At 68.7% G+C, this 114,479-nt stretch carries 94 protein-coding genes and 1 riboswitch; of the genes, 38 read left to right on the top strand and 56 right to left on the bottom strand.

Translation table 11 applies throughout. The features are described 5' to 3' along the window. Positions 1-117: 117 nt before the first annotated feature. From leuB to AC3A5K_RS16210, 10 genes are all read right to left on the bottom strand, one after another. A complete protein-coding gene (leuB, locus tag AC3A5K_RS16255; RefSeq protein WP_487618597.1) occupies positions 118-1,206 on the bottom strand; it encodes a 3-isopropylmalate dehydrogenase in 1,089 nt (362 codons plus the stop codon). Continuing rightward, complete coding sequence (leuD, locus tag AC3A5K_RS16250) at positions 1,196-1,816, bottom strand: 3-isopropylmalate dehydratase small subunit (RefSeq protein ID WP_487618596.1); 621 nt, start codon at positions 1,814-1,816, stop codon at positions 1,196-1,198. The genes leuB and leuD overlap by 11 nt, the downstream gene beginning before the upstream one ends. Beyond that, a complete protein-coding gene (gene leuC, locus AC3A5K_RS16245; RefSeq protein WP_487618595.1) occupies positions 1,816-3,246 on the bottom strand; it encodes a 3-isopropylmalate dehydratase large subunit in 1,431 nt (476 codons plus the stop codon). The genes leuD and leuC overlap by 1 nt, the downstream gene beginning before the upstream one ends. A 108-nt stretch (positions 3,247-3,354) precedes the next feature. Then, a complete protein-coding gene (locus AC3A5K_RS16240; RefSeq protein WP_487618594.1) occupies positions 3,355-4,899 on the bottom strand; it encodes a 2-isopropylmalate synthase in 1,545 nt (514 codons plus the stop codon). Then, complete coding sequence (locus tag AC3A5K_RS16235) at positions 4,896-6,062, bottom strand: threonine dehydratase (RefSeq protein WP_487618593.1); 1,167 nt, start codon at positions 6,060-6,062, stop codon at positions 4,896-4,898. The genes AC3A5K_RS16240 and AC3A5K_RS16235 overlap by 4 nt, the downstream gene beginning before the upstream one ends. Before the next feature lie 7 nt (positions 6,063-6,069). Beyond that, complete coding sequence (locus tag AC3A5K_RS16230; protein ID WP_487618592.1) at positions 6,070-6,972, bottom strand: aminotransferase class IV; 903 nt, start codon at positions 6,970-6,972, stop codon at positions 6,070-6,072. An 82-nt stretch (positions 6,973-7,054) separates the two neighbouring features. Then, complete coding sequence (locus AC3A5K_RS16225; RefSeq protein ID WP_487618591.1) at positions 7,055-7,291, bottom strand: ACT domain-containing protein; 237 nt, start codon at positions 7,289-7,291, stop codon at positions 7,055-7,057. Beyond that, complete coding sequence (gene ilvG / locus AC3A5K_RS16220; protein WP_487618590.1) at positions 7,275-9,047, bottom strand: acetolactate synthase 2 catalytic subunit; 1,773 nt, start codon at positions 9,045-9,047, stop codon at positions 7,275-7,277. Before ilvG ends, AC3A5K_RS16225 begins: the two co-directional genes overlap by 17 nt. Further along, a complete protein-coding gene (gene ilvC / locus AC3A5K_RS16215) occupies positions 9,047-10,048 on the bottom strand; it encodes a ketol-acid reductoisomerase (RefSeq protein WP_487618589.1) in 1,002 nt (333 codons plus the stop codon). The genes ilvG and ilvC overlap by 1 nt, the downstream gene beginning before the upstream one ends. Before the next feature lie 332 nt (positions 10,049-10,380). After that, the gene (locus AC3A5K_RS16210) at positions 10,381-11,469 is read right to left on the bottom strand and encodes a DNA topoisomerase IB (RefSeq protein WP_487618588.1); all 1,089 of its coding nucleotides are present in this window, start codon (positions 11,467-11,469) and stop codon (positions 10,381-10,383) included. Between the two features lie 119 nt (positions 11,470-11,588). On the opposite strand from AC3A5K_RS16210, the gene AC3A5K_RS16205 reads away from it, so the two are divergent. Then, entirely contained in the window at positions 11,589-11,951 is a 363-nt protein-coding gene (locus tag AC3A5K_RS16205) for a BON domain-containing protein (protein WP_487618587.1), read from the top strand. Between the two features lie 245 nt (positions 11,952-12,196). On the opposite strand, the gene thrC is transcribed toward AC3A5K_RS16205, so the two are convergent. The 4 genes from thrC to AC3A5K_RS16185 form a co-directional block, all read right to left on the bottom strand. Beyond that, positions 12,197-13,486, bottom strand: coding sequence for a threonine synthase (thrC, locus tag AC3A5K_RS16200; protein ID WP_487618586.1), 1,290 nt, complete (start codon positions 13,484-13,486; stop codon positions 12,197-12,199). Beyond that, positions 13,483-14,454: a homoserine kinase gene (locus AC3A5K_RS16195; protein ID WP_487618585.1), complete on the bottom strand. Its 972-nt coding sequence runs from the start codon at positions 14,452-14,454 to the stop codon at positions 13,483-13,485. Before AC3A5K_RS16195 ends, thrC begins: the two co-directional genes overlap by 4 nt. Beyond that, positions 14,451-16,973: a bifunctional aspartate kinase/homoserine dehydrogenase I gene (gene thrA, locus AC3A5K_RS16190; protein ID WP_487618584.1), complete on the bottom strand. Its 2,523-nt coding sequence runs from the start codon at positions 16,971-16,973 to the stop codon at positions 14,451-14,453. Before thrA ends, AC3A5K_RS16195 begins: the two co-directional genes overlap by 4 nt. A 90-nt stretch (positions 16,974-17,063) precedes the next feature. Then, a complete protein-coding gene (locus tag AC3A5K_RS16185; RefSeq protein ID WP_487618583.1) occupies positions 17,064-17,321 on the bottom strand; it encodes a hypothetical protein in 258 nt (85 codons plus the stop codon). Positions 17,322-17,371: 50 nt separating this feature from the next. On the opposite strand from AC3A5K_RS16185, the gene AC3A5K_RS16180 reads away from it, so the two are divergent. From AC3A5K_RS16180 to AC3A5K_RS16155, 6 genes are all read left to right on the top strand, one after another. Then, positions 17,372-19,177, top strand: coding sequence for a methyl-accepting chemotaxis protein (locus AC3A5K_RS16180; protein WP_487618582.1), 1,806 nt, complete (start codon positions 17,372-17,374; stop codon positions 19,175-19,177). A gap of 52 nt (positions 19,178-19,229) precedes the next feature. Continuing rightward, a riboswitch (TPP riboswitch) is annotated at positions 19,230-19,324 on the top strand. Between the two features lie 118 nt (positions 19,325-19,442). Beyond that, on the top strand, positions 19,443-21,320 hold the full coding sequence (gene thiC, locus AC3A5K_RS16175; RefSeq protein WP_487618581.1) for a phosphomethylpyrimidine synthase ThiC: 1,878 nt from the start codon (positions 19,443-19,445) through the stop codon (positions 21,318-21,320). Positions 21,321-21,445: 125 nt separating this feature from the next. Continuing rightward, entirely contained in the window at positions 21,446-22,039 is a 594-nt protein-coding gene (locus AC3A5K_RS16170; RefSeq protein WP_487618580.1) for a DUF4136 domain-containing protein, read from the top strand. 400 nt (positions 22,040-22,439) lie between these two features. Then, positions 22,440-24,704, top strand: coding sequence for a winged helix-turn-helix domain-containing protein (locus AC3A5K_RS16165; protein ID WP_487618579.1), 2,265 nt, complete (start codon positions 22,440-22,442; stop codon positions 24,702-24,704). A gap of 110 nt (positions 24,705-24,814) precedes the next feature. Then, entirely contained in the window at positions 24,815-25,672 is an 858-nt protein-coding gene (locus AC3A5K_RS16160; protein ID WP_487618578.1) for a helix-turn-helix domain-containing protein, read from the top strand. 193 nt (positions 25,673-25,865) lie between these two features. Beyond that, the gene (locus tag AC3A5K_RS16155) at positions 25,866-28,763 is read left to right on the top strand and encodes a TonB-dependent receptor plug domain-containing protein (RefSeq protein WP_487618639.1); all 2,898 of its coding nucleotides are present in this window, start codon (positions 25,866-25,868) and stop codon (positions 28,761-28,763) included. 342 nt (positions 28,764-29,105) lie between these two features. Here the strand turns inward: AC3A5K_RS16155 and AC3A5K_RS16150 are convergent, their stop codons facing one another. Continuing rightward, entirely contained in the window at positions 29,106-30,215 is a 1,110-nt protein-coding gene (locus AC3A5K_RS16150) for an HDOD domain-containing protein (RefSeq protein ID WP_487618577.1), read from the bottom strand. A gap of 128 nt (positions 30,216-30,343) precedes the next feature. Further along, positions 30,344-30,874: an inorganic diphosphatase gene (ppa, locus tag AC3A5K_RS16145; protein WP_487618638.1), complete on the bottom strand. Its 531-nt coding sequence runs from the start codon at positions 30,872-30,874 to the stop codon at positions 30,344-30,346. Positions 30,875-31,069: 195 nt separating this feature from the next. On the opposite strand from ppa, the gene AC3A5K_RS16140 reads away from it, so the two are divergent. Both AC3A5K_RS16140 and AC3A5K_RS16135 read left to right on the top strand, forming a co-directional pair. Continuing rightward, positions 31,070-32,629 carry a M91 family zinc metallopeptidase gene (locus AC3A5K_RS16140; protein ID WP_487618576.1) on the top strand — a complete coding sequence of 520 codons (1,560 nt, stop codon included), beginning with the start codon at positions 31,070-31,072 and terminating at the stop codon, positions 32,627-32,629. A gap of 260 nt (positions 32,630-32,889) precedes the next feature. Further along, a complete protein-coding gene (locus AC3A5K_RS16135; protein ID WP_487618575.1) occupies positions 32,890-33,426 on the top strand; it encodes a hypothetical protein in 537 nt (178 codons plus the stop codon). Between the two features lie 647 nt (positions 33,427-34,073). Here AC3A5K_RS16135 and AC3A5K_RS16130 read toward each other — a convergent pair. Further along, positions 34,074-36,125 carry a sodium-translocating pyrophosphatase gene (locus tag AC3A5K_RS16130; RefSeq protein WP_487618574.1) on the bottom strand — a complete coding sequence of 684 codons (2,052 nt, stop codon included), beginning with the start codon at positions 36,123-36,125 and terminating at the stop codon, positions 34,074-34,076. Between the two features lie 317 nt (positions 36,126-36,442). Here AC3A5K_RS16130 and AC3A5K_RS16125 point away from each other — a divergent pair, with 317 nt between their 5' ends. The 3 genes from AC3A5K_RS16125 to AC3A5K_RS16115 all read left to right on the top strand — a co-directional run bounded on the left by AC3A5K_RS16125 (position 36,443) and on the right by AC3A5K_RS16115 (position 38,637). Then, positions 36,443-37,651 carry a DesA family fatty acid desaturase gene (locus AC3A5K_RS16125; RefSeq protein WP_487618573.1) on the top strand — a complete coding sequence of 403 codons (1,209 nt, stop codon included), beginning with the start codon at positions 36,443-36,445 and terminating at the stop codon, positions 37,649-37,651. Between the two features lie 20 nt (positions 37,652-37,671). Further along, a complete protein-coding gene (locus AC3A5K_RS16120; RefSeq protein ID WP_487618572.1) occupies positions 37,672-38,031 on the top strand; it encodes an EF-hand domain-containing protein in 360 nt (119 codons plus the stop codon). Positions 38,032-38,097: 66 nt separating this feature from the next. Further along, positions 38,098-38,637: a hypothetical protein gene (locus AC3A5K_RS16115; RefSeq protein WP_487618571.1), complete on the top strand. Its 540-nt coding sequence runs from the start codon at positions 38,098-38,100 to the stop codon at positions 38,635-38,637. Between the two features lie 344 nt (positions 38,638-38,981). Here the strand turns inward: AC3A5K_RS16115 and AC3A5K_RS16110 are convergent, their stop codons facing one another. Together AC3A5K_RS16110 and AC3A5K_RS16105 are read right to left on the bottom strand one after the other, a co-directional pair. Further along, positions 38,982-40,643 (bottom strand): MFS transporter, encoded by a 1,662-nt coding sequence (locus AC3A5K_RS16110; RefSeq protein ID WP_487618570.1) that lies wholly within the window; start codon positions 40,641-40,643, stop codon positions 38,982-38,984. Between the two features lie 173 nt (positions 40,644-40,816). Continuing rightward, a complete protein-coding gene (locus tag AC3A5K_RS16105; protein ID WP_487618569.1) occupies positions 40,817-42,214 on the bottom strand; it encodes a DcaP family trimeric outer membrane transporter in 1,398 nt (465 codons plus the stop codon). Positions 42,215-42,427: 213 nt separating this feature from the next. On the opposite strand from AC3A5K_RS16105, the gene acs reads away from it, so the two are divergent. Next, positions 42,428-44,386: an acetate--CoA ligase gene (gene acs / locus AC3A5K_RS16100; RefSeq protein WP_487618568.1), complete on the top strand. Its 1,959-nt coding sequence runs from the start codon at positions 42,428-42,430 to the stop codon at positions 44,384-44,386. 193 nt (positions 44,387-44,579) lie between these two features. Next, positions 44,580-45,245 (top strand): response regulator transcription factor, encoded by a 666-nt coding sequence (locus AC3A5K_RS16095; RefSeq protein WP_487618567.1) that lies wholly within the window; start codon positions 44,580-44,582, stop codon positions 45,243-45,245. A gap of 240 nt (positions 45,246-45,485) precedes the next feature. On the opposite strand, the gene AC3A5K_RS16090 is transcribed toward AC3A5K_RS16095, so the two are convergent. Together AC3A5K_RS16090 and AC3A5K_RS16085 are read right to left on the bottom strand one after the other, a co-directional pair. Continuing rightward, positions 45,486-46,802, bottom strand: coding sequence for an amidohydrolase family protein (locus AC3A5K_RS16090; protein WP_487618566.1), 1,317 nt, complete (start codon positions 46,800-46,802; stop codon positions 45,486-45,488). Continuing rightward, the gene (locus AC3A5K_RS16085; protein ID WP_487618565.1) at positions 46,799-48,187 is read right to left on the bottom strand and encodes an amidohydrolase; all 1,389 of its coding nucleotides are present in this window, start codon (positions 48,185-48,187) and stop codon (positions 46,799-46,801) included. Before AC3A5K_RS16085 ends, AC3A5K_RS16090 begins: the two co-directional genes overlap by 4 nt. A gap of 177 nt (positions 48,188-48,364) precedes the next feature. Here AC3A5K_RS16085 and AC3A5K_RS16080 point away from each other — a divergent pair, with 177 nt between their 5' ends. Further along, entirely contained in the window at positions 48,365-49,141 is a 777-nt protein-coding gene (locus tag AC3A5K_RS16080) for an AMP nucleosidase (protein ID WP_487618564.1), read from the top strand. Beyond that, entirely contained in the window at positions 49,138-50,493 is a 1,356-nt protein-coding gene (locus tag AC3A5K_RS16075; protein WP_487618563.1) for an alpha/beta hydrolase, read from the top strand. The genes AC3A5K_RS16080 and AC3A5K_RS16075 overlap by 4 nt, the downstream gene beginning before the upstream one ends. Before the next feature lie 235 nt (positions 50,494-50,728). Here AC3A5K_RS16075 and AC3A5K_RS16070 read toward each other — a convergent pair whose 3' ends face one another. Next, the gene (locus AC3A5K_RS16070; RefSeq protein WP_487618562.1) at positions 50,729-51,133 is read right to left on the bottom strand and encodes a hypothetical protein; all 405 of its coding nucleotides are present in this window, start codon (positions 51,131-51,133) and stop codon (positions 50,729-50,731) included. A gap of 81 nt (positions 51,134-51,214) precedes the next feature. On the opposite strand from AC3A5K_RS16070, the gene AC3A5K_RS16065 reads away from it, so the two are divergent. Next, positions 51,215-51,754, top strand: coding sequence for a DUF924 family protein (locus AC3A5K_RS16065; RefSeq protein WP_487618561.1), 540 nt, complete (start codon positions 51,215-51,217; stop codon positions 51,752-51,754). A gap of 162 nt (positions 51,755-51,916) precedes the next feature. Here the strand turns inward: AC3A5K_RS16065 and cls are convergent, their stop codons facing one another. From cls to rpmB, 3 genes are all read right to left on the bottom strand, one after another. After that, positions 51,917-53,335 (bottom strand): cardiolipin synthase, encoded by a 1,419-nt coding sequence (gene cls / locus AC3A5K_RS16060; protein ID WP_487618560.1) that lies wholly within the window; start codon positions 53,333-53,335, stop codon positions 51,917-51,919. A 1,241-nt stretch (positions 53,336-54,576) separates the two neighbouring features. Beyond that, on the bottom strand, positions 54,577-54,741 hold the full coding sequence (gene rpmG, locus AC3A5K_RS16055; protein ID WP_096296520.1) for a 50S ribosomal protein L33: 165 nt from the start codon (positions 54,739-54,741) through the stop codon (positions 54,577-54,579). Between the two features lie 11 nt (positions 54,742-54,752). Next, on the bottom strand, positions 54,753-54,989 hold the full coding sequence (gene rpmB / locus AC3A5K_RS16050) for a 50S ribosomal protein L28 (RefSeq protein ID WP_096209782.1): 237 nt from the start codon (positions 54,987-54,989) through the stop codon (positions 54,753-54,755). Positions 54,990-55,370: 381 nt separating this feature from the next. Between rpmB and AC3A5K_RS16045 the strand changes: the two genes are divergently transcribed. Then, positions 55,371-56,501, top strand: coding sequence for an MFS transporter (locus AC3A5K_RS16045; protein ID WP_487618559.1), 1,131 nt, complete (start codon positions 55,371-55,373; stop codon positions 56,499-56,501). 130 nt (positions 56,502-56,631) lie between these two features. Here the strand turns inward: AC3A5K_RS16045 and AC3A5K_RS16040 are convergent, their stop codons facing one another. From AC3A5K_RS16040 to AC3A5K_RS16025, 4 genes are read right to left on the bottom strand one after another with little or no spacing between them, the layout of a single operon-like run. Next, positions 56,632-57,333 carry a DUF2894 domain-containing protein gene (locus AC3A5K_RS16040; protein WP_487618558.1) on the bottom strand — a complete coding sequence of 234 codons (702 nt, stop codon included), beginning with the start codon at positions 57,331-57,333 and terminating at the stop codon, positions 56,632-56,634. Continuing rightward, positions 57,323-57,967 (bottom strand): OmpA family protein, encoded by a 645-nt coding sequence (locus AC3A5K_RS16035; RefSeq protein WP_487618557.1) that lies wholly within the window; start codon positions 57,965-57,967, stop codon positions 57,323-57,325. Before AC3A5K_RS16035 ends, AC3A5K_RS16040 begins: the two co-directional genes overlap by 11 nt. Beyond that, positions 57,964-60,315, bottom strand: coding sequence for a DUF802 domain-containing protein (locus AC3A5K_RS16030; protein WP_487618556.1), 2,352 nt, complete (start codon positions 60,313-60,315; stop codon positions 57,964-57,966). The genes AC3A5K_RS16035 and AC3A5K_RS16030 overlap by 4 nt, the downstream gene beginning before the upstream one ends. A 10-nt stretch (positions 60,316-60,325) precedes the next feature. Continuing rightward, positions 60,326-61,051 (bottom strand): DUF3348 domain-containing protein, encoded by a 726-nt coding sequence (locus tag AC3A5K_RS16025; RefSeq protein WP_487618555.1) that lies wholly within the window; start codon positions 61,049-61,051, stop codon positions 60,326-60,328. 301 nt (positions 61,052-61,352) lie between these two features. On the opposite strand from AC3A5K_RS16025, the gene AC3A5K_RS16020 reads away from it, so the two are divergent. Then, positions 61,353-61,709, top strand: a complete 357-nt coding sequence (locus tag AC3A5K_RS16020; protein WP_487618554.1) for a hypothetical protein — start codon at positions 61,353-61,355, stop codon at positions 61,707-61,709. 191 nt (positions 61,710-61,900) lie between these two features. On the opposite strand, the gene AC3A5K_RS16015 is transcribed toward AC3A5K_RS16020, so the two are convergent. Then, positions 61,901-62,221, bottom strand: a complete 321-nt coding sequence (locus AC3A5K_RS16015) for a hypothetical protein (RefSeq protein WP_487618553.1) — start codon at positions 62,219-62,221, stop codon at positions 61,901-61,903. Positions 62,222-62,686: 465 nt separating this feature from the next. Here AC3A5K_RS16015 and AC3A5K_RS16010 point away from each other — a divergent pair, with 465 nt between their 5' ends. After that, complete coding sequence (locus AC3A5K_RS16010) at positions 62,687-63,274, top strand: DUF6990 domain-containing protein (RefSeq protein ID WP_487618552.1); 588 nt, start codon at positions 62,687-62,689, stop codon at positions 63,272-63,274. A gap of 30 nt (positions 63,275-63,304) precedes the next feature. On the opposite strand, the gene AC3A5K_RS16005 is transcribed toward AC3A5K_RS16010, so the two are convergent. Continuing rightward, complete coding sequence (locus AC3A5K_RS16005; protein ID WP_487618551.1) at positions 63,305-64,969, bottom strand: MutS-related protein; 1,665 nt, start codon at positions 64,967-64,969, stop codon at positions 63,305-63,307. 222 nt (positions 64,970-65,191) lie between these two features. Between AC3A5K_RS16005 and AC3A5K_RS16000 the strand changes: the two genes are divergently transcribed. The 3 genes from AC3A5K_RS16000 to AC3A5K_RS15990 all read left to right on the top strand — a co-directional run bounded on the left by AC3A5K_RS16000 (position 65,192) and on the right by AC3A5K_RS15990 (position 67,994). Further along, positions 65,192-65,704, top strand: coding sequence for a nuclear transport factor 2 family protein (locus AC3A5K_RS16000; RefSeq protein ID WP_487618550.1), 513 nt, complete (start codon positions 65,192-65,194; stop codon positions 65,702-65,704). A 223-nt stretch (positions 65,705-65,927) separates the two neighbouring features. Continuing rightward, positions 65,928-67,688, top strand: coding sequence for a DUF2207 domain-containing protein (locus tag AC3A5K_RS15995; protein ID WP_487618549.1), 1,761 nt, complete (start codon positions 65,928-65,930; stop codon positions 67,686-67,688). 42 nt (positions 67,689-67,730) lie between these two features. Then, positions 67,731-67,994: a hypothetical protein gene (locus tag AC3A5K_RS15990; RefSeq protein ID WP_487618548.1), complete on the top strand. Its 264-nt coding sequence runs from the start codon at positions 67,731-67,733 to the stop codon at positions 67,992-67,994. A gap of 55 nt (positions 67,995-68,049) precedes the next feature. Here the strand turns inward: AC3A5K_RS15990 and AC3A5K_RS15985 are convergent, their stop codons facing one another. The 8 genes from AC3A5K_RS15985 to AC3A5K_RS15950 all read right to left on the bottom strand — a co-directional run bounded on the left by AC3A5K_RS15985 (position 68,050) and on the right by AC3A5K_RS15950 (position 77,341). Then, positions 68,050-71,223, bottom strand: coding sequence for an efflux RND transporter permease subunit (locus tag AC3A5K_RS15985; protein WP_487618547.1), 3,174 nt, complete (start codon positions 71,221-71,223; stop codon positions 68,050-68,052). 290 nt (positions 71,224-71,513) lie between these two features. Next, the gene (locus AC3A5K_RS15980; RefSeq protein WP_487618546.1) at positions 71,514-72,497 is read right to left on the bottom strand and encodes an efflux RND transporter periplasmic adaptor subunit; all 984 of its coding nucleotides are present in this window, start codon (positions 72,495-72,497) and stop codon (positions 71,514-71,516) included. After that, positions 72,494-73,789, bottom strand: coding sequence for a TolC family protein (locus AC3A5K_RS15975; protein WP_487618545.1), 1,296 nt, complete (start codon positions 73,787-73,789; stop codon positions 72,494-72,496). Before AC3A5K_RS15975 ends, AC3A5K_RS15980 begins: the two co-directional genes overlap by 4 nt. Positions 73,790-73,842: 53 nt before the next feature. Next, on the bottom strand, positions 73,843-74,202 hold the full coding sequence (locus AC3A5K_RS15970) for a DUF2946 family protein (RefSeq protein WP_487618544.1): 360 nt from the start codon (positions 74,200-74,202) through the stop codon (positions 73,843-73,845). 52 nt (positions 74,203-74,254) lie between these two features. Next, a complete protein-coding gene (locus tag AC3A5K_RS15965; RefSeq protein ID WP_487618543.1) occupies positions 74,255-75,187 on the bottom strand; it encodes a ParB/RepB/Spo0J family partition protein in 933 nt (310 codons plus the stop codon). Then, positions 75,184-76,002 (bottom strand): ParA family protein, encoded by an 819-nt coding sequence (locus AC3A5K_RS15960; protein ID WP_487618542.1) that lies wholly within the window; start codon positions 76,000-76,002, stop codon positions 75,184-75,186. Before AC3A5K_RS15960 ends, AC3A5K_RS15965 begins: the two co-directional genes overlap by 4 nt. A 57-nt stretch (positions 76,003-76,059) precedes the next feature. Further along, positions 76,060-76,713, bottom strand: a complete 654-nt coding sequence (gene rsmG, locus AC3A5K_RS15955; protein ID WP_487618541.1) for a 16S rRNA (guanine(527)-N(7))-methyltransferase RsmG — start codon at positions 76,711-76,713, stop codon at positions 76,060-76,062. A gap of 31 nt (positions 76,714-76,744) precedes the next feature. Then, the gene (locus AC3A5K_RS15950; RefSeq protein WP_487618540.1) at positions 76,745-77,341 is read right to left on the bottom strand and encodes a 4'-phosphopantetheinyl transferase family protein; all 597 of its coding nucleotides are present in this window, start codon (positions 77,339-77,341) and stop codon (positions 76,745-76,747) included. Positions 77,342-77,506: 165 nt separating this feature from the next. On the opposite strand from AC3A5K_RS15950, the gene AC3A5K_RS15945 reads away from it, so the two are divergent. Both AC3A5K_RS15945 and AC3A5K_RS15940 read left to right on the top strand, forming a co-directional pair. Further along, a complete protein-coding gene (locus tag AC3A5K_RS15945; RefSeq protein ID WP_487618637.1) occupies positions 77,507-78,853 on the top strand; it encodes an AMP-binding protein in 1,347 nt (448 codons plus the stop codon). 81 nt (positions 78,854-78,934) lie between these two features. After that, positions 78,935-79,198 (top strand): GlsB/YeaQ/YmgE family stress response membrane protein, encoded by a 264-nt coding sequence (locus AC3A5K_RS15940; protein ID WP_487618539.1) that lies wholly within the window; start codon positions 78,935-78,937, stop codon positions 79,196-79,198. Between the two features lie 353 nt (positions 79,199-79,551). Here the strand turns inward: AC3A5K_RS15940 and xth are convergent, their stop codons facing one another. The 3 genes from xth to AC3A5K_RS15925 are packed head-to-tail and all read right to left on the bottom strand — an operon-like array spanning position 79,552 to position 82,309. Continuing rightward, positions 79,552-80,328 carry an exodeoxyribonuclease III gene (gene xth, locus AC3A5K_RS15935; RefSeq protein ID WP_487618538.1) on the bottom strand — a complete coding sequence of 259 codons (777 nt, stop codon included), beginning with the start codon at positions 80,326-80,328 and terminating at the stop codon, positions 79,552-79,554. Next, on the bottom strand, positions 80,325-81,620 hold the full coding sequence (locus AC3A5K_RS15930; RefSeq protein WP_487618537.1) for a sensor histidine kinase: 1,296 nt from the start codon (positions 81,618-81,620) through the stop codon (positions 80,325-80,327). The genes xth and AC3A5K_RS15930 overlap by 4 nt, the downstream gene beginning before the upstream one ends. Next, positions 81,617-82,309: a response regulator transcription factor gene (locus tag AC3A5K_RS15925; protein WP_487618536.1), complete on the bottom strand. Its 693-nt coding sequence runs from the start codon at positions 82,307-82,309 to the stop codon at positions 81,617-81,619. The genes AC3A5K_RS15930 and AC3A5K_RS15925 overlap by 4 nt, the downstream gene beginning before the upstream one ends. Before the next feature lie 131 nt (positions 82,310-82,440). Here AC3A5K_RS15925 and AC3A5K_RS15920 point away from each other — a divergent pair, with 131 nt between their 5' ends. Beyond that, positions 82,441-84,453 carry an LTA synthase family protein gene (locus AC3A5K_RS15920; protein WP_487618535.1) on the top strand — a complete coding sequence of 671 codons (2,013 nt, stop codon included), beginning with the start codon at positions 82,441-82,443 and terminating at the stop codon, positions 84,451-84,453. Here the strand turns inward: AC3A5K_RS15920 and AC3A5K_RS15915 are convergent. Continuing rightward, on the bottom strand, positions 84,389-85,795 hold the full coding sequence (locus AC3A5K_RS15915) for a coniferyl aldehyde dehydrogenase (RefSeq protein WP_487618534.1): 1,407 nt from the start codon (positions 85,793-85,795) through the stop codon (positions 84,389-84,391). The genes AC3A5K_RS15920 and AC3A5K_RS15915 overlap by 65 nt on opposite strands. Positions 85,796-85,932: 137 nt before the next feature. On the opposite strand from AC3A5K_RS15915, the gene AC3A5K_RS15910 reads away from it, so the two are divergent. The 7 genes from AC3A5K_RS15910 to AC3A5K_RS15880 all read left to right on the top strand — a co-directional run bounded on the left by AC3A5K_RS15910 (position 85,933) and on the right by AC3A5K_RS15880 (position 93,388). After that, positions 85,933-86,475 carry a gamma carbonic anhydrase family protein gene (locus AC3A5K_RS15910; RefSeq protein ID WP_487618533.1) on the top strand — a complete coding sequence of 181 codons (543 nt, stop codon included), beginning with the start codon at positions 85,933-85,935 and terminating at the stop codon, positions 86,473-86,475. Positions 86,476-86,540: 65 nt separating this feature from the next. After that, positions 86,541-87,242 carry an RDD family protein gene (locus AC3A5K_RS15905; protein ID WP_487618636.1) on the top strand — a complete coding sequence of 234 codons (702 nt, stop codon included), beginning with the start codon at positions 86,541-86,543 and terminating at the stop codon, positions 87,240-87,242. Next, positions 87,239-88,240 carry a stage II sporulation protein M gene (locus AC3A5K_RS15900; protein ID WP_487618532.1) on the top strand — a complete coding sequence of 334 codons (1,002 nt, stop codon included), beginning with the start codon at positions 87,239-87,241 and terminating at the stop codon, positions 88,238-88,240. Before AC3A5K_RS15905 ends, AC3A5K_RS15900 begins: the two co-directional genes overlap by 4 nt. Continuing rightward, positions 88,230-89,813 carry a DUF4129 domain-containing protein gene (locus tag AC3A5K_RS15895; protein ID WP_487618531.1) on the top strand — a complete coding sequence of 528 codons (1,584 nt, stop codon included), beginning with the start codon at positions 88,230-88,232 and terminating at the stop codon, positions 89,811-89,813. Before AC3A5K_RS15900 ends, AC3A5K_RS15895 begins: the two co-directional genes overlap by 11 nt. Then, the gene (locus AC3A5K_RS15890) at positions 89,813-91,069 is read left to right on the top strand and encodes a DUF4350 domain-containing protein (RefSeq protein WP_487618530.1); all 1,257 of its coding nucleotides are present in this window, start codon (positions 89,813-89,815) and stop codon (positions 91,067-91,069) included. The genes AC3A5K_RS15895 and AC3A5K_RS15890 overlap by 1 nt, the downstream gene beginning before the upstream one ends. Beyond that, positions 91,066-92,058, top strand: coding sequence for an AAA family ATPase (locus tag AC3A5K_RS15885; protein ID WP_487618529.1), 993 nt, complete (start codon positions 91,066-91,068; stop codon positions 92,056-92,058). The genes AC3A5K_RS15890 and AC3A5K_RS15885 overlap by 4 nt, the downstream gene beginning before the upstream one ends. Positions 92,059-92,089: 31 nt before the next feature. After that, positions 92,090-93,388, top strand: coding sequence for a DUF58 domain-containing protein (locus AC3A5K_RS15880; RefSeq protein ID WP_487618528.1), 1,299 nt, complete (start codon positions 92,090-92,092; stop codon positions 93,386-93,388). 15 nt (positions 93,389-93,403) lie between these two features. Here AC3A5K_RS15880 and AC3A5K_RS15875 read toward each other — a convergent pair whose 3' ends face one another. Genes AC3A5K_RS15875 through AC3A5K_RS15840 form a run of 8 tightly spaced genes read right to left on the bottom strand, consistent with a single transcriptional unit; the run spans position 93,404 to position 102,783 of the window. Continuing rightward, on the bottom strand, positions 93,404-94,714 hold the full coding sequence (locus AC3A5K_RS15875) for a lipopolysaccharide biosynthesis protein (RefSeq protein ID WP_487618527.1): 1,311 nt from the start codon (positions 94,712-94,714) through the stop codon (positions 93,404-93,406). Beyond that, positions 94,711-95,898, bottom strand: coding sequence for a glycosyltransferase family 2 protein (locus AC3A5K_RS15870; protein ID WP_487618526.1), 1,188 nt, complete (start codon positions 95,896-95,898; stop codon positions 94,711-94,713). The genes AC3A5K_RS15875 and AC3A5K_RS15870 overlap by 4 nt, the downstream gene beginning before the upstream one ends. Further along, on the bottom strand, positions 95,898-96,800 hold the full coding sequence (locus AC3A5K_RS15865) for a glycosyltransferase family 2 protein (RefSeq protein WP_487618525.1): 903 nt from the start codon (positions 96,798-96,800) through the stop codon (positions 95,898-95,900). The genes AC3A5K_RS15870 and AC3A5K_RS15865 overlap by 1 nt, the downstream gene beginning before the upstream one ends. After that, positions 96,797-98,227 carry a haloacid dehalogenase-like hydrolase gene (locus AC3A5K_RS15860; protein WP_487618524.1) on the bottom strand — a complete coding sequence of 477 codons (1,431 nt, stop codon included), beginning with the start codon at positions 98,225-98,227 and terminating at the stop codon, positions 96,797-96,799. Before AC3A5K_RS15860 ends, AC3A5K_RS15865 begins: the two co-directional genes overlap by 4 nt. Further along, on the bottom strand, positions 98,224-99,705 hold the full coding sequence (locus AC3A5K_RS15855; RefSeq protein ID WP_487618523.1) for an O-antigen ligase family protein: 1,482 nt from the start codon (positions 99,703-99,705) through the stop codon (positions 98,224-98,226). The genes AC3A5K_RS15860 and AC3A5K_RS15855 overlap by 4 nt, the downstream gene beginning before the upstream one ends. Before the next feature lie 5 nt (positions 99,706-99,710). Next, positions 99,711-100,442: a CpsD/CapB family tyrosine-protein kinase gene (locus AC3A5K_RS15850; RefSeq protein WP_487618522.1), complete on the bottom strand. Its 732-nt coding sequence runs from the start codon at positions 100,440-100,442 to the stop codon at positions 99,711-99,713. A 2-nt stretch (positions 100,443-100,444) separates the two neighbouring features. Further along, positions 100,445-101,893, bottom strand: a complete 1,449-nt coding sequence (locus AC3A5K_RS15845) for a Wzz/FepE/Etk N-terminal domain-containing protein (RefSeq protein ID WP_487618521.1) — start codon at positions 101,891-101,893, stop codon at positions 100,445-100,447. After that, complete coding sequence (locus tag AC3A5K_RS15840) at positions 101,893-102,783, bottom strand: SLBB domain-containing protein (RefSeq protein ID WP_487618520.1); 891 nt, start codon at positions 102,781-102,783, stop codon at positions 101,893-101,895. The genes AC3A5K_RS15845 and AC3A5K_RS15840 overlap by 1 nt, the downstream gene beginning before the upstream one ends. Before the next feature lie 198 nt (positions 102,784-102,981). On the opposite strand from AC3A5K_RS15840, the gene AC3A5K_RS15835 reads away from it, so the two are divergent. Then, positions 102,982-104,229 carry a glycoside hydrolase family 5 protein gene (locus AC3A5K_RS15835; protein WP_487618519.1) on the top strand — a complete coding sequence of 416 codons (1,248 nt, stop codon included), beginning with the start codon at positions 102,982-102,984 and terminating at the stop codon, positions 104,227-104,229. Positions 104,230-104,327: 98 nt separating this feature from the next. Here the strand turns inward: AC3A5K_RS15835 and AC3A5K_RS15830 are convergent, their stop codons facing one another. Further along, complete coding sequence (locus AC3A5K_RS15830) at positions 104,328-105,317, bottom strand: WecB/TagA/CpsF family glycosyltransferase (protein WP_487618518.1); 990 nt, start codon at positions 105,315-105,317, stop codon at positions 104,328-104,330. Positions 105,318-105,510: 193 nt separating this feature from the next. Between AC3A5K_RS15830 and AC3A5K_RS15825 the strand changes: the two genes are divergently transcribed. Then, positions 105,511-107,217 (top strand): FAD-dependent oxidoreductase, encoded by a 1,707-nt coding sequence (locus AC3A5K_RS15825; RefSeq protein WP_487618517.1) that lies wholly within the window; start codon positions 105,511-105,513, stop codon positions 107,215-107,217. A gap of 279 nt (positions 107,218-107,496) precedes the next feature. On the opposite strand, the gene AC3A5K_RS15820 is transcribed toward AC3A5K_RS15825, so the two are convergent. Further along, the gene (locus AC3A5K_RS15820; RefSeq protein WP_487618516.1) at positions 107,497-108,717 is read right to left on the bottom strand and encodes a hypothetical protein; all 1,221 of its coding nucleotides are present in this window, start codon (positions 108,715-108,717) and stop codon (positions 107,497-107,499) included. 97 nt (positions 108,718-108,814) lie between these two features. Continuing rightward, a complete protein-coding gene (locus AC3A5K_RS15815; RefSeq protein ID WP_487618515.1) occupies positions 108,815-110,206 on the bottom strand; it encodes an undecaprenyl-phosphate glucose phosphotransferase in 1,392 nt (463 codons plus the stop codon). Positions 110,207-110,617: 411 nt separating this feature from the next. Between AC3A5K_RS15815 and AC3A5K_RS15810 the strand changes: the two genes are divergently transcribed. Together AC3A5K_RS15810 and AC3A5K_RS15805 are read left to right on the top strand one after the other, a co-directional pair. Further along, positions 110,618-111,583: a Crp/Fnr family transcriptional regulator gene (locus tag AC3A5K_RS15810; protein ID WP_487618514.1), complete on the top strand. Its 966-nt coding sequence runs from the start codon at positions 110,618-110,620 to the stop codon at positions 111,581-111,583. Positions 111,584-111,766: 183 nt separating this feature from the next. Next, positions 111,767-112,132: a lysozyme inhibitor LprI family protein gene (locus AC3A5K_RS15805; RefSeq protein ID WP_487618513.1), complete on the top strand. Its 366-nt coding sequence runs from the start codon at positions 111,767-111,769 to the stop codon at positions 112,130-112,132. 312 nt (positions 112,133-112,444) lie between these two features. On the opposite strand, the gene AC3A5K_RS15800 is transcribed toward AC3A5K_RS15805, so the two are convergent. After that, positions 112,445-112,687, bottom strand: a complete 243-nt coding sequence (locus AC3A5K_RS15800; protein ID WP_487618512.1) for a DUF3297 family protein — start codon at positions 112,685-112,687, stop codon at positions 112,445-112,447. A 73-nt stretch (positions 112,688-112,760) separates the two neighbouring features. Further along, positions 112,761-113,045 carry a DUF4031 domain-containing protein gene (locus AC3A5K_RS15795; protein ID WP_487618511.1) on the bottom strand — a complete coding sequence of 95 codons (285 nt, stop codon included), beginning with the start codon at positions 113,043-113,045 and terminating at the stop codon, positions 112,761-112,763. Positions 113,046-113,409: 364 nt separating this feature from the next. On the opposite strand from AC3A5K_RS15795, the gene AC3A5K_RS15790 reads away from it, so the two are divergent. Then, entirely contained in the window at positions 113,410-114,474 is a 1,065-nt protein-coding gene (locus AC3A5K_RS15790; RefSeq protein ID WP_487618510.1) for a hypothetical protein, read from the top strand. The last annotated feature ends 5 nt before the right edge of the window (positions 114,475-114,479 follow it).

Below are 114,479 nucleotides of genomic sequence, written 5' to 3'. Positions count from 1 at the left end.
CGGGGCGGTGTGGAAACGACGATGTGGAGAACGGTTTCGACCTTTCTCCACCCGCCGATCCGCAGGTGGGTTTCGTCGATCTGATCCCGACGCAGCCCCATGCGGCGGCCTGCGTGATCAGTCACGCAGGTCGGCCACCTGACAGGTGCTTTCGATGCGCTCGAGCACCGCGGCGGTGACTGCGCGCGTCGAGCGGGCTTCGCCACCGGCGGCGAGATCGGCACTGAACACGCCGTCCTCCAGCGCGGCATCCACGGCCTGCTCGATGCACGCCGCTTCCATCGACAGTCCCAGCGAGTAGCGCAGCAGCAGCGCGGCGCTGAGGATCGTGCCGTAGGGATTGGCGATGCCCTGGCCGGCGATGTCCGGCGCCGAACCGTGGATGGGCTCGTACATGCCGACGCTGCCTTCGCCCAGCGACGCCGACGGCAGCAGGCCCAGCGAGCCGGCCAGCATCGAGGCCTCGTCGGTCAGGATGTCGCCGAACATGTTCTCGGTCACGATCACGTCGTAGGCGCGCGGTTTCGACAGCAGGTGCATCGCCATCGAGTCGACCAGCTGATGTTCCAGCGTGATGTCGGGGAACTCGTCGCGTGCGACACGCGTGGCGACATCGCGCCACAGCCGCGAGGTTTCCAGCACGTTGGCCTTGTCCACCGACGTGACGTGGCCGCGGCGCCCGCGTGCCAGCAGGCAGGCACGGCGCACGACGCGTTCGATCTCCGCCACGGTGTAGGTGCACAGGTCGCTGGCGGACTCGGCGGTGCGGGTGCGCTCGCCGAAGTAGATGCCGCCGGTGAGTTCGCGCACCACCAGCAGATCCACGCCGGCCAGCAGATGCGGCTTGATCGGCGAGGCGCCCATCGCGGCGGAATGCGGCTTGGTGGGGCGCAGGTTCGCGTACAGGCCCAGCGCCTTGCGGATCGCCAGCAGGCCCTGCTCGGGGCGCACGCGCGCGTTGGGATCGGACCACTTCGGGCCGCCCACGGCGCCCAGCAGCACCGCATCGGCGTCACGCGCGGCAGTCAGCGTCTCGTCGGGTAATGGCTTGCCGGTGGCGTCGATCGCGGCGCCGCCGATCAGGTGTTCGTGCAGCGAGAAGCGGTGGCCGTAACGGCGCGCCACGGCCTGCAGCACCTCGACGGCCGCGGCGGTCACTTCCGGGCCGATGCCGTCGCCGGGCAGGATCACGATGTCAGCGTGCATGGGTGTGTGCCTCGTAGGTGGTGATGTCGGCGCGGCGCGCCAGCAGGTAGCCCATTTCGTCGACGCCTTCGAGCAGGCAGGTGCGGGCGAATGCGTCGAGCGGGAAGGGATGCACGGTGCCGTCGGGCGTGCGCAGTTCGCGCGCGGTGATGTCGATCTCCAGCACGTCGTCCGGACGCGCCATCAGCGCCTGGACGTCGGCTTCGGGCAGTACGATCGGCAGCAACCCGTTCTTCAATGCGTTGTTGCGGAAGATGTCGGCGATCTCGCTGCTGACGATCGCGCGCAGGCCGAGGTCGCGCAGCGCCCACGGCGCATGCTCGCGCGACGAACCGCAGCCGAAGTTGCGACCGGCGATCAGCACCGACCGGTCCGCGTTCTCGGCGCGGTTGAACGCGAACGCCGGATTCGGCGCGCCGTCATCCAGCCAGCGCCAGTCGTTGAACGCGTGGCGGCCCAGGCCCTTGCACTCTGTCGTCGACAGAAAGCGCGCGGGGATGATCTGGTCGGTATCGATGTTGGTTTCGCGCAGCACGACGCTGCGCGAGCGCACCGGGAACTCGAGGACTTCATTGACCGCGGACGTAGCGGCGGAATCGGACGCGGCCATCAGGCGACCTCACGCTGGGACGGGGTGGAGAACAGGTCGCGTGGATCGCCGACGCGACCATGGACGGCCGCCCAGGCCGCGGTCATCGGCGAGGCCAGCAAGGTGCGCGAGCCGGGGCCCTGGCGGCCTTCGAAATTGCGGTTGCTGGTGCTCACGGCCAGCTGGCCCGGCGCGACCAGATCGCCGTTCATCGCGATGCACATCGAACAGCCCGATTCGCGCCATTCGGCGCCGGCTGCGCGGACCACGTCGTGGATGCCTTCGGCCTCGGCGGCGCGCTTGACGATCTCCGAACCGGGCACGACCAGCATGCGCACGCTCGGCGCGACGTGGCGGCCGCGCAGCACCTGCGCCACCTCGCGCATGTCGCTGAGCCGGCCGTTGGTGCACGAACCCACGAACACCACGTCCACCGGCGTGCCGGCCAGCGTGTCGCCCGCGTGCAGGCGCATGTAGTCCAAGCCCTTCTGCGCGGCGACGTCGGCCGCGGCCGGAATCGGCACGTCGACACCGATCGCGGTGCCCGGATGGGTGCCCCAAGTCAGCGTGGGACGGATGTCGGCGGCATCGATGACGACTTCGGCATCGAAGCGCGCGCCCGCATCGCTGCGCAGCGACGACCAGCGTGCGACCGCGGCGTCGAAGTCGGCACCCTTCGGCCCGCGCGGTGTCTGCGCGATCCAGTCGAACGTCACCTGGTCCGGGGCGACCATGCCCGCGCGCGCGCCGGCCTCGATCGACATGTTGCACAGGGTCATGCGCTGCTCCATGTCCATCGCGCGGATGGTCGAGCCGCGGTACTCCAGCACATGGCCGGTGCCGCCGTTGACGCCGATCACGCCGATGATGTGCAGGATCACGTCCTTGGCGCCGACGCCCGGCGCCAGTGCACCGTCGACGGTGATCGACATCGTCTTCGCTTTACGCTGCAGCAGGCACTGCGTGGCCAGCACGTTGCCGACTTCGCTGGTGCCGATGCCGAAGGCCAGCGCGCCGAAGGCGCCGTGCGTCGAGGTGTGGCTGTCGCCGCAGACGATGGTCATGCCGGGCAGGGTGAAGCCCTGCTCGGGCGCGATCACGTGCACGATGCCGCGGTTGTCGGATGCCATGTCGAACAGTTCGATGCCGAACTCGGCGCAGTTGGCGGCCAGTGTCTCGACCTGCGTGCGCGCGGCCTCGGTGTAGTAGGGCAGGCGACCATCGGCATCGGCCGGAAGGGTTGGCGTGGAGTGGTCCATCGTGCCCTTGGTGCGGTCCGGGCGATGCGGCGTCAGGCCCCGGCTGCGCAGTTCCGTGAAGGCCTGCGGCGAGGTGACCTCGTGGATCAGGTGCAGGTCGATGTACAGCACCGCAGGCGCGGCATCGCTCTCGGGCAGCACGACATGTGCGTCCCACAGTTTGTCGAACAGGGTGCGTGGCTTGCTGGACATCATTGCTGGCTCTTGTCTTTGTGTGGGAGCGCGCTTGCGCGCGATGAAGCGGGACCGGGAAGCGTCATCGCGCGCAAGCGCGCGCCTACGTAATGAGGAATGGGGCGATCAGGCGTGGGCGGCCTGCTGCGGCGTGGTCACGGCAGCGCGGCCACGCAGGATGCGGTTGGCGACGTCCAGCCAGGCGAGCGCGCTGGCCTCGATGATGTCGCGACTGGTGCCGGAACCGGTGTAATCGGCAACGCCGTGGCGTACGCCGAGGTTGGCCTCGCCGCGGGCGTCGCGGCCGATGCCGACGCTGTGCACCTGGTAGCTCTCCAGCGACAGTTCGACGCCGGTGGCGGCGGCCAGCGCGGCGAACAGGGCATCGACCGGGCCATCGCCCAGTGCGCTCTCGACGATAGTGCGGCCCTCGGGATCCGACAGCTCGACCTGCGCACTGGCGCGCTGGCCGCGGTCGCTGACGGTCATCGACGCCAGCCGGAAGCCCTGGCTCTGCACGCCGCCGTTCATCAGCCGCTCCAGGTCGTCGTCATCGACCACGCGCTGTTCTTCGCACAGTGTCTTGAACGCCTCGAAGACCTGGTCCATCTGGCCGTCCTCGAGTGTGTAGCCCAGCGCCCGCAGGCGATGGCCCACGGCGGCGCGGCCGCTGTGACGGCCCAGCACCATCTTCGAATCGGGCCAGCCGACATCGGCCGGATTCATGATTTCGTAGGTGCCGCGGTGGCGCAGCATGCCGTGCTGGTGGATGCCGGATTCGTGCGCGAACGCGTTGTCGCCAACGATCGCCTTGTTGCGCTGCACGGGCATGCCGATCAGCCGGGTCAGCAGCTGCGAGGTCGGGACCAGGCGGCGCGTGTCGATCCGCGTGTCCAGGTTGTAGTAAGCGTTGCGGACCTTCAGCGCCATCGCCAGTTCCTCGACCGCGCAGTTGCCGGCGCGCTCGCCGATGCCGTTGATCGTGCACTCGACCTGGCGCGCGCCGCCTTCGATCGCGGCCAGCGAATTGGCGACGGCCAGGCCCAGGTCGTTGTGGCAGTGCGCGCTGAAGACGACGTCGCGTGCGCCGGGAATGCCGGCGATCAGGCGCTGGAACAGGCCGCGGATCTCGTCGGGCGTGGTGTAGCCCAGCGTGTCGGGCACGTTGATGGTGGTCGCGCCATGAGCGATCGCGACCGCGATCGATTCGGCCAGGAAATCCTCTTCGGTGCGGGTGCCGTCCTCGGCCGAGAACTCGACGTCGTCGATCAGCCGCCGCGCATGGGCGACGTTGCGGGCGATCGAGTCCAGCACCTCGTCCTTGCCCATGCGCAGCTTGTGCTCGCGGTGCAGCGGGCTGGTCGACAGGAAGACGTGCAGCCGCGGGTTGGCGGCGCCTTCGAGCGCACGCGCCGACGCTTCGATGTCGGCCGGCAGGCAGCGCGACAGCACGGCCAGCGTGGGCCGGCGGACTTCGCGTGCGATCAGGCGCGCCGACTCGCGGTCGGATTCGGAGCTCGCCGGGAATCCGGTTTCGATGATGTCGACGCCCAGCGCATCGAGCGCGCGCGCCATCACCACCTTCTGCTGCGGCGACATGCTGCAGCCGGGCGACTGTTCGCCGTCGCGCAGCGTGGTGTCGAAAATTCGGATGATGTCGGGTGAAGTCATGCGGGAACGTCCTCGGGAATACGGTGCGGCGTGCGTTCGGTCGTGCTGGCGTGCGGGGGCGAGGGACGAAGTCGGGGTTCGCCGCCTGCCGCAGCGGACGAGGCGCGTGGGCTCAGATCGTTGCGCCGGCGCGGCACCGCGACCGGCACGACCGCTGCCAGCACGCGCGCGGCATCGGTGTCGCGCACGCGCCGGCGCGGCTTGCGCGGTGGACGCGGCCGCACATCGGACAGCAGCCGCGCCAGCACGCCGGCATCGACGTTGCCGCCGGACACCACCGCGACCTTGCGCTTGCCGGCAACGCGCCGGCCGGCCGCCAGCGCCAGTGCGCCGGCGCCTTCGGCGATGACGTGTTCTTCCAGCGCCAGGCGCACCAGCGTCTCGCGCAGTTCCGCCTCGCGCACGATGACGATGTCGTCGAGCAGATCGGCCAGCAGGCCGCGGGTGATGTGGCCGGCGTCCTTGACCCGTACGCCGTCGGCCAGGGTGGCCACCGGATCGAAGGGGGCGTGGTCGCCGCGCAACACGCGGGCCATCGCATCCACGCCTTCGACCTGCGCGCCGACGATGCGCACGCCCTGCGATTTCAGGGCCAGCGCCACACCCGAGGCCAGGCCGCCGCCGCCGATCGGCACGATGACCACATCCGGCGTCAGCACCGAGGCGATTTCCAGACCGACCGTGCCCTGGCCGGCGATCACGTCGACATCGTCGAACGCGGACAGCAGGCGGAAGCCGTTCTGCGCGGCCAGTTCGGCGGCGAACGCCTTGGCTTCGTCGTAGGTCTCGCCGTGCAGGCGCACGGTCGCGCCCCAGTGGGCGACGCCGGCGACCTTGGTCTCGGGCGCGGTCCTGGGCATCACCGTGATTGCCGGTACGCCCAGCCGGTACGCGGCCCAGGCCATGCCCTGCGCGTGGTTGCCGGCCGAGGCGGTGATGACCATGCGGTCGTCACCACGTTCGCGGGCAGCCAGCAGCGCGTTCAACGCGCCGCGCACCTTGTAGGACCCCGTGCGCTGCAGGTTCTCCAGCTTCAGCCAGCAGCCGAAGCGCTCGGCGTAGTGCATGGGCGTGACGTCGAGATAGCGGCGCAGCCGCGCCTGCGCCGCCAGCACATCGCTGGCGGTGACACGGGGAGCGCGGCGTACGTCGGAATCCGTCATGTCGGGCTCAGACGGCCGTCAGCCAGCCGCGACCGGTCTCGGCTTCGCCGTGCACTACGCGCGCGTACAGCGCAGCCAGCTCGCGGGTCACCGGGTTGTCGCCGTAGCTGCGGTCCTCGATGGCGTGCACCGGTGCGACTTCGGCGGCGGTGCCGCAGGCGAACACTTCGTCGGCGTCGCGCAGTTCGTCGACGGTGACCGCACGCGCGTCGGCGCCGGTCAACGCGATCAGCGTGTCGCGGGTGATGCCCGGCAGCGCGTCACGATGCGTCACCGACGTCACTCGCCCGTCCTTGACCAAAAACACGTTGGCGCCGGTGCATTCGACGACGAAACCGTCGGCATCGGTGAACAGCGCTTCGTCGAAGCCGCGCGCCTTGCTCTCGCGCTTGGCCAGGATGGAGTTGATGTAGGCGCCGCACAGCTTCAGCGGCGGCAGCGAATCCGCCGGATTGCGCCGCCACGTGCTGATGCCCAGCCGTGCGCGCTTGCCGGCCAGATGCACCTGGGTGGCGGTGGTGGCGACCATCAGATGTTCGGTGTGGCCCTCGACGTCGAGACCGAAGCTGCCCTCGCCGAACCACGCCAGCGGGCGGATGTAGGCATCGCGGTGGCGGTTCGCACGCAGCGTCGCCAGCACGGCGTCGGTGGCCTGCGCGGGATCGAACTGCATGCCCAGCAGCGCCGCGCCTTCGCGCATGCGCGCCATGTGTTCGGGCAGGCGGAACACCGAGGCGCCGTCGGCGGTCGCATAGGCGCGGATGCCTTCGAACACGCCGCTGCCGTAGTGCATCGCATGCGTGGTCAGGCCGGCCTGCAGCGCGTCGATGTCGCACAGCGCGCCGTCGAACCAGGCCTGGGGTTTGGGCGCCGACGCGGCGTCGGAGATGGGGGTGACGGTGGCGGTCATGGTGATTCCGTCTGATTGGGGCAGCCCCCGTCATTCCCGTCTGCGCGGGAATGACGGACAGGAAACGATGCGGGATCGACAGTCACCCGCACGGCGACACCTCCACCGACAGGCAGTCGTAGAGCTTGGCCAGCTGGCCTTGCAATGCGCTCGCCGCGCGGTCGCCCTCGACGGTCATGCGCAGGTTCCAGCGATCGCCGTCGCCCCGGGCATCGCCCTCGAACGACACGGTGCGGAAACCGCGCCGCTCGGTGGTGCCCAGCACGCGCACCAGCGCACCTTCCGCGTGGCGCAGGGTCATCTCACACTGGTAACGCATGGCTTGCCTCCTTCGAAGTGGCGGCGGCGGTGGATCCGGCAACGGGCGCGGCCGCGGCGCCGACATCGAGCGAAGCGACTTCGTCGGCGTCGAGCATCTGCGCGTTGTTGTGGTTGGGCGGCACCAGCGGCCAGACGTTGGCCGCGGTATCGATGGCGACGTGCAGCAGCGCCGGGCCATCGGCCGCCAGCAGTGCGGCCAGTGCGGATTCGACATCGGCGGCCTTGTCGACCGACAGCGCCTGGATACCGAATGCGCGCGCGACCTCGGCGAAGTCGGGGTTGTCGGACAGATCGATCTCGGAATAGCGGCGCTCGAAGAACAGTTCCTGCCACTGGCGCACCATGCCCAGCGCCTGGTTGTCGAGCAGGATGATCTTCACCGGCAGCCGGTAGCGACGCAGCGTCGCCAGCTCCTGCACGTTCATCAGGAAGGACCCGTCGCCGCTGACGCAGACCACGCGCCGCGACGGATCTTCCATCTGCGCGCCGATCGCCGCCGGCAGGCCGAAGCCCATCGCACCCAGCGCACCGCTGGTCAGATGCTTGCGCGGATGATCGAAGCGCCAATGCTGCGCGACCCACATCTGATGCTGGCCGACATCGCAGGCGACGGTCGCGTCGGGCGCCAGCTCGCTCATGCGCTTCAGCAGCGCCGGCGCGAACACCTTGTCGCCAGGGGCGTCGTAGCGCGCGGCGAACCGGGTGCGGTGCTGGTCGCACAGCGCACGCCAGTCGGCACGCGCAGCGGCGTGGCGGCCCTGCATCTGCGCCGCACACGGGGCGGCCAGTCGCGCCAGGCTGGTGGCGACATTGCCGCAGACCGCGACATCGGTCGCGCGCAGCTTGCCGATCTCGCAGTCGTCGCCGTCCAGATGGACGATCCGCGCGTGCGGCGCGAACTCGTTGAGCTTGCCGGTCGCGCGATCGTCGAAGCGCGCACCGACCACGATCAGCAGATCGGATTCCTGCACGGCCAGATTCGCTGCGCGCGTGCCGTGCATGCCCAGCATGCCCAGATTGGCCGGGTGCGCCGGGGGCAGCGCGCCGAGGCCGCGCAGGGTCAGCACGGTGGGGATGCCGGTCAGGTCCGCGAACTCGCGGAACGCGTCCAGTGCATCGCCCAGGATGATGCCGCCGCCGCCGTAGACGACGGGGCGTTCGGCCTGCGAGATCATCGCCGCGGCCTGGTGCAGCGCGTGGTCTTCGCAGCCCGGCATGGCATCGGCCTGCGACGGGACATGGGCGCCCAGATGCGCGGCATCGCCGATCTGCACGTCCTTCGGCAGATCGATCAGCACCGGGCCGGGACGACCCGAGCGCGCGATGCGGAAGGCTTCGGCGACGACGCGCGGCAGGTCGTCGACGCTGCGCAGCAGGAAGCTGTGCTTGACGATCGGCAGGGTCATGCCGAACACGTCCAGTTCCTGGAATGCATCGGTGCCCAGCAGCGGCGTCGCCACCTGGCCGGTGATGACGACCATCGGCACCGAGTCCAGCATCGCATCGGCGATGCCGGTGATCAGGTTCGAGGCGCCCGGGCCGGAGGTGGCCACGCAGACACCGACGCGCCCGCTGGCCCGTGCGAACCCGTTCGCGGCGAACGCCGCGCCCTGTTCGTGGCGGACCAGTACGTGCTTCAGCGACGCGCCGTGCAGCGCGTCATAGAAGGGCATGATCGCGCCGCCCGGATAGCCGAAGATCGTGTCGACGCCTTCGGCCTCCAGGGCCTGCACCAGCCAGCGGGCGCCGTTCATCAGGCGGCCTCTTTCCGCGGACCGGGCGCGGTGGCGGCATCGGCCTCGGCGTTGAGCCAGACCATCTTGGCGCGCAGCTCGCGACCCACCTGCTCGATCGGATGATCGAAATCGGCCTGCTTGAACTTCTTGTAGTTCGGCAGGCCCGCTTCGTATTCGGCGACCCAGTTCTTGGTGAAGGTGCCGTTCTGGATGTCGGTCAGCACGTCCTTCATGCGCGCCTTGACGCTGGCATCGATGACCCGCGGTCCGCTGACGTAATCTCCGTACTGCGCGGTCTCGGACACGAACTCCAGCATCCGGGTGATGCCGCCTTCGTAAAACAGATCGACGATCAGCTTCAGCTCGTGCAGCACTTCGTAGTACGCGATCTCGGGCTGGTAACCGGCTTCGACCAGCGTCTCGAAACCGGCCTGCACCAGCGACGACGCGCCGCCGCATAGCACGGCCTGCTCGCCGAACAGATCGGTTTCGGTTTCTTCCTTGAACGTGGTCTTGATGATGTTGGCGCGCGCGCCGCCCAGGCCCGCGGCGTAGGTCAGTGCCAGCTGCTCGGCGTTTCCGGTGGGGTCCTGGTGCACGGCGTAGATGCACGGCACGCCGCGGCCGATCTCGTACTCGCGGCGCACCAGCGCGCCCGGGCCCTTGGGCGCGACCAGGACGACATCCAGATCCGCGCGCGGCGCGATCATGTCGAAGTGCACGTTGAGGCCGTGGGCGAACAGCAGGCAGGCGCCCTGCTTCATGTGCGGCGCCAGCACGTCGGCATACAGCTGCTTCTGCACCATGTCGGGCGTCAGCACCGCGACCAGATCGGCATTGGCGACGGCTTCGGCAGGCGTCTTCGCGATGAAGCCGTCGGCCTTGGCCTTCTGTTCGGTGGGGCCGCCGGGACGCAGGCCGATGGTGACGTCGAAACCGGAATCACGCAGGTTCAGCGCATGCGCGCGGCCCTGGCTGCCGTAGCCGACGATGGCGATGGTGGGTCTGGACTGGGACATGGAAGGATCCGTGGTGGGAAACGTGCGGTGGGTGGATGAGCGGGGGATGGGCGAAAAAAAACCCCGCGCCTCTCGGCGCGGGGTTCAGGTTCTTTCGACCTTGGGTGTCTGCTTCTAACTGCTACGCAAACCCCATCCCCGCGCCTGTCCGGACGGTAATAAGGAGTACGAGAAGAAGGAGGCTGGTCGTGATGACGAACGGCCGCAGACCGGCGCCGTGATCGGCGACCTGGATCTTCTGCGGAGGGGTGCTGCGCTGCGTCATGGATCCGAGAAAACCATGGGCGTATACGGCGTGTCAACAGTTACTTCGTCAACCAAACGCCCTGGCATCAACGCCTCCGCGCCGCGCGGTGTTGGCGTCGCAGCAGTTTCAGGCACGCGCCTTCCCACTGCCGCGCGCCGCGCGCATTGCCTGCTGCGCGTTGCAGGGTGCCGTCGCGCCAGGCGACGTACAGCACCGGATCGATATAGGCCTTGCGCGCGACGGAGACGGTGTTGCCGAGCGCGTCGGCCACGTCGGCGACGACGATCTTCTCCTGCATCGCCAACGCACGTTCGCTGGGGTCGCGGCCCTGCTTGCCTTCGGGCAACGGCATCGCCGCAAACCGGCGGAAGGCCATCAAGGTGCCACCCCAGGTGCGGAAATCCTTGGCGGTAAAGGGGCCGCCCATTGCGTCGCGCAGGTAGTCGTTGACCATGCCCGAATCGATGCCATGCCGTTCGCCATCGTCGTCGAGATACTGGAACAGCGCCTGCCCCGGCAATTGCTGCACCTTGCGCACCAGACGCGTCAGCTTGGCATCGTCGAGGGTGATTTCCTGTTCCTGCCCGCTCTTGCCGCGGAACTTGAGGCGTGCACGTCCGGCACGTGCCAGTTCGAAATGCCGGTTGCGCAAGGTGGTGAGTCCGAACGAGCCGTTGCTGCGCGTGTAGCTGTCGTTGCCGACGCGGACGAAGGTCTGCGCCATCAGCGAGACCACGATCGCAAGGACCTTGTCGCGCTGCAGACCCGGCAGTGCGAGATCGCGTCGCAGCGTGCGGCGCAGCTTCGGCAACGCGGTCGCGAACGCGACGATGCGATCGAACTTGCCGTCGCCGCGCACCTCGCTCCAGTCGGCGTGATAGCGGTACTGCTTGCGTCCACGCGCGTCACGACCGGTCGCCTGCAGATGTCCGTTCGCACGTGCGCAGATCCACACATCGGTGTACGCCGGCGGGACCGCGAGCTTGCGTGCGCGCTCCAGCGTGTCCGCATCGCGGACGGGTTTTCCGTCCGGATCGCGATAGGCGAATCCCTTGCCCGCGCGGATGCGGCGCAGGCCGGGTTCGGTATCGCTGACCCAGCGCAGACCTGCGAGTCGGGCGATGCGCGCGGCATCGTCGGCGGGGGTGTCGGACCTGGCGGATGACTTGGGCATGGCAGGCAGATAGCAACGCACGGATCAGGCTTTCGTGAACGGCTGTAGCACGGCTTCACCTCGTTGGCACGTTCGGGTGCGGAGACTCGCTGCCACACAAACCATCGGAGTACTCGACGATGAATGCCACCCGTTTCAGCAAGACCCTGATGTCGTCCGCGATTGCCGGCGCGATGCTCTTCGCCGGCGCAGCGGTCGCCCAGGAGACCGCGGACCGTTCGGAGCAGACCACCGCTGCGCACACGGAGTCGCAGCAGCCGATGTCCGACACCTGGATCACCACTAAGGTGAAGGCCGGTCTGCTCGCCGAGAGCGACGTGTCGGGCCTCGACATTAGCGTCGAGACCGCCAACGGCACGGTGAGCCTGTCGGGCGACGTCGAGACCCAGGCACAGATCGATCGCGCCTCGGCAGTTGCCCGCGAAATCGAGGGCGTCCGCGCCGTCGACGCCAAGCAGCTCAAGGTCAATCCGGCCCGCTGATCGCGGTCCAGACGCCTCCCGTCCTTCCAGGGGCGGGAGGCGTTTTCGTGTGTGGAATCCGCAGTCGCGTGTTGTGGATCAGCTGGCGCTCGCCAGGCAGGGCATCGCTGCGGACGTTCCAATGCGCCGGGTTCGCAGGCCTGTGTTTTCAGCGTCGGCCTCGGCATTCGGGCGTGCTGACAGAGCCAAGATCTCGATGCGGCAGTTCGCGATACCGCTGGATTCGCTTTCGACCCTGTCGAAGTTCAGTCCGCCATCAGCGCCGCCCGCAGCGCCGGAAATGTGGCGTCCAGCGACGCGCTCTGCGCCGGCCGTGCGAGACCGTCCGCCAATGCGCGGGGCACGGTCACGGGTCTGCCGATCAGCGGCTCGACGATGGTCTCGAATTTCGCCGGATGCGCGGTAGCAACCACCGCCCAGTCGCGCGTATCGCCGGCGACGCGCAATGTTTCCAGCACATGCAGTGCCGTGGCGGTATGCGGGCAGGCGACGATGCCGTGCCGCGCAGGTGCGGCCTCGATGGTTGCGCGGATCGTCGCGTCGTCGACGGTCGTCGCCTGCAACGCGGCGCGCAGGGTGGCATCGTCGGCGAACCAGTGGCGCAGACGCTCGATGTTGCTGGGTGCGCCGACATCCATCGCATTCGCCAGCGTCGCGCGTGTCGGCTGCGGCGCGTAGTCCGCACCTGCCAGGAAACGCGGCAGCGTGTCGTTGGCATTGCACGCAAGCCGCAGACCACCGATCGGCGCGCCCATGCGCTGTGCGACCAGGGCCGCGCAGGCGTTGCCCAGGTTGCCCGTCGGGACGACGAAGTGCAGCGGACGTCCGGTCGCCGCGTGGTGCAGGGACGCGGCATGCGCGTAATAGGCGGCTTGCGGCAACAGCCGGCCCAGGCTGATGCTGTTGGCCGACCCCAGCGGACGCTCGGCGCGCAGCGCGGGATCGGACAGGGCCTGCTTCGCCAGTCGCTGGCAGTCGTCGAACGTGCCGTCGATGCGATAGGCCTGCACGTTGTCGCCCCAGCATTCGAGGCCATGCGCCTGGCGCGGCGACACCTTGCCGTCGGGATACAGGATCGCGACGCGGAAGCCCGGGCGGCGATGGAATGCGGCGGCTACCGCGGCGCCGGTATCGCCAGAGGTCGCGACGATGATCGTGGTCGCCGGTGCGTCGGGCGCGCGCAAGGCACCCAGCGCCGCAGCGAGAAAGCGCGCGGCGTAATCCTTGAAGGCGGCGGTAGGGCCGTGGAACAGCTCGAGCACATGGTCGCCAGGCCCGTGCAGTGGGCGGAGCGGCGCATCGAATGCGAAGGCGTCACTGCACAGGGCAGGCAACTGCGCGCGCAGGCGTGAGGTCGCCAGATAGGGGGCGAGCACGGCCTCGGCGGTGTCGGCGAGCGTCGCGCGCGGAGTCGTCAGATCGATCTGCGGGATCGATTCGGGCACATAGAGCCCGCCGTCCGGCGCCAGCCCGGCGACCAGGGCCGCATCGAACGTGGTCGGCGGGACACCGCCGCGCGTGCTGACGTAGTTCATGCGGCGACGCCTGCGCGCGCGTCGTTGAGCTGTGCAGGTTCGACGAGATCCGCGCGCGGCCCGGCGACCGGCGAGACGTAGGCGCGGGCATCGACACCGGCGTCTACGAAGGCCGCGCGCATGTCGGCGGCGGCCGCCTGTGCGGCCGACCGGGAATCGAACCACGCGAACACACTCGGGCCGCCGCCGGAGATGCTGGCGCCGATCGCATCGTGGTCGAAGGCCGCCGCCTGCACCGCACGGAACCCCGGGATCAGCGCCGCGCGTCGCGGTTCGACCAGCACGTCGCGCAGGCCGGCGCGCATCAGATCGAGGTCGCCGCGCTGCAGACCGGTCAGGAACAGGCCCAGATGCGTGCTGTGCACGACCACGGTGTGCAGGTCGAACGGTTCGGCGAGCACCGCGCGCGAACGCCGGGTCTCGAGCACCTGGTCGGGATGCACGACGGCCGCATACAGCCAGTCGGGCGTGTCCAGCCGGATCGCGCGCTCGCCGGTCGCCATCGCCACGCCGCCGAGCAGCATCGGTGCGACGTTATCGCCGTGGCGGCTGCCGCTGGCGATGGCCTCGCCATCGAGTGCGAACGGATACAGCGCCTCGCGCGTCAGCGGTGCGTCGAGCAGCGCATTGGCCGCGACCAGCGCCGCCACACACGACGCCGCCGAACCACCGAGACCGGAGCCGAGCGGAATGCCCTTGTGCAGTTCGATCTCGAAGCCGTGATCCAGCGCCAGCGCATCGCGCAGGGCGATCAGGGCGCGCCCGGCGGTGTTGGCCGGTGCTTCCAGCGGCAGGCGGTCGACGCCGGTCACGGCACCGTGGATCGCGGCGATGCGCACGGTGCCCGCGTCGATGCGCCGCACGGTCGCGATGTCACGCGGGCCGTCGATGACGTGTCCGAGCAGGTCGAAGCCCACGCCGATGTTGCCGACACTGGCCGGCGCGAAGGCGGTCGCGCTGTGGCTCATGCGGGCCTCCGCGGACCGGCGCCCAGCGACTGGGCGATGGTCAGCACGTCGCCGAACACGCCGGCCGCGGTGACCTGGGGGCCGGCGCCCGGACCCTGGACGACCAGCGGATTGTCGGCGTAGCGGGTGGTGGTGAACTGCACGAGGTTGTCCGTCAGGCGGGTATGCATGCACGCATGATCGGCCGGAAGCGCCTGCACGCCAACCGTGGCGCGCCCGTCGCGGTCCAGCTTGGCGATGTGGCGCAGGCCGCAACCCGACGCGCGCGCAGCGTCGAGCCGGGCCTGCATCGGTGCATCCAGCGTGTCGAGCCGGGCGAGGAAAGTGTCGACATCGACGTCGCGCAGGTCCGGCGGCACCAGGCTTTCGATGTCCACATCGGCCAGCGACAGCGGGCGACCGGATTCGCGCGCGAGGATCACCAGCTTGCGCGCGACGTCCAGGCCCGACAGGTCGTCGCGCGGATCGGGTTCGGTGTAGCCCAGCGCGCGGGCTTCGCGCACGAGTTCGGAAAACGGACGGCTGCCGTCGTAGCTGTTGAACAGCCAGGCCAGCGTGCCCGACAGCATGCCGTCGATGCCGTGCAGCGTGTCGCCGGTATCGATGAGGTTGCGCAGTGTCAGCACGACCGGCAGCCCCGCACCGACGGTTGCCTCGTAGAGAAATCTGCTGCTGCCCTGGCGGCGCGCATCGGCAATCGCCGCATAGCGCGACCAGTCGCCGCTGCCCGCGTGCTTGTTCGGCGTGACCACGTGGATGCCTGCCGCAAGCCAGTCCGCGTACTTCGCGGCGACCGCATCGCTGGCGCTGCAGTCCACGATCATCGCGTGCGGCAGATGTCCGGCGCGGACGTGCGCGACGAAGACGTCGAGATCGCAGATCTGCGCGTCGTGCGCCTGCAGGCGCGCGGCGGCGGTGGCCGGATCCATCGCGAGCTCGTCGAGCGCCATGTGCCGGCTCGACGCGATGCCGCGCAGCCGCAGATCGACGCCCGAGCGCGCGCGCAGGCCCGGCAGCACCTCGGCCAGCTGAGAGAGCAGCGCGTTGCCGACATGGCCGGGGCCGATGACGCCGACCGAGACCGTCTGCGGCGACAGCCAGAACGCGGCATGCGCGGCGCGCAGGGCGCGGGTGGCGTCGTCCTGCGCGATCGCGACCGAGATATTGCGTTCGCTCGCGCCCTGGGCGATCGCGCGGATGTTGACGTGCGCCTGGGCCAGCCCTTCGAACAGCCGCGCGGCGACGCCCTGGGTGCCGACCATGCCGTCGCCGACCGCTGCCAGCACGCACAGGTCGCGGGTCACCGCGACGCCCTGCGCCTGGCCATCGGCAATCGCGTCGGCGAAGGCCTCGACGATCGCAACGCGTCCGCGCTCGGCCTGGTCGGCGCGCACGACGCAGCAGATCGTGTGTTCCGACGAACCCTGCGAGATCATCGTCACCGACACGCCGGCGCCATGCAGCGCCGCGAACAGGCGTTCGGCCATGCCGGGCACGCCGACCATGCCGTTGCCGACGAGCTCGAGCACGGCGACATCGCGCACCAGAGTCAGGCCCTTGACCGGCGACGCCGCGGGCACGCCGTCGGGCGCGATCAGCGTGCCGGGCGCGGCGGGGTTGCGGCTGTTGCGGATGCGCACCGGCACGCCGCGCGCCTGTACCGGCGCCAGCGTCTGCGGATGCAGCACTTTCGCGCCGAAGTAGGCGAGTTCGCAGGCTTCGGCGTAGGACATCGTGTCCAGGCACACGGCGTCGGGCACCAGACGCGGGTCGGCCGACAGCACGCCGTCGACGTCGGTCCAGATAGTCAGTGCCTCGGCATCGAACAGGTTGGCGAAGATCGCCGCGGAGTAGTCGCTGCCGTTGCGGCCCAGCGTGGTGGCATGGCCCTGCGCATCGCTGGCGACGAAGCCGGTGATGACGACATCGCGCGGTGCGTGTGCCAGTCGCCATTGCGCCAGCCTCGCCCGGCTTGCGTCCCAGTCGACGACGGCGCCCATCTCGCCGGCCTGCACCACCAGCACATCGCGTGCGTCGAGGCGCAGCCAGCCGTCGCCCAGCGCCGCCTGCACCAGGCGCGACGACAGCAGCTCGCCGCAGCCGTGGACGCGGGCGGTCAGCAGGGTGGCGTCGCCGTCTGCGCGGCCGAGCGCCTGCAGATCGTCGGCCAGCTGCGAGAACTCCGCCTCAAGCGCCGCATGCAGCGCGCCGTTGCCACCGGCTTCGAAGGCGCCGGCGGTGTCGAGGTGACGCTGGCGCAGGGCGTCCCAGCCGGGCTTCCAGTCGTCGCCTGCCACTGCGGCGTCGGCGAGCGCGACCAGCGCATTGGTCGCGCCATGCATCGCCGACACGACCACCGGCCGCAGCCGCGCATCGGCTGCGATCAGGCCGCCCAGGGCGCCGATGCACGTGGCATCGGCGAGGCTGCTGCCCCCGAACTTGTGGACATGGCAGGTCAGCCCCGGTGCTTTCGACGGGGCGGCAACGTGTGCGACTTTGGACAGGGCGGCGGACGACATCTTGGAGCTCCGGTAGGGCTCCGCGTCTTCGCTCGGGAGGGATCGCGGATCCGCATCCCGGGGCGGGGATGCGGAGCGGGCGAGGTCAGATCAACTGGCGGCGCACGTCCACATCCCGGGGCCGGTGGTACCGGTGCCGGTGCGGGTGGTCGTGGTAATGGTCACCGTCACGACACGCGCGATCGCCGCGCGCGCCGACGCACCGGCATGACCGGTGGCGAGGCTGCAGAGCGAGTGCGTGGTGCGATGCATCATGTCCGCAGAACAGCATGGCGCTTTGCGCGGTGTCAACAGTTCGATCTGAAACCGACGCCCGGCGCGCGTGCCCGGTGCATCGACCCGGCTCAACTCGCCGGGTTCTCCGCCGCTAAGGAAACGGGGCGGAAGCGCAGCGGAAGATGATCATGTCGGAGTGCGGGAACATCGCAGGTGCTCGCGTGATCGACGGTTTGCCGGATGCGCCGGTGGGCCTGCTGCGTCTGGCCGGCGACGGCCGTATCGTCGCAGCGAACGCCGCCGCGCGCGATCTGCTGGGCCTGGACGCCAGACCGGATGCCGGTTGGCCGGCGCCCTGGGGTATTCCGCGCGATGCCCTGCAGGGTGCGGACGGCGTCTGGATCGCGCCCGGCGACGATCCCGCGCGCCGGCTGCGCTACCGACGCGACGGCGAAGGGTGGCTGGTGTCGCTGCCGCACGCCGAAACGGCCGCCTTGCTGCGCGACCACGCCCATCGGAGCGCAGGCGCGGCCGTGCTGTCGATGCCGGTCGCCGACACCGCGCCGACGGACGATGCGCGCCGTCTGCTGGCCCGGGTCGGCGCCGGCCTCGCCGCGTGCGATCTGGATCTGGATCTGGACGGCGGTGGCGCACTGGCCTCGGACTGCCGCCTGTCCGCGGGCTTCGGCAATCTGACCGAGGCCATCCGGCAAGCCGTGTCGTTGTCGGTGGAGATTGCCGGCGCCGTACCGAAGGTCGTCGAAGACAACGATCGGCTGGTGCAGCAGTCGCAGGCGCAGGTCGATGCCCTGGTCGACGTGATGGCCGCGAGCCGTCGCCTGCTGGAAGGTGTGCAGGCGGCCGCGACCGAGCTGACAGCCGTCCGCGCCGAAGCCGCGCACGCCGATGCCAGCGTGCGCGCCGGTCGCGAGGCGGCGACCGGTCTGGCGGAGGCGATCCTCGAGGTGGAGCGCCGGGTCACGCGGGCAACCGAAGTGATCGCGGTGATCGACGCCGTGTCGATGCAGACCAACCTGCTGTCGGTCAACGCAGGCATCCAGGCCGCGCACGCCGGTCCGGCGGGGCGCGGTTTCGCGGTCGTGGCCACCGAAATCCGCTTGCTCGCCGAGCGCGCGGCCAAGGCGTCGCGGGAAGTGCGCGGCATCGTCGAAGACACGGTCGCCGCGCTGGGCGACGGCACGGCCTCCGCGCAGCAGACCGGGCAGGTGCTGGCGGATGTCGGCGGCCTGCTGGCGCGCGCGGGCGGCGCGATGGCATCAGTCGCAAGCCGCATCGGCGCGCAGGACGCCGAGATTCTCGCGATCGACCAGGCGGTGGAACATGTTACTGGCCTGGGACGGAGCAACCTCGAGCGCGCCGCGCGCGTGGCCGAGCGCAGCGAAGCCCTGGGTCGCAGCGTCGCCGAACTGCAGGACTGCGTGGGCCTGTTCAAGCTGCCGGCCGATCCGATGCGCGTCGCACGGCATGCGCAGGTGCGGGATCTGGCGCGCATCACTGCGGCGGAGATCGGCCGCGCGCTGGACGCGGCGGTCGCGCGCGGCGACATCGGTATCGATGCCTTGTTCGACCGCACCTACACGCCTGTGCCGGGGATCGAGCCGCCGCGGTTCCGCACTGCGTTCGATGCCGTGTGCGACCGGCTGTTGCCCGCATTGCAGGAGCCCGTGCTCGACGCGCACCCGTGGGTCGCCTTCGCGATTTGCGCCAACCCCGATGGCTATGTGCCGACGCACAATCTGCGCTTCTCCAAACCGCTCACGGGCCGTCGCGAAATCGACCTCGTCGGCAACCGCACCAAGCGTATCTTTGGCGACCGCGTGGGCCGCAGCGTCGGCGCACACACCGATCCCTGGCGGCTGCAGGTCTACCGGCGCGATACCGGCGAGATCATGTTCGACCTGTCGGCGCCGGTGTTCGTGCAGGGCCGACACTGGGGCGGCTTTCGCCTGGGCTACGCGCTGGATTGACGCGTGCGTGGGCACCTGCGCTGGTGCGACCTCCGCTTTCGCGGTCTAATGCGGGCAGAAGCGGGGGTACCGGCGTCGCCGGTTGAGACAGTCCCTTCGAACCTGATCCGGTTGATACCGGCGTAGGGAAGCTTCGCAGGACCCACCGCAGAACCGTCTTTCGCATCTCCATGCGGCGGTTGCTGCGTCAGGCCCGCGCCGCCGCTTCGTCCGCGAGAAGGAGAGCCCGCCCTCGGGCTCCCGTCGCCACCACAGGACGAATGCCATGAATGCCGTGCCTTCCACGCTGCTGCAGCAGACCGACCAGCTCTCCGAATCGGTGACGCGCCCGATCCCGGGCTCGCGCAAGATCCACGTCAAGGGCTCGCGCCCGGACCTGCGCGTCGCGATGCGCGAGATCGTGCAGACGCGTACGCCGACACTGTTCGGCGGCGAGGAGAATCCGCCGATCACGGTCTACGATCCGTCGGGCCCATACACCGATCCGGACGTGACGATCGATCTCGCTGCGGGCCTCGCGCCGCTGCGCGCGCGCTGGATCGAAGAACGCGGCGACACCGAGGCGCTTTCGGCTTTGAGTTCGGCATTCGGCCGCGGCCGCGAACACGACCCGAAGCTCGCGCATGTGCGTTTTCCGTCGCGCACGCTGCCGCGCGTGGCGAAGGCCGGCGCCAACGTCACCCAGATGCATTACGCACGCCGCGGCATCGTGACGCCGGAGATGGAATACGTCGCGATCCGCGAGAACCAGCGCCTTGAGCTGGTGCGCGATGCGCTGCTGCGCCAGCAGCATCCGGGTGAGGCCTTCGGCGCGAACATCCAGCAGGTGATCACGCCGGAGTTCGTGCGCGACGAGATCGCCCGCGGCCGCGCGATCCTGCCCAACAACATCAACCATCCCGAAAGCGAGCCGATGATCATCGGCCGCAACTTCCTGACCAAGATCAACGCCAACATCGGCAACAGCGCGGTGTCGTCGGGCATCGCCGAGGAAGTGGAGAAGCTGGTGTGGTCGATCCGCTGGGGCGGCGACACGGTGATGGACCTGTCGACCGGCAAACACATCCACGAGACGCGCGAGTGGATCATCCGCAACTCGCCGGTGCCGATCGGCACGGTGCCGATCTACCAGGCGCTGGAGAAAGTGGACGGCCGCGCCGAGGAACTCACCTGGGAGATCTTCCGCGACACGCTGATCGAACAGGCGGAGCAGGGCGTCGACTACTTCACGATCCACGCCGGCGTGCTCTTGCGCTACGTGCCGCTGACCGCGAAGCGCGTCACCGGCATCGTGTCGCGTGGTGGTTCGATCATGGCCAAGTGGTGCCTCGCGCATCACCGCGAGAGCTTCCTCTACGAGCACTTCGAGGACATCTGCGAGATCATGAAGGCCTACGACGTGGCCTTCTCGCTCGGTGACGGCCTGCGCCCGGGCTGCATCGCCGATGCCAACGACGCCGCGCAGTTTGGCGAGCTGGAGACGCTGGGCGAACTCACGAAGATCGCGTGGAAGCACGACATCCAGACCATGATCGAAGGCCCCGGCCACGTGCCGATGCAGCTGATCAAGGAGAACATGGACAAGCAGCTGCGCGAGTGCGGCGAGGCGCCGTTCTACACGCTCGGCCCGCTGACCACCGATATCGCGCCGGGCTACGACCACATCACCAGCGCGATCGGCGCGGCGATGATCGGCTGGTTCGGCACCGCGATGCTCTGCTATGTGACGCCGAAGGAGCACCTGGGCCTGCCGAACCGCGAGGACGTGCGCGACGGGATCATGGCCTACAAGATCGCCGCGCACGCGTCCGATCTCGCCAAGGGCCATCCCGGCGCGCAGGTGCGCGACAACGCGCTGAGCAAGGCGCGCTTCGAGTTCCGCTGGCAGGACCAGTTCCATCTCGGCCTCGATCCCGAAAAGGCCGAAGCCTTCCACGACGAGACGCTGCCCAAGGACGCGCACAAAGCCGCGCATTTCTGCTCCATGTGCGGACCGCACTTCTGCTCGATGAAGATCACCCAGGACGTGCGCGAATACGCCGCGGAGCAAGGCGTCGCGGATGCCGACGCCATCCAGGCCGGCATGGCCGAAAAATCGGCCGAATTCCGCGCCCAGGGTGCCGAGGTCTATCGACCCGGCTAAGGTGAACGGGGCGGTGGCTGAATCGTTGCCCCCGCACTCGCATCCGGTAGACCGGTCCCGGCGTATGTTCAGGACCGGTATCGAGGCAGCGCCTCACGATCCGCCAGTCAACAGGGAGATCCGATATGAACACCTCCAAACGCGTCGCCGCCTGGCTCGTGACGCTGTGCAGCCTCGCGCTGCTCGCCGGTTGCGCCACCGGCCCCCGCATCACCACCGAGGCCGATCCGCGCGCCGACTTCTCGTCCTATCGCACGTGGTCGTTCTACACACCGCTGGCGATCGAAAGCGAAGGCTACGAAACCCAGACCAGCGCGCTCGCCAAGGCGGCGGTGCGCGCCGAGATGGAGCGTCGTGGTTACACCTACAGCGAGTCGAATCCCGATCTCTGGGTCAACATCAACGCCTACCTGGAGAGCCGGACCGACGTCACCAGCTATCCGACGGTGGATTACGGCTACTACTACAGCTATCGCCACCGGGCCTACTTCTCGGTGCCGTACTGGAACGAGCGCACGCAGGTCTACCGCTACACGGAGGGCACGATGAACGTCGATCTGGTCGATGCGCGGCAGAAGCGGCTCGTCTGGGAAGGCATCGCGGTTGGCCGGGTGGCCAATCTCCGCCCGGATCAGCGTGCGCAGCGCATCAATTCGACGATTTCGGAGATTTTTGCGAACTATCCGCATCAGGCGGGGATGCGCACCGGCGCCCTCTGAGGCGTAAGGGCGCTCTGAGGTGCGAGGGCGGAGCTGAAGCGTTTCTGAAGAGGCGGGCCATCCGGCCCGCCTCTTTTGTCTGCAGTGATCTCTTTTCGAGATGACCTCGCACCGAGTTACGGCCTCTGAACTGAGCGCGTGATCGGGTAGACGTGTTGGATGCTGGACTTTTGCCAACACCTGGAGTGATCACGGAGCGGACTGCAGAATGCGCGTCTTCGGGCTCATTTGCACTCTCGCGGCGCTGGCGGGCTGGCTATGGTCCTGAATGTGTCAGGAACTTTGCACAATCGGTCCGGGCTCTTGTGCTGAGTTCAGTTTGCGTTGGCTATCGTGTGCGCCGAGTCAGTTCGGCCCTCCGATGTCCTTGTCCAACCAATCCGCTGACGACCAGGCGCCCATGCGGCTTCTGGTAGGTGCCGGCACGGTGGATTTCGCCACGCGCGAGATCTACATGCCCGATGCACGAGACGCTGCGCGCGTAACGCCGAAGGCGATTGCGGTGCTGCGTCTGCTCGTCCAGGCGCAGGGGGGCGTGCTGACACGCACTGATCTCTTGGCGCGCGCCTGGCCCGATACGATGCCGGGCGACGATGTGCTGACGCAGGCCGTGACCCAGCTGCGCAAGGCGTTCGGCGCCGGCAGCGTGAGCGCCGCCGAAGGCCGTCGCTACATCGAGACGATCGCGAAGACCGGATACCGCCTTACGGTGCCTGTGGAAGCACTGGATCCGCCCGAAGCGCCCTTCATGCCCCGTGTCACTGATCCTGCGTTCCTGGCGATCCCGCTGGCGGACGGGGTGACCGGGTCGCCAGCGGCCCGCGCTGACACCAGGCCGAAGGCACGCTGGCTGCTCGGCATCGCCACGTTGGCGCTGCTGGTGGGCACCGCGACGGGCATGTTCCTGGTCTCCGAGCCCTCGCCGGCGTCTGGCGCCCGCGCGGAGGTCCTGGCCGGCCCCGGCCGCCCTTATCGCCTGATCACCAATTCCGCAGGTTTCGAGCTGTCCCCGACCTTGTCGCCGGACGCGTCGATGGTGGCCTATTCCGCGTCGCCTTCCGCCGAGGATGGCCGCGACAGTGCGGCGATCCTGGTGCAGACAACCACCAGCGCGGCGCCGCGCGTGCTGAGCCGGCCCGGCCCGGGTGAGCGTGATGACCTGCCTGCGTGGTCGCCGAACGGACGCGAGATCGCGTTCTCCCGGCGCAGCGACGACGGCAGCTGCCGGGTGTTGCTGGTTGCTGCGACCGGCGCCGGCGACGAACGTGAGGTGGCGCGCTGTGACGACAGCGAGCTGCTGAGTTTCGACTGGCTGCCCGATGGCAGCGGTCTCCTGTTCGGCACCATGACCGGCGCGGCAGACGGCGGCCGCATGCGTGTCCTCAGCCCCAGTGACGGACGCTGGCGCGAACTCGATTACCCGGCCGCCCCAGGCGATCTGGACTTCGGCCCGAAGGTCTCTCCTGACGGACGCTGGATCGCCTTCCTGCGCAACCCGCAGATGGGCGACGTGTGGCGGATCCCGGTGGAGGGTGGGGAAGCCGAACAGCTGACCCGTCTCGGCGCCGAGATGCGCGGACTGAGCTGGGCGCCCGACAGTCGGGGCGTGGTCTTCGGCATCCGCGTCGATCACGAGTCGCGCCTGTATCACCTGGATGCGGACACCGGCGAGTTCGCCGATCTGGGCATTGAGGATGCGCAGATGCCCGCGATCTCGGCGCAGACCGGCATGCTCGCCTTCGTGCACCGGCGTCCGCATTTCGGCCTGCATCGAGTCGATCCGGCCACCGGCGAAAGCGCAGCGCTGTTTGCTTCATCCGGACGCGATACCCAGCCTTCGGTCGCGCCCGACGGCGAGCAGATGGTCTTCAGTTCCGACCGCGCGGGACGCTTCGAACTCTGGTGGGGCGATCTGCGTCGCCCCGCATCGCTCCGGCCGATCGACGGCGTGCGACCGGATACGCGGCAGGTCGCGACCTGGTCACAGGACAGCCGACGCTTGCTCGTCTCTGTGCTGGACGCGCAGGGCGCGCCGTCGATCGTGGAAATCGAGCCGGCGACCGGGCATGCAGAACGCGTGGCGATTCCCGGCGAGCGCCCCATGCAGGCGGTCTACGGCCCCGACGGACGCGTGCTGGTCGTCGAAGAGGACGGCGAAGGGCGCACCGCGCTGATCGCCTATGCGCGTGACGACTGGCGTGTCCTCGGCCGCATCGACGGCGTCTCGCAGGTGCGCTTCGACGCGGCGCATGGACGCGTGCTGTACACGCGTTTCGATGGCAACGGATTGTGGGCGACCGATGCGGATCTGTCCGAAGCCGCGGTTGTCCAGCTCAGTGACCGGCTGCCGAGTCGATGGCGTTATCGCATGTGGTCGTTGTCGCCGGATGGTCGCGTGGCGTATCTCGACGGGGACGCCGGGTGCCGCTCGCGGCTGTCGCTTTTTACTGTCGGGCCGGTGGATCTCAAGCCTCATCCGGTGCATTGCCTGTCCACCGGACATCGAAGCGCGACCAACGGATTCAGCGCTGCGGGCACCCACTGGATGGTCTCCGTGGCTTCCGAGGATGGAACGGATATCGGATTCATGCCGTTGCCGTTCAAACAGAACGACCAGGAGAGCGTCGCCAAGTGGTTGTTGTCACTGAGAAAAAAGGTTTCGTAATTTCTTCGGGTCGTACCGGGCAACAATTTCGGCAAAGTCTTGGCGCGCTTTCGGGCAAGCCGGCGAGCAGGTCGGCATAACACCTGCCTCTGAAGGCAAATGGTGTGCGCATGCAAGCTCCCGTCTGGTCGGCCCGTGGCCATGTGTTGCAATTCGAATCGATCGACGATGCGTCTGCGCAATGCGTCGGGGCGGCGCGACTCGGCGCCATCCAGATGTCGGCACCGGTCTTCAATATCTGGGTGCAGGTGCGTGGCGATGGCTGGATCGAATCCCGCGAGGGTCGCTTCCGCATGCGCCGCGGCGACTGGATGGCGTTCGAGAAGGAATCGACTCCGCTGATCCAGGCCGGTCCGCGTGGCGTCTGCATCGGCGTCGCGCTGGATGCCCGTGCGCTCGACAGCCTGCAGGCGCTCAACGATGGCAGCCTGTACGCCGGTCGCGGTCGTCTGCCGTCCCAGGAACTCCGGATGCTGCTGCGCCTGTGGCGCGAGGCCTCGGTCGCAGACGATGACGGCGTCGCCATTCGGCCGCTGCTGCTCCAGCTGGCGGCGGTGCAGCGGGATCTCGCTGCGCGCGTGCGGCGCTGCCCGGGTCGCTCGCGTACGCGCAAGCGCCAAGTGTTCGGCCGCATGCAGCGCGCGCGCCTCTATCTGGAAGGCCATAGCGACCGTGTCGTGCGGATCAGTGAACTCGCCGACCTGACCAGCTTCTCGAGCTGGTACTTCTCCAAGGCGTTCCATGCGCTGTATGACGAAAGCCCGCAGGCACTGTCGGTGCGTTTGAGGCTGGAACGCGCAGGACTGCTGCTGCGGACCACGTCGATGATGATCGGTGAAGTCGCCGCTGCAACCGGTTTCGATAACTGCTGCAGCTTCGCGAGGGCGTTCAAGAGCCATCATGGAATGCCGGCAAGCCGATACCGCACTGCACATGCAGTCAAACCCGCTGCCGCCAGCGCGAGCTGAGCTGATCCAGCCCTGAAGTCTGTTGCGCCGCGATGACGGAGTTCCCGCATCGCGGCGTTTTCGTGTGTGGCGCCACATTCGGCACAGACACCAACCGCCACCCGCAAGGCATGAACAGAGGGTGCAGTCGTACCGTGCTGAAGGCGTTTTTAACGCGTCAGTAACGCAACACACACTCTGGAGAGAGAACTTGATGAATCTTCGCACTCCCGCATTGCGGAAGGGGCTCCTGCCCATCGCAGTGTTGACGGCCCTCGTGCCGGCGGCCGTGTCCGCCCAGGAACAGGCAACCGCCACTGGTGCCACCACGCTCGACCGCATCCAGGTCACCGGCTCGCGCATCCGCAAGGTCGACGTCGAGAACGCACAGCCGATCCAGACGATCTCGCGCACCGAGATCGAGAACCAGGGTTTCCAGTCCATCGGCGACATCCTGCAGAACATCGCTGCGACGGGCAGCCCGGCGCTCAGCCGTTCCAACCCGCTTTCGTCGGGCGAGAGCCCGGGCGGTACCTACGTCGACCTGCGCAACCTTGGTCCCGAGCGTACGCTTGTGCTGCTCAATGGCCGACGCCTGGGCGTCAACAATGATGGCCTGCAGGATCTCGCGACGATTCCGTCGTCGATGGTCGAACGCATTGAAGTGCTGAAGGACGGTGCCTCGTCGTTGTATGGTTCCGACGCGGTTGCCGGTGTGATCAACGTGATCACCCGCCGCAACTTCGACGGCGCGGAGGCCAATGCTTACTACGGTCAGTACGGCCAGGGCGACGGCGCAGTGCAGTCGTTTGACTTCACCATTGGTTCGCAGGGCGAGCGCAGCTCCATCGTGTTCGGCGCACAGTACGACAAGGAGGATCCGGTCTGGGCACGCGACCGTGCCTTCTCGCGTTTCTCTGACCCGGGTCAGGACGAGAGCTGGAACTACACCACCGTGGGTGCGATCGGCAACATCCGCAACCCGGACCGCAGCGAAGACGCGCCGGCATGGCTGGTGCTGCGTGACGGCGGTGATCCGAGCAACCTGGCTGACTACCGGCCGCAGGTCAATCCGGGCGGCGGCGTCATCGGCGACACCAGCAATGCCGCTGAGCAGATGATGCTCAAAACCGGCATGGAGCGTACGTCGATCTTCACGAGTGCGGATTTCGATCTCACGGACAATCTCCGCCTCGTGACCGACGCCAGCTTCAACCGCCGTGAGACCAGCGTGCAGGTTGCGGGTTATCCGCTGCAGAGCGGTGCGGTGGATGTGCAGACGCCGATGAGCGCCGACAGCTACTTCAATCCCACCGGTGACGTGCTCGACTTCCGTCGTCGTGGCACCGAAGTGCCACGCACGACTGATCGTCGTCTCGACACCTATCGTTTCGGCGCGTCCCTCGAAGGCTCGTTCGAGGCAGGTGATCGCTTCTTCGACTGGGATGCCGGCTACCTCTTCACCCGCGGCGATGCGACGATCCGCGGACAGGGCGACTTCAACAAGCTCGCCGTGCGTGAGGCGGTCGGTCCGTCGTTCCTCAACGCTGATGGGGTTGTACAGTGCGGCACGGCAGACAGCCCGATCGCGCTGGCTAACTGCACCCCGTGGAGCCCGGTGCTGAGCGAAGGCCCGAACTCGTTGGCCAATCCGGATATCCAGCGCCGTTTCTTCCTGATGGAAAACGCGACGTCGGAGACGACGACTCACAACTACTTCGCGAACTTCAGCGGCACCCTGGCCACCCTGCCGGCCGGCGACCTCAGCTTCGCGACCGGCTTGGAGAACCGCCGCGTGAGCGGTCGTTACTCGCCCGACGCGTTCGCACAGACCGGTAATTCGACCAATCTCGCGTCACAGGAGACCAGCGGCGGCTACAGCGTCAACGAGGCTTACCTTGAGCTCGACATCCCGCTGCTGGCGGATCTGCCGGGCGCGCAGGAATTGGCGATTAACGTTGCCAGCCGTTACTCGGATTACGACGTTTTCGGCGACACCACCAACAGCAAGGCGAGCTTCCGCTGGCGCCCGATCGAAGATCTGCTGGTCCGCGGTACTTGGGCCGAAGGTTTCCGCGCGCCGGCTGTGTCCGACCTGTACGGTGGCATTGGTCAGACCTTTGATCGCTACACGGACCCCTGCGACACCGTCAGCGGTTCCGCAGCGAGCAATGCCGCGGTCTATGAGCGCTGTGCAGCTGCGATCGCGGGCTATGCGGGCTTCACCTATGCGGACGATGAAGACGGCAACGTTGGTTACCAGCAGACCGGACAGGGCGGCCTGCTCGCCTATGGTGGCCAGACCGGTACGCCCTTCCTCAGCGGTTCCAACGCAGACCTGACGCCGGAGCGTTCGGTCAGCCGTTCGCTTGGTCTGGTGTACAGCCCGCAGTTCGTCAACGGACTCGGCGTGTCGCTCGACTGGTGGAAGACCCGCATTGACAACGTCGTGACCGCGTTCAGCGCGTCGGGAATCCTGACCGATTGCTATGTCTACGATATCGCGTCGCAGTGCGACTTCTTCACTCGTGACGAAGCAACCGGCACAGTGGACGATCTGACCCGTCTGGGTCGCAACGCGGGTTACTGGGAAGTCGAGGGTTACGACTTCGAGGTCAACTACGTGCTGCCTGCCACCAGCGTCGGCAACTTCGGGGTGAACTGGGCGACAACGTACTACAGCGACTTCGACATCAAGTCCGACAACACCGACAACACCACGCCGCGTCCGCAGGTCGGTTTTGGTGGCACGTTCCGCACGCGTTCGGTCGCAACCCTGAACTGGGATAACGGTGACTTCGGCGCCAGCTGGACGGCCCGTTACTTCTCCGGCGTCAAGGAGCAGTGCTACTACAGCAACACCTGCAACATGCTGGGCTACATCGATCGTGACGGCATCGCGCAGGCGCAGAACAAGACCGGCTCCAACACGTTCAACGACGTGCAGGTCCGCTGGAACGCGCCTTGGAACGCGACTGTTTCGGCAGGCGTGAACAACGTCTTTGATCGCGTCGGTCCGCTGATGTACACCCAGCCGAACAGCGGCTTCTCCTATCAGGGCAGTTTTGACATCGGTCGTTTCATGTACATGAAGTACCAGCAGCGCTTCTGATCGCTTCGGTGATCCAGTGATGCAGAAAGGCGGGCCTTCGGGCCCGCCTTTTTTTGTGCCGGGTCCTGCAGATGCATGAGGGTAGGCGGACAAATGGCACCGCGGGCCAGACGTTTCGCGCACGTTCCATCAATGCGCACGCGTGCGCGTCATCGCCGGATCCGCGTGTCGGAAACCTGCGTCTGGCGCGGCCGGCGTTTAGATCTCTGGAGGCCGCTTCATGCAGTCAGGTGCCCAGAAAAGCCCCGCGCATCATCCCGATCAAGCGGACACGACAACGCGCACCGGCCGCCGTGAAGCGGACAGTGCCGACTGCAAAAGGGTCGTTGGTCGAGCCCGCCGTCAGGCGGGCTGGGTGTCCTCGACGCCGCGCAGGCGATCGGCCTGTGCGCGCCAGCCGTCGAGCTTGTCGAGTACGCCGGTGCGCTGCAGATAATCCTCGCGCACGGGTTCGCCGGCGGCGAGTGCAGTGGCGACATGGACCGCGCCGGTGACCCAGAAGCTGCGGGTGCCGGCGCGCGCGGGATCGCGCTGGAACGCGACGGCCTCGATGATCGGCATCGGCAGGCCCCACAGGCCCAGCAGATAGGCACCGGCTTCGGTATGGCCCGGCGCATCGGCAGGCTGGGTGTCGGCCGGGGCACGCTCATCCCGGATGCCCGGCAGCAACAGGCCGATGTCGGCCAGCAGGGCGGCGGTGGCGCCGAGCTCGGCGCTGGATTCGGGCAGCATGCGGCGGGCGAGCTGCGAGGCGACCAGTGCGCGCTGCTGCATTGCGGGCCGGTCGAGATCACCACGCGCGGAATGCGCGAAGACTTCGCTGGCCAGCACCAGGTCGCGCATCGTCGCCATGCCGAGCCGGGTCACGGCCGAGCGCAGGTCGGTGATGGTGCGGCCGGCGGAGAAATACGCCGAGTTGCACAGCTGCAGGACCTTGGCCGCGATCGCGGGATCCCCTGAAATCAGCTGCGCGATGTCGTTGGCCGTGGTGTCGTCGTCGGCTTCCAGCGCGTGTGCCAGCGCCAGATAGGTCTGCGGCGGCGACGGCAGTTTTTCGATCTGACCGATGCGCTCGCGCAGGGCCGGATTGTCGAGCAGCTCGCGCAGTTCCTCGAGGCTGCCGATCGCTTCCAGCAGCTGCGCCTCGCCGACGGGCAGCGGCAGGAACCGGTGGGCCAGCGACAGCACGCGCGCGGGCGGCTGACCGCCGAACACGGCGATGCGCGAGGTTTCAGGGCGCAGCGTGCGGATCTGGCCGAGCAGCGTGGCGACCGGCATGTCCGGCAGCGTCGGCGCGACCACCACGACATCCTGCGGCGCGTCGGCGATCAAAGCCGTGGCGGTGGTGCCGTCGATGGCGCGCTGGACCTGCCAGCCGTCATCCATGTCGGCCACGAGGGCGATGAGATCGGACGGCAGGCTGTCTTCGCCGCCCACGAACAGAATACGCACGATGGAAATCCCCTGAGCGCCGCGGCACCCACCCGGTGGCGTCGGCTCGCAACGATAGTAGCAACCACGCCGCCCCGGTATCGGGCGGCGTGTCGCGAACTGTGACGGCGGCGACGCCGCCGTGGCGCTTACTCGGCCGCGTAGGCCGCAATCGCCTCATTGAGCAGCGCCTTGGCTTCCGCCGCGTTGCCCCAGCCGCTGATCTTCACCCACTTGCCCTTCTCGAGATCCTTGTAGTGCTCGAAGAAGTGGCCGATGCGCTCGAGCCAATGGGCCGAGACCTTGTCGAGATCGTCGACATGCGCGTAGCCGCCGAACACCTTGTCGACCGGCACCGCAAGGATCTTTTCGTCGCTGCCCGCCTCGTCGGTCATCTTCAGCACGCCGACCGGACGGCAGCGGATCACCGAACCCGGGATCAGCGGCAGCGGCAGCACCACCAGCACGTCGGCCGGGTCGCCGTCACCGCAGACGGTGTTGGGCACGTAGCCGTAGTTGCAGGGATAGCGCATCGGCGTGGACAGGATGCGGTCGACGAAGATCGCGCCGCTTTCCTTGTCGACCTCGTACTTGACCGGCTCGGCGTCCTTCGGGATCTCGATGATGACGTTGATTTCGTCCGGCGGGTTCTTGCCGGTGGGGACGGAGTCCAGGCCCATTGCGATGCACTTCCAGTGGTCGATAAGAACGCCCATTTTACGACCAACGGATGTTGCAGCGCAGAACCGGTGTCGGGCGATGGTTTCGGGTGCAACCGCGGACGCCCGGCCGGACCAAGGGTACGCCCCAGTATGGTCAGGCCATACGCCAGCGTACATATGAGGCCCGACTTTCGCTGACGCAGGCCCGTTCCGATGACCACGCTCGATTCGCTGTCCCCGAACGCCGCTGCCGCCCAGGGCTACTGGCAGAACCCGCTGGCCCCGAACGATACGCATACGCATGACGGTCCGGCGGCCGGCGGCGTCGACGATCATGCCGACATCGGGAGCCTGGACGACGGTCCGGACATCGCCAAGCGGGAAGCGCCCGAGCGCGCGCCCAACGGTGCGATCGGTATCGATGGGGGCAGCACCAACTCCACGGGGCGCACCACCGGCAGCACGCCCGACGGCAAGCCGGTCGTCAGCGACAAGTTGCACAGCGATGCGCAGGTCGACGTGACCCGCGAGCGCACCCAGGCGCAGGGCTACATCAGCCGCGACCAGGTGGTGTTCACCACCGGCACAGGCGACGACAAGGTCGGCGTGAGCCAGCGCGACGACGGCACGCTGGACGTGTCGGTCAACGGCGAAAGCTACGAAGTGCGCCTCGCCGAAGGGCAGGAACTGACCCTGCGCACCGGCGCCGGCAACGACACCATCCAGGTCGCGCCGAACGTCCAGGTTAACGTCGTCGTCGATGCCGGCGACGGCAACAACGACATCAATGTCGAAGGCGACGGCGACAACCGCATCAGCAGCGGCGACGGCGACGACACCATCCGCGCCACCGGCAGCGGCCGCAACGACATCCACACAACCGGCGGCACCAACGAGATCTTCGGCGGCAGCGGCGTCAACGTGATCTACGGCGGCGACGGCAGCGACACCATCCACGCCGGCACCGGTACCAACTACATCGAAGGCGGCCGCGGTAACGATGTGATCCACGGCGGCGGCACGTTCGACATCCTCTCCGCCGGCGGTGGCGATGATGTGGTCAATGTCGGCGATGGCCGTACGACGGTCTATGCCGGCGCAGGCAGCGACACGATCGAAGGCGCGAACGCGCAGACCACGATCTATTCGGAAGCCAGCGACATCGTCAACGCGGCGACGGGCGCGCGCCCGACCGTCGTCAACGTCGAGATCGATAACACCGTCGGCGATCGCGGCGTGCGCGTGCAGGGCTCCGATGCCTTCGTGCAGCGCATGCAGTCCGAACTGGATTTCCTGCGCGCCTCGCCGAACGGCCAGCAGATGATGGCGGAGTTCGACAAGGCCGCCGAGGCCAAGGGCAACACCGTGACGATCCAGGAACTCTCGAACGAGGACAACGGTTACGCCCAGACCTTCAGCAATGACGCCGACATCGTCAACGGCCGCCCGGGCGCTGGCGGTGACGTGACCATCAGCTACAACCCGTCCTTCCACATGGATGCGTTCCCGGCACCGTCGGTGGTGCTGTTCCACGAGATGTCGCATGCCTACAACGGCGTCAACGGTACCTTCCTGCAGGGCACGTATCGCGGCACGGGTCCTGACAATGGCCAGGTGCCCAACGCAGAACGCCAGGCCGTGGGACTGGAGACCAGTGCCACGCCGTATGACTTCGACGGCAGCGGCGCGATCACCCACAATCCGATCCATCTGACCGAGAACGGCATCCGGCGCGAGCTGGGAATGCCCGATCGTCCGAGCTATGCGCTCTGACCCTGGGCCATGACGTGAGGGCGGTGCATGCGTGCACCGCCCCTTTTGTTTGGCGGCGCCTGCATCGGGCGTTGTGACACGCTTCCGGGATCACCGTGCCGATGACTGACTATCCGCGCGCTGTCGTCAGCGCGCCACCCTCACATCTGCGGGACCATGCTGCGTTCCGCAGTGCCGTTGCAGCCGCGTGTCTCGACTGCTCGGTTCTGCCGGCACCGGCGGTGTCCAGCGAGTCCCCAAGTCCTGTCTCGAGGTCTGCAATGTCCCCCAGAGATTCCGCGCGCGCCCACATCGATGCCGAAGGTGTCGCACTGGAAGCAGTGTTCGCGCGCGAAGGCGAGGGTGTGCGTGTCGACTACCGGATCCGCAACACCGGCACGGTGCCGCTGGTCGTGTTCGACCGCGGCGATCGCCATGCGGTGCTGACGAAGCGCATGGTGTCCGGCGCTGTCGGTGTGCCGGCACTGCGCGAATATGCGGGCACGCGCGCGACCCTCTCGCATGTCGCAAGTGCCTTGCCGACGCCTGCACCGACCGTGCCGCCCACGCCGCTTGCGCGCCGTGTCGAGCCAGGCGCGAGCGTCGATGCCACCTTTCGCTTCTCCAATTGGCTCGCCTCGACGCCCGCGCAGGTGCAATGGTGCGTCGGCGTTGGCATCGCCGACGACGCGCGTCTGTTCTCGTCCGACGACAGCGGCGACGTGCAGGTCTGGCAGGCCGACTTCGGCTATGCCGACGACCAGCAGGTGTTGTGCACGCCGTGGTTCGATATGGCGAGTGGGACGTTCGAGCGTTAGAGGTGCGATACGCGCTGCCGCTGCTTGCGCGCGCATCGCGCACGCACCTCGCTGCCGGTCGCGGTCACTGATCCGGTCATCCATTCACCGCCGCGAAAACAGGCGTCCAAGGGCGTGCGCGCGGACATGATGAAAGTCCCTGGATTCCCGCCTTCGCGGGAATGACGATTCCGATGTCCGTGTCCGTGTCCGTGTCCGATGTCCGTTGCCCGATGTCAGGTGTCAGCGAAGCCACGACACCGCTCAGGTTCCCGAAGGAGCGGGGACGAAGAGAATGCTGCGCCCGTCACTCCTGCGAAGGCAGGAGTCCATGGACGTGCGGGCGGACACCATGAAAGTCCTTGGATTCCCGCCTTCGCGGGAATGACGATTCCGATGTCCGATGTCCGATGTTAGGTATCAGGTATCAGGTGTCAGCGAAGCCACGACAGCGATCAGGTTCCGGAAGGAGCGGGGACGAAGAGAACGCTGCCCCGTCACTCCCGCGAAGGCGGGAGTCCATGGACGTGCGGGCGGACACCATGAAAGTCCTTGGATTCCCGCCTTCGCAGGAATGACGATTCCAGTCCGAGTCTTGAGCTGACGGACGGCACCCATCAGATTCCGGACGAAGAAAAACGCGAGGGAACGAGCGGGTCCGGTGTCGACTAGAGCAGCGGCACCAGCAGCAGCGCCACGATATTGATGATCTTGATCAGCGGATTGATCGCCGGCCCCGCGGTGTCCTTGTAGGGATCGCCGACGGTATCGCCGGTCACCGCGGCCTTGTGGGCTTCGCTGCCCTTACCGCCGTGGTGGCCATCCTCGATGTACTTCTTCGCGTTGTCCCAGGCGCCGCCGCCGGTGGTCATCGAGATCGCGACGAACAGGCCGGTGACGATCGTGCCGATCAGCAGGCCGCCGAGCGCCCGGATGCCGGCGCCCGGTCCCATCAGCGCGTTCATGCCGAGCGCGACCACCACCGGCACCAGCACCGGCAGCAGCGAGGGCACGATCATTTCCTTGATCGCTGATTTCGTCAGCATGTCGACCGCGCGCGAGTAGTCGGGTTTCGCGGTGCCGGCCATGATGCCGGGGATCTCGCGGAACTGGCGACGGACTTCTTCGACCACCGCGCCTGCCGCACGACCCACCGCCTCCATCGCCATCGCGCCGAACAGATACGGAATCAGGCCGCCGATGAAGAGGCCGATGATCACCGCCGGATCCGCGAGGTCGAAGCGGAACTCGGTGCCCGGATACTTCGCTTCCAGGTTGTGGGTGAAATCGGCGAACAGCACCAGCGCCGCGAGCGCCGCCGAGCCGATCGCATAGCCCTTGGTCACCGCCTTGGTCGTGTTGCCCACTGCGTCCAGCGGATCGGTGACATCACGGACTTCCGGCGGCAGCTCCGCCATCTCTGCAATGCCGCCGGCGTTGTCGGTGATCGGCCCGTAGGCGTCGAGCGCGACGATCATGCCGGCCATCGACAGCATCGCCGTCGCCGCGATCGCGATGCCGTACAGGCCCGCGAACGAGAAACACGCCCAGATCGCGAAGCACACCGCGATCACCGGCATCGCCGTCGACTTCATCGACACGCCGAGGCCCGCGATGATGTTGGTGCCGTGCCCGGTCGTCGACGCCTGCGCGATGTGCTGCACCGGTGCGTACTGCGTGCCGGTGTAGTACTCGGTGATCCAGACGATCGCGCCGGTCAGCACCAGTCCGATCAGCGCGCACAGATAGAGGTTGGTCGCGCCGTGCGTGTTGTCGGCCATCAGCTGCGTGGTGATCGGCCAGAACAGCGCCGCGGCGATGACGCCCGAGACGATCACGCCCTTGTACAGCGCGCCCATGATCGAGCCGCCCGCCTGCACCTTGACGAAGAACGTGCCGACGATCGACGCCAGGATCGACGCGCCGCCGAGCACCAGCGGATACAGCACGCCGTTCGCACCGACGGTCGGCGCCATCAGGAAGCCGAGCAGCATCGTCGCGATCACCGTCACCGCGTAGGTTTCGAACAGATCGGCTGCCATGCCCGCGCAGTCGCCGACGTTGTCCCCGACGTTGTCGGCGATCACTGCAGGATTGCGCGGGTCGTCCTCGGGAATGCCGGCCTCGACCTTGCCGACGAGATCCGCGCCCACGTCAGCACCCTTGGTGAAGATGCCGCCGCCCAGACGCGCGAAGATCGAGATCAGTGAGCTGCCGAAGGCCAGGCCGACCAGCGCGTGCAACGCGGCTTCGCCGGCGATGCCGAAGTGCGGCAGCACCATCCAGTACCCGGCCACGCCGAGCAGGCCGAGACCGACGACCAGCATGCCGGTGATCGCACCACCGCGGAACGCGACGTCCATCGCCGGTCCGATGCCGCGGCGCGCGGCTTCGGCCGTCCGCACATTGGCCTTCACCGACACGTTCATGCCGATGTAGCCCGCCGCGCCCGACAGCACCGCGCCGAGCAGGAAACCGATGCCGGTCGCCCAGCCCAGGAACACGCCGATCAGCACGAACAGCACGACGCCGACGATGGAGATCGTCAGATACTGTCGATTGAGATACGCGCGGGCGCCTTCCTGGATCGCGCCTGCGATTTCCTGCATCCGTGCGTTGCCGGCAGGTTGCCGGTTGATCCAGCCGGCGGAGATCACGCCGTAGAGAATCGCGATGGCGGCACAGCCCAGTGCCAGCCACAAACCGTGTTGCTCGAGCATGGAAACCCCTCCCAGAGTCGGTATGCCAAGACTGAACAGCGGTGATGCGCGCCGACTATCGCACACGACCCGGCACGACGTGTGCTGCGCCGCGGGGCGGCTTGGATGAGCGGCTGGCTGCGTGTCGGTGCAGCGCTCGAACGGCTGATGAAGGGGACGGCAGGCCGGTTTGAGTGGTGTCGCACAGCAACTTCTTCACTGAATGCGCAGCCAGCGCAGCAGACTGAACCCCGGGCGCGCCGTACGGACTCGCAGGGATGGCAATGACCGCGGCACGACCGCATCATTGAGCCGTTCACTCCTCTACGACGTGGCCCATGCCTGCTTCGATCCTCGACTTCCTGTCCGGTGGCCTGCTCCAGTTCGGCTGGGGCGCGATGCTGCTGTATCTGCTGATCGCTACCCAGCTGACGATTCTCGCGGTCACGTTGTATCTGCATCGCAGCCAGGCGCATCGCGGTGTCGATTTCCATCCGGTGATCGCGCACTTCTTCCGGTTCTGGACGTGGCTGACCACGTCGATGATCACGCGCGAGTGGGTGGCGATCCATCGCAAGCACCACGCCAAGTGCGAGACCGAGGACGACCCTCACAGCCCGCGCTTCAAGGGCATCAAGACCGTGTTCTGGCAGGGTGTCGAGCTGTACCGCGAAGCGCGCGGCATGCGTGCCGACATCGAGCAGTACGGCAAGGGCGCCCCGAGCGACTGGATCGAGCGCAAGGTCTATACGCCGTGGGCGACGTTCGGCCCGACGCTGCTGCTGTTCGTCAGCTTCGCGCTGTTCGGCTTCAAGGGCGTCGCGGTGTGGGCGATCCAGATGGCGTGGATTCCGTTCTGGGCCGCGGGCGTCGTCAACGGCCTCGGGCACTGGTGGGGCTACCGCAACTTCGAGACCACCGACACCGCGACCAACCTCACGCCCTGGGGTGTGTGGATCGGCGGTGAGGAGCTGCACAACAACCACCACGCGTTTCCCAGCTCGGCGAAGTTCGCGCTGCGCAAGTGGGAATTCGACATCGGCTGGATGGTCATCAGGAGTCTCGAATCCGTCGGCCTGGCCAAGGTGCTGCGCGTCGCGCCGTCGCTCGACGTGCGCCCGAACATCCACGTGCCCGACACCGACACGATGCGCGCGCTGCTCACGCACCGCTTCCAGGCGATGACCGATTTCCAGCGCAACGTGCTGACCCCGGCGCTGCGCGAGGAAGCCCAGGCGGCCGGCGCCAAGCTGCGCTCGCTGCTGCCGCGCAAGCTGCGCAAGGGCCTGGTCGACGATGGCCGCTGGCTGCAGCCCGATGCACGTGCGCAGCTGCAGCAGTGGGTCGACCAGCGTCCGCGCATCCGCACGCTGGTCGAGCACCGCGCGCGTCTGGCGGCACTGCTCGAAGCGCGCTCGCAGAACGCGAGCGAAGCGCTGCAGGCGCTGCAGGCGTGGTGCCGCGAAGCGGAAGCCTCGGGCAACCGCGCGCTGCAGGCGTATTCGGCCCGCCTCAAGGGGTATTCGCTGCAGAGCGCGCGCGCCTGAGCGCGCCATCGCCGCAGCCGATGTCTGCCCGGATCGCGTTGCGCCTCGCGGCCTGCGTTGCAGGCGTCGTGATGGCGCTGATGGCGGGACTGGCATCGGCCCAGGTCACGCGGACCAGCGAGTATCTCGAGCGCATGGACACCGACGGCGACGGCCGCGTGTCCCTGGCCGAGTACCAGGCGTGGATGCATTACGCCTTCGACCAAATGGACCGCAACGGCGACGGCGTGCTGACGCCCGACGAATTGCCGGGCGGCAAGGGCCGGCCCGTGACGCTGGCCGAGCACATGGCCAAGCTCGCCGCCACGTTCAACCGTCAGGACACCAACCGCGACGGTTACCTCGACGCGCGCGAGCTCGCGGCGCCGCCGCAGAAGTAGACCTGCGTTCCCCACCGCGGCCACGCGGATGGATTCGAGCAGCGTTCGTACGGTGGAATCTGCGCGATGTCCGCGCGGCGTCCACGTGACCGGAAACGGCGTTGCTATCCTCGGGCGGTGATCGATCGGATCCGCTTCAGGGAAAAGGACATGACGCATCTCGTGCATCTGCGCCGCGCCGTCGGCTGGTTGCTGGTCGCGCTGCTCGCCACGGTGGTGCTGGTGAATCTCATCGGATTCTTCAGTCCGTTCTGGGGTCATTGGCGACACCCCGGCGATGCGTCGCAGTCGCGCGCGCTGTTGGATGCGTTGGCGCCGTGGACGGCCGTGCTCTCGCTGCTGTTCCTGCTGCCGGCCTGGCATCTGTCGCGCACACTCGTGTCCCCGCTTGCGCGCGGCGTCGTGCTGATGATGGGCGCACTCGTCGTCATCGCGGATGTGATGGCGCTGCTATCCGCGCAGGCGAGCGACGATCCGGTCGTTGTGCAGCTGCTGTCGAGCCTGGCAGCGGGATATCCGTTCGTCGCGTTCCTCGTCTTCATCTGGCTTGTCTGGCGCGCAATGCGCATCGCAGCGCCGCGGCACGACACACCAGGCGAGATCTGATCGCTCCGCTGCGGTGGCCGCATCCAGCGGTGTGTCCCTTTCGATCGGGCGACTGACGCACTTGGGGCGTGCTCCGAGTGCGGGACACGCGTGTGCGCTTTTCCCGCGGGCACGGCGGTCAGGGTCCAAGAACGACACACCTCACCGCATCTCCAGCGCACAGCCTCGTCGACCATCCAGAAGCTGACGATTGCGAGGCCTCGACCCACGCAGTTATCGATTTTCTGGCCGCATCGGTGGTCGACCATGCGGATCTCGAATCCCTGAAACGAAGAACGCCGGCCCTTCCGGGCCGGCGTTCTGGTGAAACGCGCGGGAGACGTGGTCCCGCGCGGGTGCCGCACTTACTTGGTGATGTCGACGTCCTTCGTCTCGCGCAGGAAGATCGTGCCGATCACCAGCGACATCAGCGCGATGCCGATCGGGTACCACAGGCCGTAGTAGATGTTGCCGGTGGCCGCGACCAGGGCGAACGAAATCGCCGGCAGGAAGCCACCGAACCAGCCGTTACCGATGTGGTACGGCAGCGACATCGAGGTGTAGCGGATGCGGGTCGGGAACAGCTCGACCAGATACGCCGCGATCGGGCCGTAGACCATCGTCACGAAGATCACCAGGATCCACAGCAGGAAGATCGTCATCGGGATGTTGATGCGATCGGTGTCCGCCTTCTCCGGGTAACCCGCGGCATTGAGCGCGCCGCGCAGGTCGGTGCCGAAGGTGCCCTGCTGGTTCTTCAGCGCATCGCCGGCCAGGCCTTCGGCCTCGTACGACGCGACGCTGTTGGTGCCCACGCGCACTTCGGCCAGAGAACCCGCCGGTGCCGGCTCGACGCTGTACGGCACACCGGCGCGTGCGAGCGCGGCAGTCGCCACGTCACAGGAGCTGGTGAACTTGCGCGTGCCCACCGGATCGAACTGGAAGCTGCAGGTCTTCGGATCGGCCACGACCACGGCCGGCGCGCTGGCGACGGCTTCTTCGATCGCCGGATTGGCGAAGTGGGTCAGGCCCTTGAAGATCGGGAAGTAGGACACCGCCGCGATCAGACAGCCGGCCATGATGATCTTTTTGCGGCCGATCTTGTCCGACAGCCAGCCGAAGAACAGGAAGAACGGCGTGCCGAGCAGCAGGGCCGCGGCGATCAGCAGGTAGGACACCGTCAGATCGACCTTCAGCATGCTCTGCAGATAGAACAGCGCGTAGAACTGGCCGGCGTACCAGACCACGGCCTGGCCGGCGGTTGCACCGAACAGCACCAGCAGCATCAGCTTCAGGTTGCCGCCCTTGATCGAATCACGGAACGGCTGCTTGGAGCCCTTGCCCTCGGCCTTCATCTGCTGGAACAGCGGGGATTCGCTCAGCTGCAGGCGGATCCACACCGAGACGCCCAGCAGCACGATCGAACCCAGGAACGGCAGACGCCAGCCCCAGTCTTCGAACGCTTCGACACCCAGCAGCCAGCGGCACAGCAGGATCACGGCCAGCGACAGGAACAGGCCGAGCGTCGCCGTGGTCTGGATGAAGGCGGTATAGAGGCCGCGCTTGCCCGGAGGCGCGTGTTCGGCAACGTAGGTGGCCGCGCCGCCGTACTCGCCGCCCATTGCCAGACCCTGGGCCAGACGCAGCACGATCAGCATGATGGGCGCCGCGATACCGATCGACGCGTAACTGGGCAATACGCCGACGAGGAACGTCGACACGCCCATGATGATGATCGTGACCAGGAACGTGTACTTGCGGCCGATGCGGTCGCCGAGGCTGCCGAAGAAGGCCGCGCCGAAGGGACGGACGAAGAAGCCGGCCGCGAACGCCAGCAGGGTGAAGATCATGCCCGTCGTCGGATTGACGCCACTGAAGAACTGGCGCGACAGGATGATCGCGAGCGAGCCGTACAGATAGAAGTCGTACCACTCGAAGACGGTGCCGAGACTGGACGCGAAGATGACCTTCTTGTGGCCCTTCGTCAGCGCGGGCTTGGGTGCCGGGTTGGCGGTCGTGCTGGACATGGGAAGCTTCCCCTCCGAAGCGTTCGTGATGTGGTCGGGACCGGCGGAATGCCGGCGACCCGGTCAGACGTGCTGCATGCGATCGCGGAACAGACGGTGGTGCGGGTGGGGGCCGCTCGCACGCGGCGGTGAAACGCAACAGGGACGGCGCGTGGCCGTCCCTGCCGGGTGGATCAGAACGAGTAGCGGGCCATCGTGTGCAGGCGCATCAGCTCGCCGTCGGCGCCGGACTGCAGCGTGCGCTCGCCCCAGATCGCCTCGACACCGAAGTCGAGCTTCGGCACCGGCGACCAGATCATGTTGGCGTGCACCGAATGCACCTTGCGGGTCACGCCGAGGCCGGTCCAGGCCGCGTTGTTGTCCCACTGCGAGCGCGAATAGAACAGGTTGCCGCGGACCTTCGGGCTGAACACCTGGCGCAGGCCGAAGTAGCCGGCCCAGCCGCCGAGGGCGTCGATGTCGCCGGCGGAATCCACCATCGCGTCCTGCTGCACCGTGGCCAGGCCGATGTAGCGGCCGATGCCGTCGCCGCCGCTGACCTGGTAGCGGATGTCGGTGCTGTCACCCAGCTTGACCAGGCCGCTGACCTGCGCGCCGAAGCCGGTGTCGGTGCTCTCGGCGCCGACAGGCTGCAGACCGGCGGCGTTGTAGGGCTGGTACTTCAGCTGGCGCGCGAGGCCGGCGAAGCTGATGTGGCCCCAGTCGCCCTTGTGGGTGTAGCGGGCGATGACGTCCGGGATGGCGCTGTTGTCGCCGCCGATCACGCGCGCGCCGCCGCCGAAGGGCTGCACGGTGGTTTCGGGACGCTCGATCGAGATCGCCCACGGGCCGCTGGTGTAGCGCAGCTGCGGTTGGCGCACGAAGGCCACGCCGTCGGTCGGGCCGACGAAGTCGACCGCATCGATCAGCGCATTGGTGTCCATGAAGTTGGACCACGTCTGACCGACCAGCCAGTTGTTGTAGGTCAGGTAGGCGTGGCGCAGCGTCGCACCGTAGGTGTTGGTGGCCGCCGGATTGCCCAGCGCGCCGCCGAAGAAGTCGAACTCCACGCGCGCGCCCAGCTTGTCGCCGGAATCGAGCACCGTGCTGGCGTCGAACCACAGGCGCGAGAACTTCAGATGCGCGTCGGAATAGGTATCGGGCGCCGTGCCGCCGACCGGAATCGCGCCGGGCACGTAGAAGTCGCGGCCCGCCGAACCCTGGGCGATGTCGCCGTCGGTGGTCTTGGTGACCATCGCGTCGGTGCGGATCATGCCGCCCACGGTGAACTTGGTACCGGGATTGGCGGTCGGCGTGATCGTCGTCGTCTGGATCGGCGCGGCGGCGCCGGTACCGGCGACAGCGGCTGCGGGCGCGGGCTGCGCGGCCTGGGCCGTGCGCACCTCGGTCACCACGGTATCGGTCTGCTGCTGTTGCGTCACCAGCTGCTGGACCATCGCCTCGAGCTGCGCGACGCGCGCCTCGAGTTCGCGTTCCTTGGCGGTCTGTGCGAATGCTGCGCCGGGCAGCACCAGCGCCGCCAGCACCGCAGTGGCCAGCAGGCGCGGCCGGGCCTTGAGTGTGTGTGTCATTGCTCCCCTCCCACGGGTCTACAAAACATCGATCAACGGCAAGGGGCCGCAGACCGGTCCGTCACGCAGACTGCACGTATGCAGGGGCGCCGCCCATTCGCCATTGGTCGATACCCGGCGCGGCCGCCGTGGCGCGGTTAGACGAAGGTCTAGGCTGGCGCCGCGGCGAATGCGGCACACTGGTTGGACGCGTCGAAAACGAGGGAAGTCACGATGTCCAACGCCGCAGAACTCCACCCGGTCCCCGCCGGATTCGCCGGCCCCGCCACCATCACCCGAGCCGAGTACGCGCGCGATTACGCGCGGTCGGTGCAGGATCCGGATGCGTTCTGGGGCGAGGCGGCGAAGCGGCTGCACTGGGATCGTGCGCCCACCAAGATCCGCAACGTCAGCTACGACCTGCAGGACTTCCGCATCCGCTGGTTCGAGGACGGCGAGCTCAACGTCAGCGTCAACTGCCTCGACCGGCACCTGGCGAGCAAGGGCGACAAGACCGCACTGATCTGGGAGGCCGACGGCCCCGACACCGAATCGCTGCACGTCAGCTACCGCGAACTGCATGCGCGCGTGTGCAAGCTCGCCAATGCGCTGCGCAACCTCGGCGTGGGCAAGGGCGACCGCGTCACCATCTATCTGCCGATGATCGTCGAGGCTGCGGTGGCGATGCTCGCCTGCGCCCGCATCGGCGCGGTGCATTGCGTGGTCTTCGGCGGCTTCTCGCCGAATTCGATCGCCGATCGCGTCTCCGACTGTGGCAGCAAGCTCATCATCACCGCCGATGAAGGCCTGCGCGGCAGCAAGAGCGTGCCGCTGAAGGCGAACGTCGATGCGGCGCTGAAACTGCCGGGCACCAATACCGTCGAAACCGTGCTCGTCGTGCGCCACACCGGCGGCGCGGTCGACATGCAGATGCCGCGCGACCGCTGGTACGACGCGGTCGTCGACAGCCAGCCCGACACCTGCGAACCCGAGCGCATGAATGCGGAAGATCCGCTGTTCATCCTCTACACCTCCGGCTCGACCGGCAAGCCGAAGGGCGTGCTGCACACCACCGCCGGATATCTGCTCTACGCCAGCTACACCCACGAAGCGGTGTTCGACCTGCGCGACGACGACGTCTACTGGTGCACGGCCGACGTCGGTTGGGTCACCGGCCACAGCTACATCGTCTACGGCCCGCTGGCGAACGCCGCGACGTCGCTGATCTTTGAAGGCGTGCCGAACTATCCCGACGTCTCGCGTTTCTGGAACGTCATCGACAAGCATCAGGTCACGATCTTCTACACCGCGCCCACGGCGATCCGCGCGCTGATGCGCGAAGGCGAGGCGCCGGTCAAGAAGACCTCGCGCGCGTCACTGCGCCTGCTCGGCAGCGTCGGCGAGCCGATCAACCCCGAAGCCTGGCGCTGGTATGCCGACGTCGTCGGTGACGGTCGCTGCCCGATCGTCGACACCTGGTGGCAGACCGAAACCGGCGGCATCCTGATCTCGCCGCTGCCCGGCGCGATCGATACCAAGCCCGGTTCCGCGACGGTGCCGTTCTTCGGCGTGCAGCCGGCGCTGGTCGATGCCAACGGCGTCGTGATCGAAGGCGCGGCCGAAGGCAATCTGGTCATCACCGATTCCTGGCCCGGCCAGATGCGCAGCGTCTACGGCGACCACCAGCGCTTCATCGACACCTACTTCAAGACCTATCCGGGCAGCTACTTCACCGGCGACGGTTGCCGCCGCGACGAAGACGGCTACTACTGGATCACCGGCCGCGTCGACGATGTCATCAACGTGTCCGGCCACCGCATCGGCACCGCGGAACTCGAGAGCGCGCTGGTGCTGCATCCCAAGGTCGCCGAGGCCGCGGTCGTCGGCTTCCCGCACGACATCAAGGGCCAGGGCATCTACGCCTACGTGACCCTGAAGGCCGGCGAGGCCTACAGCGAAGACCTGCGCAAGGAACTGGTCAAGCACGTGCGCAGCGAGATCGGCCCGACCGCCTCGCCCGACCACATCCAGTGGGCGCCCGGCCTGCCCAAGACCCGTTCGGGCAAGATCATGCGGCGCATCCTGCGCAAGATCGCCGAGAACGCGCCAGACCAGCTCGGCGATACCAGCACGCTGGCCGATCCGTCGGTCGTCGACGCGCTGGTCAAGGAGCGCTACATCCCGCAGGCATGACGGTGGCGCGGGTCACGCCCTCGCCGATGCGTGCGAAGCAGGGCGCTGCTTCGATTCGCTCCGGGTAGCGCGTCGGTGGCCCGGGGCGTGTACCACGCCCCGGCCTTGGCGGTCGGCCAGTCGGCCTCACGCATCCCCGCCGCGCACCACCGATGACTCACGCATTCCATCTCCAAAGGCATCACACGTTCCAATGACCACCCTGCTGATTGCCGACGATCACCCGCTGTTCCGCGAGGCACTGCGTGGCGCGATTTCCCGCGCCGTGCCGAACGCGCGCCTGCGTGAGGCGCACAACGTCGATGCGCTGTACGCGATGGTCGAGTCCGAACCCGACGCCGACCTGCTGATGCTCGACCTCAACATGCCCGGCGTGCACGGCTTCAGCGCGCTGGTGCATCTGCGTGCGCAGTACCCGCAGCTGCCGGTGCTGATGGTGTCCGCGCGCGAAGAGCCTGCGGTGATGCGGCGCGCGCTGGACCATGGCGCGGCCGGTTTCGTACCGAAGTCCGCCGATGCCGAAACCCTAGGCCGTGCGGTCGCGCTGGTGCTCGATGGCGACCGTTTCGTGCCCGAGGCCGCGGTCTCGGCGCCGGCGGTCACCTCGCACGAGCACGACGTCGCCGCGCGCCTGCGTGACCTCACGCCGCAGCAGTTCCGCGTGCTGCAGATGCTCGGCGACGGCATGCTCAACAAGCAGATCGCCTACGAACTGCATGTCTCCGAAGCGACGGTGAAGGCGCACATGACCGCCGTGCTGCGCAAGCTCGGCGCGTCCAACCGTACCCAGGCGGTGCTGATCGCCGGCAAGCTGGCGGTCGATCCGGATCCGGACGAGATCCCGCCGGACGCGCGCTGAGTCGCGGCGGTTCCTCCGCAGAAACGCGCGCGCGGCGGCTTGATCGCGGGACGCGCTGATCCTTCATCCCAACGCAGGCCGGGATCCATGTACGCGGTCGAACTGACGCAGCAGGCCGCCGCCTGATGATGGCGATGGCGGTTGCTCCGCAAAATCAAAATGGGCCCCAGCGTGTGTGCGCTGGGGTGACAACAGACCCTGCATCGGCCCCGTCCCCGCACGCGGGGACGGGCTTGCGCCTCAGCGCTTCTGATACGCCCGCGGCAAGCCACCCGCGTTCGCCGGCGTCGCCGGGTGCAGATAGCGGTCGCGCAGTTCGGTCTGGCGCGAGCGCATCGGGATCGCGCGGCCGTCGAACCACACCTGCTCGGCGGTGCTGGTGACGTCGAGCGGATCGCCCGACCACAGCACCAGGTCCGCCGTGCGGCCGACCGCGATCGTACCGATGCGGTCGCCGACGCCGAAGACCTCGGCCGGCACGCGGGTCAGGCCGGCGAGGCCCGCATCCCAGGGCAGGCCGTGCGCGACGGCATTGCCCGCCAGCTGGCGCAGCTTGCGCGCGTTGTGCGAGGCGTCGCTGGCCTGGGCGAAGCCGACGCGCACACCGGCGGCCTGCAGGCGCGCGGCGTTCTCCAAGGTCGCGCCGATCTGGTCGAAGTCCGACGGCAGGTTGACCAGCGGGTCGACGAACACCGGGACGTTCGCCGATGCGAGTTCGCTGGCGACCTTCCAGGCTTCGGCGCCGCCGCGGATCGCGATGCGCAGCTTGTGGCGCTGCGACCAGCGCAGCAGCTGTCGGATGTCCGAGGCGCGATTGACGCCGACGACGATCGTGCCGCTGCCGTCCAGGTAGCGGGTCAGCGCCCGCTTGCCGGCCGGCGTCAGCGAGGCGACGTGCGAATCGGCGGGCAGGCGGCCACGCGCCTCGTCGATCAGCTGGTCGAGCAGCATCCACTGCGCCGCGCGCGACGCGCCGCTCTGTTCCGCACCGGCGGCGCCGAGCGCGAGATACAGCACCTTCGGGCCGGCGGGATCGACGCTGCCGTCGAGGCGCATCACCGCGCCCTGGCCGCCGATGATCGAACTCGCGCTGCCGGCCGAGATCAGGGTGAAGCCGATGCCTTCCACGCGCGCGACCGGAATCACGATCGACTCCGGGTTGTAGGCCAGGGTCACGTCGAACTCGGGCCGCACGGCCATCGCGCTGGCTTCGCCGAGCGACAGGCGGTCGTCGCGTGTGCCGCTCTCGCCGGAGACTTCCTCGATACCGATGCCGGTCACGCCGCCGAACAGGGTCGGCGTCAGCGGCCGGCCATTGGCCTCGACCACCTGGGCATCGCCCGCCGACAGGCCGGCGCCGACCGCCGCGATGCGGCCGTTGCGCACCAGCACGTCGGTGTTCTGCAGCGAACCCTGGGCACCCGCGGTGTGCACGGTCGCGCCGCGGATCAGCAGCGACTGTGCGGTCACGGGCAGGGTGGCGGCGAGCAGCGCGCCGGCGACCAGCAGACGCGTCATCGCGCGGCGGACGCGGCGGTTGGAAACAAGGCGGCTCATCGGGCACCTCCGGTGGCAGCGGCGCCCTGGCCGAGCATGAAATCCGAGACCGGCTGACGCGCCGGATCCGTGCGGTCGTACACGTGCGCGCCGTCGATCCAGACCTGTTCGGCAAGCGCGTAGACACTGAAGGGGTTGCCGCTCCACAGCACCACGTCGCCCATCTTGCCGGGGGTCAGGGTGCCGGTGCGTTCGAGCACGCCGAGCGACTTCGCCGCGTTCTCGGTCAGCCAGCGGATCGCGTGTTCGGGCGTGATCGCCAGTCCCGCGCGTTCCGCACTGGCGATGACCTTGGCGGCTTCCTGGTTGAGGCGCTGGATGCCCTCGTCGGAATCCGAATGCACGATCGCGCAGCCGTTCGGCGCGCGGTCGACGATCGCGATGTTCTCCTGGATGCCGTCGAAGGCTTCCATCTTGAAGCCCCACCAGTCGGCCCACAGCGCGCCGCAGACGCCGTCGGCGGCCAGGCGGTCGGCGATCTTGTAGGCCTCGACGCCGTGGTGGAATGCGGTGACCTGGAAGTCGAACTCCTGCGCCAGGTCGAGCATCTGCACCATCTCGTCGGCGCGGTAGCAGTGGATGTGCACGAGGATGTCGCCATCCATCGCGCCGGCCATCGTCTCCAGCTTGAGGTCGCGCTTGCCCGGCGATTCGCCGGCCTGCTTGCTGCGGTACTCGGCAGCGTCGATCAGCGCCTGGCGGTAACCGGCGACGTTGCCCATGCGCGTGGCCGGGCCGCCTTTCTGGCCGTAGACGCGCTTGGGGTTCTCGCCGCAGGCCATCTTCAGGCCGTAGGGCGCGCCGGGAAACTTCATGTCCTGCACGGTGGTCGCGGCGACGTTCTTCAGCGTCACGCCGCGGCCGCCGACGAGGTTCGCCGAGCCCGGCAGGATCTGCAGCGTGGTCACACCGCCCGCCAGGGCCGCGCCGAAGCCGGGATCCTGCGGCCACACCGAATGTTCGGCCCAGACCTGCGCGGTGTTGGGCGCGGTCATCTCGTTGCCGTCGCTGTGCGCGCGTGCGCCAGGGCTGGGATACACGCCGAGGTGCGAGTGCACGTCGATGATGCCGGGCGTCACCCACTTGCCGGTGCCGTCCACGCGCTGCGCGTTCGCCGGCACATCGAGGCCGGTGCCGACGGCCGCGATGCGGCCGTCCTGCAGCAGCACATCGGCGTTCTCCAGCCGGCCCCCGTCGCCGGTGAGCACCGTCGCGCCGGTGATCAGTACCGGGGCCGAGGCGATCGGCACGTAGGTGCTGGCATAGGCGGCCGACGTGGCGGACGACGACGCGGCCGGCGCGGCGTCGCTGCGCGCGGACGTGGAGGTGGTGGCGCAGCCACCGAACAGTGCAACCGCAAGGGCGGCGGACAGAACGCGATACATCGGCAATTTCCCCGGTGCGATGGTGAGGGTCGTCGGCGGCGCGGCGCGTGGGCCGGTGCGGGCGACGGCATGCAGCCGGTCGAGTGTACCCGTGCCCGGCGCGCGGTCGCTGGGACGCGGTGCGCAATCGTGGGCACCGCGTGCGATGCGAGAATGCGCGGACACGAGGAGAAGACGATGAAAGAAAAAGACCAGATCGTCGGCAACTGGCTGCCGCGCTACACCGGGGTGCCGCTGGACCAGTTCGGCGACCACGTGCTGCTGACCAATTTCGGCGGCTACCTGCATCACTTCGCGCGCCTCACCGGCGCCGAGGTCGTGGGCCTGGACCGGCCGATGCCCAGCGCCACCGCCGACGGCATCACGATGATCAATTTCGGCATGGGCAGCCCCAATGCCGCGACGATGATGGACCTGCTGTCGGCGGTGATGCCGAAGTCGGTGCTGTTCCTCGGCAAGTGCGGCGGGCTCAAGCGCAAGAACGAACTCGGCGATCTGGTGCTGCCGATCGCGGCGATCCGCGGCGAGGGCACCAGCAGCGACTATCTGCTGCCCGAAGTGCCGGCGCTGCCGGCGTTCGCGCTGCAGCGTGCGGTGTCGACGATGATCCGCGACCTCGGCCACGACTACTGGACCGGCACCGTCTACACCACCAACCGCCGCGTCTGGGAACACGACGATGCGTTCAAGACCCGGCTGCGCGCGATGCGCTGCATGGCGATCGACATGGAAACCGCGACGATCTTCGCCGCCGGTTTCGCCAACCGCATTCCGTCCGGCGCGCTGCTGCTGGTCAGCGACCAGCCGATGATTCCCGAAGGCGTCAAGACCGAGGCGTCGGACGCCAAGGTCAGCGCCGATTTCGTCGAGCGCCACATCACCATCGGCATCGAGGCGCTGAAGCTGATCCGCCGGCACGGCAAGTCCGTGCGCCACCTGCGGTTCGACGAATGAGCACGCCACGAACCTCCACGCTGCGCCTGCGCGCGCGGCGCATCGCCGGGCCTGCGGTGCTGCTGGCCGCGCTGTGCGTGCCGCTGCAGGCGATCGCGTGCCTGCTGCCCGCGCCCGACGGGGCGTATCCGGTCGGCGTGCAGCGCTTCGAGCTGGTCGACGACAGCCGTCGCGGCGTGCGCGGCGATACTGCCGATGCGCCGAGAACGCTGCCGGCCGTCGTCTGGTACCCCGCCGCGAGCGGCGCGCCGCCGCAGCCCTACATGGACGCGGCCGACGCGGCCGTGCAGTTGCCGGCGCTGGCCCGCAACCTGCGCTACGACCCGGCGCAGCTCGAGGGCATCGGGGCCTGCCCGACGCACGCGACCGATGCCGCGCCCGCGGGTGCGCCGGGCGCGTTTCCGCTGGTCGTGCTCAGCCACGGGTTCTTCGTGTATGCCGCGCAGAACACCGTGCTGGCCGAGCATCTGGCCAGCCACGGCTATGTGGTCGTCGCGATCGGACATCCGGGCGATTCGGTCGACGTGACCCTGGCCGATGGCCGCACCGTGCCGACCAATATGGAAGCCGAGAAGCCGGCGTTTTCCGACTGGCGGATGGCGTTCTATGCCGCGGCCGACCACGACACGCGGGCGCCGCTGATCGCCGGCTATGCCGATGCGCTGGACGGCAGCCGTCTCGGTGCCAGCGTCGCCAGCTGGCGCGACGACATGCGCTTCGCGGTGTCGGCGCTGCAGCCCGGCGCGGCGGCCCTGCAGTCGCTCGACGGCGACGTGCGCGACGCGCTGCGCACGGCCGATCCCACGCGTCTGGCGCTGGCCGGCATGTCCTTCGGCGGCTCCACCGCGGCCACGGTTTGCGGCCAGCTGCCCGCGTGCCGCGCCGCAGTGAGCCTGGACGGGCAGAACTTCGACCCGGCGTTCTTCGATGCCGACCTCGACCGTCCGCTGCTGCTGCTCCTGAGCGACTGGGTGCGCTATCCGATGTACGACGGCATGCCCTCGGAGGCGGACTTCAATCCCAACGACTACGCCTACGAGCGCTGGACCGCGACCGGTCTATCGCCCGACGTGGTGCGGCTGCGCGTGCCCGGCACCAAGCACATGGCCTTCAGCGACCTGCCGCTGCTGATGCCGGAAGACGGGCACGAGGACCGCTTCGGCGACGCCGATCCGGTGGCGACTTCGGCAGCGGTCGCCGCGACCACGCGCGCGTTCCTCGACCTGCATCTGCGTGATGGTGATGCGGCGACGTTGCAGCATGCGATCGATGCGGGCGGCCTGCTCCCGCATGCACCCGTGTCCACCCGCGACTGGGCACGCGCGCATCGCCCGGCATCGACACGCCCCTGACGCACGCAGCCTGCGTCCGTCGCTGGACGCGGGCCTCGTGACACACCGCCTGCGCGGCGGTGGCTCCAGCGGTCAGAACGGGTGCGTCAGCGGGACTCTCCGCTCCGCAGCGCCGTCGTCGCATGTTTCGACGGTGCCAATGCGAGGCGATCGCGCGCTGCGCAGCGGCGTTGCGCCGGAACGTGCTGTAGATCGTCGCTGCAATGCGGCGGCTCTTCACCGCCGGCGGCGCCGCTCAGGGCGAGGGCGCGGGATCCGGCCGGTGCGCGGCGGTGATCCGCCCGTCCGCATGGGCCTGACGAAGCGCCGGACCGGCAATCCGGATCCGCTCGCTGTCGTCGTACACGACGGCCGCCAGCGCACCGCGCAGCGCCCGTCGCGCCTGGCGCGGATCGGCGGACGCCGCGTTCTCGGTGATCACCACCACGCCGGCAGCGTCGGCCTCGACCACCTGCATCAGGCCGTAGGCCGGATCGATCGGCTGCGCATCGGCATCGTGGAACGGAAACTCCGAAAACTCGCTGAGCTGCGCCGCGTAGACGTCGCCCACGGCGGGCGCGGCGATCAGGGCATCGGTCTCCGACGAGGTGCAGGCAGCCAGCAGCAGGGCCAGCACGGCGGACAGCGGAAACAGGCGCATCGGGCGTCCCGGGCAGCGGCGATGGGGCGCGAGTATAGGCGCCCGGTCGCCGGGCCCTGCGCGGCGCGCTAGGCTGGCGCAATGACCACGACCCCTGACGACATCCTCGGTTTCTGGACCGACGCCGGCCCCGCCCAGTGGTTCAAGGGCGGCGAGACCTTCGATCGCGAGTGCGACCGCCGTTTCCGCGACGCGCATTTCGCCGCCGCGCGCCGCGAACACGACGACTGGCTCGCAACCGCCAAAGGCGGACTCGCGCTGCTGATCCTGCTCGACCAGATTCCGCGCAACATCTTCCGCGGCAGCGCGCATGCGTTCGCGACCGACGGCCTGGCGCTGCAGCACGCCCGCGCGATGGTCGATGCCGGGTTCGATCGTGAATTCGAGGCCGATCTGCGCGGCTTCGTCTATCTGCCGTTCGAGCATTCCGAATCGATGGAGGACCAGCGCCTGTCGGTGCAGCTCTTCGCCGATGTCGACAATGCGCAGTACCGCGACTACGCACGGGCGCATCTCGACGTCATCGCGCGTTTCGGCCGGTTCCCGCATCGCAACCATGCGCTGGGCCGGATCAATACCGCCGAGGAACAGGCCTGGCTGGACGCGGGCGGCGGCTTCTAGTCCCCGATCCCGGGACGCGCTCGCGCGCGAACGGCTGCGCACGCGATGCCCGTCGTGCGCACGGCTGCGCGCAGCTGCGTCGTTATCGGCGTCGTCGCCGTGCCGCTGCCGTCCCGGCCTCGTGTTCGCGGCAGTCCCGTCAGGCGCCTGCGACCGCGCCGATCACAGAAACGAATCCGCCAGCCGCGCGATGCCCTCGACGCTGCGCCGCCAGGCCGGCCGCCGGTTCCAGTTCGCCAGCGTGACCGGGGTGGCGTGGGCCAGATAGTCGGCCTCGATCCGGCGCATGCGCGCGACCACCTCACGGTCGTAGGCCAGCAGGCCGATCTCGGCATTGAGCGCGAACGAGCGGATGTCGAGATTGATCGAGCCGAGCAGCGCCATGCCGTCGTCGATGCTCATGTGTTTCGCATGCAGAAAGTGCGGCTCGTACAGCGCGATGCGCACGCCGCTCTCCAGCAGCTCACCGTAGTAGGCCTTCTGCGCCCAGGCGGTCAGAGGCTGGTTGTTACTGGCCGACAGGATCAGCTGCACTTCCACGCCCGACAGCGCGGCGATGCGCAGCGCCGTCAGCGTGGCGTCGTCGGGTACGAAGTAGGGCGTCGCTAGCACCAGGCGGTGGCGCGCCAGATGGATCAGCGCATTGACCGTGTCGCGCGCGTTCTCGAACGGATACGCGGGCCCGCTGGGCAGCAGCTGCACCGCGGTGTCGGCATCGGCCAGCGCGGTGGTCGGCGCGACCTCCAGGCGCTCGCCGGTCTCGATGAACCAGTCGCTGGCGAACACGGCTTCCAGATGCGCCAGCACCGGGCCCTGCACGCGGGCGACCAGCTCGCGATTGGGAAACGCCGGGATGAAACCCGGCTGCGCCAGGTTCTGCGAGCCGACATAGGCCGCGACATCGTCGATCACCGCAACTTTGCGGTGGTTGCGCAGGTCCATGCGACTGCGCGCCCAGCGCAATCCGCCGGGCAGCATCGCGTGCATCTCGACGCCGGCCGCGCGCAGGCGCCGCGCGTACCGGTGCAGGCCGCGCTTGGCGCCCACCGCGTCCAGCAGCACGCGGCAGCGCACCCCGCGCGCGGCTGCGCGTTCCAGCGCCGCGACCACCGACTCGCCGACCGCGTCGTCGAACATCAGGTAGTACAGCAGGTGCACGCGCATGCGCGCGCCATCGATATCGGCCAGCAATGCCTGCAGCGATTCGCCGTAGTCGTCCAGCAGGCGCACCGCGTTGCCGTGGGTCGGCATGAAATCGCCCAGGCGTTCGAGCAGCGGCGCCATCTCGGCCGACACGTCACCGGCCGGGGGCGTCCAGCGCAGGTCCGCCAGCGGCCGCTGTTCCTCGCGAATGACCAGCGAAGCCTGCCGCTGCCGGGCGATGCGCACACGCGACAGCCACGGATGGCCCAGCAGCAAGTACAGCGGCAGACCGGCCAGCGGCACGAAACCGATCAGCAGCAGCCAGCTGCGCGCCGCAGCGGGCCGCGTCCGCGCGGGAATCCACAGCAGCGCCGCGATGCGGATGATCCAGTCCGCGACCAGGATTCCCAGGCCCAGGTTGAGCGTCTGCCAGTCCATGCGACCGATTGTGCGGTGTGCGGGCGCGGTGGTGGCAAGGCGTCCGGTCCGGCGATCGCGGTTGCCGAGGTCAGGCGGTGCGGGGGACATTTCGTGGATAGGGGTGACGTGTTGCTTGGCCCCTTCGGCTGTGAGCGCAGTGGGGCGGTTGGTGCCCGGCAGTGAGGTGGGCGCACGCCGGGCCAAGCAGTACGTGATCGCGCGGGGGCGATGCGTGGGGACATGCCAGACGCTGGAATCAATCGCAGGGTCATCCCCGCGACAGATGTCCGGTCAGGCTGGGATCTATGGGCGTTGCGTGGCGGCGTGTTGCGGCTCGGTACTTTCTCAGCGCTGCAATGCGGCGATCCGACTGCACATCAGGCGTGCAGACCGCGCGCTCGAGCGTTCGGAGACGCGGCTTCAGCAATGCTAACGCGCTGGGTGACCAGCCATTCGGCTGTGTTGAGCAGCGCTTCCCGCCTGGCAGACATGGGTCTGTCGAGAGCCGCGGGGATGATCTTTCGGCAGCCGCGCGCGGCGCGCGTGGGTCACGGAGACAGGAAAGCCCACCTTGCGGCGGGCTTCGTTCGAAGGCGCTGGATCCCGGATCAACGCGCTGCGTTGTCCGGGATGACGGCTTTCAGCGGTCATGCGCGCTGCGCGCGGGCCGCGAACACCGAAAAGCCCGCCTTGCGGCGGGATTCTGGATCCCCGCCTGCGCGGGGATGCTGCAACGTCAGCCGCGCTGAAGCGCAGCGCCAGAACGCACAAACCCGCCTTTCGGCGAGTTCTGTGAGGAGGCGATGGATGACCAGCCATTCGGCTGTTGAACAGCGATTCCCGCCTGACCAGACATGCGTCTGTTGAGAGCCGCGGGGATGACCTTCCGGCAGCCACGCGCTCTGCGCGCGGGCCGTGGGTACAAAAAAAGCCCGCCTTGCGGCGGGCTTTTGGATCCCCGCCTTCGCGGGGATGATGCAACGTCAGCCGCGCTGAAGCGCGGGCGCAAAACGTACAAAACCCGCCTCGCGGCGGGTTTTGCATGGAGGCGCTGGATGATCAGCCATTCGGCTGTTGAACAGCGATTCCCGCCTGACCAGACATGCGTCTGTCGAGAGCCGTGGGGATGACCTTCCGGCAGCCACGCGCTCTGCGCGCGGGAAGTGGGTACAAGAAAGCCCGCCTTGCGGCGGGCTTCTGGATCCCCGCCTTCGCGGGAATGATGCAACGTCAGCCGCGCTGAAGCGCGGGTCGTTGCATCACTTGATCTTGCCTTCCTTGTAGATCACGTGCTTCCGGACGACGGGGTCGTACTTCTTGAACTCCATCTTGCCGGGGGTGTTCTTCTTGTTCTTGTCCGTGGTGTAGAAATGCCCGGTGTTGGCCGAGGAAATCAGACGGATCTTGTCGCGCTTGCCTGCCATGTTCTAACTCCTCAGACCTTTTCGCCGCGGGCACGAAGCTCGGCGAGGACGACGTCGATGCCGTTCTTGTCGATGGTGCGCAGGGCCTTGGTGGATACACGCAGCTTGATCCAGCGGTTTTCGCTGGCAACCCAGAAACGACGCTCATGCAGGTTCGGCATGAAGCGGCGACGGGTCTTGTTCATGGCATGCGACACGTTGTTGCCATGCGTCGTACGCTTGCCAGTGACTTGGCAGACTCGGGACATTACGCACCTCGAAGTAATTGATATCGCCCTTAGCCAGGGAGATGGCGGCCCCGATGGCATGGCCATCGCGCGAAACGGGTGGGTGGAGATTCGAAGCACCACTGCCGCGGAATCGCGCTTCCGGGGGCAGGTCAGGCCATGTTTCCATGGGCTGGACGCAACGAGCCGGCCATTCTGCGGAATTTCCCCTTGCCGCGCAAGGCCTTGGCGCTGGCGGGGCGCATGGCGGGCCGGCGCATTGCGCGCGGATCGCCCGCGCTGCACGCTGCGACCCCCGTGACTGGCGCCTCCCACCCCCGTCCGCCGACGCCGGTACAGCCGGTCTGCAGCGGCCAGGGCTGGGCCGGCCTCGGTCGCGCATGCCTCTTCATGGACCTCCCGATGCCGCCGCCCTCCGCCCGCTTCCAGCAGCACGCGACCCGCGCCGCGTTCTTCATTCCCGGCTTCGTCATCGCCAGCTGGGCACCGCTGGTGCCGTTCGCGAAATCGCGCGCGGCGCTGGACGACGCGATGCTCGGCGTCCTGCTGCTGTGTCTGGGCCTGGGCTCGATCATCGCGATGCCGCTGTCGGGCATGCTCGCCGCGCGGCACGGCTGCCGGACGGTGATGCTGGGCACGTGCGCGTTGATGCTGCTCGCGCTGCCGATGCTGAGCGTGGCTTCGACACCACTCGCACTCGGCGGCGTGCTGCTGGTGTTCGGCGCCGGAATCGGCGCGATGGACTGCGTGATGAACGTGCAGGCGGTCGCGGTGGAACGCGACGCGGCGCGCCCGATGATGTCGGGCTTCCACGCCTTCTACAGCATCGGCAGCCTGGTCGGTGCCACCTGCGTGACCCTGCTGCTGACCGCGGGCACCAGCGCATTCGCAGCCACGCTGGTGGCCGCCGGTCTCGCGCTCGCGATCGTCGCGGCTGTCGCCCCCGCCTGGCGGACGGAACGCGCACCGCAGGACGCGCCGGCGTTCGCGGTGCCGCGCGGCCTGGTCGCCGCGATCGGCATCGTGTGCTTCGTGGCCTTCCTTGTCGAAGGCGCGATGCTCGACTGGAGTGCGGTCTTCCTGCACGAGGTCCGCGGCATCGACCTGCGCCATGCAGGCTGGGGCTTCGTTGCGTTCAACGTGGCGATGACGGTTTCGCGCCTCGTCGGCGACCGGGTGATCGCGCACGTCGGTCGTGCGACCGCCGTACTCGCGGGTGGCCTGATCGCCGGTGCCGGCCTGCTGCTGGCGACCCTGGTGCCGGTGTTCGGCGTCCTGCTGCTGGGTTACGCACTCGTGGGCATCGGCTGCGCCAACATCGTGCCGGTGATGTTCACCCTGACCGGGCGGCAGACCGTGATGCCCGAAAGTGTGGCGATTCCCGCGGTCACGACGATGGGCTACGCCGGCATCCTCGCCGGTCCCGCGCTCATCGGCTTCGCCGCGCAGGCGTGGTCGTTGCCGACGGCGTTCGTGCTGGTGGCGGCGGCGCTGGTGTCGGTCGCGGTGCTGGGGCGCAGGCTGACGCGCTGAGCCTGCCGGTGCGACAGGCGTGATCGTCAGGCAGGCGGGCCTGCATGGACCTGTCGAATCGGGGCGCTGCGCCGGACGCAGTGCCTCCGGGCGTGGACTCGCTTTCTCTCTGCGCGTTCGCGCTGTAGCGCTAACGCCGCTTGCGCGCTCTGGGTTTCGCATGCGGCTTCGCGCCCACCGGCTGTGCAGTTTCCTTGCCGGTCAGCACGCCGGCGTCCTGAAGGGTCTCCAGCCAGGACAGCGTGTCGGCGTAGGCGAGAAACTGCTGCAGGTACTCGGGCGACAGGCCGCGCATGAGCGTCAGCGAACGGTGCACGAGGCGGCTGGAGTTCAGCGGGCCGGCGTCTTCGGTCGGGGCTGCAAGCGAACGGCGCACCTGGCTGCCGGTACGCAGTGTCGACCAGAGCTGGCGGAAGTCCTCGAGCGCGGGGAGTTCCGGATAGGCCGTGCGCTGCGACCGGTCGGTGATGCCGTCGCCACGTGCACACGCACCGGGGGTCATCGCATCGACCAGCGTGGCGAGCGCGCTGCGCGCCGGTCCGCGGTCTGTCACCGCGGTCGCGGCGTCTCCGGCCTGCATCGCATCGTCCGCGCTCGACGCACCTGCATCCGCGTCGCGCCCGTTCGCAGGTCGCGCGTCCAGGTGCGCGGCATACGCGTCGATCAAACCGGCCAGCGTCGCGTCCAGTGCCTCACGTGCAGCGCCATCGCGCGCAGCCGCGCGGCGTTGCAATGCCGCGATGCGATGGAAGCGCAACGGGTCCACGCGGTCGGCGCCGGACGCACGCCAGCCGTCGAGCACAACATCGATGTCGGCGCTGTCAGCGGCCATCGGTCTGGGCGGCGGACTGCTGCCGCGGCACGGGTGCCATTTCCACGCGACGGTTCTGCGCGCGGCCTTCGGCATCGGCGTTCGAGCCCACCGGCTGCTGCGCACCGAACGCGGCGGCGAACACCGACTCGGCCGGTACGCCGTCCGCGATCAGTTCACGGGTCACCGTCAACGCGCGCTGCGCGGAGAGTTCCCAGTTGTCGGAGAAGCGGTTGCCGTCACGCACCAGGCGGTCGTCGGTGAAGCCGCTGACCATCAGGATCTCGTCGCGCGACGCCAGGTACTCGGTCAGCGGCCCGGCCAGGCTCTGAAGCAGCTCGCGGCCTTCCGGTTGAAGCTGATCGGACGCCTGCGCGAACAGCACGCTGCCACGGATGCCGATGCGGCCGTCGACCAGGGTGATGCGCCCCGCGGCCAGCGGCGCAGCCAATGCCTGCTCCAGCGTCTGGCGACGCTGTGTCTCGGCCTCGCGCTGGGCGATCTCCGCGTCCAGCTTGAGTTCCAGCTGCAGCTGCACGCCGATCACGCCGACCAGGATCAGCACGAACGCGCCCAGCAGCACCGACATCAGATCGCCGAACGCGGCCCAGATCGGCGCGGACGATTCGTCGTCGCCTTCCAGCTCGACGCTCATGCGGAGGCGGCGCGCGATGCGCCCAACTGCTGCAGGTCTTCGATGATCTGCTTCTGCGCCAGCACGCTGAGGTCCACGACCTCACGTGCCTGCGCCACGTAGTACGCCAGCTGCTCGTCGCTGCGCGCAAGCGATTTCTCCAGCGCGTCCTCAATGCCCTGCAGACGCGTCGCGAGCTGCTGGTTCGATTCGCCGAAGACGTCGACCGCGGCGCCGAAGGCTTCGCCGAGGCTCGCGACGTCCGCCGCGCCGACGCTGAGCGTCGTGGCCACGCCGTCGAGTTTTCCGGTTTCCGCTTCGATGTGATCGGTGAAGCGCGTGCCCACGCGTTCCAGCAGATCGGCCGAGGTTGCGACCAGCGCGTCGATCGCCGCGCGCTGTTCGGTCGACGCGTGATTCACCGCGCTCAGCAGCGTGTCCAGCGTCGACAGCATCTGCGTGCGTTCCTCCAGCATCGCGGTGTCACGCACCATGCTCTCCGACAGCGACTGGCGCAGTTCTGCGATGACCTCGGCGGCTGCGCGCGGCGCTTCCGATGCGGTGTCCACCAGGCGCGAGATCTCGGCGATGGTCTCGCTGGCATGCGCCTGCGTCTGCGCGCCGATGGTGTCGGCGGTGGTCGCGAGCGTGTCGCAGATCGCCTGCTGCTGGCGCGTGGTCTCGGCGCCGGCCTGCGCCCAGTCCTCGCGCAGCGCGGTGCCCATCGCGGTGAGGCTGTCGGTCCATGCGGCGAGGCGCTGGGCGTCCTGCGCCGCGAGCGCGGTCTGCAGTCCGGCATGCGAACTGTCCACCTGCTGCAGCAGCGCGGCCGAGTGCGTTTCGAACGTTGCGGCGGCTACCGTCAGCGCCTGCTGGTGTTGTGCGCTCATCGCGTCGTTGGTCGCGGCCTGCTTTTCGAGCGCGTCGTTCCAGGCGGCGCTCACGCTGTCAGCGGTCGCATCGAGACGCGTGGCGACACTGTCGACCAATGCGGTGGCGCGCTGCTCGAAGGTTTCGCCGATACCGTCGAGTGCGCTGCGCAGATCGGATGTCAGCGCGGCATGCGACGCCTGCTGCGCGGCCAGCGCGTCCTGCCAGCGTTCGGCCACGCTGGCTGTCGACGCATCGAAGCCGGTCGTCAACGCCTGCAGCTGGCGGTCGACGGCGCCGGTCACGGTCTCGTGCAGCGCGGTGGTCTGCGCAGTCGTCGCGTCGAGACGCGTGGTGACGTCGCCGAGCAGGCCGTTCGCGCGCTGCTCGAACGTCGTGTTGAAGCCGTCGAGCGCACCGCGCAGATCGCGCGCCAGGGTCTCGTTCGAGGCCTGCTGGCCATCCACCGCCTGCTGCCAGCGATCAGCCACGGTTGCAGTCGATGCTTCGAAGCCGGCGGTCAGCGTCTGCAGCTGGCGCTCGACCGCGTCGGAGACCGTCGCCTGCAGCGCTGCGGTTTCGCGTGCGAGCGCGGCCATCGTCGTTTCGAACACCGGCTGCAACGCGGCTGTCGCGGCACGCGCGCTGTCGGCGACGCTGGTCTGCAGGGCGCGTTCGACCGAGCCGGCCAGCTGCGTGTAGACCGCTTCGGTGCGGCCGTGGAAGGCGTCCTGGCTGGCGGCGTGGCGCTCGCCTGTCGCCGCGTTCTGCTGCTCGATCGTCGCCATCATCGCGCCCAATCGCTCGACCAGCGCCGGCATCACTTCGGTCTGCTGCTGCAGCAGACGCAGGGTCTCCTCGCGCTGGTGCGCCTGCGAATGCGTGCGCAGCGTCGTCGCGGCGGCCGCATCCAGCAGCTGCACGGTGTGCGCGCGTTCGCGGCGCAGCAGCGCCGAGGCCAGGCCCAGCATCGCCGAGGTCGCGATGCCCGCGATCGATGTGCCGAAGGCGAAGCCCAGGCCCTTGACCGGCGCGGCCAGCGAGTCGCGGATCGCTTGCAGATCGGTCGCCGTCTCCAGCGCCATGCCGGTGCCGCGCAGCATCACCATCATGCCGAGCAGGGTGCCCAGCATGCCCAGCAGCACCAGCATGCCGACCAGATACGGCGTGAGCGCCGGCACCGGCAGCGCGACGCGCTCGCCCTCGATGCGCAGGCGCACCGCATTGCGCAGACCGGCATCCAGCCCGCCCAGCCACGCGCCAAGCGACGCCGGCGGTTCGTTCAATTGCGCCACGCCGTCGGCCAGCGTCTTCGTGGCCTGCCGGTAGCGCAGCAGCTCCAGGCCACCGGCGACGTAACAGGCGCCGATCAGCAGGGTGACGGCAAGCGCCAGCGTGTTCGAGCCGATGTAGCCGATCGCGATCCAGCCGACCACGGCGAGGCCGAGCGCAAACACGAACGCGGGAAGGAGAGCGGTATTACGACTGCTTGAGGACATAAGGACTGCGTCAGTGGGTGCGAAGCGCTGCGAGCAGCCCTTCGACCGGTTGGAAACGGACATCCAGTTCGGCGATCAGCACGCCCTGCATGTCCCTGCGAAAACCATCGAGCCAGGCCGCGGACGGATCCGTGGCCGACGCACCCGCGGCGGCGCGCAGCCGTTCGAAGTGCGTTTCGAGCAATGCCGGCACCGCACCGAGCAACGCGTGCTCGCGCGGGCTCAGCGCGCCCTCCATCACCGCATCCACCTCGGCCAGCCGCGCCATGTCGGCCGAGCGCTGTGCCAACCGGTCGCGCAGATCGCCGCGCAGCCGGCCTGTCGCCATCTGCATCGACCGCTGCAGCGCCAGATGGCGCTGGCGGAAGGGTGCGAAGTCGATCGGGGCTTCTGGTGCCGGTTCGGCATCGTTCGAGGCCTCGGCCGCTTGCGGCTGCGGGATCGCCAGTTCCGGCGCTTCGGCGATCGATGCCATCAACGTCGCCCGCGCCTTGGCGCACACGGCCGCGTCATCGCGATCAACGACTTGCGCGCTCTGTTCAGCCTCGGACGCCTTCGCGTCCAGCACCTTCGACAGCACCACCGCCCGAGTCCAGTCGATCCACTGGCTCAAACGCTCGGCCGGCGCCGGGCCGCCTTGCGGCAGCGTGTCGTCGGTCAGGCGGGCCAGCAGCCGGATGAAGGTCGGGCCGCGGAAGGCGGGGCGGAGCGGGGAATCCAAAGGGGGATCGCGCAAAAGACGGCGATTTTACAGGGTCGGGTGCATCAGGACCCAGTGGTGTCGCGTGGGCATCCGCTACGCAGTGCGATGTGCACCAAGCAGGTTAGAAGCGCTCGGGGCGGGCAGGTGGATGCCATCGATGGTATGTCGAGACCATGGCCGACGTTTCGCTTCTTCCGAACGGACGACCCGAATGTCGTCGCAACAGATGTACGGCGGCCGATCGCCACAGAGATCCCGCGCCGTTGACACTCTTCGACGTCTTGCGGACGATCCACGCGTATTGCCCCGTGCGGGCTTTGAGAATCGTCCGGTTATGAGCGTCTCAACCTCCAGGCTCAGGATGATTCTGGATGACCCGCTTTTCTTTCGGGTATGTCAGGTGGTGTGGGGCATTCCTCTGCTCTCGCTTGGCGTCGTCGGCTTCATGCTCTTCCCGCCGCCAGAACCCAAAGCAGCTTTTTTAGCGCTGCTGTGTATCGCGTTTGGGTTATGGGGTGCCTGGATCGTGTATCAGGCAGTGTTTTCCAGCGATTCGGAAGTAAAAAATTCACAATTGATGGGGGGAGATGGCGGTGGCTGGGATGTCCTGCTCATGATCGGTGCAGGGGTGTTTGCTTTGCCGATCACAGCGCTTATTCGTTATTTCAGACCTCGGCTCGCTAACCACTAACCCTGTCAGGTTCGCTTCGCGTTCGAGGCGGCTAAATGCGGAGTGGGGCGCCTGCGACAGGCTAGGGGCGAGCCGGTCCGTCGACAAAGGGGTCGCGGTGTCGATGTCTGGCACAGCCCGGCGGGCTGCGCTCCGGCCCCAGGCACGGAATGCGCGCCCGGTTTTTGCCTCGGATACAGAAAGCCGCGGTTTCAGCGGGACGGCGTTTCCAGACCAGTCTGCCTGCCGTCTCGCATCAGGTTGCCCATGCAGGATTTGTCGAGAATCAAGGCGATGGCCGCGTTGCGGCCGGCCAGCGTGACGACACGGAACTCGGCCACCGTGCCCAACACAATCGCAACGGCGATCGAGGTCGGTTGAGTCTGTCGGCCTAGTCGCAATTCAGCCGCAGCGGCCGAATGCGTGCAGCCAACTGTCATTTTACGATGGATGCGTTCTTTCGATCTGCGCTGCTGCATCGATTCTTGACAGAAAAATGCCGGTTGCAAGGAAATTTCGGTACATTCGCTCACGTTGGCGGGGAGCCAGTGATCAAAAGGATTTGACCGTGATTCGTACGTGTTCTTCTTCGTTCTTGAGGGCGAGCTTGACTCTTGCGATCAGCTTGTTCGGATCGGCGGCAGCTATTGCTGCGCCGGATCCACAAGACTCGTGGGACTTGATTGATGTTGAAGAGCGAAGCGTGGCAACCGCATGCGTAAGCAAACCGCCGTTGGCCGGGCTCGATAAGGCCGTTCTGCCAGAGTTCTGCGCATGTTTCGCTAAGAAGACTGTGGGTTTGAGCATGCTCGCGCAGATGGCTGGCATACCGGAAGGCGAGGTGGAAGCGCTCAGATCCTCCGCCGTTGACCGGTGTTCGCGCGAAGTAGAGCGAGCAGCTCAAAATTGAATCTTCTTGTCAGTTGGTCGCGTTTCAGGTTCTCCTTCAGCGAGGCGCGCTACCACTGGCGCTGGAAAACGAGTTGGAGACCGGGTTGATGAAGACAGCACATGCGATGTCGATTGTGAAAGCCGTCTGGGAGGCCGGTGGCGCGGGCCAGCCGGCGCGCGACGGGCGTGCACTCTTCATGTTCAAGCGAGCAGAAGGGCGTCGGTATCATCTCGATTTCTCGTTTACCGAGCGGTTTGACGGCTTGGGCGTAAGTTTTGGATGCAGTTTCGTTCCCGACCCGCTGGGTGATGCCGTCGACTTCATCGATCAGCAGCCTCATCGAGTATTCCCGCAGAAGAGTCGGGAATGGCAGTTTTTTCAAGTTCACGGCACCGAGCTTCAAGCACTTGCCGGTCGAGTGATGGCTGAAGCGGAGAGTTGGATTCGAGACGCTGAGTTTGATTCGCACCTGGCTTGGCTGGCGTCTACCCTGGACGTTCCCGGATCTCACCAGCTTTGGCATCTCGCGGCACTGGCTTCGGTAGGGGATCAAGAGACGCTCCGCAACTACCTGTCGCGCATTTCAGATGCCGACAGGGGCGGGCTGTTTCCTTACGTCACGTCCGAACTTTTGGAAAGAGCGTTGTTGCATGCGCAGGCGGTGAGGGCGAGCGGGGCAATTCAAGCGCAGTGATTCGCAGTCATCAGTTCGAAGGTTTCGAGCTCACTCTTCGACGATGTCGGATCTCGTCGTCTGCTCAGCGCAGAAAGTGTCGAACGCCTGGACTTGGTGAGCCGAGGCATACCGCAACGCATCCGCCACGAGGTCCGCCGGAAACCCGTTCCGCGCCAGCAGCTGGATCGCGTTGCGACGATCCGTACGACCGGCCCGCAGCCGGTAGTCGAACCAGCCGTCCACATCCGGATCTTCCTGGAAGTAATACAGATCGTAGGGCCCGGCGACGTCGTCCTGCAGTTCGACGTCGTGCGTGGTCACCAGTACCTGGGCATTGCGACCAAGCCGTTCCAGCACGGCGCGGCCGGCGGCCAGTCGTTCGACGGTGTTGGTGCCGTTGAACAGTTCGTCGATCAGGAACAGACGGCAGGTGCCGCGGTCCGCGCGTTCGATGAAGGTCTGGATTGCGGTCATCTCGGCGAAGTAGTGGCTCTTGCCGGATTCGACCGAGTGTTCGCCGCGGATCACCGCCATGACGCTCGTGTCGGGCAGCGTCGCCTTGCGGGCAAAGCAGAAGCCGAGCGTACGGCCGAGGATGAGGTTGATGCCGACCAGTTTGATGAAGGTGGTCTTGCCGGCCATGTTGGAGCCGGTGATCAGGGCCGAGCGCCCGTCGAGCCGGATCGAGTTCGCGACCGGTCGCTTCGTCAGCGGGTGCGTGGCATCGACGAGGTCGAGCAGCGATCCTTTCGAGATCACGGGTTCGCAGTGCTGCGGCCGCTGCTCGAGGAACGAGGCGACCGCGATGGCGGCATCCACCGCGCCCACGCTTTCGAAGGTCGCCGCCAGTTCCGTACGGACACGAACGAAGCGCGTGACGGTGCGGCCGTAGGCGGCGAGTTCGAGCAGGCACAGCACGTTCAACCAGACCGCGACGACCTGCACCCATGGCGAGTACAGGACGGCGATCCAGCCGAGCGACGCACGGATCTTTCGGCGCAACGGCGCTTCCGCACGCAGACGGGCGAGTTGCGGCAGGGCGGATGCGTCGTCGCGAACCCTGGTCAGGCCGTCTGCGACACGCAGCAGCTGGCTGCAGCCCTTGAGCAGTTCGATGTCGCGGAACAGCGGCGCCGAGAGGCAGAGGATCAGCATCAGATTGACGCCGACCGTGGGCAGCAGCGCCCAGATCGGCAGCGGTGTCGCGACCACCAGCACCAGAACTACGACACAGACGAGACTCCACCACGGCAACAGGCGGTGGAGTGGCCCGACTTCGGGCGGTGCGCCGAAGATGAAGCGGGCCAGTTGCCAGTTCGATGCCGTGTCCAGACCCGCCAATGCGAGTTGCAGGCGTTCGCGCAGCGGCGCATCGGCACGCAGCGTCTGGCAGCTGGCGTAGTGCGCCGCGGCCTGCGCCGGTGCGACATAGCGCCGGAGCTGGCGGTAAAGGGACTGGCTGCCGAGTGGACTCTCGGTCGTGTCCAGGTCGGCGAACAGACGCGGAAACTCGAGATCGATCCAGGTCTGGTCGTCCACGACGTCGCCTGCCGACGTGTCCCGCGTCAGGTCGAAGCAGCGGCTGACGCCGTTGTGCGCCCTGTCGCCCGGCTGGCCCCACTTCGCACGCAGGTTCGCCAGTGCCTGGCGCCGTGGGAACAGGGCATCGAGCAACGCGCGACCGCCATCCTTGAGCAGTTCGAAAATCGTCATGCGTTCGACTGTAGCGGCAATGCGCGTAGGCCGGTTCCGATGTCGCCTGGCGCTTGGCGATGACCCGCCTGTTTCGGCGATGGCCGTTGATCGTCGCGTGCCGCGTTGGTCATTCCATGGTGCAAAGCAGTTCTCCTGCAGTCGGCGAGCGGCCGTCCAGGGACAGGACGCGGCGAACCGGTGAGATGTGACATCCATTGCGGACCCACGAGGACTTCCACCGTGCTGAAGACGATCGCGCTCGCAGGACTCATCGCCGCCGCTGTACTGGCGCCGCATCTGTTGCCTGCACAAACGAGCGGATCCGCATCGCGCGAGGCAACCCAGACCGGGCACGACGTCATCGCGCTTGCAGGCACGTACGCGAATGCCATCGTCGAACGTGACGTCGCGACGCTGGACCGGCTGTTGGCGGACGACTTCGTCGACGTGTCGCCGGATGGCACGGTCAGTTCCCGTGCGGCGTTCATCGCCGAGTACGCGCATCCACCGGCGACGGCACCGGTGTTCGAGTCCGCAGCCTTCGACGCCGACGACGCACAGGTGCGCGCCTATGGCGACACGGTCATCGTGACCGGTCGCAGCACGTGGCGCGGCAACGCCGGCGGCCGTGCGTTCACCGGCGAGCCGGTCTCGACAATGGTGGCCGTGCACCGGGACGGGCAGTGGCGGATCGCGGCCTCGCATTCGAGTGCCGTGCCGCCGGCGCAGGAGGCGTCGGCGTCATCGAAGTAGAAGGCGTTGGCCGGGGGTAGTGTTGCGCCGGCCCGGGCGGCATCCCGCGGTCGGCATTGCTTCGGTTCGGAGCAGCGCGCCACTCTGCGTGGATGACCGCAGGTAGTCTTCGCGCCACAGAGGCCGGGGCCTCGCTACGACAGGGCAACGCCTGCGATGGGATCATCGGCGCTCGCGACGCGTGGATGTCCGCCGGCGCGCTCCATCCCCAGGAAGCCGCCCGATGATCCGTCTGCTGCTGTCGTGTCTGCTGTTGCTGTGCACCGCGCCGCTGCTGGCGCAGGAACGCATCCTGTCCTACGACAGCGATCTGCAGCTCGATGCCGATGGCAGCCTGGACGTGACCGAGCGCATCCGGGTGCGCGCGGAAGGCCAGAACATCCGCCGCGGCATCTATCGCGATTTCCCCACGCACTACCGGGACCGCTACGGCAACCGGGTTGTGGTCGACTTCGAGATGTGGGGCCTCGCGCGCGATGGGCAGCCCGAGCCGTTCTTTCTGGAGAACCGGTCGAACGGCGTACGCATCAACACCGGTAACGACGACTTCCTGCCGGTGCCGGGGGAATTCACGTACACGCTGCGCTATCGCACGTCTCGGCAGCTGGGCTTCTTCGATACGCACGACGAGCTGTATTTCAACGCGATCGGCCACGGCTGGGCGTTCCCGATCGAAACGGGCAGCGCGACGCTGCGCCTGCCGCGTGACGTGCCGGTCGCCGATCTGACTGCCGAGTGCTACACCGGCGCGCAGGGCGGGACGTCACAGGCCTGCACGGCCGAGGTCACCGGCCCGGGTGCCGCGCGATGGACGTTGACCGCGCCGCTGCAGCCGGAAGAGGGCCTGACCACGGTGCTGTGGTTTCCGAAAGGCCTGTTCGTCGAACCGACCCGCGAACAGCGCCTGCAGTGGATGCTCAACGACAACCGCGCGGCACTGATCGCACTGGCCGGGCTGATCGTGATGCTGGCGTTCGGCCTGCTGCGCTGGCGCAAGGTCGGGCGTGACCCGAAGGCGGGGCCGGTGGTGGTGGAGTACGACCCGCCGGAAGATCTGTCGCCGGCGACGCTGCGTTACATCGAGAAGACCCACATCGACACACGCGGATTCTCGGCCGATGTGCTGTCGCTGGCCGTGGCCGGGCACGTCGACATCCATCGCGACGAAAAGGCGCGCAAGCAGGCCGACTGGCGCGTGCAGCGCGCCGCCGGTGCAGGCCGCACGCTCGCGCCCGACCAGTCTGCCTTGCTGACCGACCTGTTCGCGGATGGCGATTCGCTGACCTTCCACCACAGCAACGCCGCGCGCATGCAGCGCATCCTCGGCGCGCACCAGGTGCGCATCAAGACCGCGATGGACACGCGCTTTCCCGGCGGTCTGTACCGCTACAACGGCGGCAGCATCGCGTGGATGGCGCTGCTGCTGGCGGTGTTCTCGATCGCGACGGTCGTGTTCGGTATCGGCACGGGCTCGGGCCTGTTGCTGGCGGTGCCGCTGCTGATCGCGATGGTCGGGGTGTTCCTCTTATTCGTATTCCTGTTGCCGACGGTGACGCCCGAAGGCCGGCGCATGCGCGACCGCATCGAAGGCTTCCGGCGCTATCTGACGGTGGCCGACAGGCAGGACCTGCAGCGGCTCAAAGGGCCGGACACCGACGAACCCACGCTGGATGCGGGCCGCTTCGAATTCCTGCTGCCGTATGCGGTGGCGTTGCAGGTCGAAGACGCCTGGACGAACAAGTTCACCGCCGCCGTGGGCGCGAGCGCAGCGGCGGCTGCGACGGCGTCGATCGGCTGGTACTACGCCAGCGGCCTGCACGGCGGCGCGGGCATCGGCGACATGGCCGGTTTCAGCAAGGCAATCGGCGGTGGATTCACCGGGCAGATCGCGTCATCGGCATCGCCGCCGGGGAGCGCGTCGGGTAGTGGTGGCGGCGGATTCTCGGGTGGCGGCGGTGGAGGTGGGGGCGGCGGCGGGCGCTGAGGGTATCGTCCGCCGTGCAACGGATGCGGCATTCCAGGCGACATGGTCGGCATCGACGCGATGGCGTCGACGCCAAATGCCGATGACTCGCCGTCGCTGACGACGGCGTGTCTCCGCGCCTGCGTCAGCCGCGCGGTCGAAGCAGGCGAACTCGCCGCGGATACCCCGGTCGCCACGCTGGCCTTCGTATTCGACGGTTTCCTGCTCGGCCTCACGTCCCTCGCGCGCGACGGCGCGAAGCTGCCGGCGATGGCGTCCGCCATCGACGAAGTGTTGCGACTCTGGGACCTGCACGCGGCCGGCTGACGCGGTCGGTCGCGTCAGCCGGTGCGCAGTCCAGAGTGCGGGTGGTCGCCGGGCGTCAGCGGGCCTCCGCCCGCCGATGCACCCACCGGTACAGCACCGGCAACACCAGCAGCGTCAGCAGCGTCGACGAGAGGATGCCGCCGATGACCACCGTCGCCAGCGGACGCTGCACTTCCGCACCCGCGCCGACGTTGAACGCCATCGGCACGAAGCCGAGCGAGGCGACCAGTGCGGTCATCAGCACCGGACGCAGGCGCCCGAGTGCGCCGTCGACGATCGCGGTGTGCAGGTCGAGGCCGTCCTCGCGCAGTTTGCGGATGAAGGTCAGCATCACCAGGCCGTTGAGCACGACGACACCCGACAACGCGATGAAGCCGACGCCGGCCGAGATCGACAGCGGGATGCCACGCGCGGCCAAGGCCAGCACGCCGCCGGTGAGCGCCAGCGGCACGCCGCTGAAGACCACCAGTGCATCGCGCAGCGAACCGAAGGCCATGAACAGCAGCGCGAGAATCACCGCAAGCGTCAGCGGCACCACCAGTGACAGACGCTGGCTGGCCGAGGCCAGCTGTTCGAACGTGCCGCCGTAGTCGATCCAGTACCCGGTCGGCAGCGTCACCGAATCGGCAACTGCCGTCTCGAGTTCGCCGACGAAGCCACCGAGATCGCGTCCGCGCACGTTGGCGGTAACCACGATGCGGCGCTTGCCGTTCTCGCGATTGATCTGGTTCGGCGCCAGCTGCGTGCCAATCGTCGCAACCTCACGCAACGGCACCGTGCGCGGCGTGCCGCTGGCCCAGCTGCCACTGCGATCGGACTCGTCATGCGCGCCGTCACCGGCCGCAGTGCCGAGCGGAATCGGCAGGTCGGCCAATGCGGCCGGATCGCCGCGCAGTGATTCGGGCAGGCGTACGACGATGTCGAAGCGCCGGTCGCCATCGAACAGCTGTCCTGCCGTTTCGCCGCCGATCGCGGCCGCGACCACGCGTTGCACATCACCCGGATTGAGTCCGTAGCGCGCCATCGCCCGCGGATCCGGCGCGATCTCGAGCAGCGGCAAGCCGTCGACCGCTTCGATCCGCACATCGGCGGCGCCGTCGATGCCCTGCAGCACGCGTTCGACCTCGGTCGCCACGCGCTGCAGTTGTTGGAGGTCGTCGCCGTTGACCTTCACTGCCACGTCGCTGCGCACGCCGGAGATCAGTTCGTTGAAGCGCATCTGGATCGGCTGGGTGAACTCGTAGTTGTTGCCGGGCAGGGTCTCGGCGATGGCTTCGAGTTCCTCGACCAGCGCGGCGCGCGGCTTGCGGGGATCGGCCCAGTCGCGGCGCGGATGCAGGATCACGAAGGTGTCGGCGACCGACGGCGGCATCGGATCGTTGGCGACTTCGGCGGTGCCGATGCGCGAGAACACGTGCGCGACCTCGGGCGCCTGCAGCAGACGCCGCTCCAGTGCGCGCTGCATCGCCACCGACTGTTCGATGCCGGTTCCGGGAATGCGCATGGCATGCAACGCGATGTCGCCTTCGTCGAGACTCGGCACGAACTCGCTGCCCAGGCGCGTGGCCAGCCAGCCGCAGGCCAGCACCAGCACCAGCGCGCCGCCGACCAGCCAACGGCCATGGCGCAGCGCCCAGTCGAGCGCTGGCGCATAGCCGCGACGCGCGGCGCGCATCACCCGGTTGTCGTGTTCGGCGACGCGGCCGCGCAGCAGCAATGCGATCGTCGCCGGCACGAAGGTCAGCGACAGGATCATCGCGCCGGTCAGCGCCAGCACGACGGTGATCGCCATCGGGTGGAACATCTTGCCCTCCACGCCTTCGAGCGCGAACACCGGCAGATAGACCGCGGCGATGATGCCCAGCCCGAACAGGCTGGGCCGGATCACCTCGGCGCTGGCCGAGGCCGCCAGGGCGTGGCGCTCGCCTGTATCGAGCAGGCGTCCGAGCCGGCGCTGCGCTTCGCCGAAGCGGCGCAGGCAGTTCTCGACGATGATCACCGCGCCGTCGACGATCAGGCCGAAATCCAGCGCGCCCATGCTCATCAGGTTGCCGGACACGCCGCCCTGGCGCATGCCGATCACGGTGAACAGCATCGTCAGCGGAATCACCAGTGCGGTCAGCAGCGCCGCGCGCACGTTGCCCAGCAGCAGGAACAGCACCACGATCACCAGCAGCGCGCCTTCGATCAGGTTCTTGGCGACGGTGCGGATGGTGCGGTCGACCAGGGCCGTGCGGTCGTAGACCGCGGTTGCGCGTATGCCGTCCGGCAGGCTGGCGTTGGCGGTTGCAAGCCGCGCGGCCGCGGCCTGCGCGACGGTGCGGCTGTTCTCGCCGACCAGCATGAAGACCGTGCCGAGCACGACTTCCTCGCCGTCCTGCGTGGCCGCGCCGGTACGCAGTTCGCGGCCCTCGCCGACGGTCGCCACGTCATGCACGTGGATCGGCACGCCATCGCGCCGCGCCATCACGATGTTGCCGATCGCCGCGATGTCGGCGACCTGGCCGGGCACGCGCACCAGCAGCTGCTGGCCGTTGCGCTCGATGTAGCCGGCGCCGACGTTGCGGTTGTTGTTGGCGACGGCGGTGACGACATCCTCGAACGTGAAGTCGAGCGCGACCAGCAGCGCCGGATCCGGCGTGATGTGTACCTGCCGCGCATAGCCGCCGACGGTGTTGACCTCGGTGACGCCGGGCACCGTGCGCAGCTGCGGGCGCAGCACCCAGTCCTGCAGCGTGCGCAGGTCGGTCGCGGTGTAGGGCGTGCCGTCGGGCTTGCGCGCGTCGGCATCGGCGTCGACGGTGTACATGAAGATCTCGCCGAGCCCGGTCGCGGCCGGCCCCAGTGAGGCGTCGACATCGGCCGGCAACTGGCTGCGGATCTCCTGCACACGCTCGGCGACCTGCTGCCGCGCGAAGTACAGATCGGTGCCGTCCTCGAACACGACGGTCACCTGCGACAGGCCGTAGGCCGACAGCGAACGCGTGTGGTCGAGCCGCGGCAGACCGGCGAGCGCGGTTTCGATCGGGAACGTCACGCGCTGCTCGGTTTCCAGCGGCGAATACCCGGGCGCCGCGGCGTTGATCTGCACCTGCACGTTGGTGATGTCGGGCGTGGCGTCGATCGGGAGTTTCGTGAAACTCCAGGTGCCGACGGCGATCAGCAGGAGGGTCGCGGCGAGGACGAGCCAGCGATGGCGGATGGCGGCGTGGATGAGGGACTCAAGCATGGGGGGCTCCGATGCTTGAGGTGTGTGCAAGCCGTTTCAGTACATTCCCGGGACCGTGTGCTGCTGAGTTCGATTTCCTCGCAACGCTGCAGCGCTCCACACCGTCATTCCCGCGAAGGCGGGAATCCAGGGACTTCCGTGACGGCACGTCTTGGTCTGATGCGAGAGTAGAAAGCAAAGTCCCTGGATGACCAGCCGTTCGGCTGTTGAAAGCCCCGCCTGCGCGGGAATGACGAGGTTCGAGTAGTGCGAGAAGCCTCAGGCCCCCGCACGATCTGAATACCGCGCCTTCAATGCGCATGACCCGCCCCCGCCTTCTCCAGATCCGCCTTGATCGTGTAGCTCTGCTCCACCACGACGTCCTCGCCCATCACCACGCCATCGACGATCTCCACCTGCCGCGCATCGCGCCGCCCGAGCGTCACCACACGCTTCTCGTAGCGATCGCCCTCGCGCACGAAGACCACATCGCGACCATCCATCTGTTGCAGCGCGGTCAGCGGGACGACGAGATCCGCAGGCTGCGTCGACACGGTGACCATCGCGCGCACGGCGGAGCCCGGACGCCACTGGCCGTCGGCGTTGTCGAGCGTCGCGCGGGCGATCGTGCTCTGGCTTGCGGTCGCGGTGCCGGGCAGCACGCGATCGATGCGGGTGTCGGCGGTCGCGCCGTCGCCGAGGCGGGTGATCGTGACCGGCGATCCGACGGCAAGGTGCTCGGCATCGCGGCCGAAGACGTGCAGGTCCACCCAGAGCCGGGACAGGTCGGCGATCTCGTACAGCGCCGCGCCCTCGGCCACGCTTTCGCCGATGGACGCGTTGCGCGCGAGCACGGTGCCGGCGATCGGCGCGGTCACGGTGTAGGTGGACAGGCTGAGGTTGCTGTCGATGGTCGCCAGCACCTGGCCCGCGCGGACGCGGTCGCCGACCTCGGCGTGCAGGCGGCGCACGGGGCCCGGAAAGCGCGCGGTGATCCGCGCGTTGCCGGTCTCCAGCGTCGTCAGCAGGCCCTGCACTTCGTGCTGGTCAGCGATGACGCCGGCCGCGGCGGGCGCGACGCGGATGCCGACGTCTTCGGCGATGTCGGCCGGGATGGTGGCAACGTCGTCGGCGTGGTCGTCGTCCGCATGATCGTCGTCGGCGTGGTCGTCTCCGGACGCATCGCCATGCGTGTCGGCGGTGCCGGTGGCAGGCGCGGGCGACGGTGCATTGCACGCGGACAGCAGCAGGGCACACGCCAGCGACGTGGCGACAACGAGATGGAACGGCCTCATCGAGCGTCTCCTTCGAACGGGGTAGGCGTCGCGTGTGCGACGACGAGGGACTGGCCCGTCAGGCGCTGCAGTTCGATCAGGGCGATCTGCGCGGCTTCGGCGGCGTCGAGTTGCTGATGCAGCGCATCGCTGCGCGCGTCCTGCAGTTGCGACCATTCGAGATACGACACCGCACCTGCGCGCCATGCGCGCTCGGTCGCGCTGGCGGCGCGACCCAGGCGCGGCAGCACATCGCGCGCGAGCAGTGCGACGGCCGACTGCGCGACGCGATAGCGGCCGTGCGCTTCGGCCAGCGTGGCCTGCAGCGCACGATCGCCGGCGTCGCGTTCGATCGAGACCAGGGCCAGTTCCGCCAATGCGGCGCGGATCGCGGGCTGCGCACGTGCGCGACTGCCCAGCGGCACGACGAAACCGCCGACCAGCGAGGTGTCGCCGTTCTCGCGCTGATGACGGATGCCGGCCTGCCAGCCGATGTCGGGCGTGGCGTCGCTGCGCGCGAGTTGCAGCCGCGCTTCGGCGATGCGCTCACGATCGTTGAACTGCAGCAGCTCGGGCGATCGCGCGAGCAGTTCGCGCAACGTGCCGAAGTCCGCGATGTCGGGCAGTGCCAGCGGATCGCTGTCGGCGATGGCCAACCCGCCATCGGGATCGCCCCACAACATCGACAGGCTGCGCTGCGCGGTTTCGATCTCCAGTCGCGCATTGGCGACCTGCAGTTCGGCCTGCGCCTGCGCCGCCTGCGCGGTCAGCACGACGGCTTCGGGCGATGCACCGGCGGCGAAGCGCTGACGTGCAGCGGCGACGACGCGCGTGCGCTGCGCGACATCGGTCTCTGCGATCGCCTGCCGCCGCGTCGCGACGACGATGGCGAGATGGCGGCGCGCGGTTTCGGCCAGCAGATCGACGCCCGCGGTCTCGCGCTGCAGGGCGAGCGCATCGATGCGGGTCTGCGCGAGCGCGCGGCGTGCATCGGGCTTGCCGCCGCGTTCGAACACGCCGGCCAGCGTCAGCGTGGTTTCGAGCGTGCGCGTGGGCGCATCGAGGCCGAGGTTCTCGATTTCGATGCCGGCCTCCAGCGGCGGCCGCAGCGCGGCGACCTCGCGTTCTGCATCGAAGACCGCGCGCTGGCCGTCGACCAGACGCAGCTCGGGATGGGCATCGGCGACGCGCGCGAACGCGTCATCGAGGGTCAGGGCCTGCGCGCTTGCGCGCACGGGCAAGGGCGCCGACTGCGCGGCCGCAAGGCACGGCGCAGCGGCGAGGGCGGCCAGGGCCGCCAATCGCAACAACATGGGAACGCTCCAATTTCGGGATGACGAAAAGCCGGCTCAGGCCGGCGCGGGCGTCATGCGGAAATCGGGGGGCGCAGCAGGGTGTCGGGGCGCCGTGTCGGCGCGGCGTCGACCGGTACCGAGTCGAAGGACTGCGCAGGCACGAGGCCGATCATCGCGGGCGTGGGCGGCAGCGCCGAGGTGTGGCCGCCGCAGGTGGCGCAGTGCATCGCGGCGTGCAGCAGGCCGCCGGCACCGTCGTCGTCGGCAGCGGCATGTTCGATCGCATGCGTGTGCGCGGACGCGTCGGCGTCGTGGAACAGGTCGTGGGTGCTGCCGATGGCCGCGAGCACCGGCGCGCCGATCAGGCCCAGCACCAGCAGCGCCAGCCACAGCAGGCGCGCACGGTGGAGCGGGGCGTGGCGACGGATCATCGCGGCAGGGTAGGGGTCCCGGCGCGCGTTACACAATTCCAGCGGCCGGTGTTCAGTCACGCGCGGCGCGCAGCCGTTCCAGCACGCCGTCCAGCGCCTCGAGATTGCCGTAGTGGATCACCAATCGGCCCTTGTTGCCGCGGCCGTTGGCGATCGACACACGCGTACCGAGGGTTTCCGACAGTTCGTTCTCCAGCGAGACGATGTCGGCCTGCGGTCGGGCCTTGTTGCGCGCGACGGTGCGGGTGTCGCCACCCGGCACGCGACCGGCGGCGAACTGCTGGGCGCGGTGTTCGACCTCGCGCACCGACCAGCCGTGCTCGACCGCATCGGCGGCGAGCTTGCTGGCCAGATCCGGCGACAGCGTCAGCAGCGCGCGGGCGTGGCCCATTTCCAGCTGCTTGGACTCGACCAGGATGCGGATCGCGTTGGGCAGTTCCAGCAGACGCAGCAGGTTGGACACCGCGGCGCGCGAGCGGCCGACGGCTTCGGCGGCCTGCGCGTGGGTGAGGTCGAATTCGTCGATCAGCCGCTGCAGCGCCTGGGCCTCTTCCAGCGGGTTGAGGTCTTCGCGCTGGATGTTCTCGATCAGCGCCATCGCGACGACCGTGCGGTCCTCTACGTTGCGCACGACCGCCGGAACTTCCGTCAGGCCCGCCTGCTTGGACGCACGCCAGCGCCGCTCGCCGGCGATGATTTCGAAGGTGCGGTCGGGCCGCTCCCGCACGACCAGCGGCTGGATCACGCCCTGGGCCTTGATCGACTCGGCCAGCTCGGTGAGCTTGTCGGCGTCCCAGTGCTTGCGCGGCTGGTACTTGCCGGCGCTCAGCGCATCGATCGGCAGCACGCGCAGCGTGTCCTGCTCGGTCGCTTCCAGGCTGGGCGGCGCCTCGGCGGCGGCCTTGGGGCCGAGCAGGGCTTCCAGTCCGCGGCCGAGACCGCGCTTCTTGGCCGGTGCCTTCGCTGGCGTCTTGGGCGTGTTCATGCCGGGGTCTCCATCCCAGTGGGGGCCGACGCGGGCTGTGCGGCGCGGTCGCGTTCGTGCTGGCGGCGGATGATCTCGCCGGCGAGGCCGAGATAGGCGACGGCGCCGCGCGAGGCCTTGTCGTAGCCGACGATGCTCTGCCCGTGGCTCGGCGCCTCGGCTACGCGCACGTTGCGCGGCACGATGGTGCGGAACACCTTGTCCCCGAAATGCGCCGTGAGCTCGCCGGAGACTGCATTGGCCAGGTTGTTGCGCACGTCGAACATGGTGCGCAGCACGCCCTCGACCTCGAGCTTGGGATTGAGGCTCTGCTTGATCGCGTCGATCGTCTGCAGCAGCGCGCTCAGGCCTTCCAGGGCGTAGTACTCGCACTGCATCGGCACCAGCACCGAATCGGCCGCGGTCAGCGCATTGAGCGTGAGCAGCGACAGCGCCGGCGGGCAGTCGATGAGGATGTAGTCGTAGCGCGGCCGCAGCGGTTCGAGCGCGCGCTTGAGGCGCTGTTCGCGGCCTTCGGCGCCCATCAGTTCGAGTTCGGCGGCGGTGAGGTCGGTGTTGCCCGGAATCAGGTCGACCTCTTCCTCGGTCTGCACGATCGCATCGCCGGCTTCCACTTCGCCCAGCAACACGTCGCAGGTGGAGACCGGCACGATGCTCTTGTCGATGCCGCAGCCCATGGTCGCGTTGCCCTGGGAGTCGAGGTCGACCAGCAGCACGCGCAGTGGCGTACGTGCGAGCGCCGCGGCCAGGTTCACGGCCGTCGTCGTCTTTCCGACGCCGCCCTTCTGGTTGGCGATGGCGATGATTCGGGCCATGGGCTCCGTGGGTTCCGAGGAAGGGAGCCGGACGCCGTGAGACGGCCGGACCGGGGATTATGCCCCCTGCGGCTGCGTGCGTCCCACCACCACCAGATGCCGCTCGGCCTCGAGCCCGGGCACCCGCAGGGGATGGATGCCGGTCACGGCCCAGCCCGCGGGCAGCGCGGCGATCTCCTCGTCGGGGCGCACGCCCTTCATCGCCAGCAGCCGGCCATCGGGCGCGGGCAGATGGCCGCCGGCGGCCAGGATGTCGGGCAGCGTGGCCAGCGCACGGGCGGTGATCGCGGCGAAAGCGCCAGGCCGGTCGACGGCCTCGATGCGCGATTCGGCGACATCGGCATTGCCCAGTTTCAGCTGGCGCACGGCCTCGCGCAGGAAGCGTGCCTTCTTGCCGTTGGACTCGACCAGCGTGACCTGCAGGCCCGGCAGGGCGATCGCCAGCGGGATGCCGGGCAGGCCGGGACCGGTGCCCAGGTCGGCCAGCGTGCGCAGGCCTTCGACGTGCGGCACCATCGCCAGCGAATCGAGCAGATGGCGGGTGACCATCTCGCGCGGGTCGCGGATCGCGGTGAGGTTGTAGGTGCGGTTCCAGCGCGCCAGCAGGTCGAGGTAGGCCAGCAGCGGACCGGCCAGCGTCGGGGCCAGGCCCAGCGTGTGCAGGCCGGCGTCGAGGTCGGCGCGCAGCGCGGGATCGTCGGACGGAATCATCCGCATAGTCTACGGGCGGCGACCGCCCGGTTCAGGCGCGGCTGCGCCAGGCGAGGGTGGCCAGGTAACCGGCGCGCGGCGCGAAGGCATGCAGGGACCAGTCGTCCGGCGTGCCGAGCGCCGCATCGCAGGCGGTCAGCGCCCAGCCGCCGTCGCGGGCGGTGAATTCCAGCCGGTCCAGCCCGAACGACAGGCCGTGGCCATGGGCCTTGAGCACCGCTTCCTTGGCGCACCACAGCTGGACGAAGGCGGCTTCGGCGGTGTCTGCCGGCAGGCGGTCGAGCGCATCGGCCTCGGCCGCGGTGAAGAAGCGCCGTGCGAGCGCCATCGCCTGCGGGCGCGGACGCTGCCATTCGACGTCGACGCCGATCCGCACACCGTCGCCCAGCGCGACCAGCAGCAGTTCGCCGCTATGGCTCCAGTTGACGTCGGGACCGGTGAGGCCCGCGCCGATCTCCAGCATCGGACGGCCGCGCGCGTCGCGCGTCAGGTCCAGGGCGGCATCGGGCAGGTCGAGCTGGGTGGCGAGCCAGGGCCGTACCAGGGCCTCGGCCGACTGGCCGCGGCGGTACTCGCGCCAGGCGCAGCGCACCGGGCCGGCACGCAGACTGCTGTCTTCGCTGAACATCCGCACTTGGCACGCCACAGGGCGTCCAGCGTAAGCTAAAACGTCATAATTCGCGCCGGCCCGGTGCGGCGCAGTCTTACAGGCAGGAGCGGGATCCGGATGTCGGCAGTGGGGGTGAAAGCGGGAGCGGCCGCGGTGAACGGTGTGGCTGCGGGCCGTCTGCCGATGGTGCATGGCGATCCCGGGCGCATCGTGGCTTTCGGTCCGCAGGGTGCGATTCCCGTGTCGACCTTCCTCGACCACGTGCGCGGCGTGGCGGCGCTGCTGCCCGACGCGCCGTTCGCCCTGAACCTGTGCGAGGACCGTTACCGCTTCCTGGTCGCGTTCTGCGCGGTCGCCCTGCGCGGGCAGACCACGCTGCTGCCGCCGGCGCGCACGCGCGGCGCGATCGACGACGTCCGCGCGCGCCATCCGCACAGCTACTGCATCGGCGATCGCGACGATTGCGGCTGCGACGGCATGCACGATGCCGCGCACGCACCGACGCCGCCGCATTACGTGCGCCTGCCGGACGTGCTGCCGGAACTGCCGGGCGATCTGCCACAGCTGGCGGCCGACGCGCTGGTCGCGATCGGATTCACTTCCGGCAGCACCGGTGTGCCGGGCGCCAATCCCAAGACCTGGTCCGGCTTCCATGCCGGCACGCTGCAGAACCTCGCCGCGCTGGCCGACCTGCACGGCGCCGACGCTTTGTCGGTGGTGGCGACCGTGCCGCCGCAGCACATGTACGGCATGGAGATGTCGGTGCTGCTGCCGATGCTCGGCGATGTCGCCGTGCACGGCGCGCGCCCGTTCTTCCCCGAAGACATCGCGTCCGCGCTGCGTGACGCGCCGCGGCCGCCGCTGCTGGTGACCACGCCGGTCCATCTGCGCGCGCTGGTCGCGTCGGGCGTAACGCTGCCGCCGCTGGCTGCAATCGCGACGGCCACCGCACCGTTGCCGCAGGACCTTGCCGTCGAGGCCGAAGCGCGCTTCGGTTGCGAAGTCCGCGAGCTGTTCGGTTCCACTGAGACCTGCATCCTCGCGCGTCGCCGCACCGCCTCGGAAACCGCGTGGACACCGTACGACGGCGTGCGCCTGCAGCCGGTGCCCGACGGCACCCTGGTCAGCGCGCCGCACCTGCCGGCGCCGCAGATGCTGGCCGATCTGGTCGAAGTGGAACCCGACGGCCGCTTCGTGCTGCGCGGCCGTCAGGCCGACATGATCGAGATCGCCGGCAAGCGCGCCTCGCTGGCCGATCTCACCCGGCGGCTGCTCGCGATCGACGGCGTGCGTGACGGCGTGATCTGCCAGAGCGCGACCCCCGATGCGCACGGCGTACGTCGCATCGCGGCCCTGGTGGTCGCCGACGCCGCGCTCGACGACGCCACGTTGCTCGATGCGCTGCGCCAGGCGGTCGATCCGGTGTTCCTGCCGCGGCGACTGCGCCGGGTGGAGGCGCTGCCGCGCAACGAGACCGGCAAGCTGCCGCGCGCCGCCCTCGACGCGCTGCTGGGATCCGATCCGGCCTGAGCCGGCACGCGTCGCTCACGCGCACGCCGCGATCATCGCGGCCGTTCACGCAACGCCGCTCACGCAGCAAAGGAATCGAAGATGGAACCGTCGTCGCTCGGTCAATGGATCGTGTACCTGCTCGTCGGCGGCATCGCCGGCTGGCTCGCCAGCCTGCTGATGCGCACCGCGCACCGTCAGGGGATCCTGCTCAACATCGTGGTCGGCATCGTCGGCGGCTTCATCGGCGGCTGGTTGCTGCCGATGATCGGACTCAGCGTGGGCGGCGGCTGGCTGGGCTTCCTCGTGACGGCCTTCCTCGGCGCGGTGATCCTGCTGGCGATCGTCAACCTGTTCCGGCGCTGACGCCGGGCCGGGAACCACGGCGCTCATTCCGCGCGTCCGGAGCAGGTTCGTCATAGGGGCGAATTTGCGTCCGCATCCGCAACTGCCGGCGTCGGCAGCGTGCGCTTCGGCCGCATCGAAGCTGCATTCGTGGGAGCGCGCTCGCGCGCGATGCGGGGTGGGTCGGTGTCAGGACATTCCGGAGTCGCAGCCAAGGCCGCTCCCGGATGACGCAACCGGGATGCGTGGCTTCGGCAGCCTGCAGCCGCACGCCTGTGAGCGCGCTTGCGGCGCGATGCGGGCGGGTCGGATGCCAGGACGTCCCGGAATCGCGGCCAAGGCCGCTCCCACGGGCGCGACCGGGACGTGTCGCCTCAGCCGCCCTGCAGCTGCACCCATGCAGGCGCGTGATCGCTCGGACGCTCCCAGGTCCGCGGTTCGCGATCGATGCCGGATGCCACGGCCGTCTGGCGCAGCGCATCCGATACCAGCGTCAGATCGATCCGCAACCCGAGATCGCGGCGGAAGCCCGCCTGCCGGTAATCCCACCAGCTGAAAACACCGGCGTCTTCGTGATGCAGGCGGAACGCATCGTGCAGCCCGAGGCCGAGCAGGCCGCGCAGCGCGTCGCGCTCGGCGGTCGAGGTCAGGATGTGGCTGTCGTTCCAGACCGTGGGATCGTGCACGTCGCGGTCGTCGGGGGCGATGTTGAAGTCACCGAGCACGACGAGCTTCGGATGCGTGGCGAGTTCGCGCGCCACCCAGTCGTGCACGGCGGCGAGCCAGCGCAGTTTGTAGGCGTACTTGTCGGTGCCCACGTCCTGGCCGTTGACGACGTAGAGGTTGATGACGCGCACGCCATCGATGGTCGCGGCGATCACGCGCTTCTGTTCGTCTTCGAACCCCGGGATGCCGATCTGCACGTCGTCGAGCGCGCGGTCACGGGCGAGCAGGGCGACGCCGTTGTAGGTCTTCTGGCCCGAGAACACCGTGCGGTAGCCGAGCGCGGCGAGGGCGGTGTCGGGAAAGCGCGCGTCCTCGAGCTTGGTTTCCTGGATGCCGACCACGTCGGGTTGCGCATCGCGCAGCCACTGTTCGAGGTGCGGCAGGCGGACGTTGAGCGAGTTGACGTTCCAGCTGGCGATCTTCATCCGGGAATTCTAGCGTCCGCCGCGTCGCCGGTCGCGCGCATGCGCAGTGTGGCGACGGTGCCGCCTTCGGCCGACGAGCGGATGTCGAGCGCCCAGCCGAGGTGTTCGCAGACGCGCGCGATCAGTTCCAGACCGATGCCGTCGCCGGTCGGCATGCCGGTGCGCGCCATGCGCGAATAGACCGCGCTGATCTGCTCGGGCGTCATGCCGTGGCCGGGATCGCGGATCACGACCGTCGCATCGGCCTGCAGTTCGACATCGATGCGGCCATCGTCGCTGTGCTCGATCGCGTTGCGCAGCAGGTTGCCGACCGTCGCGCGCACGACGGCCGGTGGCGCGAGCAGGGTGCAGGGCTGCGCCGTGTGCAGCACGATTTCCAGCGCCTTGTCGCGGGTGAGATGGCGGTGGTCGTCGATGATCGCGGGCAGCAACGCCGACAGTTCGATCGGCTGGCCGGCCTGCAGCAGGCGCGCGGGATCCTTCGCCAGCGCGAGCAGCAGGGCGATCATCCGGTCCATGTCGTCGGCGGTGCGCTGGATGCGGCGCAGCTGGTGCGCGGTGACAGCCGGCACGTCGGTCGGCGCCAGCGCGAGTTCTGCGGCGCCGGACATCACCGCGATCGGCGTGCGCAATTCGTGGCTGGCGGTGTTGATGAAGGCGCGCTCGCGATCGACGAACTGCTCGTTGCGCTGCAGGTAATCGTTGAGCGCGTTGGCGATGACCAGCAGTTCCGAACTCGCGCGCGCCTCGGGCACGATCCGTTGGCCGGCGCGATCGGGCGACAGCGCGGCGATGTCGCCGGCCAGCGTGGTCAACGGCCGCAACGTGCGCCCGAGGCCCAGCGCCATCAGTCCGCCCATCACCGTGACCAGGACGACCGACGAGCCAAGGATGAAGAGCGTGAGCCGGTCTTCCTCGCGCTCCATGTCGGTGATGTCGAGGGTCAGCACATGGCGCACGCCGTCGACGTGCTCGACCAGCACCAGGATCTCGGTGCCGTCCGGCAGTTCGACCTCGTCGTGGATGCCATCCGGCAATGCTGAGGTTTCCGGCGGCGCGCCGCCATCGACGTACAGACGCAGGCTGTCGGAATCGCTCCAGCGATACGCCGGGTCCGCGGCGCTGCGTTGCAGATGGTGGGTGAACTCGGTGCGCAGCATCGAATCCCACAGCAGGCGCTCGGCGTACTCGTTGACGAGGAAGCCGTGCAGCGAAACGCCTGCGGCCAGCAGCAGCGCGTAGACGGCCAGCCAGTACAGAATGCGGCTGCGCAGACTGCGTGCGCGGCTCATGCCGGCGCGCCGGTGTCGGCGGGCGCAGCCAGCCGGTAGCCGTAGCGCGGCAGGGTCTGGATCAGCTTGATCGCGAACGGGCCGTCGACGCTGCGGCGCAGTTCGTAGACGTGCGAGCGCAGCATGTCGCCATCGGGCGGCGCGTCGGCCCACAGTGCGTGCTCCAGCTGCTGGCGTTCGACCGCGGCGGGGCTGGCCTGCATCAGCACTTCGAGCAGCTTGCGGCCCGCGGGATACAGATGCAGCGGCTGGCCGGCGCGGCTGGCTTCGAGCGTGTCCAGGTTGAGGCGCAGGTCGTGCACCTCCAGCGTGCGCGCGCCGCGGCGACCATGCGCGCGCGCCAGCACGGCTTCCAGCCGCACTTCGAGTTCCGGCAACGCGAAGGGCTTGGTCAGATAGTCGTCGGCGCCGGCGCGGAAGCCGGCGATCTTGTCGGGCAGTTCGTCGCGGGCGGTGAGCATGATCACCGGCGTGTCGATCGCGTGTTCGCGCAGGCGCTGCAGCAGAGCGCGGCCGTCGAGGCGCGGCAGCATCCAGTCGAGGATGATCGCGTCGTAATGCTGGGTCACCGCGAGGTGCAGGCCGACGATGCCGTCCGGCGCGGCGTCCATCTCGTGGCCGCGCGGCTCGAAATAGTCGAACAGGTTGCCGACCAGGTTGCGGTTGTCCTCGACCACCAGCAGTCGCATCGGTTCTCGTCCTGGGCGCACGGCAGTGCGGGTTGATGATACGGCGCGGCGGGGCCGCGTTCCGACAGGCTTCCGACATGCCCGGGTCGATCCTGAGCCGGCCGCGGATGGCGCGGCGTGTGGATCCGGACATGACACTGCGGAACGCGATGACGCGCCTGAAACCGGTGCTGGGCATGGGCGTGCTCGGCCTCGTCGTGCTCGGCGTATCGCGGCTGGGGCTGGCGCTGTGGCAGCGGGCGGCGGTGGACGAGGTCCACGGCTGGGCGCCGGTGCTCGTCCAGGGCCTGCGCGTCGACGTCGCCACGCTGTGCCTGCTGTTCGCGCCGCTGGCGGCACTCCTGCTGCTGTTGCCCGCGGCGACCTTCAACGCGCGCTGGGTGCGCCGCATCGCCGTGGGCTGGCTCGCGCTCGCGATGACGCTGCTGGTCTGGCTCGAACTCGCGACGCCCGGCTTCATGCGCGAGTACGGCCTGCGGCCGGATCGCGTGTTCGTCGAATATCTGGTCTATCCGCGGGAAGTGGCCTCGATGCTCGCCGAAGGCCGGCCGCTGGAATGCATCGGCGTGCTGCTGCTCACCGTCGCGGCGGCCTGGGCCAGCCTGTGGCTCGCACGACGCGGGTGGCCGACGCGGCCGATGCCCGCCGGCGGCGCAGTGCTACGCGTGGGCCTCGCGGTGCTGGTGCTCGGCGTCGGCGCGTTCGGTGTGCGCTCGACGCTGGGCCATCGGCCGATGAATCCGGCGATGCTGGCCTTCAGCACGAATCCCACGGTCAACGCGCTGCCGCTGAACTCGTTCTACTCGCTGGCATTCGCGATGCGCGGCTGGCTGCAGCATGAGGAGACGGCCGAGTCTCTGTATGGCGAGCTGCCGGCGGATACGGTGCTCGCATCGGTCCGGGCGGGCACCGGACTGCCGGCCTCGGCGTTCACCGATCCGTCTTTGCCGACGCTCGCCGCGCGCGATCCGGTGTGGCGCGGCAAGCCGAAGAACCTGGTGATCGTGCTGGAGGAAAGCCTCGGCGCGCAGTTCATCGGCAGTCTCGGCGGACGCCCGCTGTCGCCCGAGTACGACCGCCTGAGCGAGCAGGGCTGGGCCTTCGAGCGCCTGTACGCGACCGGCACGCGTTCGGTGCGCGGCATCGAGGCGGTGGTCGCCGGCTTCGCGCCGACGCCGGCGCAGGCGGTGGTCAAACGCGCGCGCAGCCAGCAGGGCTTCTTCACCCTCGCCGACGTGCTGCGCCGGCGTGGGTACGACACGACGTTCTACTACGGCGGCGAAAGCCACTTCGACAACATGCGCGGCTTCTTCCTCGGCAGCGGTTTCGGTCGCGTGGTCGAGCAGCGCGACTATCGCGCGCCGGCCTTCGTCGGCTCCTGGGGTGTATCGGACGAGGATCTGTTCGCGCGCGCCAACGACGAGTTCGCGCGCCTGCATGCGGACGGCAAGCCGTTCTTCGGGTTCGTGTTCACCTCAAGCAACCACGATCCCTTCGAGTTCCCGACCGGCCGCATCACCCCGTTCGAGCAGCCGCTGCAGACGCGCAACAACGCCGCGAAATACGCCGACCACGCGCTGGGCGGATTCTTCGACCAGGCGATGGCCAGCGATTACTGGAACGACACCGTGTTCCTCGTCGTCGCCGATCACGTCTCGCGCGTCTTCGGCCGCGATCTGGTGCCGGTCGACAACTTCCATATTCCGGGCCTGATCCTCGGCGCCGGCATCACGCCGCGTCGCGACGACCGCATCGCCAGCCAGATCGATCTAGGACCGACGCTGCTGTCGCTGATCGGCATCGCCGATCCGACGCCGATGACCGGACGCGATCTCGCGGATCCCTCGATGCGCCTGCCCGGTCGCGCGCTGATGCAGTACGACCGCAATTTCGCGTGGCTGCAGGGCGACGACGTGGTCGTGCTGCAGCCCGACAAGGTGCCGAGCCAGTATCGCTACGTGCCGGGCAAGGGCCGCCTGCAGCCTGCGGCGCTGTCGCCGCTGCTCGCACGCGAGGCGCATGCGCAGGCGCTGTGGGGATCGCTCGCGTATGAGCGTGGCTGGTATGGATTGCCGCGCGTCAACGCGCCAGAAAATCCACCAACTTCGCGATCCGCGAATACGGCGGTCGCAGCCAATCGGTAACCGCGACGCGCGACTGCCACAGCACCGGCAGCGCCTTGGTCATCGCGTCGAAACCGGCGCGGCCGTGATACGCGCCCATGCCGCTGGGACCGACGCCGCCAAACGGCAGCCGGTTCGCGGCGAAATGCAGCAGGGTGTCGTTGACGGTCACGCCGCCGGCGACGGTGTGGGCGAGGATGGCCTCGACCTGCGCGCGGTTGCCGAAGGGATACAGCGCCAACGGGCGATCGCGCGCGGCGACGAAGGCGATCGCCTCGTCCAGGGTGCGGTAGCCGATCACCGGCAGCACGGGCCCGAAGATCTCCTCGCGCATCAGCGCGGCATCGTCGCCGGGATCGAGAACCAGGGTCGGCGGAAACGCACGCGCGCCTTCGACTTCGAGCAGCGGCAGCACGGTGAGGCCGCGGGCGCGCGCATCGTCGACCAGACCCTCGAGTCGCGCGTACTGCGCGTCGGTGACGATGTGGCTGTAGTCGGCCGCACGTGCGCCGGCCTCGGCGTAACGGTCGACGACCTCGAAGCGCAGCGCTTCGAGCAGCGCATCGCGGCGCGCGGCGTCCACCAGCACGTAGTCCGGCGCGATGCAGGTCTGGCCGGCGTTGAACAGCTTGCCGGTGACCAGACGCGCCGCGGCCTTGTCGAGCGGATGGCCGGGACAGATGATCGCCGGCGACTTGCCGCCCAGCTCCAGCGTCAGCGGGGTGAGGTTCGGCGCCGCTGCGGCCATGACCTTGCGGCCCACGGCGGTCGAGCCGGTGAACACCAGATGGTCGAATGGCAGGCCTGCGAAGGCGGCGCCGACCTCGCTGTCGCCACAGGCGACCGCCACCCGGTCGGGCGGGAACACCTCGGCCAGCAGCGAGGCCAGGAACGCGCTGGTGCGCGGCGTGTGTTCGGACGGCTTGAGATAGACGTGGTTGCCGGCGGCGATCGCGGTCGCCAGTGGAATCAGCGCCAGATTCACCGGGTAGTTCCACGGCGCGATGACGCCGACCACGCCCAGCGGCACGGGACGCAGCTGGGCGCGCGCCGGCCACAGCTTCAGGCCGGCGCCGATCCGGCGGGGCCGCATCCAGCCGCGCAGACTGCGGCGCAGGCGGTCGATTTCGGTCAGCACCGACATGCCGTCGGCGATCAGCGATTCCTGCCGCGAACGGTGGCCGAAATCGTCGGCGATCGCAGTGGCCATCTCGTCGAGCCGGCGTTGCAATGCCGCGCGCAGCCGGGCCAGATCATCGCGGCGCTGGGCGGCATCGGGACGTCGCGCCTGCCAGGCCGCACGCAGGGTGTCGAGGGTCGGCTGCAGCGCGTCGGGCGGCGTGGGGCGGGCGTCGGAAGTCATCGCCGCAGTCTAGTGAGTCGTGCCGCGACGGTGCGTCGACGCAGCGGACCGGCGCGGGTCTGCGGGACCGGCCCTGCAGGCCGTGGGGGCGGCAGCGCGTCGCAGCCAAATCCGGGGACCCCGGGCATACTGGCGCGATGAATCTCAGACCCTACCGTGATACCGCGCCGCAGCTCGGCGCACGCGTCTATGTCGATCCTGCCGCGACCGTGATCGGCGATGTGGTGCTCGGCGACGACGTATCGGTGTGGCCCGGCACCGTGATCCGCGGCGACGTCAACCACGTGCGCATCGGCGCGCGCACCAGCGTGCAGGACGGCAGCGTGATCCACGTCAGCCATGCCGGCCCGCACGCCAAGCTGGGCGGCTTCGCGACGATCGTCGGCAGCGACGTGACCATCGGCCACAAGGCGATCCTCCACGCGTGCACGATCGAGGACGCGGTGCTGGTCGGCATGGGCGCGATCGTGCTCGATGGCGTGGTCGTGCGCCGGCACGCGATGATCGGCGCCGGCGCGGTGGTCCCGCCCGGGCGCGAGATCGGCGAAGGCGAACTGTGGGTGGGCAGCCCGGCGCGCTGCGTGCGCCGGCTCACCGAGGCGCAGATCGAAGGCCTGCATTACAGCGCCGGTCACTACGTGCGGCTCAAGGACGAATACCTCGCCGCGCTGGGCGGCTGAGGGCAGCGGACAGGAATGCGCGGAATGCGGGCACGCGGCGGCACGGACTCGGACAGGGCGGACGTATCGGGGCACCCGGCCTGATGCTCGACACCGTGCGCGAGGTGCACACGCCGGAAGGCGTTGCCCTGCAGTTGCCCGCCGCCGGCCCGGTGCCGCGCGCGGTGGCGTGGCTGATCGACCTGGCGATCCGCGGCGCGCTGGTCTTCGTGTGCGCGTTCGCCTTCAACCTGCTGGGCAGTTTCGGCGCGGGCGTCTATCTGGTGGCGCTGTTCGTGATCTTCTGGGGCTACCCGGTGGTGTTCGAGGCGATGTACGGCGGCCAGACGCCGGGCAAGCGCGCGATGTCGCTGCGCGTGGTATCGGCCGATGGCGCGCCGATCGGCTGGATGGCCAGCTTCGTGCGCAATCTCATGCGCACCGTCGACATGCTGCCCTTCGGCTACGGCGCGGGCCTGGTGGCCAGCCTGGCCGATCCCTGGAGCCGGCGCCTGGGCGACATGGTCGCGGGGACGCTGGTGATCCATGCGCCGCGCGACCGCATCCGCATCGACGCGCTGCAGGCAGCGCCGCTGGCGCCCGCCATGCCGTTGCAGACGCAGGAACAGCTGGCGGTGATCGCCTTCGCCGAGCGCGCGCATCTGCTGACCGATGCACGCCGGCAGGAACTGGGCGACATCGTCGCGCCGGTCAGCGGCGGCCGCGGCGAGGTCGGCGTGCGCCGCCTGCTGGGCATCGCCAACTGGCTGCTGGGCCGGCGCGCATGAGACAGGACGCCTTCGTCGCGCGCTACGCGGCCGAGTGGGACGCCTTCGAGCGCTGGCTCGATGCGCGCGAGGGCAGTCCGCGCCGCGCGCGCGCCAACCGCCACACCTGGGACGGCCTGCCCGACGAGGACATTCCGCCGCGCTACCGGCGGCTGTGCCAGCAACAGGCGCTGGCGCGCCGGCGCGGTTACAGCCCGCAGCTGACATCGCGGCTGCAGGCGCTGATGCAGCGCGGCCACAACCTGCTGTACCGGCCGCCGCCGCCGCCGTGGCGCCGTGCGCTGATGTTCCTGCTGGCCGATTTTCCGCGGCTGGTGCGGGCGCAGCGTGGCTGCCTGTGGGCGTCGATCGCGCTGTTCGTGACCCCGATGGTGCTGCTGTTCGTGCTGGTGCAGCAGTGGCCGGAGCTGGCCTACAGCGTGCTGTCGCCGCAGCAGCTGGCGCAGATGGAAGCGATGTACGAGCCGTCGCGCGCGGCCGACGTGTTCGCACGCGAGGCGCAGTCCGACGTGCGGATGTTCGGCTACTACGTGTGGAACAACGTCAGCATCGGCTTCCGCACCTTCGCCAGCGGGTTGCTCGCGGGGGTCGGCACGATCTTCGTGCTGGTGTTCAACGGCACGTTCTTCGGCGTGATCGCCGGACACCTGCAGGCGATCGGTCACGGCGGTCCGTTCTGGCGCTTCGTCGTCGGCCATTCCGCGCCCGAGCTGACCGCGATCGTCATCGCCGGCGCCGGTGGCCTGCGGCTGGGGCTGGCCCTGATCGCGCCGGGCCGGCTGCGCCGGGTCGATGCGCTGGTGGAAGCAGGACGCGAAGGCGGCCGGCTGTGCCTGGGCATCCTCGTCATGCTGGTGTTCGCGGCCTTCGTCGAGGCGTTCTGGTCGTCGACCGGATCGATTCCCGACCCGCTGCGCTTCGGCGTCGGCGGCGGCCTGTGGCTGCTGGTGCTGCTGTGGCTGTGGCGCGGCGGACGTGGAGGCGGTCATGCGGGTTGAGACCGTGCAGGTCGAACTGCGTCCGCGCTCGGCGTGGGAGGCGATGGAACTGGGGAACGCGCTGGTGCGCCGGCACGCGCGCACGATCTGCATCGCGTGGCTGCTGTGCGCGCTGCCGGTGTTCGCGCTGCTCAATACCGCCGGCTGGCTGCTGGACCGGATGTGGCTGGCGGCGCTGCTGTCGTGGTGGCTGCTGCCGGTGTTCGACCGCGTTCCGCTGTTCGTGCTGTCGCGTGCGGTGTTCGGCGCGGCGCCGACATTGCGCCAGACACTCGCCGCGCAACGGCACTGGGGCTGGCGGCCGCTGCTGGGATATCTGACGTGGCGCCGGTTCAGTCCATGGCGCGCGGTCGCGTTGCCGGTGGCGCTGCTGGAAGGCGTGACGGGCACACAGCTCGCCCAGCGGCGGCGCGTGGTGGTCGGCGGCGTCGGCGGTCATGCGTTGCTGCTCACGGTGATCGGACACCTGTTCGTGCTGACGCTGGTGATGTCGCAGGTCCTGCTGGTGCTGCTGTTCGTGCCGACCGAGCTGCTGTCGGAATCGGCGCGTGCGATGTGGGTCCTGCTCAGCACGCAGCCGCCGTTGTGGGCGCAGCTGCTCGGCAACCTCGCGCTGTGGCTGGCGCTGGGCCTGATCGCGCCGTTCCAGGTCGGTGCGGGATTCGGCCTGTATCTCAACCGGCGCACGGAGCTGGAGGCCTGGGATCTGGAGATCGCGTTCCGCCGCTTGCGCGCGCGCATCCTGCCGGCGGCCTCGACGGCGCTCACGGTCACGCTGCTGGCCGGCCTGCTGGCGCTGGCGCCGCCGCTGCAGGCGCAGGATCGCGCCGCGCCGGATCCGGCATCGCCCGGGGCGTCGCAGTCCGATGCGCGCCCGTCGTCCGCGGCGGAGACCCCCGCGCCGACCCTGCCTGCGGTGTTCGGCACCCCGGTGGACGATCCCGGCTTCGAACGCGCCGTGGACCAGGCCTATGCCGATCCGCTGCTGGACCACTCGCGCGTGGAGATCCGCTGGCAGCGCAAGGACACCGGCAGCGCGCGTGAGCCGTCGACCGGGTCGAAGACGCCCGGCGTATTCGGCGTGATCGCGCGTGCGCTGGCGATGGTGGCGGAGTTCGGTCTGTGGATCATCCTCGGGCTGCTGGTGCTCGCACTGGTGCTGACGGCGCGTCGCTGGTGGCCGTGGATGCGTGGCGCGGTGACGCGCCCACCGCCGGCGCGCACGATCGAAGTCACCGACGCGCCGCCCTTGCCCGAGGCGCTGCCCGATGCGCTGGTCGCCGCCGTGCGCCAGCTGTGGCAATCGGGCGAACGCCGGCGTGCACTGGCGCTGCTGTACCGCGCCAGCGTCGAGGCGATGGCGCAACGCGCCGGCGTGCACCTGGTGCCGGGCGCGACCGAGGCCGAGTGCCTGCGTGCCGCGCGGCGCATGCCCGATGCCGATGACCGCAGCGCGTTCACCGAGGTGGTGCGGGTCTGGCAACGCGCGGCCTATGGCCAGCGCATGCCCGACGATGCCGGACTGGAGACGCTGCTCGCCCGGCTGGCCCCGCGCTTCGGATGGCAGGCCTGATGGGCTGGCCTGCACGCATCGGCTTCGGCCTGCTGGCGGCGCTGCTGGTCGCGCTGGGCGTCGCCTGGTTCCTGCACACGCACGAACGCGTCGAGAACACCGTCGCCCTGCCGCCGCGCAGCGAGGCGGCCTACAACCCGCTGTACGCCCTGCGCGAATCCCTGCGCGCCGCGGGTGTGCCGGCCGAATCCCGTCGCCGGCTGGACCGCGGCGGCGCGGCGCTGGGCGTGCGCGACACGGTGCTGATGATCGGCGATCCCGGCACCGCGACCCCGGGCGAAGTACAGCGGCTGCTCGACTGGGTGGAGGCGGGTGGCCATCTGCTGGTGCGCACGCCGCCGCCGCGTCGCCAGGCGGGGCCCGGTCGCGACTGGGGCCTGCTCGAACGGCTCGGCGTGCATCCGCTGGACGGCATCGCCAGTTGCGCGGATCTGCACGTGGCGGGGCAATCGCCGCACGTCGAATTCTGTCGCGGCCAGCGCTTCGTGCTGGTCGACCGGACGCCCGAGCTGCGCTGGGGCAATGACGCCGCGGGCGTCGCTGCTCCGGACGCAGACGCAGACACCGCGAACGGTGCGCAGCAGAGCAGTCCGGAGAACGCGGACGAAGCCCGGATGCGCGCGTTGCGCGAGGCGATCGACGCGCGACGCACCACGCGCGGACAGGGCCTGGTCTACGCCCGCCTCGTGCACGGCGCCGGCCGCATCGACGTGCTGGCCGATTTCGATTTCCTGCACAACGGCGCGCTGCGCGACCCTTCGCACTGGATGCTCGCGCGGCAGATCCTGGCGCCGAACTGGGGCCAGGGCACGATGCACCTGATCTACGCGGCCAGCGTGCCGCCGCTGTGGCTGCTGATCCTCACGCGCGGCTGGATGGCGTGGGGACCGTTGCTGCTCGCGCTGGCAGCGTGGCTGTGGCTGCGCACCCAGCGCTTCGGTCCGCTGCTGCCGTCGCCGGTGGCCACGCGCCGCGCGCTGCTGGAACACGTGCGCGCCAGCGGCGAGCATCTGGTGCGCTATGGCCAGGCCCCGCTGCTGTACGAGGCGGTGCGCAACGCGTTCCTCGATCGTCTGCGCCGCCGCGACCCGCTGGCGGCCGCCCTCGAAGGCGACGCCGGCCTGGAGGCCATCGCCGCCCGCACCGGCCTGCCGCTGCGCGAGGTGCGCCAGGCGCTGCAGGCGCCCCGACCGAATGACGCCGCCGGCTTCCGCCAGCGGATCGCCCGACTGATCCAGATGAGACACCGACTATGAGCACACTGCCCGCACCCCCGATCGCGCCGGTCACCGGCGACGCCCTGGCCGAGCGCGTCGCCGCGGTCCGCGACGAAGTGTCCAAGGCTTTCATCGGCCAGCCCGAAGTGCTCGACCAGATCCTGGTCGCGCTGCTCGCCGGCGGCCACGTGCTGATCGAGGGTGTGCCCGGCCTCGGCAAGACGCTGCTGGTGCGCGCGCTGTCGGCGGCGCTGGGGTGCGACTTCGCGCGTGTGCAGTTCACGCCCGACCTGATGCCCAGCGACGTCAGCGGCCACGCGGTGTGGGACACCAAGAGCGAGACCTTCGTGGTCCGCCGCGGGCCGATCTTCACCAACCTGCTGCTGGCCGACGAGATCAACCGTGCGCCGGCCAAGACCCAGTCCGCGCTGCTCGAGGCGATGCAGGAACAGCAGGTCACGATCGAAGGCCACAGCTTCGAGCTGCCGCCGCCGTTCATGACGCTGGCGACGCAGAATCCGGTCGAACAGGAGGGCACGTATCCGCTGCCCGAGGCGCAGCTCGACCGCTTCCTGCTGAAGGTGCTGATCGACTATCCGGCGCATGCCGACGAGGTCGCGATGGTGACCGCGATCAGCAGCGGCAAGGTCGCCGCCGACTTCGACCTGTCGCAGCTGCGCACGGTGCTGCAGCCCGGCGAGATCGTCGCCCTGCAGCAGGGCACAGCCGCGACCGTGGTCGATGCCGCGGTCATCGATTACGCGGTGCGCATCGCGGCCGCCACGCGCACCTGGCCGGGCATCGCGCTCGGCGCCGGCCCGCGCGGCAGCCTGGCGCTGGTGCGCGCGGCGCGTGCGCAGGCGGTGCTGTCGGGTCGAGATTTCGTCACCCCCGACGACATCCGCGAGATCGCGTGCCCGGCGCTGCGCCATCGCATCGCGCTGGCGCCGGAACTGCAGATCGAAGGCCAGAACGCCGACCAGGTGCTGCAGGCCCTGCTCGCCCGGGTGGACGCGCCGCGCAAGTGACCGGCCGTCGTCGCCATCGCCGGGGCCGTCCATGAGGCCCGCGCCCGCGCTGATCGCCTTGCTGGTGATCTGGGGACTGGCAGGCGTGGCCGCGTCGTTCTGGCCGGTCGCGGTGCTGCCGTGGCAGGTGTTCGGCACGGCGCTGCTGCTGCTGTCGATCGGCGATCTGGTGCGCCTGGTACGGCAGCCCACGCCGGACGTCGTCCGCGAGATGCCGGATGCCTGGCCGATCGGCGTCGAGCGCGACGTGACCCTGCGCATCGAAGGTCCGCGGGCGCAGCGTCTGGACGTGCACGACCTGCATCCTGCGGGCTGGCAGCTCGACGGCCTGCCGCGGCGTCTGCAGCTGCGGCCGGGCAAGGTGAGCCGCGTGGCCTACCGGCTGCGCCCGAACCAGCGCGGCGAAGCCCTGTTCGAAGGCGTGCAGCTGCGGCTGCGCTCCCCGTTCGGCCTGTGGCGCCAGTCGCGCCTGGCAGGCGTGGCGCGGCAGGTGCGGGTGTTCCCGAATTTCGCGCCGCTGACCCGGCTCGCGCTGCTCAGTGCCGATCGCGCCTCGCGCCTGGTCGGCGCGCACATCAGGCGCCGCCGCGGCGAAGGCACCGACTTCCACCAGATGCGCGAGTACCGCGTCGGCGACAGCCTGCGCCAGATCGACTGGAAGGCCAGTTCGCGCGCACGCAAGCTGATCTCGCGCGAGTACCAGGACGAGAAGAACCAGCAGCTGGTGGTCGTGCTCGACACCGGCCGGCGCATGCTCGCCCAGGACGGCGCGCTGTCGCACTTCGACCATGCGCTGGATGCGGCGCTGGTCGTGTCCTATCTCGCGCTGCGCCAGGGCGACGCCGTCGGCCTGTTCGCCACCGGCGGCGACGCGCGCTGGATGGCGCCGCAACGCGGCATGGGGGCCATCGACACCCTGCTGCGGGTGAGCTACGACCTGCAGCCGCAGCCGGTGGCGACCGACTATCTGGCCGCGGCGACCGAACTGTCGCTGCGCCAGCGCCGGCGCGGCCTGCTGATGCTGGTGACCAACCTGCGCGACGAGGACATCGAAGACGTGCTGGCCGCGGTGCGCATGCTGCAGAAGCGGCATCTGGTGATCGTCGCCTCGCTGCGCGAGCGGGCACTCGACGAGGTGCTCGAGCGCGACGTGCACGACCATGACGATGCCGTGCGCGCCGGCGCCACCGCGCGCTACCTCGCCCAGCGCCGCGCCGCACACGACGCGCTGCGCAATCACGGCGTCACCGTGCTCGACGTCACCGGCGCGGCGCTGCCATCGGCGCTGGTCGAACGCTATCTGGCGGTGAAGCGCGACGGCATGCTGTAGCGCTGCGCGACGGCGTCAGCCCGCGTGCGGGTCGAGCGCCTCACCGGGCGCCGCGCACGCCGCTGCGGGCACGGGACGCGCGAGCTCGCGCAGGGACAGCAGCACGATGCCGGTGATGCTGAGGGCTTCGCCCACCAGCAGGCCCAGCGGCGCGCCGATCACGCCGAAATGCTGCATGCCGGCGTAGCTGGCCGTCAGTGACAGCACGGCGCTGAAGGCCGACAGCGCGGCCAGCGTGCGGAAGCGCTGGCGCGCGACCAGCAGATAGATCAGCTGGTCGCGCATCACCATCAACACGAACACGCACGACCAGACCAGCAGCAGCGTGTCGCCGTGCTCGAACTGCTTGTTCAACACCGTGGTGAACACCCAGTCGCGCATCAGCCACAGCGCGCACAGGTAGACCAGCGCGGCCGCCGCCACCCCGACCGCGAACAGCGTCAACCGGCGCAGCACCGTGGCAGCGCCGAGGGTGTGCAGCCAGGCGGAGGTCAGCGGCAGCATCAGCGCGCCGATGCCGGTGGACAGCAGATTGATCGGCATCAGCAGCAGGCGGGTGGCGGCGATGGCCGCAATCGCGGCGACATCCAGGGTGCCGGCGACCAGATAGTTGTAGCCGTGGCTGTAGCTCCAGTGGATGACCGCGCCGGTCACCGCCCACGCGCCGACCGGCGCGATGCGGCGCAGGATGCCGGGCTCGCCCGTCGGGTCCCAGGCCTCGCGGCTGCGCAGCAGGCCTTTCAGCAGGCTGCCGCCGATCAGCGCCGACAGGCCCAGCAGCACGGTGGTGGCCGCTGCGGGGCTGGGCATGACGCTGGTTGCCAGCACGCCGCCGACCAGCAGGACGACATAGGCCGAGTCGGCCTTGAGCACTTCCGGCGAGCGGCGATAGGCCAGCAGCACCATGCGGAAGAACTCGCGGCGCAGGGTCGCCGCGGCTGTGCCGATGGTCACCAGCACCAGCGGTCCGGTCTGCCGGTCCAGCACACCGTTGATCCACAGCACCGCCGTGCCGGTGGCTGCCGCCAGGACCATGAGGTGGATCCAGCGTCGCTGTTCGCGATAGATGCCGCCGGTCAGCGCGCCGCGGCTGTCCCGGTCCAGCGTGGTCATGCGGTTGATCATCGCCGGGCCGATGAAGGAACTCTGCAGCGACGTCATCAGCACCAGCACGCTGGTGACCAGGACGAAGTAGCCGTACTGCAGTTCGCTGGCGTGGCGGATCAGCAGCAGTCCGACGGCCAGGCTGCTCGCCGACAGCAGTGCCTGGTCGATGACGGCGCCGCCGAACATGCGGACGAACAGACCGCGCGTGTCCGGTTTCATGGATGGCGTTGTGTCCGGACCCAGCCTGCCGTGCGCGGCGCCCGCAGCATGGCCAGCAGCTTCCACACGATGAAGACCGGTGCGCCCGCCAGGTCCAGCAGGCCCCGCAGTCCGGTGCCGCTGAGTTGCCAGCCGCGGAGCACGTACAGGGTGATGGCCAGGGCGGAGATCACCGGCCACGCCAGCCATAAGGCCAGGACCGGATGCCAAGCGGCTGCGGCGGCGGCCAGCGCCAGCAGCGCGGCGGTCGACAGGGCCAGGTAGGACAGCGGCGGGACCAGCAGGTCCAGCGCCAGATCCAGGCACAGGGCACTGGGACGGCGCAGGCCGGTCGCCAGCAGGCGCAGCGCGTACTTGCGGGTCAGTGCCAGGCGCCCCCGCTCCCAGCGCTGCCGCTGCGATGTCGCGGCGGCGCCGCCGGACTCCATGTCGCCATCGGCGTGGGCCTCGTCGGCGTAGTGCACGCGCACCCCGGCCAGTCCCAGCTCCATGCTGTATTCCAGGTCTTCGGTCAGCGAGTACGCGCTGTAGGGCACCTGTTGCAGCACGCCGTGGGTCACGCACCAGCCGTTGCCGCGCAGGCCGCAGGACAGGCCCAGACGCTCGCGCCCGCGCGACCGCACGATGTGGAACGCGCCCTTGGCGATGGTGATCAGGCGCGTGCGCCAGGAGGCCAGCGGATTGCGCACGCCGTAGTGCGCCTGCACCGCGCGCGCGCCGTGCTCCAGCCGCGTCGCGAACGCCTGCAGCAGGTTGGGCGAGACACCGGTGTCGGCGTCGACCACGACCACCGCGTCAGCCAGTCCGTCGCGACGGCTGGCCTGGAAGGCGAACGCCAGCGCATGCCCCTTGCCGCGCCGGTGCGCGTCGCACCGCTCGAGCACCTGCGCGCCGGCATTGCGGGCGATGGTGGCGGTCGCGTCCGTGCAGTTGTCGGCCACGACCAGGATGCGGAAGTGATCGCGCGGCCAGTCCATCGCCTGCAGGCTGGCGATGGTGCGGGCGATGCCGCCGGCCTCGTTGTGCGCGGGCACCACCACGTCGAAATGCTGTTGCCGGCGCAGGAGCGGCCGCAGCTGCGACCGCGGCCGGTGCGACAGCAGGGTCAGCAGCAGCAGGTACAGACTGCCGAGCAGGGTGGGCAATGCCAGCAGCAGGAATCCGAACGACGCAATCATGGCCATCAGGCGTACTCGCGGTAGTGCCAGCCCCAGAAAATGGTCAGCTTTCCGAGGTTGGCGGAGGCTCTGGTCATCCAGTGCGCAGCGTGGTGGCGGCCGAAGGGCAGGCTGAGCAGCGTCAGCACCGTGGCGGCGCACAACTGCGCACAGGCGCGCACGACAAGACGCAGACGCGCGCCCATTCCGTTGGACCCGTAACGCCCCGCCAGGGTGTGACGGGCGAAATCCTGGCCGCCGCGCAGCGCCCGGCGCAGCAGCCATCCCAGTGACAGACGTGCGGGCTCCACGGGTTCGTGGACGATGGCTTCGTCGCACCACACCAGCCGGGCGCCGCCCTGGGCGAGGCGCGTCAGCAGATCGCCGTCCTCGCCGCCGGTCAGGCCGTACGCCGGGTCGAAGGGCGCTTCACCGAGCAACGAGGCGCGCAGGATCAGGTTGCCGAAACGCAGGCGGTTGAGCGGGACCGGTTGCCCGGTGCGCAGGCGTGCCCAGTCGTAGAAACGGCCGCGGCGGATCCACGCCGGCGCATCCGCCGGCACCAGCGGGACCACCGGTCCCAGCGCGCCATCGGCCTGGTCGGCATCGACCGCGCTGCAGAGCAGCGCCAGCCAGGGCGCGGGCGCGCGTTCGTCGTCGTCGATGAAGGAGATCCAGTCACCGCTGGCCAGCGCCACACTGCGGTTGCGGGTCAGCGAGATGTTCTTGACCGGCTGCCGGTCGTAGCGCACCGGGAAGGGCAGGCCACGCTGGATGCGCGCGGCGACCACCGCGTCGGCGCTGGCCTCAGGGTCGTTGTCGACGATGACCAGTTCGTCCGGCGGACGCGTCTGCGCGGCGAGATCGTCCAGCAGCAGGGCCAGCCGGTCGGGGCGGCGATAGGTCGCGATGCACAGGCTCACGTTCATGCGGGTTTCCGGTCGATGCGTCGCGCGGCCGCCAGCACGGCCAGCAGATCCTTGCGGGCCCGGACCAGGTTCCACGCCAGCAGTGCAGCCGTCGTCCAGTCCAGCAGCGACGTGATGCCCAGCGACAGCGCCAGCAGGCCGGCCAGGATCACGAAGAACATCAGCCGCATCAGATGGAAGCGGGTGTCCGGCCATTCCTGCCCGCCGATGCGATAGACGAGATACGGCGTCCAGCGGGCCAGCACGTGGGCGCCCAGCGCCATTGCGCCGATAGGGCTGATCGGCACCAGCACCGCGAAGGCGGCCGCGCGCGCCAGTTGCAGGCCGGCGAAGGGCCAGATCCGGGTGGACTTGTCCAGCCGGTTGTAGAAGCGGAACCACTGGTGCAGCCCGACCAGCAGTCCGGCCCAGAGGACCAGGTCCACGAGTGCGGGCGGCGCCGGCCAGCGCAGCAGCACGAGCGCCAGCGCACCGCTGCCCAGCGCCCAGATCCACGGCAGCACCCGGGGCGTGGCGACGGGCGAAACGTGGAAGGCCGCGCTGAGCTTGGGATCGGATTCGTAGCGCGCGGCGGCGCGGTCGTTGTCGACGTAGCCCAGCTCGTAGATGGCCCAGAACGACAGCAGCAGCAGACCCAGTCCCAGCATGTGCAGCACCGGCATCGCGGCCAGCCCCACCGACGCCAGGATCCAGAAGGCGAAATCCTCTTTCAGGATGCCGCGGATGATGTAGCGCTCACCGGGCCGCTTGACCTGGCTCAGGTACTGCCCGGGCAGATAGGTCCGCGACAGCGCCGCGCGGAAGCAGGCGCCCGGCCAGATGGTCAGCAGCGGCCGCCGGCAGGCATCGAGCAGCGGCAGGTCGTCGAGGGAGTCGCTCAGCACCAGGGCTCCGGCGACGGTGCCGTCGTCCAGTCGCTCCTGGGCCATGCGCAGCTTGCCGATGCGGCGGTCGCGCGCCGAGGACAGGCGGGCGGCCACGATCTGTTGGACGGAAATGCCCAGGGCCGAAACCAGCGGCCCCACGATCGGGGCGAAGCCGTTGGTGACGATGATGACGGGCGACCGCGCGTGCGCGTTGAGCGTGTCGATGAGCGGCTGGTTGGCGTGCTCGGCTGCCAGTCGGCGCGTTCGCCGCATCCAGCGCCAGTGCGTCCAGGGCAGCAGCAGGCCGATCGCGCGCACCCGCCAGAAATCGCGGGTCGCCGGTCCGCCGGTCCAGCGCCAGGGCTGCAGCACGTCCAGCATGCGCAGCAACACGATGGCGACGATGCCCGGACAGGCGCAGTCGATGAAATCCTCGGTCGAGTTGCGCAGGTACAGCGTCTCGTCGAGGTCGATCAGCATCGGTCCGTCGAAATCGCGGATCGCCGACAGCGCGGCCTTCGGCGACCGGCTGTGCGTGCTCGTGTGCAGCACGGCCGTCATGACCGGGCCGCGCCTGGCTGGGGAACGTGCACGGTGTCGGCGGCGATCGCCGCAGCGCGGGGCTCGGGCGCAGGTCCGGGTCGACCGAACACATGCTGCAGGCGGTGTTCGAGCAATGCCCGCGACAGCGCGAAGCTGGACGCGGTCATGACCACCATGCTCAGTGTGGTGACGCTGAGCCAGTGCGATTCGGACAGGTTGTTGAGCGCCTGCTGGAAGAAGATCGCCAGGTACAGCGCGGCCTGGGCGCGGTCGATCTTCATCAGCTGCAGGCACTGCGCCACGTGGACGATCAGATACCCCAACAGGACGATCAGGCCGACCCCGCCGAGGTCGTTGGCGATGTCGATGTAGCCGTTGTGACCGGAGCCCGGATAGAAGTACAGCAGGCGCACCATCTCGTACGCGGGCGAGCCGGGGACCGGACCGATCCAGTACGCGCCGTAGCCGCCGCCCAGCCAGGGATGCAGCTGGATCTGCTCGACCACGATCGCCCAGATCTCGGTGCGGCCGGTGAACGTCAGATCCTTGCCGGTGATCGCGGTGACCGGCTTCAACAGCACCTCCAGGCCGGGCACCAGACGCAGCACCGCCAGCGAATACGCGAGCAGCGCGGCCACGAACAAGGCCGTCAGCCACGGCATCCAGCGACGCAGCCCCTTGGGCGAGCGCAGCAGCATCAGCATGAAGATGCAGGTGAAGGCGCCGGTGACCAGGGCTGTGGAACTGCGCGACAGCAGCAGGCAGGCCGCGGCAATGGCGGCGCCACTCAAGGCGGTCAGCAGCCGGGTCTCGCGCGCGAGTCCGGCATGCAGCCAGAAGATCAGGCCCAGGCAGGCCAGCGTGCCGAGGCTGTTCTTGTGGGTGGTCAGGCCGCGCCAGGCACCGGCGAGTTCGGACGCGGTCTCGCTGTGGATGGCGAGGTGCGGAAAGACCAGACCGAACAGAAGCGAGCCGACCAGCAGGGCGGTCACGATCGGACGCAGCACCTGCTGGAACCGGCGCGGGTGCCAGGCGACCAGCACCAGCGCGGCCGGGCACAGCATGATCGCGGCGAGCCGGATCATCCGCCGCAGGGTGATGCCCGGCTCGATCGACCACAGCACGCTGGCCGCGGCCAGCAGCACGAACGCGACGAGGAACGGATTGAGCCGGCGCAGCAGCAGCCAGGCCAGCCCGCCGCGCCACAGCACGAACACCGTGCCCGCAGTGATCAGCCCCAGCCATTGCAGGCGGCTGGCAGCGCTGCCGGAGGTCGGGATGTCGGCGGTGGTCAGCGCGGAGTAGTCGAAGCCTTCCGGCGTGGTGATCAGCGCGACGAGCGCCCAGATCATGGCCGTCAGCAGCCACGAGAACCGGTCGTCGCGGATCCACGATGCGTCCTGGCCGTGCAGGCGGACGTCGATTCCGCGCTCGCCCCGGGTCCCGTGGGCGGGGGCTGCAGGCCCGGCGACGGGCAGCGTGCCGAGGGCAGCCATCGGCGTCAGAAGTGGTTGATGACCGAACCCAGGATCTGCGCCCGGGCGGCGGTCAGGCGGCGCAGCATCTGCCGGGTGTCGCGATAGCGCGTGTGCTGGGCGCGCGTCAGGACCAGGCTGTGCCGGGTCAGGCTGATCACCGCCAGCGCGTCGGCGTAGGTGTCCAGCGGCGGCGTGTCGATGATGATGAAGTCGTAGTCCTGGCGGTACCGCGCGAGCGCCTCTTCGAAGGCCGTGCCCGACAGCAGTTCCACCGGATTGGACGGCGGCGATCCGGCGGTATGCAGTCGCAGATGCGGCATCCCGCTGACCGGATAGAGGCGCGGCGCCTGGCCTTCGGCCAGCAGCTGCGACAGGCCGTGGCGATTGTCGACATCGAACAGCAGGTGCTGGCGCGGATGCCGCATGTCGGCATCGAGCAGCAGGGTCGGCCGGCCCAGCTGCGCGAACGTGATGGCCAGTTCCGCCGCCAGCTGCGAGCGTCCTTCGCCGCAGCCCGGGCTCAGCAGGGTGACGATCTCGGCGCTGTTGGTGCGCTCGCGTCGCATCATCAGTTCGGTGCGCAGTGCGCGCATCTGCTCGCTGCGCGGCGCGTGCGGCTGATGCACGGGAGTCAGCGACAGACCCGGATGCGCCATGCCACCGACCAGGGCGTGGCCGGGCGGGATCGAAGGCGCGTCATCCACGGCCGGGGGGTCTTCGGGCAACGTCGTATAGGCGTCCATCATCTCGCTCATGGTCAGCTCCGAAGGGCCGGCAGGCTGGTGAACTCACCCAGCACGGGAAGGTCGTAATCGCGCTCGAGATCGTCACGGCAGCGCACGCGGCGGTTGAGCAGAAGCTCGTAGCCGAGCGGGCCCAGCAGACCCAGCGCGAGGCCGGCGCCGAGCGCCAGCACCAGGTTCTTGAGCAGGTTCGGCTTGCTGGGCTTCAGGGGCGCAGGCGCGGGGCCGACGAAACGCACATTGGTGTAGTGCCCGCCGGAGGCGAACATGATCTGGTCGTAGCCTTCGAGCGCGCGCCGGTAGACCGACTGCGCCGACTCCAGTTCCAGTTCGTGCTTGCCCAGCGCGTCCTGCTGGAAGCGCGATGCGATGACCTTCTCGCGCTGCGCATCGACCGCCTGCTGCAGCCGGTTCTCCAGATCCCGCGAGGCGGTGACCGTCGAACTGGCATTGCGCCGGTAGTTGCCCGTCTCGGCGTCGAGTGCGCGGCGGCTGTGCTGGACCTGGGATGCGAGTTCGATCAGCTGCGGGTGGCGCGGGCCGAGCGTGGCGCTCAGCTCGGCCAGACGCGCGCTGTCGGACGCGAGCTTCGCCTTGAGGGTCTGCACCAGCGGCGAGTTCAAGACCTGGTCGCCGACCGAGAGGTCGCTGGAGAGTTGCGACTCCGCCGCGCGGCGCGTGTTGCGGGTTTCCAGCAGGCGATGCTCGAGCGTGCCGAGCATCTCCATCTCGATGTCGATCTTCGCGGTCGGGTCGATGGTGTTGTTGCGCGCGCGGTAGGCGGTCACCGCTTCCTGCGCACGCGCAACCTTGTCCTGCAGTTCCTGGAGTTGTTCGGTATAGCGGTCGGCGCGCTCGCGGGCCGGGCCGGTCAGGCGCGTGTGCTGCTGTTCGGCATAGACCTCGGCCAGGGTGTTGGCGACGGCCGCCGCGGCGGCGGGCCGGTTGGCCGAATACGTGATGTGGATCAGCTGGCTGCCGGAGCGGCCCTGCTCGATGACCAGGTTCCGCTCCAGCCTCGACTTGACCCATTCGTCGAGACGGTCGGGACTGCCGTCGAAGCCCGCGATGTAGCGCGGGTCCTGGTTGAGCGACAGCCGACGCACGACCTCCAGCAGGACCTCGGAGCTGCGCATCAGCTCGATCTGGGTGGCCATGTAGCTGCCCAGCAGACCGATCGGAAATTCCTTGCCGCCGGCGGGATCGTAGATCTCGTAATTGACCATCAGCGTGGCGGTCGCGGTGTAGGTCTTGGGCAGCAGCTTGGACGCGGCCAGGGCCAGCAGCAGCGCGCCCAGGACCACGGCCAGCGTGACCTTGCGCCAGGCCCAGACGATGGCCAGCAGCTGCCACAGCGACAGCCCGGGATGGACGAAGTGGCGGGGCACGTAGGACGCGCCGAGCGCAGTTGACGACGGATGCCGGTCGGGCTCGGGCAGGGTGGCGAGGGGCTGGCTGTCCATCAGAAGATCCGTTCCTTGATCAGGATCACGTCGTCGGCCTGCACCAGGTCGGTGAGTTCCGGACGGAAAGTGACGTGCTGGCCATCGGCATTGCGCCGGCGGACTTCCACGCGATTGCTGCTGCCCCGCTGGGTCACGCCACCGCCGCGCGACAGCGCCTGCACCACGGTCATGCCGGGCTCGAGCCGGTACATGTTCGGCGTCTGCACCTCGCCGTGGATGTAGAACTGGCCCGCACGCGGCACGAAGATCGAATCGCCGCCCTGCACCTTGGGTGCGGCCTGCAGGGCATTGCCCTCGGTCAGTGCGCGCAGGTCGACCGCGTGGCGTTCGATCACGCCGTCCGCGTTCGGGCGCAGCAGATAGATCACCTCCGCGCCATCCTCCGTGGTGCCGCCGGCCTGGGCGATCAGGTCGAAGACCGAGACGCGGGATTCGATGGGAAAGCGCCCGGGCGACTGCACATGGCCCAGCACCGAGACCTGCTGGCTGCGGAACTGGACCAGGAAGATCGTGACCTGGGGATCGACCAGGAACTGGCCCTGCCGCAGCGCGTCGGCAACGCGTGCAGAGGCCAGCGCAGGCGACAGGCCACCGACCTGCACCGAACCGGCCAGCGGCACCGGCGCCGTGCCGTCATCGGAAATGTAGGTGGTGGTGTCGAGCTCGGGCCGGCCGAAGACCTTGATGCTGATCGCATCGCCCGGGCCCAGCTGCAGCAGCGGATCGACGCCGTCGCCGGGCGCAGCACCGGACAGCGCGGGCGGCACCACGCCATCGGACGTCGTGGACTGCGCCAGTCCGGGGGTCGACAGCGCCAGCAGGCACAGCAGGGTGGCGACTGCGGACGCTGGCCGGCTGCCAGTCGGTTCGCGCGGGCGGGTAAGCATGCGGCCGATCTCCGTGGAGCAACGGTGCTGGATTGCACCGGCAAGGTCCGGCGACCGAAGGAACGGGACGCCAGGGCGGCATGGTCGGAGAGTCGGATGCCCTCGTCTGTGCGCTGCGTGACCGATGGCGCAATGCACAACGCACTAGTGTGCGGACGACGCGGTGTCCGCCACACCGAGCGCTGCTGGAGAGTTCAGATGAGCAAGACCCTGTTGGGCGCCACGTGCCTGCTGGCGCTGGGGTGGTGGCTACTGGCGGGCGCGGCCGCACCGCCGGCGCCCGTCGAATCCGCAGCCGCCACCCTGCCGCCGCCGTCCGGCTATCACGTCCGCGCGGGTCAGGTGCACGACCGCGCGGGTCGGCCGGTCCAGCTTCGGGGCATCAACCACTTCGGTTTCAACGCGCCCATCCTGCAACCGCAGTTCCTGTGGAAGATGGACTGGAAAGACCAGATCGCACAGATCAAGGCGCTGGGCTTCAACGCGGTGCGTCTGCCGTTCGTGCCCGACACGCTGCACGTGACCACGCCCGTGGACCAGCTCAGCTGGCTGGGCGGTCCGGGCAACCAGCCACTCGCCGGCAAGACGCCGCTGCAGGTCCTGGACCTGTGGATGGCGGAAGCCGAGCGTCAGGGGCTGTACGTGCTGCTGGATTTCCACAGCGTGTCGGCCCAGCGGCAGTATCCGACCTGGTTCGTGGACACCCCGGCCGATTTCGCGCTGATGTACCACGGCCGCGCCTACACCGAGCAGGACTGGATCGACGATCTGGTTTTCGTCGCCGCGCGCTACGCGCACCTCGACGGCTTCATCGGCATCGATCTCTACAACGAGCCGCACGGCAGCGTGCGCTGGACGGCGGGGGCGCGTCGCGCCGATCGCGCGCCCCAGTGGAAACCTGCCGCCGAGAAGGCCGCCGCCGCGGTGCTGGCAGCCAACCCGGATCTGCTGGTGTTCGTCGCCGGCATCACCGGCAACTGGGACGGCGTGGAGGATTCGACGATCCCGATGAACTATGGCGAGAACCTGCAGCCGCAGGCCTACCAGCCCTTGGACATCCGCGCCGACAAGCTGGTGCTCAGCCCGCACACCTATGGCCCCGACGTCTACGGAAAAGCCACCTTCGACGCGCCCGACTATCCGGCCAATCTGGCCGCGCACTGGCAGGCGCTGTTCGGCCAGTTCCATCCGCGCCATGCGGTGATCCTGGGCGAATGGGGCGGTCACTACGGTCGCGGTCCGGGCGCGGATCCCCGCGACGTGGCGTGGCAGGACGCCCTGGTCGACTACCTGCAGGGCGCGGGCATCCGCAGCAGTTTCTACTGGTGCTACACGCCCAACAGCGACGGCACCGGCGGCATCCTCGATGCGGATCTCCAGGTGCGCGAGGACAAGATGGCGCTGTTGCGCCGGCACTGGGCGGGACGGCAGCAGGGGAGCCTGTAGTTCTGGAATGCCGGTGGCCGTGTCCGGACGGCGGATGTCGGACGCGCCCCCGGTTTCCCGGGTCGCCGGTGCGATGAACGACGTCCGGGTCGGACGTGTCAGCTGCCGCCCGGCTGCCCGACGTGGGCGCGCCTGCGATCGAGCCGCTGTCCGGCAGCCCGCGGGTGCGGCACATCGATGTCGGCGATCGATGCGCCCGACGGCGACACGCGGGCCGGCCGCAACACGACATCGGTGCGCGACAGCAGGCTGAAGACGCGCGGGCCGCGCACCAGATAGCGGTGGGCCATCCGCGCGGGTTCCTGCGTCAGCCGGTAGGCCCACTCCAGCCCGCTGCGCTGCATCCAGCGCGGCGCGCGCTTCTGGATGCCGGTGAGGAACTGGACCGCCGCACCGATGCACAGTGCGAGTCCGCACGCACGGCCACGTTCCTGCAGGCGACGCGCAATGATCTCCTGCTGGGGCGAGCCGATGGCCAGCAGGCAGTAACGGAACGGGCTGTGGCTTTCGATGAAGCGCAGGCAGGCTTCCACCGCAGCCGGGTCGTCGATGAAGCCCATCGGCGGATCGTGGTGCACCAGTCCGCGCAGTCCGTACCGCGCGCTCAGCACGCGCACCTGCTCGGCCGAGCCACCGATCATGACCAGCGGATCGTCAGGACGGATCACGTCCGCGAACAGGCGTGCGACCAGATCGCTGCCGGCGCACACCGGCAGCGTCACGCCCCGGACCAGACGCAACAGGTGCGCCAGGAAGCGGCTGTCGAGCAGCACGAAGCCGGCGTTGGCGTACAGCCCGCGAAACGCCATGTCCTCGTGCAGGCGGATCAGATGATCGACATTGGGCGTGACCACGTAGGCGTAATGATCCGGGTGGAAATGGGCGGCCACTGCGACGAACGTGTCGAGCGTGTAGTCGTCCAGATGCCAGGGCATGTGCCCGTCGTCGGACGCACCGGTCGTCAGCGACACCCCGCCGGCGCTGCGTGGACCATGCGAGCGGACGCGCCGCTCGGGAATCCGTGCGGCAGACGACGCGCCCTGATCCCGATGGGCCAGCTCGACCTGCAGCGACTGCTCGACACCCATGCATGATCTCCGGTTCGCATCGCCGTCATCGGCGGTGTCACTCGCACGCTAGTCGCCTGCGCTGGCGCCGTCTGTATGGCGTCAAACAGAACGGCGCGCGCTGTGCTCTGTAAGCCGTCGTACAGACCGTCTCCGCGGTCGCCCACACACTGCGCGAGGTCCTGGTGGCGGGACACCGCACGGAGCATGAGCCATGTTTCTCGACGCACTGGATCTGGATGCCGCAACCGGCGACGCCCTGAGTGCGGACGTCTGTATCGTGGGGGCGGGCGCCGCCGGCATCACGCTGGCGTTGCAGCTGATCGACAGCGGATACGACGTGCTGCTGCTGGAAGCGGGCGGACGACACGAGGAAGCGGAGACCCAGGCGCTGTACGCCGGACAGGTGTACGACAGCGCCCTGCATCCACCGCCGGACCGCTACCGGGTGCGCCGCTATGGCGGTTCGACCACGCTCTGGGGCGGACGCTGCGTGCCCTTCGATCCGATCGACTTCATGCCCCGCGCGCATGTGCCCCACAGCGGCTGGCCCATCGTCTTCGAAGACGTCATGGACTATTACCCGCAGGCCAACGTGCTGTGCGAGGCTGGGCGGTTCGCCTATTCGGCCGATACCGCGTTCGCGCGCCCGCTGCCGCCTCTGATCGACGGGTTCCGCAGCCGGGATTTCGACACCGATGCGCTGGAGCGTTTCAGTTGCCCCACCGATTTCGGTACGCGCTACGCGCCGCGTCTGCAGGCGGCGCGGAACGTGCGCGTGCTGCTGCATGCCAACGTCACCCAGCTGGACGTCGGCGAGGACGGCACGCAGGTGCGCGCGGTGCAGGTGAGTACGCTGACCGGCAAGCGGATGCGGGTCCGGGCACGGCGTTTCGTCCTGGCCGCGGGTGGCCTCGAGGTCGCACGTCTGCTGCTGGCCAGCCGCGATGTGCATGCAAACGGCATCGGCAACACGCATGACGTGGTGGGGCGTTACTACATGTCCCACCTGGCCGGGACCATCGGGTCGATGGTGTTGAACGGACCGGTGTCGTCGGTGCATCACGGCTACGCGCGCGATGCCGACGGGATCTACTGCCGTCGCCGCTTCGCCCTGTCGGCCCTGAGCCAGCGCCGCCTGGGCGTGGGCAACTTCATCGCGCGCCTGCACCATCCGCGGATCACCGATCCCGCCCACCGCTGCGGCCCGCTGTCCCTGCTGTATCTGGCCAAGCCGTTCATTCCCTACGAGTACGCCATGCGGCTGCACGGCGACGCGGCCGTGGATGCCCGCACCTGGTGGGCGCATCTGCGCAACCTGGTTACGGACCTGCCGAACACGGCCGCGTTCGGCTGGCACCTGTTCACCGCTCGCAAACTGGCGTCGCGCAAGTTTCCGTCGATCATCGTGCATCCGAAGGCGAACCGGTTCAGCGTGGATTTCCATGCCGAGCAGCAGCCCAATCGCGACAGTCGCGTGACCCTGTGCGAGACGCGCGATGCGCTCGGCATGCCGCAACTGATGGTGGACTGGCGTCACTCGCAAGGCGATGTGTATACCGTGCGCACCGCGTTGGCGGTGCTGGCGCGCGACGTGCACGAGAGCGGCGTCGGCCGCTTCGACTACGACGCGGATGCCGTGGAAGCGGAAATGCTGCGCTACGGCGCCTACGGCGGCCACCACATCGGCACGGCGCGCATGGGCACCGATCCGCGTTCCAGCGTGGTCGACGGCGATGGCCGCGTACACGGGATGGAGAATCTGTATGTCGCGGGCGCAGCGGTATTTCCGACGTCCAGCCAGGCCAATCCCACGCTGACCATCGTGGCCCTGGCCCTGCGTCTGGCCGACCATCTGAAGGCGCGACTGTCCGAGCGGGCGGTCAGCGTGTCGCAGCCACGAACGCGCGAGGTGGCCTGAGCCGGCAGATTGCGGTCGGGAATGCAGTCGTCGTGCGCGTGTGCGTACTTCGCGGCGCTGCCCGCCGATGCCTGCGTCAGACCGCGAGGCCATCGCGCCGGATGCGTCCGATGACGCCCCCGCTGCAGCTGGCGTCTGACGGACGTACGCGGTTCGTGCGCAGGCATATGCGCGCGCTGCCGGCGCACCGCCCACGCCCGATCAGCGAAGTGTCTTCACTGTCCGCGCGTCGAATCGTTCCGATTTCCCCCGGCCTGATCAGGCCGCGCGTCCACGCGCTCAGTAGCGGCGGTCCATCGCTTCGGTCGGCAGGGCGCGGCCGAACCGGATGCGGACCTCCAGGCCCACGACGTACTTGTCGTAGCGCTGCTCGGCATAGTTGGAATTGCGATCGCGCACATGCACGTAGGGATGCAGGCTCAGCCACGGCCGCGGTGCGTACTGGGCGCGGAGGAAGGCCGAGCGCTGGCGGTCGTGGCGCACGGGCTCTCCGGTCTGCCCGTACTGCCCACTGTCCTGGAACGTATACCGGCTCCATTCCAGCCCGGCCTGGACGGTGGTTCTCGACGTCGGCTGCCACCGCAGACTGCTGCGGACGCCGCTTTCGATCATCGAGTCGGGCCCGTAGGCGAACGAGCTGATCTGGCGGAACAGTTCGAGATCGGCCGACGTGACACCGCTGAAGGTCCGCTCCATCGAGATCAGACCGGTGACCGCGGAGGTGTCGTTGCCGGCGTCGAGCCGGTCACGACGGCGGCTGTGGCCCAGCCGCGCGTTCAACTGCGACAGGCCGCTCGCCGCGTAGTTTGCGACCGCCTCGACGGTGACCTGGTCGAAAGGTTCCTCGCCCAGCGTCGTGCCGGTGAAGCGGCCATCGAGATACTGCGCACGCAGTCCGGCGGTGAACAGGCCCCAGCCGCTGTGGCGCAGCTCGGTGCTGACACTGTCCTCTTCCAGTGCGAAGTCGGGCTGGTCCACCAGAGGCGATTCCAGCAACCGGCTGCTGACGGTGTTTTCAAGTCGCCAGTCTGCGCCGACGTCGAGATTCAGCGCCGCCGTGCCGATGCGTTCGTGTTCCAGCGCGAGCTCGGTGCTCTGGCGGTCCGCGAGCGACGCCATGCGTTGTTCGCGGCGCCAGCCCAGCTGCCCGTCCACACGATCGCCGAGGCGCCAGTCCAGACCCGCGCCCCAGCGATAGTGGGTGTGGTCGAGCTGGCCGAACCGCTGGAAATCGTTGCGTCCACCCTGCACACCCACGCGCAGCGTCTGCTGGCCGAAGGTGTGCTGCAGGTCGGCACCGACGTTCGCGCGACGGATCGTGTCCGACAACGCCGGGCTGCCGGTGGCGCGCTCGGCCGCCTCGCGATCCGGAAAGCCGAACACATTGGAATCGTGTTCCACGCTCACGCCCGCAAACGGCGAGAACGCGGACTGGGCGAAAGTGGTGACCGGCATCAGGCATAACGCCGCCAGCCCGGTTCCCACGACAGTGATGTGCATGCAGCAGACCTTTGCTTGAAGCGTGAGCGATGGGGCTGTTGCACCGGCGTCGCGATGCGCGGTGCGGCGGCGGATGCCCGTGTCGCCAGCGGCGGGATCAGTAGATGTTTCGCGAGAACAACGTAAAGGGCGTTTTCATGAGGATCTTCATGTCCAGCCACAGCGACCAGTTGTTGATGTAGGCCAGGTCCTGTTCGACGCGTTGGCGCATCTTCTCGACGGTTTCGGTCTCGCCGCGATGGCCGGTCACCTGTGCCAGTCCGGTGATGCCGGGCTTGATGCGGTGGCGGGCCATGTAGGCCAGGATCTTGTCGCAGTAGTAGTGGTTGTGGGTCACTGCATGCGGCCGCGGCCCGACCAGCGACATCTCGCCGCGCAGCACGTTGAGCAGCTGGGGCAGTTCGTCGATGGAGGTGCGGCGGATGAAACGCCCGACGCGGGTCACGCGATCGTCCTGGCGGGTGGCCTGGCGGACCTCGCCACCGTCGTGCACGTGCATCGAGCGGAACTTGAAGATGTGGATCACCTCGCCGTTCCAGCCATGTCGCGGCTGCCGGAACAGCACCGGCCCCGGCGATGACAGTTTGACGGCGACGGCGGTCGCCGCCAGCAATGGACTCAAGGCCAGCATCGACAGCGCGGCGACGACCTGGTCGATCAGGCCCTTGCTGAAGACGGCAGCCGGGTGGGAGCTGAGCGGTGCCTCGTTGAGATAGATCGCAGGCAGTTGGTCGATCTGTGCGATCGACTGGTTGAGCAACGGCATGCTGCCGAAATCGGGAATCCAGACCACGTCGACGCTCATGTCGAGCAGCCCGAGGTACAGCTGTTCGATCTTCGCCATTTCATCCAGCGTCACCGCGATGTAGACCCGGCGCACCGCATGTTGCTCGGTGATCGCGCGCAGGTCCGGCAGCTGGCCCAAGACCGGAAAGCGGCCATCGCGCGTCGGCGCATCCGGATCGGGCGGCACCATGCCCACCAGCGGGATGCGGTTGGACCGGTGCAGACGCTCCGCGAGGTCGTAGGCGCGCGGACTGCAGCCGATGATGATCGCCGTGCGGTCCCGGTTAAGCCTGCGCGCATGCAGCATGGCGAAGTAGCGCAGCGGCACGAAGGCGACGGCCTGGGCCACGAATCCGAGCAGCGCCCACTCCAGCATGATCCGGTGGGAGAACAGCGTGCTGCTCTGGCTGACGAAGAGGATGAGCGCGAGCCCCGTCAGCAGGGTTGCCCAGCCTGCGGCCAGATGCAGCAGGCCGGGCAGGTAGCTGTAGCGCTTGTGATACACCCGCAGCAGCATGTAGGCCGGCACCGAGCCGAGTACGGTCAGCGCGACCAGCAGGCCGTACTCGGCGGGCACTTCACCGAAGTGTTCGATGGCGAGATAGCAGAGGACGCTGCTCACCAGGGTGATGCCACACAGCCATTGCCCCCAGAACGTCAGACCATGACGATTGGTCGCGGGGTTGGTGCGTGGCCTGATCATCGGAACGCCTCCGTAGGCGGATGGGCTGACGTAGCGAGGTACTGCGGCAGGGCTTCGACCGCACGGACGGTCACCCGTACATGGACTCGATCCCCGTGTGACACGCACGTTTTCCCCTGGCGTGATCGCTGGCACCGATCCGGTGGCAGCGGAGCACGACATCGCGACCTGCATGACGTTCCCGAAGCTGCACGACGGACGCCGGTCCTCGCGGGTGCAAGTGCGATCGCTAGGACGGCGCGCGTGGCGTGTTGCCAAGCTAGGGCGGCCGCTTGACGTTGTCGGTGCGCCGTCGTACACATGACCCTGATCGGAAAGTTCACGATTGGATCCCGCTCTCGGCACAGGTTGCAGAACCTCTGCGAGGACGCGGTCCAGCGGTGCGCCTACGCACCAGGGGATCGGAAGCGCATGACAGACCAGAGAACTGCGGGGCCGGGTCCCGCTGCGGGCAATCGTCTGCTCGGACAGATCGCGGCCCTGGTCGGCGTGTCGGTGCTGGAGCGGATCGAGCGCATCCAGGTCAAGGCGGGCCAGGTCCTGCACGAGCCCGACGACGTCATGCCCAACGTCTACTTTCCGGTCGACTGCCTGGTGTCGCTGCTGCACGTCATGGAGTCGGGCGACTTTTCCGAGGCGGCGCTCGTGGGTAACGACGGCGTCGTGGGCGTGGCGCTGGTGATGGGCGGTGAAAGCATGCCGCTGCGCGCGCAGGTGCATGTCGGCGGTGCGCTGTATCGAGTGCGCAGCGATGTGCTGCGACAGTACCTGGCCGACGTGCCGGCCCTGCAGCAGGTGTTCCTGCGGTATGCGCAGACCCTGCTGACCCAGATGGGACAGGTGGCGGCCTGCAATCGCCATCACACACTGGGCCAGCAGTTCAGCCGGCGCCTGCTGATGAGTCTCGACCGCCTGCCGCGCCTGGAACTGCGGATGACCCAGGAGTCCGTCGCGCAGATGCTGGGCGTGCGCCGCGAGAGCGTGACCCTGGCGGCCAACAAACTGCACAAGGCGGGTCTGATCCGCTACAGCCGTGGACTCATCCAGGTGCTGGACCGCGTGGGCCTGGAGGAACACGCCTGCGAGTGCTACGAGGTCATCGGCCGGGAGTTGCGCCGCCTCAGCCGGCAGCCTGCGGGCAACGGCGTCGTCGGTGCGTTCGCGGGGTCCGGCTCCGACGCCCGTGCGATGGCATTGCAGACGGCGGCAGATCCGGATGCCGGCCTGTCCGCGGATGCCACAGCCGGCGACCGCGACCGCCGCAGCGGAAGCGATCGACGTCATCTGTCCACCGATCGCCGGAGTCAGGGCATCGCGATCTCCTTCCCGGATCGAAGACTCGCCTCCGATCGTCGCCTCCCGAATCAGGACGCCTGACAGGTCGCACGTCGCGCGGCATCCGTCGTCGATCGTTCCATCGCGCCCGACATTCCGCCAACATGCCCGGATGGCGCGCAGGCGCCTTCCACTCACTGCAAGGAACTCCGAGTGCACGTATCCGCACATCACACCGCACGCGGCATTGCCGCCCTGCTCATGACGGCACTCGCGGCGCCCGCCGTGGCGTCAGCCTCCGCGCAGGATGCTGCCGGCGCGTCCACCTCGTCGGTGACGTATGTCGCCTGCCAGGCCGACGCACGCAATGCGATCGAACACGCGGCCTGCATGTCGGACGAGCAAGATGTGCAGCAGCAGCGTATGGACAGGACGCTCGCCGCGTTGAATGCCGCGTTGGACGCGGCAGGTCGCACCGGACTGGCGGCATCGCAGGCGGCGTGGCACGCGTCCACGTCGCAGGATGCCGAGTTCGAGGCGACGCTGTACGGCGCGACCCAGGTCGACAATCTCGAATCGGGTGAGGCGGTTCTGGTGCGACTGCGCACGCGCGCGGACCAGCTGGCGCACTATCTGCGGCTGATCGACTGAAACGCGACTGCGTTGCACACGTGCCGGCGGATGCAGGCACGTGTACGCGATTGCGGCGCGAACGACACGAGACTTCAAGCCTCGGCTGCGGTCCCCGTGATCGGCTATTGGACATCGCGGACCGCGAGTCGCCGGCGTGCGCTGTCGTCGCGCCCGTTGATCCGGCTGGCGGAGGGATCGTGCGTACCGGCCATGTGGATCGACGTGGCGTGCGTGCAGCTACGTCGCCCGGGAGGTCGCCTGCGCGCCCTCGTCAGGCGCGCGATGCAGGACTGACGTCATCCGTGCGCATGCGCACGGATGGCCGGTGACTCAGGCGTCGAGGTGGAAATAGGGCTCGACGGTGCCGCGCAACTTCACGGTCAACGGCTGTCCCCGGCGGTCGAGCGCACGGCCTGCGGCCACGCGGATCCAGCCTTCGCTGATGCAGTATTCCTCCACGTCACGACGCTCGGTGCCGTTGAAACGGACGCCGATGCCACGGTTCATCGCCGTCTCGTCGTAGTGGGGGCTGCGCGGGTCGTTGCAGAGGCGGTCGGGCGGCGTATCGGACATGGCGATGAAGGCTGGAAGCGGATGTGCGCGCAGGATACCGCTGCGCCGCGTCCGCATCACCTCCGTCGACGTCTCACGACGCTTCGCCGCGCCCCTGGCGCCGCGCCTGCGCGATGACCGCGCGGACCAGGGTGCGGTCGCGATGACGGGAGATCGGCATCGCGCCCAGTGCGATCGCACGTTCGCGCATCGCGGCGGTCACGTCGTAATGCGCGCCGCTGGCGCGATCCTGGAATGCACGCCGGGGGATGCCGAGCAGGGCAGCAAAGGCATGCAGCTCATCCAGCGTATCGGCGAGCAGATGCGCCCAGCGCTCACCGCGCCAGGGATGGACCGCATCGTCGACATAGACGGTCATGACCGCGCCTGCACATCGGCATCATCGCCGTTCAGGGATGATAGCCGGCGCATGCGGTGACGCATGCATCGGGCTTTGCGCCCGGCCATCGAATCCGTTGACCCGCTGTGCCTTCGCCTGCAGACGTCTTGTCCGGCGAACGGAGGCGCGTGCGCGTTGCATTTTTATGGGCGCGTGAAAACCCATGTTTTCAAGCCGTTTTCTGCCGTTTCGAATCGTCGCTGGTTTGGGGGTTTGTGCAGAAATCGTTAAGATGGTCGGTCTGCATTGCATTTACGAGTTTATCGAGGAGGGCAGACCCGTCGTGATTTCGCGCGGTTTCAAGTGGTTGTTGTGTGGTGTTTTCGTGACTGCGGCGCCCGCAGTGTCGGCTGAAGAAAGCGCCGACGAGACACCCGGTTTCGAACTCGGCGGCGCGGTCCGCTTCAATTACGGCTGGCTGGATTACGGGCCAAGCAGCGGCTTCGAGCCCGAACTCGCACGCATCGACGCGCGCGGCAACGCCGGTCCGGCCTTCTTCTCCCTGCAGTACCGCTGGTACGACGGCTTCGACGCCGTGCATCACGCCTACTCGGGCTGGAAGCTTGAAGACGGCAGTGATGGCGGCGCCACGTCCGACATCCGCGCCGGCATCCAGCAGGTGCCGTTCGGCCTGCTGCCCACGGCCTCCCACAGCTTCTGGTTCGGCTCCGGCTATTACCTTGGCCTGGAAGACGACTACGACCTGGGCGTGGTGTGGCAGCGCCAGTCCGGCGCGCACCAGTGGCATGCGGGTGTCTTCTTCGGCGACGAATACGGCACCGGCGCGAACTTCGACCGGTACTCGTTCGACGTTGCGACCACCGAAGATCTGCCCTATCGCGAGCGCGAACGCGGCATCGTGCGCTACGAGCACACCGGCGAGGCGAACGCGAACGGCTGGGAAACGACCTGGGGCGCATCGGCGTTCGCCGGGCGCATCGAGAACCGCATCGACGGCGGCAAGCACGACCACACCGGCGGTGCGGTGCACGGGCAATGGGTGCGGGGTCCGCTGACGCTGCAGGCGCAGTGGGCGCGTTACCACTACGACAATCCCGAGCCGCGCATCGCGATGTCGGCTTTCATGTTCCCGTTCGAGATCGCGTCGCAGGCCGACGTGCCGACGTTCAACGTCGCGTACGACATGGAGCGCACCGGCTGGTTCGACAGCATCACCTGCTACAACAACGCCAGCGCGACGCTGCCGGTGGGCGGCGATCCGGGTCTGCGTGATTCCATCCAGAACGTCACCGGCTGCAGCTTCGGCAAGGGCGTGATGCTGACCTACGTCGACTGGATCGCAGGCAAGAACATGTGGTTCGCCGGCGGCCCCGGCATCGGCGTGCGCGATCCGGCCAACGACGGCTGGCATTCGCGGCTCAACGTCAATATCGGCTTCTACTTCTGATCCAT

The sequence above is a fragment of the Luteimonas sp. Soil_C_5 genome (assembly GCF_057656615.1).
This window is presented reverse-complemented; position numbering and strand designations above follow the sequence as displayed.

Bases quoted from the DNA above. Each gene is read 5' to 3' on its own strand.
- ilvC (WP_487618589.1), bottom strand. From the start codon at position 10,048: ATGTCCCAGTCCAGACCCACCATCGCCATCGTCGGCTACGGCAGCCAG.
- AC3A5K_RS15845 (WP_487618521.1), bottom strand. From the start codon at position 101,893: ATGGACAGCCAGCCCCTCGCCACCCTGCCCGAGCCCGACCGGCATCCG.
- AC3A5K_RS15830 (WP_487618518.1), bottom strand. From the start codon at position 105,317: ATGGGTGTCGAGCAGTCGCTGCAGGTCGAGCTGGCCCATCGGGATCAG.
- rpmG (WP_096296520.1), bottom strand. From the start codon at position 54,741: ATGGCAGGCAAGCGCGACAAGATCCGTCTGATTTCCTCGGCCAACACC.
- AC3A5K_RS15865 (WP_487618525.1), bottom strand. From the start codon at position 96,800: ATGAACGTGAGCCTGTGCATCGCGACCTATCGCCGCCCCGACCGGCTG.
- AC3A5K_RS15860 (WP_487618524.1), bottom strand. From the start codon at position 98,227: ATGACGGCCGTGCTGCACACGAGCACGCACAGCCGGTCGCCGAAGGCC.
- AC3A5K_RS16070 (WP_487618562.1), bottom strand. From the start codon at position 51,133: ATGCGCCTGTTTCCGCTGTCCGCCGTGCTGGCCCTGCTGCTGGCTGCC.
- AC3A5K_RS16140 (WP_487618576.1), top strand. From the start codon at position 31,070: ATGACCACGCTCGATTCGCTGTCCCCGAACGCCGCTGCCGCCCAGGGC.
- leuC (WP_487618595.1), bottom strand. From the start codon at position 3,246: ATGTCCAGCAAGCCACGCACCCTGTTCGACAAACTGTGGGACGCACAT.
- AC3A5K_RS16090 (WP_487618566.1), bottom strand. From the start codon at position 46,802: ATGAGCCGCCTTGTTTCCAACCGCCGCGTCCGCCGCGCGATGACGCGT.
- cls (WP_487618560.1), bottom strand. From the start codon at position 53,335: ATGGACTGGCAGACGCTCAACCTGGGCCTGGGAATCCTGGTCGCGGAC.
- AC3A5K_RS16235 (WP_487618593.1), bottom strand. From the start codon at position 6,062: ATGACGGATTCCGACGTACGCCGCGCTCCCCGTGTCACCGCCAGCGAT.
- AC3A5K_RS15995 (WP_487618549.1), top strand. From the start codon at position 65,928: ATGATCCGTCTGCTGCTGTCGTGTCTGCTGTTGCTGTGCACCGCGCCG.
- AC3A5K_RS15795 (WP_487618511.1), bottom strand. From the start codon at position 113,045: ATGACCGTCTATGTCGACGATGCGGTCCATCCCTGGCGCGGTGAGCGC.
- AC3A5K_RS16110 (WP_487618570.1), bottom strand. From the start codon at position 40,643: ATGTCCAGCACGACCGCCAACCCGGCACCCAAGCCCGCGCTGACGAAG.
- xth (WP_487618538.1), bottom strand. From the start codon at position 80,328: ATGAAGATCGCCAGCTGGAACGTCAACTCGCTCAACGTCCGCCTGCCG.
- AC3A5K_RS15945 (WP_487618637.1), top strand. From the start codon at position 77,507: ATGGTGCATGGCGATCCCGGGCGCATCGTGGCTTTCGGTCCGCAGGGT.
- AC3A5K_RS16045 (WP_487618559.1), top strand. From the start codon at position 55,371: ATGCCGCCGCCCTCCGCCCGCTTCCAGCAGCACGCGACCCGCGCCGCG.
- AC3A5K_RS15895 (WP_487618531.1), top strand. From the start codon at position 88,230: ATGCGGGTTGAGACCGTGCAGGTCGAACTGCGTCCGCGCTCGGCGTGG.
- AC3A5K_RS15850 (WP_487618522.1), bottom strand. From the start codon at position 100,442: ATGAGCGAGATGATGGACGCCTATACGACGTTGCCCGAAGACCCCCCG.
- AC3A5K_RS16230 (WP_487618592.1), bottom strand. From the start codon at position 6,972: ATGACCGCCACCGTCACCCCCATCTCCGACGCCGCGTCGGCGCCCAAA.
- AC3A5K_RS15965 (WP_487618543.1), bottom strand. From the start codon at position 75,187: ATGAACACGCCCAAGACGCCAGCGAAGGCACCGGCCAAGAAGCGCGGT.
- AC3A5K_RS15810 (WP_487618514.1), top strand. From the start codon at position 110,618: ATGACAGACCAGAGAACTGCGGGGCCGGGTCCCGCTGCGGGCAATCGT.
- AC3A5K_RS16165 (WP_487618579.1), top strand. From the start codon at position 22,440: ATGCGGCTTCTGGTAGGTGCCGGCACGGTGGATTTCGCCACGCGCGAG.
- AC3A5K_RS16080 (WP_487618564.1), top strand. From the start codon at position 48,365: ATGAAAGAAAAAGACCAGATCGTCGGCAACTGGCTGCCGCGCTACACC.
- AC3A5K_RS15985 (WP_487618547.1), bottom strand. From the start codon at position 71,223: ATGCTTGAGTCCCTCATCCACGCCGCCATCCGCCATCGCTGGCTCGTC.
- AC3A5K_RS15975 (WP_487618545.1), bottom strand. From the start codon at position 73,789: ATGTTGTTGCGATTGGCGGCCCTGGCCGCCCTCGCCGCTGCGCCGTGC.
- AC3A5K_RS15970 (WP_487618544.1), bottom strand. From the start codon at position 74,202: ATGATCCGTCGCCACGCCCCGCTCCACCGTGCGCGCCTGCTGTGGCTG.
- AC3A5K_RS16160 (WP_487618578.1), top strand. From the start codon at position 24,815: ATGCAAGCTCCCGTCTGGTCGGCCCGTGGCCATGTGTTGCAATTCGAA.
- AC3A5K_RS15815 (WP_487618515.1), bottom strand. From the start codon at position 110,206: ATGATCAGGCCACGCACCAACCCCGCGACCAATCGTCATGGTCTGACG.
- AC3A5K_RS16065 (WP_487618561.1), top strand. From the start codon at position 51,215: ATGACCACGACCCCTGACGACATCCTCGGTTTCTGGACCGACGCCGGC.
- AC3A5K_RS15910 (WP_487618533.1), top strand. From the start codon at position 85,933: ATGAATCTCAGACCCTACCGTGATACCGCGCCGCAGCTCGGCGCACGC.
- rpmB (WP_096209782.1), bottom strand. From the start codon at position 54,989: ATGTCCCGAGTCTGCCAAGTCACTGGCAAGCGTACGACGCATGGCAAC.
- AC3A5K_RS15840 (WP_487618520.1), bottom strand. From the start codon at position 102,783: ATGCTTACCCGCCCGCGCGAACCGACTGGCAGCCGGCCAGCGTCCGCA.
- AC3A5K_RS15980 (WP_487618546.1), bottom strand. From the start codon at position 72,497: ATGAGGCCGTTCCATCTCGTTGTCGCCACGTCGCTGGCGTGTGCCCTG.
- AC3A5K_RS16125 (WP_487618573.1), top strand. From the start codon at position 36,443: ATGCCTGCTTCGATCCTCGACTTCCTGTCCGGTGGCCTGCTCCAGTTC.
- thiC (WP_487618581.1), top strand. From the start codon at position 19,443: ATGAATGCCGTGCCTTCCACGCTGCTGCAGCAGACCGACCAGCTCTCC.
- AC3A5K_RS15820 (WP_487618516.1), bottom strand. From the start codon at position 108,717: ATGCACATCACTGTCGTGGGAACCGGGCTGGCGGCGTTATGCCTGATG.
- AC3A5K_RS15915 (WP_487618534.1), bottom strand. From the start codon at position 85,795: ATGACTTCCGACGCCCGCCCCACGCCGCCCGACGCGCTGCAGCCGACC.
- AC3A5K_RS16030 (WP_487618556.1), bottom strand. From the start codon at position 60,315: ATGTCCTCAAGCAGTCGTAATACCGCTCTCCTTCCCGCGTTCGTGTTT.
- AC3A5K_RS15890 (WP_487618530.1), top strand. From the start codon at position 89,813: ATGGGCTGGCCTGCACGCATCGGCTTCGGCCTGCTGGCGGCGCTGCTG.
- AC3A5K_RS16040 (WP_487618558.1), bottom strand. From the start codon at position 57,333: ATGGCCGCTGACAGCGCCGACATCGATGTTGTGCTCGACGGCTGGCGT.
- AC3A5K_RS15900 (WP_487618532.1), top strand. From the start codon at position 87,239: ATGAGACAGGACGCCTTCGTCGCGCGCTACGCGGCCGAGTGGGACGCC.
- AC3A5K_RS16210 (WP_487618588.1), bottom strand. From the start codon at position 11,469: ATGCCCAAGTCATCCGCCAGGTCCGACACCCCCGCCGACGATGCCGCG.
- thrC (WP_487618586.1), bottom strand. From the start codon at position 13,486: ATGAACTACGTCAGCACGCGCGGCGGTGTCCCGCCGACCACGTTCGAT.
- AC3A5K_RS15925 (WP_487618536.1), bottom strand. From the start codon at position 82,309: ATGCGACTGCTGGTGGTCGAGGACAACCGCAACCTGGTCGGCAACCTG.
- AC3A5K_RS15930 (WP_487618537.1), bottom strand. From the start codon at position 81,620: ATGAGCCGCGCACGCAGTCTGCGCAGCCGCATTCTGTACTGGCTGGCC.
- AC3A5K_RS15960 (WP_487618542.1), bottom strand. From the start codon at position 76,002: ATGGCCCGAATCATCGCCATCGCCAACCAGAAGGGCGGCGTCGGAAAG.
- leuD (WP_487618596.1), bottom strand. From the start codon at position 1,816: ATGGCCGCGTCCGATTCCGCCGCTACGTCCGCGGTCAATGAAGTCCTC.
- AC3A5K_RS16010 (WP_487618552.1), top strand. From the start codon at position 62,687: ATGAAGACAGCACATGCGATGTCGATTGTGAAAGCCGTCTGGGAGGCC.
- AC3A5K_RS16155 (WP_487618639.1), top strand. From the start codon at position 25,866: ATGAATCTTCGCACTCCCGCATTGCGGAAGGGGCTCCTGCCCATCGCA.
- thrA (WP_487618584.1), bottom strand. From the start codon at position 16,973: ATGTCGTCCGCCGCCCTGTCCAAAGTCGCACACGTTGCCGCCCCGTCG.
- AC3A5K_RS15885 (WP_487618529.1), top strand. From the start codon at position 91,066: ATGAGCACACTGCCCGCACCCCCGATCGCGCCGGTCACCGGCGACGCC.
- AC3A5K_RS16180 (WP_487618582.1), top strand. From the start codon at position 17,372: ATGATCATGTCGGAGTGCGGGAACATCGCAGGTGCTCGCGTGATCGAC.
- AC3A5K_RS15825 (WP_487618517.1), top strand. From the start codon at position 105,511: ATGTTTCTCGACGCACTGGATCTGGATGCCGCAACCGGCGACGCCCTG.
- AC3A5K_RS15880 (WP_487618528.1), top strand. From the start codon at position 92,090: ATGAGGCCCGCGCCCGCGCTGATCGCCTTGCTGGTGATCTGGGGACTG.
- AC3A5K_RS15920 (WP_487618535.1), top strand. From the start codon at position 82,441: ATGACACTGCGGAACGCGATGACGCGCCTGAAACCGGTGCTGGGCATG.
- AC3A5K_RS15940 (WP_487618539.1), top strand. From the start codon at position 78,935: ATGGAACCGTCGTCGCTCGGTCAATGGATCGTGTACCTGCTCGTCGGC.
- AC3A5K_RS16240 (WP_487618594.1), bottom strand. From the start codon at position 4,899: ATGACTTCACCCGACATCATCCGAATTTTCGACACCACGCTGCGCGAC.
- AC3A5K_RS15870 (WP_487618526.1), bottom strand. From the start codon at position 95,898: ATGGCCATGATTGCGTCGTTCGGATTCCTGCTGCTGGCATTGCCCACC.
- AC3A5K_RS16035 (WP_487618557.1), bottom strand. From the start codon at position 57,967: ATGAGCGTCGAGCTGGAAGGCGACGACGAATCGTCCGCGCCGATCTGG.
- AC3A5K_RS16195 (WP_487618585.1), bottom strand. From the start codon at position 14,454: ATGAGCCACAGCGCGACCGCCTTCGCGCCGGCCAGTGTCGGCAACATC.
- AC3A5K_RS15875 (WP_487618527.1), bottom strand. From the start codon at position 94,714: ATGAAACCGGACACGCGCGGTCTGTTCGTCCGCATGTTCGGCGGCGCC.
- ppa (WP_487618638.1), bottom strand. From the start codon at position 30,874: ATGGGCCTGGACTCCGTCCCCACCGGCAAGAACCCGCCGGACGAAATC.
- AC3A5K_RS16005 (WP_487618551.1), bottom strand. From the start codon at position 64,969: ATGACGATTTTCGAACTGCTCAAGGATGGCGGTCGCGCGTTGCTCGAT.
- ilvG (WP_487618590.1), bottom strand. From the start codon at position 9,047: ATGAACGGCGCCCGCTGGCTGGTGCAGGCCCTGGAGGCCGAAGGCGTC.
- AC3A5K_RS16075 (WP_487618563.1), top strand. From the start codon at position 49,138: ATGAGCACGCCACGAACCTCCACGCTGCGCCTGCGCGCGCGGCGCATC.
- AC3A5K_RS16105 (WP_487618569.1), bottom strand. From the start codon at position 42,214: ATGACACACACACTCAAGGCCCGGCCGCGCCTGCTGGCCACTGCGGTG.
- AC3A5K_RS16170 (WP_487618580.1), top strand. From the start codon at position 21,446: ATGAACACCTCCAAACGCGTCGCCGCCTGGCTCGTGACGCTGTGCAGC.
- AC3A5K_RS15990 (WP_487618548.1), top strand. From the start codon at position 67,731: ATGGTCGGCATCGACGCGATGGCGTCGACGCCAAATGCCGATGACTCG.
- acs (WP_487618568.1), top strand. From the start codon at position 42,428: ATGTCCAACGCCGCAGAACTCCACCCGGTCCCCGCCGGATTCGCCGGC.
- AC3A5K_RS16020 (WP_487618554.1), top strand. From the start codon at position 61,353: ATGAGCGTCTCAACCTCCAGGCTCAGGATGATTCTGGATGACCCGCTT.
- AC3A5K_RS16225 (WP_487618591.1), bottom strand. From the start codon at position 7,291: ATGCGTTACCAGTGTGAGATGACCCTGCGCCACGCGGAAGGTGCGCTG.
- AC3A5K_RS15835 (WP_487618519.1), top strand. From the start codon at position 102,982: ATGAGCAAGACCCTGTTGGGCGCCACGTGCCTGCTGGCGCTGGGGTGG.
- AC3A5K_RS16205 (WP_487618587.1), top strand. From the start codon at position 11,589: ATGAATGCCACCCGTTTCAGCAAGACCCTGATGTCGTCCGCGATTGCC.
- AC3A5K_RS15855 (WP_487618523.1), bottom strand. From the start codon at position 99,705: ATGGCTGCCCTCGGCACGCTGCCCGTCGCCGGGCCTGCAGCCCCCGCC.
- AC3A5K_RS16085 (WP_487618565.1), bottom strand. From the start codon at position 48,187: ATGTATCGCGTTCTGTCCGCCGCCCTTGCGGTTGCACTGTTCGGTGGC.
- rsmG (WP_487618541.1), bottom strand. From the start codon at position 76,713: ATGATTCCGTCCGACGATCCCGCGCTGCGCGCCGACCTCGACGCCGGC.
- AC3A5K_RS15950 (WP_487618540.1), bottom strand. From the start codon at position 77,341: ATGTTCAGCGAAGACAGCAGTCTGCGTGCCGGCCCGGTGCGCTGCGCC.
- AC3A5K_RS16115 (WP_487618571.1), top strand. From the start codon at position 38,098: ATGTCCGCGCGGCGTCCACGTGACCGGAAACGGCGTTGCTATCCTCGG.
- AC3A5K_RS15800 (WP_487618512.1), bottom strand. From the start codon at position 112,687: ATGTCCGATACGCCGCCCGACCGCCTCTGCAACGACCCGCGCAGCCCC.
- AC3A5K_RS16095 (WP_487618567.1), top strand. From the start codon at position 44,580: ATGACCACCCTGCTGATTGCCGACGATCACCCGCTGTTCCGCGAGGCA.
- leuB (WP_487618597.1), bottom strand. From the start codon at position 1,206: ATGCACGCTGACATCGTGATCCTGCCCGGCGACGGCATCGGCCCGGAA.
- AC3A5K_RS16130 (WP_487618574.1), bottom strand. From the start codon at position 36,125: ATGCTCGAGCAACACGGTTTGTGGCTGGCACTGGGCTGTGCCGCCATC.
- AC3A5K_RS16135 (WP_487618575.1), top strand. From the start codon at position 32,890: ATGTCCCCCAGAGATTCCGCGCGCGCCCACATCGATGCCGAAGGTGTC.
- AC3A5K_RS16120 (WP_487618572.1), top strand. From the start codon at position 37,672: ATGTCTGCCCGGATCGCGTTGCGCCTCGCGGCCTGCGTTGCAGGCGTC.